Source organism: Peribacillus sp. NJ11 (genome assembly GCF_030348405.1).
Classification (GTDB): Bacteria; Bacillota; Bacilli; order Bacillales; family DSM-1321; genus Peribacillus.
Map to the genome: position 1 here is coordinate 1,210,323 of NZ_JAUCFO010000001.1, position 115,343 is coordinate 1,325,665.

Genomic DNA, 115,343 nt, shown 5'->3' on the forward strand with positions numbered 1-115,343 from the left:
GATGTCCTCACCAAAGTACTTTTTACTAATTTTCGCAAGTGTTCCATCTTCCCGGAGGTTTACAAGTGCTTCGTTGATTCGTGCAAGCAGCTGGGGGTTGTCGTTAGGCAGTACGATGGCCTGCTCGCTTCGTTCGATCAATTGCCGTCCTTCGATGTCGAAACCTTCCTTGGTCGCTTCCTTGCCGGTTACGAAGTCGGTGATGACGGCATCGTGACGTCCTCCACTCAATGCTTTCAGGGCGGTGATATCACTATCGTAGGTTTTTACATTGGATGTATACTTTTCTGCTGTGGTTGCGTAAGTGGAGCCCTTAGAAGCCGCAACTTCCTTTCCTTTTAAATCTTCAACCGTTTTTATATCACTATCCGAGCGGACAAAAATTTGTGGGCCCGAGTAGTAATAAGGGGTGGAGAAGGCAACATGTTTACTTCGTTGTTCATTAATTGTATGACTCGCGACCGCGGCATCTGCCCGACCGGTTTTGACACCTTCCACAATACCTTTGAATTTAATCCGTTTAGGCACTGGCTCTAGACCTAATTCCTTGGCTATTGCATCGCCAACTTCAATATCGAACCCGGTTACGGTCATGTCATCATTGACATAACTGAATGGCTTGAATTCGCCTGAGGCAGCGAATACAAACTGGTCCTTATTGATCAGCTTACTCCCATCCTCTAGCTGATCCTTTTCAGCACAGCCGGACAGAAGTCCAAGAATAACCAGAATGGATAAAATGAATGTAACTGATGATTTCATGATAATTTCATTTCCCCCTTTGAAAAAAACTAATAGAATGGTCTATACCCTTATGAGGCAGTGAATAACCTTATTAACTATGGAAAATAAAACTGAAACCAAAAAGGTTGTCCAGATCATGCCGACATTTCATTCAAGAATCCCCCTTCACTATGCATTTCATAAAGGTTCTCGGCCTTTGCCTTCATTTCCTTTAAATTAACCAGTTATTTATTGGAAGAATGATAGTGTCTATTAATAGAGGATGAGAACTAATGGTATCTTTTCATCCTCAGATCTAGGTCATTTCTATTTCAATAAAAAAAGTCGACCGTGATCAGGCCGACTTTTCCGCGATTAAAACCTATGAAATATGAATAGAGGATAGCTTTATAAAAAGGAACCTCCATTTGATTTTGCAAGTGTTACTAAATTAGAACTAGTGACTCTTGGAATAAAAGACCCTCATTTCATATCATCACTTTCTCTTTATTTACTCAAAAATGAAACCCATTGTTCCAAAGTAGGAATGTGTAACAAGTTCCTTTTATATACGATTAAATTATTACAATTCAATCTTCATTAATAAAAGATATGTGGGCTGAATTAAAAGCTGATGCTTCATTTAAATCCCATGTATCAAGTTCAAAAGAAGGAAGAATTAAAGATCAATTCATTTGTCATGCTGTAAATCCATTAACAATTTACAAGTCACCTTGGAACTTAGAACCTTGGCGTCCAGATTTATCGCTAGTATTAACCTATAAAAACAAATGTAACCCAAAGTAGTAGGGCTACATTTGTTTTTATTTGAAATAAGAGGTGATTTCATATGTTTAGCAGTTCGAATCAAGCGATATTTGATCCAGGTTATATTTTTTTACTGTTAATTATTTTAGGGATTGTCTATTTAGTTTACTTTACGTTAATTGTAGTTACTATAAAATTAAACGCTCTAACTATAAGTACTTTAACTATATCTTTCATTACTTATTTGATTGTTGGATTTTATATGGCGGGAACCGGTTATTATATGGATGAACATCCAGATTATAACTTAGTGTTTATTGGCTATGGATTTCCGGATTTAATTTTATTGGCGTTCCCCTATATCTTTTTATCTCTAGCGGCAAGTCTAGGTGAAAAAAAACGAAATAAATAATAAAATAAAAAAGCATCTCTAAACTGAGACACCTCGTTTCAATATTAGTCATTTTTGCGATTACTGCCCCCCTGTTAAAGTAGGGGGGTCTTTGCATTCAATCCCGAATTGATTGACTGACTTTAATTTTGGCCATGAATTGAAGTATAATATAGCAAAATAGAAGAAGGGCAGTTGGGAAAATGGTGAGCAACTTTGTGCAAGAACAGTTACAGGAGTTTCGCGAAAAGAATCAAGATAGAGGCCGTTTAATAATAAAATGTCCGGACCAGCCTGGTATTGTTTCAACAGTTACAGCCTTTCTAAAAGAATATGATGCAAATATTGTTGAATTGAGTCAATATTCGATGAATCCTGAGGGCGGTACCTTTTTCACCAGGATCGAATTCGATTGTCCAGGATTGAAGGATAAGGCAACGGATATGCAACTGGCATTCCAGGAAGTTTCGACAGCATTCTCGATGCAATGGACATTTAACCATGTGAGTGATCTGAAGAGGACGGCAATCTTCGTTTCCAAGGAACCGCATTGCCTTTTGGAATTGCTATGGGAGTGGCAAAGTGGGGATTTATTAGCTGATATTGCGCTAGTCATCAGCAATCATGAAGATACCAGGCAAATTGTCGAATCGATGGGCATCCCGTTTTATTATATTCCTGCAAATAAGGATATACGTAAGGAAGTGGAAACAAAGCAGCTTGGACTTCTGGAAGAATTCAAAGTGGACCTTATTGTATTAGCTAGGTATATGCAGATATTGACGCCGGACTTCGTAGCGGCCCATCCAAATAAAATCATCAATATACATCATTCATTTTTACCTGCCTTCATTGGAGCCCGGCCTTATGAAAGAGCTTATGACAGAGGTGTTAAGCTGATTGGTGCGACTTCCCATTATGTGACGAATGATTTGGATGAAGGTCCGATCATCGAGCAGGATATTGAACGTGTGGACCATCGTGATTCCGCTGGGGATATGAAGAAAATCGGTCGTTCAGCTGAACGCAGGGTGCTGGCACGTGCTGTTAAATGGCATTTGGAGGACCGCGTCCTCGTTCATGAAAATAAAACGGTAGTCTTTTAAAATGAAAAACCCCCCTTTGGGTTGCCAAGGGGGGTTTTTAGGATGGAATTTAGTGAGTGCTAGTACGTGTACTCCACCCTTACTGAGGCAGTGATGTTCAATTCGCCAGGCTGAATCGGGGTAGAAGCCATTTTCGAAAAGGTACTTGTTTGGTAAAGCATTGGCGTTGCGGTTTCTGATACTTCGTCAACTTGAATAGGGACCGGGTTCAATGAGATTCCTAGCGTTCGAGCCATGGAGAGTGCTTTTTCGTATGCATTTTTTAAAGCGAGAGAAAGTGCCTGGTTATAGTATGCATCTGGATTGGATAAGGAGAAGCGGATGCTGGTGATTGAATTGGCGCCGCTTCTGACGGCCGTGTCGATTATGCTGCCTATTTTCTCTATGTCGGTCGTTTGGGCCTGGATGATGTGCTGGACTTTGTAGTTCTTGAACAATTCCTTTCCGTCAATATAATCATATTGTGGATCGATTCTGTAATCACTCGTTTTCAATCGATCTTCGGGAATTCCTGCAGATTTAAGTGCTGCGATGACATTTGCGATTGCTTGGGAATTGGCTTGCTGGGCCTTTTGCGGGTCCACATCCTCTGTTATGACTCCAAGGGTGATTGTGGCTTGATCCGGAGCAGCTTGAAGCGTCTCTGAGCCGGAAACTTTCAATTTATGTTCATCATCTCGGGGATGATCCCTATCAGGGGCATTATATTCTTGATTCATTTTGACACCAGCCTTTTTAAAGAGATAATCTCAACCCTATTGTACGAAGTATGAACGGGAAACATGATTGAAATATCCCCATTGTTATCAATTTCGTCGAAAAACCCCTAAAAAATGTCTATAAAATCCTCAACATGAAAATGCACACAAAAAAACACTCGGCCTGGACCGAGTGCACCTTACTTATGAATGACTTGAACTCGGCCAACCTGGCCATCAGTCAATCTTACTTTAATTCCATGAGGGTGAGTGCTGGAATTGGTTAAAATATCCTTTACGGTCCCACTTGTCAGTTTTCCGCTGCGTTGGTCTGCTTTAAGTACAATGTCCACAGAGGCACCCGGGGTAATATCTTTTCGATTTTTACCGTTCATGTTCGATTCAATCCTTTTCAGAGTTATTTGCAACCATTCAATCATGCAGTAACTTCAGTATAAGGAAAACAGCCACCCTAGTCGACTATTAGCTAAAATCACAAATTGACAATTAGCGTATTTTTTTCAATGGTTCGACAGCAGGGCCATTTAAAACTTCACCAGCGATAGAGTAGCGGGAGCCATGGCATGGACAGTCCCAGGTACGGTCGCCGCTATTCCAGGCAACTTCGCATCCCATGTGAGTACATGTGGAATCGACAATATGAAGCTGGCCATCATGATCACGGTAACAGCCAGCTTTGTCTCCATTCACCTTCACGATTGCTCCTTCATCATTTCCTAAGTCTTCCGGCGTTTTATGAATGACGGCCAATTTGCCTTTGATCAGATGCTTCGCCACATCAGCATTAACTTCGACCAGATTCTTCAAGCCCTTTAAACGGGCAGGGTCATACAGTTCCGCATACCGGTTGTCCCTTTGCAAAATCCGGTCAGTTAAGATCTTGGCGGCAATCGATCCATTCGTCATTCCCCATTTTGCATAGCCGGTAGCTATTAGAACGTTTTGATGGTTGGGCGTCACTGGACCGACGAAGGGGATATTATCCGGTGTCACGATATCCTGTGCCGACCAGCGATAGGGGATGTCCTTCACATCGAAATACTGGGAACTGAAGTCCTTCAGTGCTTCATAATGCTCGATCATCGAGATTCCCTGGCCTGTTTTATGGCCATCTCCGCCAACAAGTATAAGTTTTTCCCCATTGTCCAATTCCGTATAGCGAAGGGAGCGGGTAGGGCTGTCTGCACTGTAATACATCCCGCTTGGATATTCCTGTTCAGTCTTGATACCAAGCACATAGGACCTTTTTACATGAACACGGGCAAAGTATAAGCCCGTTTCATCGTTAAAGGGGAAGTGGGAGGCAACGATTACCTGATTGCTTTTGATTGAATGTCCAGTATCCGTCAGAACGGTCGGCGGATCGCCGTCTTCAATCTTCATTGCCGTTGTCCGTTCATAAATTGTGCCTCCACTTTCGAGAATTGTCGAAATGAGGGCAGTTAAGTATTTTAACGGGTGAAACTGTGCTTGATCTTTCATTATCACAGCAGCTTTACAAGGAATGGAGAAAGGGATATTCTCTGCATAATCCCCCCGAATGCCGAGTTTTTGATAGGCTTTCAGTTCATTTTGAATTTTGCTTTTATATTCATCCGTATTTGCATAGACATAGGCATCCTGTGCAGTCAAATTACATTCAATGGAATGTTCCTCTACCAAGTCTTTTATTAGCTTCATTCCCTCTGCATTGGCTTCATAATAAAGTTTGGCCTTCTCTTTACCATGGTCAGTGATCAACTGGTCATAAATCAAGCCATGCTGGGCCGTGATTTTTGCTGTAGTGTGTCCTGTCGTCCCAGTAAGGATTTCGCCTGCTTCAATCAGTGTGACTTTAACACCTTGTTTAGCTAGTAGATAAGCAGATGTGATTCCAGTAATTCCCCCGCCTATTATTAAGACATCAGTGGTTATATCTGTATCTAGTTTAGAAAAAGAAGGGAAAGTTAACGCACTGCGCCAATAGGGTTCCGGAAATCGGGGAAGGTCTGTATTTTTTTCAGTCATTTGAATACCTCCATACAGTTCAGTTAGTGAATCGTCCATTTATTACCATACCCAAATCCGCTATTTATACGCTAATTTTTGTAAGAAGAAATATTAAAAAAAATACATTATTTGGTTTGTGTACAAATACGTATACATGTAAACAAAAATAGGTACATTGTACACAAATAAGTATACATGTTTACAATCACGTACACATGGCTATATATAAGGTGTATACATATTTGTTCCTATTGTAAACAATTTGAAAACAATTCGACAAACATAGCTACAACTAATGAAGGATTGACTATCGTGGAAACTTTTTCAGCTTCCAGAATCGTGAAGAGGAGGGCCGTTAAATATTTTAAAGGGGTGAAACTGTGCTTGGATCATGGAAGATTTACAAGGAATGGAGAAAGGGATCATAAGCATCTTATGCAGGCAAATTGAATTCAATGGAATGTTCTTCTACCAAGTATTTAATTAGTTTCATTCCCTCTGCATTGGCTTCATAATAAAGTTTGGCCTTCTCTTTACCATGGTCAGTGATCAACTGATCATAAATCAAGCCATGCTGGGCCGTGATTTTTGCTGTAGTGTGTCCTGTCGTTCCAGTAAGGATTTCGCCTGCTTCAATCAGTGTGACTTTAACACCTTGTTTAACTAGTAGATAAGCAGATGTGATTCCAGTAATTCCCCCGCCTGCTATTAAGACATCAGTGGTTATATCTGTATCTAGTTTAGAAAAAGAAGGGAAAGTTAACGCACTGCGCCAATAGGGTTCCGAAAATCGGGGAAGGTCTGTATTTTTTTCAGTCATTTGAATACCTCCATACAGTTCAGTTAGTGAATCGTCCATTTATTACCATACCCAAAGCGCTATTTATACGCTTATTTTTGTAAGAAGAAAGATTGAAAAAAATACATTATTTGGTTTGTTTACAAATATGTATGCATGTAAACAAAAATAGACACATTGTACACAAATGAGTATACATGTTTACAATTACGTACACATGGCTATATATAAGGTGTATACATATTTGTTCCTATTGTAAACAATTTGAAAACAATTCGACAAATATAGCTACAACTAATGAAGGATTGACTATCGTGGAAACTTTTCCTATTCTTAAAGGGAATGCTTCACTTAATTTTTTTCAATAAAAAAGGGGATGTTTTTAGATGAGTTCTAGAATCGCAGCAGTAGACGTAGGAAATGATGCTATCAAGGCTATTTTTGGAAAGCTAGAGTCTGAACTTTATATACCGAACGTCATTGCAAAAGACATAGAGGATCGTCCAGTTATCGGGATTGAGGAACTTGATGAAAAAAACCCATTGGAAGGGATTCATATCAGAGTTCATTCACCAGCCCTTCAAGATAATAATGCTATTTATCGCGTTGGGAACTTAGCGACAAAAAGCGATAATCCTACCGAATTGGATTTGGGAAGCAGTAAATCAGAAGAAGATCAAACATTGGTCATGCTTTTTGCGGCTCTGGCATTAGACGCTGCCAAACAGGGGAACAATGATACATTCAAAAAAGTTAATAATGTTGTGGAAGCCAATTATACACTTGGAACAGGCTTGCCTCTTCGAGAGGTTAAAGAAGGAAAAGACGTCGGGTATCGGTCGAAATTACTCGGATCTGTCCATCAGGTGGAATTTTTAATTACCCCTAAATACCAAGGGTTGAAAGTTAATATCAAATTCGATGAAGTGAAGGTCTATCCAGAGGGCTTTGCAGCATACATAAATTTGGTCATGGATAAAGATTTGAATATCATTAACCGTGAATTGATAGATAGAAGAATCCTCATTCAGGATATCGGTGGTCTATCGACAGATATCGCGGTCATTAAAAATCGTAAAGTTGACGATGACAAGGCACAAGGATTCAATTTGGGAGTAGCTGAAGCCCTTGAATCAATTCGTGAGGAAATCAGGAAGAAACATGGTGTCGAGTTGGATAGCAGGCGCGATGTCGTAGAAATCATCACGAAGAAAAATGATCGCAATCATATTATGGTTCGCGGAAGCCGGACAAGCGTCCATGATATCGTTGACCGTATTTTGGGAGAACTGGCCAAAAAGCAATATCGCCACCTGCGCAACGTATGGCAAAAAAATTCACAAACGGAAATCTGCTATTTTGTAGGCGGGGGATCGATTGTCCTGAAAGATTACTTGAAAACATTGAATCAAAATTTCGATGGCTATAACATAGACTTTTTCGAAGATGAGCGGGAAAGCGTTTGGATGATGGCAAACGCCTATTATAAATTGATTTCGGATTTTAACCGCCGGAATGCAAAGGAACAGAATCAGTCCCAGCAAAAGAAGAAAGAACAAAGATCGGGCTCCATTAAATAGGTGAGAGAATGAAAAAAACAGCTTCTTCTGAAATTAAAAGAGGGCAAGCCATCACTTTTCGTATCCCTTCGGATGTATCAGACTATACGTTAAGACAGCTGCAGAAATTGAAGGAAACGGAAAGAAGGAATTTTTCCAGTAAAATTGCCGAGTATGTTCTCGATGGAGTCGGGCAATCCACCCATCAGGATCGGGAAATGATTGCCCTGCCCATGCCGAACAAGCTAAGCAAATCTCAGCGTGATTGGCTCAAGCATTCCCACTCAGAAGCTATGCTCGGAACGATTATGTACAACCTTTTATCCGATCCTTTACGCGCTACGGCCTTGCTTGCCTCTTTGAACGGCAATGTATTGAATGAGGAATCGTATATGCAGGCCGAGCCTGAAGAAACGGAAGCTGAGGAGGTCCAGGAGGACCTGCCTAAGAAAGACCTGGATGACTTTGATTGGAATAGTTTGGATGAAACTGAACAACAAGTGAAAGAACCCGAACCGAAAGAGGAAGAGGAAAATCTCGACGATCTCCTGGGTGATTTTCTTGATCAAATGAACCAGTGAACTATAGGAGGATATTTGACGATAAGTTGGATATCCTCCTTTTTCTTTTGCGGGGGCTATAAGAATGATACATACCCCGTTAAACTAGACATAAAAAAGAGTATATTAAGCTGCAGCCTTTTCCCGGTAAACAAACGGGGAAAGGCTTTTTCTTTTGAATGACAGATGTCCCCCCTCGTAATCGACGGACACGCTTATGAGTTGAAAAATTCCCTCTCTGAATAAAGCTCGTAATTTTCAATAGCCACGCAAGAAGGTTTGTTTTCCCCAATCACAATCCGGTTTAACCCTTTATTCCATATTCGATTGAAGGTTTTTTTGTATGGGGAAATTGTCGAATTAGCCGTACGTTTAAGCAACTGTTCCAAGATTAGCACATGTTATGTCGATTTTGAGAAATGAACATCTTACTTCCCATGTAACATTAGATATGCCCCCCCTTTTTTCTAGGCCGACTATGGTTTCCTTGATATCGGCTCATGGAATGTGTAAAACAACTGTCGAAAAATGAATAAAAGACATGGGAGTTTTCAGATGAAACAATTATATAAAATAACCGGAATATTTACCGTGTTTATCATGGCGTTCATCTCGCTCCAGTCAACTGCAGTCGGGGCAAACGAGGTCTGCGGTCCCACAACGGGAACTTTGATTCAGTTATTGGACAATGACGGGAAGTTAAAACAAACGTTTTCACTAGAAGCAAACTCTTCCACCACAACGATCCGGAGAATCCTTAATAAGGCCATTACGAGGGTTTCAGTCTACCCGCAAGATGAATCGAATGGGAAACGAGGAACGGTTCGTTTGTCAAAAGGCCAGTTCACGGCGAGTGCCTTTATTATGATGAAGGAAGGGGTAACTTTAGAAGGGACGGTAGAGAATGATAGGCCCGTCACGACAATGTGTACCCAGCCCACAAGCGATGCTGTCACCATAAAAATCATGGTGAGTCATACTGGTGTCAAGAACCTGATACTCGATGGGAAAAGACGGACGGAAGATCCCCGAACTGGTGAACCGAGGAACCATTATTCGGCACGGAACAGGGGGGTCGAGGTAACTGCAATCGATCAATCCAAATCCACGGCTGATTTGGTGTCTGTCTATTCGGTTACGAACGATTTGGAGAGGCTTCAAAATATCCTGATCGAAGATGTTCAAATCACCGGGTATGAGGGATATGGCATTTATTTAGAACACGTAAATGGAGTCACTGTCAAAGGGTCTGATTCAAGAAAAAGAAACAAAATGATCATAAAAGATATTGGATATGCAGGCATCGGAGGGTATTCTGCTAGTAACGTGACTGTAAGGCATACGACGGTGAGAGATCTTGGACCTGGGGAGACAGTGGGAAATGCCAAGCAAAGCTATGGTATGGCCTTTAGCCACCGGAAAGACAAAGCGGGAGATGTCATGACTCAATCAAAGTTTCCGCGAAGTGACACGATCGTAATTGATGGGAATGTGGTGGCGAATAACCCATCATGGGAAGGGATTGACACCCATTCAGGCCATAATGTTTCCTTCACGAATAATGTCATCTTAAATACGCGTTTTCCAATCATTGTCGGAGGATTGGATTACAAGGGAGGAAGTGTCTCAGCTTATCCACCCAGCAACATCAAGATTGTAGGGAATAGAATTAATGGTGAATCATTTAATGATTATGAGGATTACGGTATAGATAAAAATGCCACAGTCAGCGAACGAGGCATTACTGTCAACGGTACCCAATTTAACGACCTTTCTGAAACGGAAATGGGATTCCTGCAAACGGTCGTGATTAAAGGCAATTATGTGAATAATGTCCAGGCTAATGTCGAGGAATGGGGAGGCATCAGTATCCATGTGACCAAAAATGCACTTATTGAGGGCAATACCATTGAAAATAGCTTCAACAATGGGATTGCGATTCTTAGTTCCAATAAGTTCACCAAACTCCAAGGAAACATCATTAACCACATTAATAAATCCGACGAAAAGTTTATTCAAGCGGGCATTGGTATCAGGGGGTCCCATAATAATGGCAGCCCTACAAATGACTATGCCATTACCACTTTGAACATGGAAAATAACGTGATTGAAAGGAATAACATATTTACCGAAGTTGGACGTGAAATCCATGTACAAGACAAAACGGTTCACAACCGCCTGGATAACTGGATTGCGATCTCAGCCCTCCTTGACTGGAACCAACCTAAAGAGAGGAAAAAACAATGATGCCAGATGGGGAAGCCCTTTTTATCTTATTGGCGATAAGGTTTATCTAGTGGGTTTCAAAATTAAAACGACCCATTCTAAAAAAGGGACAGGGCTCAACTATATTCGATGTTACATTTGATATCTAGGTGAACGCAATCATCAGTAAATCAACTGATTCACACTGGGTATAAGGAAGTGATAAAGTGAAAATTCTTTATTTGCATCAATATTTTAATACCGATAAAGGAAGTACTCGATCTTATGAAATAGCCAAATTTTTAGTTTCTAAAAATAATAAAGTCACCATCATCACCGGAAATGCCACAGATTCGTGTGGGGGAATAAAGATAATATCAACCAAAACTAAATATAAACAAGAATATGGTTACCTGAAAAGATTACTATCGTTCATTCATTATATGTATAAGAGTTTCTTTATTGGGTTGAAGGAAAAAGGGGTAGACGTTGTTTATGCTTCCTCGACTCCATTGACGATTGGGTTAATAGGTATGCTTCTTGCTAAGGTAAAGCGCAGCAAATTTGTGTTTGAAGTAAGGGATTTATGGCCAGATATACCTATTGAGCTGGGAATCATAAGAAATAAATGGTTAAAGAGAGTTTTATTGAAGCTAGAAAGCATGATTTATTCCGCAGCTGATAAAATCATCGTGCTTTCGCCTGGAATGAAAGAAGATTTATTGAAAAAAGGAGTTAAACAGGAAAAGATTTCGACGGTTACTAACTTTGCGGATATAGACTATTTTTCTCGGATTTGTTCCGAAGATAAGGAAGAAGCATTGGAAAAATTGGACTTAAAAGCGAAGTTTATCTGTTTATATGCGGGTACTTTAGGATTTATCAATAATATCGATTATATTTTACAGCTTGCCGAAAAGACGGATGACCCTGATATTGTCTATCTAATTGTTGGGGATGGAAGGGAAAAAGAGCGATTAATTCAAGTGAAAGAGAGCAAAAAATTAAACAACGTTATTTTCCTTGATCAGGTATCTAAAAAAGATGCGTACTTATTAATGGCCGTATGCCATATGGGTCTGTGTTTTGTACGTAATAATGAAATATTGGATAGGAATAGTCAAAATAAACTTTTTGATTTTTGGGCCGCCGGAAAACCAACATTAATAAACTATAAGGGCTGGCAACATGAGGTTATGACAAAATACCACGCAGGCCATGGTTTTGAATATAGTGATATATCAAAAATGATAGAGTATGTAAAAGCAATGAAGAGTGACAAACGAATGCATATGAAAATGCAAGAAAATGTAAAGCGGTTAGCCCTGAATTATGAGAAAACCAAATTGATTTCAAAAATAGAAAGAACATTATCGGAATTGGTCGTTATTAATCATTGAATATTCAAGAATGTGTTTTTCTTGAACATTGGTTAGTAAGAATTTTATATTTGTCTGCTTCTCACTTAACTTGAAGATCTAATTTTGGAAAAAGGATGGAGTTCTATGGAGAATATCGTAAATACAAAGCCAGTGATAACAGGTTGGGTAAAACGGGAATACCTTAAAAACATTGAGCACATTTTGGATTCTGGCAGATTAATTCTAGGTGATTTTACCCGGAAATTTGAAGAAAGCGTCAGACAATACAGTGATTCTAAGTATGCTGTCGCACTTTCTAGTGCAACGGCAGCCATTGAAATTATTTTAAAGTATCTGGATGTTGAAGACAAAGAAGTGATCATGCCAAGCAATACGTTTATTTCTCCAGTATATGCGGTGAAGAATGCGAAAGGAAGAGTCGTTCTTTGTGACATTAATTTAGAGGATTTCAATTTGGATTTAAATAGCCTGAAGAGCGCCGTGACTCCTAAAACGAAAGTTGTCCTAATTACATATATTGCTGGAAAGATCCCTGATAACATCTTTGAGATTAAAGAGTTTTGTGATGAGAATGATCTTTATCTAATCGAAGATGCTTCACATGCTTTTGGTGCCACTATAAATGGATATAAAGCCGGTACAATTGGATTTGCTGGGGTTTTCTCAATGTACCCCACTAAAATTGTTACAAGTGCCACAGGCGGTGTCGTTACGTCGGATGATATAGATTTAATCAAATACTGTGAGTTGTTAAGGCACCATGGGAATGAAAATGGTGCAGTCAATCAAGTATTATCCGGTGACATGCTTCTTAGTGAATTTAATGCATTGCTTGGTTATCTGCAAGTTCAGGAAGCTTATGGGATGATCCAGGTCAGGCAGGAAATCTTCCGTTTCTATAAAGAGAATTTAAAAGATATTTTTCAAGAACACGGTCTTTACTTCCAAGCTTCATCTGACCACAATGAATCTTCATTTTATAAAATTATCGTCATGTCTAAAAGCAAAGAGCAATGCGAAACATTTAAAAGGCATTTAAAAGAGGGTCATATAAGCACGGGGCATTGTTATGGGGTCCCGTTACATTTACAGCCCACATTGCTAGAGGAATATCCCCTTGCCTCTCTCCCGAATGCCGATAGATTTCGTGAATCTCATTTCACGTTACCATGTCACTTGGATTTATCCGATGAGGATCTGAAATACATTGTAGCGAAATGTAAACAGGCAGTGGAACATGGCAATTAAAAATAGGATTGGAGTGGTAGGTTCAGGTCCCATAAGTTGTGCAATGATCGATGCCATTAATGAAAGTTCAAATGGAGAGGTAATTGGAATTTGGGGGAGAAGATTTCATTTTGCCAAGGAGCTTGCAAAAGAAAAAGGAGTTTCTAAAGTTTATGGATCCCTGAATGAAGTCTTTGAAGATGAGGATCTGGATACTGTTTATATTGCTACGCCAAATGCATCCCATTATGAACAAGCTATGGCGGCCATTGAGCATGGAAAGAACGTCATTGTGGAAAAAACGGCATTCATGACAACCGATCAGGCAAATCGAGTTTTCGATGCTGCAGATAAACAAAATGTTTTTGTGTTTGAGGCAGTAAGATCCATTTATGAACCTAACTTTCATAGTTTAAAGAATGCCATTAAAAAGTTAGGGGAAATTCATGGGGCAACTCTAAAGTATCAAAACTACTCCAAGCAGTATTTGGCTTTACTAAAAGGAGAAAAAGCGCCACTTTTTGATGAAAATCATGGTGGCGGCACATTAAGGACAATTGGAATTTATCCTATTTATGCAGCCATTCAATTATTCGGTGTTCCCGTTAACAGTTTTTATTTTAAACAAATCATCGTAAAAAATATTGATTTGGGCGGTACGCTCATTTTTGAATATAAAGATTATAAGATAACCATGTTGATTTCAAAAATTAATTTTACGAATGATTCAATATCGGAAATTTACGGAGAGAACGGAACGTTGCGTTTTCATTCATTATACGATATTCGAAAAATTAGTTACCACAGTATCAGTAATAACAGTAAAGAAACAATAAGCAAACCCATTAGTGATAATAGTTTGCTTTATGAAATTACTGAATTTTCGGAATCTATTTTGATGAAAAATAGAACAGCGTACAGAGAACGAAAGAACATAACACTTCAAGCGATATCTATCATTGAACAAGCACTAAATGGAGGAACATGATGAAAAAAATATTGCTAGTAACAGCACACCCAGATGATGCGGAAATCAGTATGGGCGGTACCATTCGTAAGCTACTGAATCAAGGACATTACATTATCAACATCATATTTTCCATCCCTTCGAATATCAAGGTCAGGAAACAAGAGGCTATGGAGTCATCAAAGAATTTTGGATATGAGGTACAGTTCTCTAAATACAGCGAGGGTAAAAACGTTGAGGATATTCCTATGCATATATTAATAAAGGAGCTCGATGAAATCATTGAAAAGATCAATCCTGACGAAGTCTACACACATTGGATGAATGACAGTCATCAAGATCATCAAAAATTATCTAAGGTCGTAAGAAGCTGTTTTAGGAAAAAACAATTTACTCTATATGAATTTGAACAAATTAACCAAAATAATAACATCGCCGCCAATCAATTTCACCCGAATATTTATAGTGATATTACAGAGTTTATCGAAGATAAAAAACGTATGATTACCTTGTTCCAATCACAGCTAACCGGTTATATGGGGCATTACTTAGTTAATGCAGAGCATATCGGTAGTTGGAGGGGTTCCCAAGTGAATTGTAAATACGCGGAAACATTCCTACTAATCTTTTCAAAAGAGGTTCTGTAGGTGGAAAAACAGAAGATAGTCACAATTCACCAGCCTAATTTCCTGCCTTGGATCGGTTTGATTCACAAGATTTTTCAATCGGATGTATTTATATATTTATTGGATGTGAAATACTCTTCAAGTAATTTTCAAAATAAAACATATATTTTAGGTGCTGACGGAAAAGAGTCAAGGCTAACTGTGCCACTACAAAAAAAACCTGAAATGTTACATGAAAAAGTAATCAGTTATCATTCCCCGAATCAAAAATGGAAAAGGAATCATTTGAAGCAAATCTCGGAAGTTTATAAAAAAACTCGGCACTTTCAAGATTTTTTCCCACTTCTGGAAGAGGCATATCAAAAAGAACACGCTTTGTTAGTAGATTTAAATATTCACTTAATTGAATTGATCTTACATTATTTAAACTATGAAGGAGAAACACAACTTTCCACTGAGTTTAAAACGTCGTTTGGAAAAACTGAGAGATTAGTCAGCTTAATTAAGCAAGCTGGCGGTGCATGCTATTTAAGCGGAAAAAGCGGAAAGGATTACTTGGAAGAAGAATTGTTTAATAAAGAAGATATTGAAGTCGTATATCAAAATTTCATTCATCCTGTCTATTATGTGAAAAATGAGAAAGAATGTGTAAAAAATTTATCGATTCTTGACTGGATCATGCACTATCCGGTGGATCATATTAAAGAAACGTTAACGAACGATAAATCAGGCTATTCCGAAAAATGTAAATGAGTATATAAAATAGAGATGTGGCGTGGTATGAGAATATGAAAATGAAAAATGATTTTATGAATAAAATCCTTTTATTATTAACAGGGAATTCAATTGCACAGCTTATTCTATTCGCAAGTTCTCCCATACTGACAAGGATATATACACCAGAAGATTTTGGTGTGTTTGCAACCTATACTTCCCTTTTGGCCATTCTCATGTCATTTTCATCTCTTTGTTTAGAAAAGGCGATTCCTTTAGAAAAAAACCATAAGAATACGGTTCACTTAATGTACATCAGTTTGTTTACGATTGCCGTTGTTTGTATGCTGAATATTATTTTAAGCCTTTTTAATCTATCGTTATTTCAAATATACGGGATTAAGACGACTATAATGAATGACCTTTTGCTTTCAAGTGGTCTATTTTTTGCAGGGATATACCAAGTGTTGCTTTACTGGTTGGTGAAAGAAGATAAGTTTAAAGGTATAACTCATTCTAAAATACTTCAATCGATTAGCAATGTAATAAGCCAGTTCTCGCTTACGTCCATTAATCATCTTACTCCAGGAATAGGTTTAGCTACGGGAGATATGATTGGAAGAGGAATTACCTTTGTATATATTTGGCGATTTTTCTTAAAGCAGATGCATTGGCCGAAAGTGAACTTTAGAAGAATTGGGTATTTGTTTAAAAAGTATGAGGATTTCGCTAAATACTCCACGTGGTCAACACTATTAAGTTCTTTATCCATGCAAATCATATTTTTGTTATTAATGCGCCTATACGGACCTGAAGTGACAGGTTATTTTTCCATGGCTTCAAAAACGGTAGGTCTGCCCATTACGATGGTGGGAGCGAGTATTTCACCAGTATTCTACACCGAAGCGTTAAAAAGCATTACAAATGATCCTCGAAGAGTTTTGAAATTATATAGAAGCATCCTTGCTAAGTTAGCGATGGCAGGTATACCGTCACTGATACTGCTTGCTTGGATCGCCCCAGGGCTCTTCAGCTTTGTTTTTGGTGAAGAGTGGCGTGTTTCCGGTGAATATGTGACGTTGATGTCATTTATGTTTATAAGTCAAGTGATTGTCATACCGGTTTCCCAAATATTGTATTTAATAAAAAAACAACGGACTCAGCTTCTATGGGATGTTTCAAGGCTGTTACTGTCATCTATTGGAGTACTGGTCATTTTCATTTCAGGGGGTTCAGCTGAAACAGCCATTTTATACTATAGCATTTGTATGGGGACGAGCTACTACTTTTTTGCTCTCCTTGGATATAGAGCGATACATTCCATAGATCGAGAGGATAACCTAAAAAAATGAAGCTGATTCAACTGGGCCTGGTAGGAATATACGTCTGGTTACTGGATATATCCTACGTTTACTTTATTTCCCCTGAATATGCTTATATGGGATATATATATCAACAACATCCAAGTGCAGTCATGATAGGTGTTTCCATGTTTTTCATTATATTGCCAGCCATATTCATAAAAAAGGATTTGGATAAGCCGTCGGAACTCGTTTTCTGGATTTTGTATTTTATTGTCTATATACCGGTAGTATGGGTTCCAAATTATTTATTTGATACGATAAAGCCTGATTTCATATATACGAATGTTCTTTTGTTTTTTTGTTTACTTATCATTGGAAATGTTAATAGATTGCCAGCCATGAAGTTTATACATCCTAATGTTAATCTCGGTCTACTAAAAATCATTTTTGTTATAACATTATTGATTTTTTTTCTTTACATCTTCAAGGTTTCGGGCGGAATTAGTCTAAAGCCTCCTATAAATTCTGAGGATATCTATGATAAGCGAATGACTTTTCGAACAAAACTAACCCCTCTTGCAGGCTATATTATACAGTGGCTTGCAAAAGTATGTAATCCTTTAATCGTGACCATTGGCTTATGCAAAAAAAAATATATCTATGTGGTTATCGGACTAGGGCTGCAATACCTTTTGTACACCGTCAATGGCTTGAAATCCACCCTTTTATCGACTGGATTATTAATCATTGTATTCATTGCTTTTCGGAAGAAGGGAAGGAATTTCTCCATTCTTTTTTGTGTAAGTCTTTGCTCGCTGTTAGGCATCAGCATTTTTCTGGATTTTATCCTTGATCAGACATATTTATCTAATTTGTTTGCCAGAAGGATGATCATCACACCGGGTTTGCTGACAACCTATTATGTAGACTTCTTTTCAAATAATCCAAAAGCCTTGCTATCGTATAGTATTTTTGAAAAATTCATAGACCCTGTTTATGACCAGACTCCGCCCTTCATTATCGGTACAGAGTACTTTGGGCGACCTGAAATGGCAGCCAATGCCAATATGTTCGCCGACGCTTTTGCTAATTTCGGTTATATTGGATTCTTGGTTTATACAGTGATCTTAGCAGCGATATTATGGCTTTATGATAGCCTGACGGAAAATGCAAAGTGGCAAGGTGTTGGCATAATCCTGTTTGTTGTACCTGCATGGTGTTTAGCGGATACTGCGCTTACAACAACGTTTGTGACAGGCGGGATGGTTTTTACTTTCGTTATCATGTATTTATTGTTAGGGTCAGATTTACAAAAGGGAGATAAGAGATGAAGTTATTTTATAATATTAGTTCGGTGCACCCATGGAATGATACCAGGATTTATTTTCGGCAAGCCTTTTCTTTTGGAGAAACAGGAATGTACAAGGTGAAGCATATAGCGATTGAAAATAATCTAATCCCTGATAATATCCCTGCCAATATAGAAGTTGAACGGTTGACTAAGAAATCCAGGAAAGGGCGTATGTTAAATTGGATTGCTCTTTACCTGAAGATTAAGAAAGATAAACCTGATGTGATTCAGTTTCATGATCCGGAGCTGCTGATTTTAATGAACATAATAAGAAGGATTCCCCGTTATCATCCAGTCATTGTTTATGACATGCATGAAAATGTACCAAAGGTCCTTATGAGAAAAAAAATCCCCGAAATTGCATTGAGTATGTATCGTTATTTGGAGAAACAATTGCTAAGGGCATGCAGCGGGGTCGTGTTTGCAGAAATGACGTATAAAGATGATTATCAATTCTTAACTTGTGCAACAACGGATGTTTACAATTACCCGAAAATTCCTGTAATGAAAGAAAATAAAGAAAAAGAAGATGTGTTTACATTCATCTACCTAGGAAGCATATCTGATATACGTGGCGGGGAAACCATGCTGCTTCTTGCAAAAAGATTAGTAGAATTAAAGAAAGTATTTCACATGAGGATCATTGGAACGGGCAGAGAAGTATACATCGAAAAATTGAAAATATTCATCCTTGATAACGGCTTAGAAGATTATATCAGTCTAGAGGGTGTAATGGCCTTTGATAAAGCATTTCAATCCATCCAGAAAGCACATGCAGGCATGGCATTTTTAGTTCCTGATCCTAATTTCATGGGTGGTAAAACAACAAAGTGTTTTGAATATATGGCCGCTGGCATTCCATTTATGGTTTCTGATTTTCTTATTCAAGATGTACTGGATAAATGGAGCTGTGGATTGTCGGCCGATGTAGCAAACATGGATGAAATCGTTCAAAAAGCAGTTTATTTACTGGAATCCCCTGAAATGGCAGCGAACATGGGGGAACGTGGAAAAGCTGCATATAGACAAGAATATAATTGGGAGAATGAAGAGGAAAAGCTGCGATCACTGTTCGATAAATTAAAATAATGTTCTTAGGAGGCATATCATGGGTTTATTTAAATGGTTCAATAAATTGGCATTTGTTAAAAACTGGGGGAGACTGGGCGGAATCCATGGAATAATCGTCATGTTTGTTTACCGGATAGGCAATATAATTTACTATAAAGTGAACATTCCAATCTTAAAACAAGTATTATGGATTATGTACCGTATGGTAGATTTGTTAATCATAAGACTTTTCCTGAATTGCGAGTTTCCTGGGCAATGTCAAATTGGAAAGGATTTACGTCTGCCTCATGGAGCTAAAGGCGTTCTTATCAACCCATATTGCAAAATAGGGGATCATGTTACGATTATGCATCAAGTATCGTTCGGACAAAATAAAGAAAGTAAAAAAGCACCTATCGTTTGTGATTATGCGTATATAGGAAATGGCGCTAAAATACACGGTGGCATCCGAATTGGCACGAATTCGAAAGTGGGGGCAAATGCAGTTGTTTTGACATCCGTTCCCGATAATTGCACGGCAGTTGGAGTACCAAGTGTGATTAAAGGTAAGCGGAAAGAAAACGTTATGAAGTAATTGCACGTAAACAAAATAAAGGAGTGTTCAATTAACATGAATTGAACACTCCTTTTTATTATCGAATGGTACCCTTCATGAAATGATCAAGCCAGGAAAATCAGTTGGTAAAGGAATAGAACGGCAAACATATACACGAACGGATGCACTTCACGGAATTTGCCTCTTGCCATTTTTAAAATGGGATAGGCGATGAATCCGAGTGCTATCCCGTTGGCGATGCTTGATGTTAACGGCATGGCGACAATGACCAAAAAGGCTGGGAATGATTCATCAAAGTGTGTCCAGTCAATTTCATTAATGCTTTTAATCATCATACTTCCCACGATGATCAAGCTAGGTGCCGTGATTGCCGCTACATTTGAGACAGCTCCTATTAGTGGACTGAAGAAGGCTGTTATCAAGAAAAGGATGGCCACTACCAAAGCGGTTAAACCTGTCTTGCCGCCCGCTCCTACACCAGCTGATGATTCAACCGAGGCAGCGGTCGGGCTTGTACCGAACATGGCGCCAACAGTAGTGCCGACGGAATCTGCAAAGAAGGCACTGCCGGATTTTTCAAGCTTATTCTCCTTCAGCAATCCAGCTTGGCGGACAATTCCTAATAAAGCACCGGTCGTATCGAATAGCATTACAAGCAAAATGGAGAAGACGACGCCATAAAGCCCGTAGTTAATGACATCGGCGAAAGATGTGATTGGATTGGCGACTATTATTCCTTCAGGTAAGGAGGGGGTGGAAACCAAGCCGTTAATTTCCAATTGTCCTGTAAAAAAAGCGATTATGGCAGTCACGATCATTCCGATGAATATCGCTCCCTGTACATTGCGAACGATCAGCACGATCGTTATGACCAAACCAACCAATGTAAGTGCCACACTGGGATCCCTGAAGCTTCCAAGGGTAACCAGGTTGGATTCATGCTGTGTTACGACACCTGACAAACGAAGTCCGATGAAGGTGATGAAAAGTCCGATTCCGGCACTGATTGCATGCTTTAAGTTATTGGGGATGGCCTCGATCAATTTTGAGCGGAAAGAGGTAAGGGATAAAAGGATAAAGATGATTCCCGTAACAAAGACTGCAGAAAAGGCAACTGTGTATGAGATATCATGGGTTCCCAGTACCGAGTATGCAAAATAAGCATTCAAACCCATAGCCGGGGCTATGACAATCGGGTAATTGGCTAATAGGGCCATGCATAGGGTACCGACTATTATTGCGATTATGGTTGCTGTGAATGCCTGGTCGAAGGGAACACCGGCATCAGAAAGGATCATTGGGTTTACAACGATGATATAAGCCAGTGTTAAAAAGGTTGTAAGCCCCGCAAGTACTTCCGTCTTAATATTTGAATTCCGTTCTTTTAATTTAAACATGCGGTCACTCCTTTTTTATATACAAAAAATCCTTGCAAAAATCTACAAGGATGAGATGCTTACCCTTTTTCAAGTAAGTAGCTCGATAGTATGGATAAAATCTTATAAATTATATTAGAAAAGCAACTAAAGTACAATAGCATGAAAAATTTTAAGGTACAGGTTTTCTCGAAAATAGATAATGATATACTAACAAATAGCTTAGACTAAGAAAAATGACATGAAGTGAAGGATCTGCAACCATTTCCTGAAGTTGATTACCAGTCAATAAAATGAAGAAATTCGGAAAGTAGGCACTATACATGACAAAATTCATCGAACTTGGCGTCAGCCCGGCGATTGACATGATATTAAAGCAAATAGGAATATCCCACCCAACCCCCATACAGGAGAAATCGATTCCAGATATCCTTGCTGGAAGAGATGTCATCGCGAAGGCGCAGACGGGAACAGGGAAGACCTTGGCGTTTTTGTTGCCAATCCTCGAAAAAGTCGATCCCGCCGCATCCCACATACAATCACTGATCGTCACGCCAACCAGGGAATTGGCTTTGCAAATCACTGCTGAATTGAAAAAATTCGCTAATGAAATCGAAGGACTTCAAGTGCTTGCAGTTTATGGCGGACAGGATGTCGAGCAGCAAATGAAAAAGCTGACAAGAAACATCTCCGTGGTGGTCGCCACGCCAGGCAGGTTATTAGATCATTTACGAAGAGGCACCATCGATCTATCACAAACTCAAACACTCGTGCTTGATGAAGCTGATCAAATGCTTCATATTGGATTTTTACCAGAAGTGGAAGAGATCATGGGACAGCTTCCAGAGGAGCGCCAAACGTTGCTCTTTTCAGCGACGATGCCTGAACAGGTGCATCAATTGGCTAAACGATACATGACTAAACCATTAACTGCCGCTGTGAAGGCTGAGCAAGTAACGGTTGAGAAAATCAGGCAGCTTGTCATTGAGACGACCGATCGTGCCAAACAGTCTTCACTAATTAACATGATCAAAGAAGAACAGCCATACCTTGCGATTATATTTTGCCGTACAAAACGTCGCGTTTCGGTTTTGAATGATGCCCTGAAGGCAGCTGGATTCAATTCTGAAGAACTTCACGGTGACCTTTCACAGGCAAAGCGGGAGCGTGTCATGAAAAACTTCAGAGACGCAAAGCTTCAATATTTAGTTGCAACGGATGTTGCTGCCCGGGGGCTCGATGTAGAAGGCGTGACCCATGTGTTTAATTATGATGTTCCCGAGGATGCAGAAAGTTACATCCACCGAATTGGCCGTACAGGCCGGGCGGGTGAGAATGGCTTGGCTGTAACCTTCATAGCAACGAAGGATCTTCAGCTTTTAAGCGATATTGAAAAAGGGATCTCCATGAAAATCGAGAGAAGGACGATTGAAGGAGTGAAAATGTTCCAACCTGATGAGGTGAGGCAAAACAGGAAGCGTTATGAAGACTCTTCTGATGAGGGTACCCGCCGACCGCGTTCGGGAGGAGGAAGGAAACATCGGGAACGGATAGATACGAGAGGACCGAATCGAGGCAGTCACCGTTCTGTAAATCAAGCGGACAATCGTGAAGTCGAGAGGGAGAAACCACGGGGAGGCCGGATGGAAAACAGCCGCGGACCCAAACGTGAGGATTCACGGGGAAGCCGTTCGGAAAACGGTCGTGGACCTATACGTGATGATTCACGGGGAGGCCGTTCGGAAAACGGCCGCGGACCAAGGCGAGAGAATCCGCGGGGTGGCCGCTTGGAAGATAGCCGTGGACCAAAACGTGACAATCCACGAGGAGATCAAAGAGATAGCCGTAGATCTACTAGTACACAAGGTCCAAGTAATCGCAGGGGTGGATCTGGCAGCAGCCCCAATAGAGGGAGAAACCGGTAAAAGGGGGAGTCGGGAGTGGAAAAGCCTTGGTTGGCAGAATATCCAGTTTCGTTGGAGCTAGCAGGGAAATTGGTCATGCTGCAGTTTCCGGAAATTGAGTTGAAAGAGATCAAGCAACTTGGGGAGGGTTTCGATAACACGGTCATACAAATCAATGGGCAATTTGTATTCCGTTTCCCCCGCCGCCCTATTGCAGTTACGTTGATTCAGGTGGAAAATCAGCTTTTGCCTTCAATTGCAGGCACTTTTCCGCTTGATATCCCTGAACCGATCTTTTTTGGGAAACCAAGTACTCTATATCCTTATCCTTTTACCGGTTATAAAATGGTAAAGGGACACTTGCCTGTAGAAGGATCGGTTGAAAATAAGGTCGAATCGGCAAAAAGATTTGCCCGTTTTTTGAAAGTTCTTCACAGTTTCCCTGTGGAAAAGGCTAGGCGTTTAGGTGTACAGCCTGATGGGATGATGAGGCTTGATGTTTCCTTTCGCAAGAAATCGCTAATGGAAAATGTCTCAAGTCTATTAAGGCTGGGATACTTGGAACAGGCCAATGCGGTTAAGGAATTTGTTGAAGGGCTAGAAGAATTGGATGTTCAGCATCCGATTTCACTCGTTCACGGAGACATTCATATCCGGAATGTCTTACTTGATGATGAAGGCGTTCTCGCAGGTATCATTGATTGGGGAGATGTGCATATCGGAAACCCAGCCATTGATTTTTCTTTTTTATACAGTTATTTTCCAAAAGAGGTGCGCCGTGATTTTTTTGAAATCTATGGTGAAATCGAAAAGGAAACAGAAAACTTAGCCAGGTTCAGAGCCATATATATGCTTGTTACATTACTCGTTTATGGCATTGACCGCCATGATGAAGAGCTGATTGCCATTACGAGTACCGGTTTGAAATTTGCTATGGAAGAATAAGAATAATTGTAATGCTTTTTTGACGTTTAGGAGGTTCATATGAAGGCAAGTTTTTATTATCATTCAATCACATTAATGGGGAACATGCTGGATCAAGCTAATATACCTTACCAATATACAGGTCGATCTGCTCTTTTCGTGCAAGGAGTTGAAATTGATGAGTATAAGAACATAGAAATTGATGTACAATGGGATGTCTTTACTGAGGCTTTAGATCTTTTTTCCGAATACTCCCCAACAAAGGCTGAAAGAAGTCCTGAGACTGCCTCCTTTCTAATGGATGTCGAGGGGGTTTCGGTAACTGTCCGCTGTCGGTTTAACACGACCATTAAAACAGATCCTTACCGTTTATCTATAAAGCTGGGGGATATGGAGATTTGGTGCAGGTCGTTGTACAGTTATTTATACGATGAAGAAATGAGCAGGTACAGTGCCGAGATTCATGCTTATTTATCTGCCGAGCAGCAGGGATTCACAGCGGAAAATGAACAGGCGTGGAACCAGAATAATTATTTAGCGCTTGTCAATCGTTATGGAGATCCCGTGGAATTGGCATCAAAAATCAAGCAAAATCCAAAATGGAGACTGCATCCTTTTTATAAATATATGGGGGATGTAACAAGTAAAAAGATAACTCATTTGATGGGGTCGAACGGTGTTAAAGCAGTTGCCCTGGCTATATTGGGAGCTGAAGTGAAGGTTGTTGATTTTTCCCAGGAAAATGCAACGTTTGCAAATGAGCTGGCCAATGGGGCCAATGTTACCATCGAGTATATCGTTTCAGATGTCCTTTCATTATCATCAGAGCATGAATCAGGGAATCAGGATTTGGTTTTAATGGAGCTCGGTGTGCTTCACTATTTAATAGACCTGCAGCCGTTATTTGAAAAAATTAAAATGATGTTGAAACCTGGAGGCCGATTCGTACTGCATGAATTTCACCCTATTTCAACAAAGCTCATTACTTCCAATGGTAAAAAACATAAGATTTCAGGCAACTATTTCGCTCCGGCAATCGAAAACAATGAGGTCGCTTTTTCGAAGCATATGCCAGATGAGGAAAAAGGGAGCCTTTCAAGAGTTGTACAGCGTAAATGGACAATCGGGGAACTTATAACGTCGATAGGTCAATCAGGACTTGTCATTAAAGTACTCGAGGAAGAACCGAATCATAAAATCCACGATATTGGACTTCCGAAAACCTATACCTTGGTGGCGGAAAGAGTTTAAGCCGCAGGTTAAGGAAATATGGCTGGCTGAAGGAGCCTTCCACGCTTTTCATTTTAAAATGGGAGCGACAAATAAATAGAAATCAAAAGAACCAGTATAATTATCGATACTGGTTTTCTTCTGCATTTAAATAAGTTTTTGTTCTCTTTTATTTCATTGTGATATCTACCATTAGGGGATTTAGCCTACATGGTTTCCAAAATTTCAGGATTTCATTAAATGTTGCAATTCTTCAAAAAGCAATTCAGCAGCTTTAGGAGTCAGAATGATTGAACCATCTCCCAGGATAAGATTTTGACTTGATACCTCTCCTGTTAATATACATTCATTTTGCGGTTCATGTTTTTTTAGGATGATATGTTCGTCATCTATAAACAATTCAAGTGGGTTACTTATCTCCAAATCCAGCATCTTTCTTATTTCACTAGGTATGCAAAATCTTCCTAATGGATCTAGTCTCCGTACAATTCCAGTGGGCTTCATATCATGCTCCTCTCTGGCTAGAACCAAGGTTACGAAATATTTCTTCCAGAGATGGTTCATTGACCTCAAGCCGATAGATATCCACTTTTGTATTAGAAAAGGCTCGATTAATGACAGGAATGCTTGATTCTTCAGCTACTACTAACGATGTATTTTCTGTTCCCCACTCAATGTCTTTTCCAATTTTCTCGAAAATTTGTTGTAACCCAGCTTTGTGCTCAATAGGAATCTTTCCATGTTTCACCTTAACTGTTAATTGGGATTGATACTTATGTCTTAATTGTTCCATGCTTCCCTGAGCTTGAATAATGCCTTTATCCATAATTGCAATTTCATCACAAAGCTTTTCAACTTCATTTAAGTTATGAGATGTTAAAAATATCGTTTTCCCCTCTGCAGCTACATTTTTAATCAAGGAATGGATATTTAGAACCGCGTTTGCATCTACTCCAGAAGTTGGTTCATCGAGAAAGATTAAATCCGGATCATTAATGAGCGCCTGGGCGACACCTAATTTTTTCTTCATCCCGAACGAATACTTCTTGGTTTTCGTTTTAATTGCATCTCCAAGTTCAACACGTTCTAATAACGCTATTAATTCAGCTTTGGAACGTCTCACACCCAATACATTTCCTAAGAACTTTAAATGTTCAATACCGGTTAGATCGTCGTAGAAAGTGGAGTAATCAGGAAGGACGCCTATTCTTCGCTTGATTTTATCTTCCGTAATCTCACTTGAGCCGAGAATTTTAAAATCGCCGGAGGTAGGTGTGGTTATGCCCGTTACCATATTAATAAAGGTTGACTTTCCAGCTCCATTTTTCCCTAAGAAGCCGAATATATGACCCTGGGTAACATTTAAATCAACCTTATTGACAACCGTATGATCCCCATACTTTTTGGTTATTTGATTTGTTTCAAAAGCATACATTAGAAATCCCTCTTTCTAAGAATTATTATGCTTGATAAAAGAAAGACCAGTGACAAGATTGGGATGAAATAAACATAAAAGGACTGTTCCTGCCCAACATAAAAGTAAGGGGTCAAGTAACTAAATATCCTCAGGAAGATTATTTCTTTTGAAACCATACCCCAAATCCCCAAAACTGGAAGTGTTATCGATAGAATGATACCTAAAAATATACTTAATCCAGGTTTATTAATTAAGGTTGAGATAAATAGGAACAGGGCAACAAAGTACGTAATAAAAATAACTGATTCAATCAATTCGGCAAAGTAGAATGTTTTTGCAAAAGGAATCAACATGATTAAAGAAAGTAAAATACATACAAACCAGAAGAGTGAAACTCCTAAAAATTTTCCGATAACAATTTTGTCCCTCGACAATTTTGTTACTAAAAAACGCATGGTTCGAGAATGGGTCTCCCGATTTATCACATCATGCGATAAGCTCGTAACAAAAATAGGACCTGCGAGCAACAGGAGAATATAAAGACCGCCCATATAAGCATTATCAAGACCTACATCCTGTAACTCAGAGCTCCATTTACTAAGTAACTTCGCTGACCCTAATGTAACCCCAAGCATAAAAATAATAATAATAATTGAGCGAATACTCTTGAAAAGACTCTTGAACTCTCGTAAACATATCGTTGTCATCGTGACAGCTCCTTTCACCACTTATTATAAGAGCGCAAGATTAACATTTACATAAAGGTACATTAACAGAACCTTAAAATTGTTAATTTTGGATAATTACAACATGTTATTCGTGATATATTTTTAATCAGGGGTGATAAATATGCATGCATCAAGAATATTGATCGTGGATGATGAAATGACGTTGGTTAAGATGGTCAAAGTTTTATTGAAAAAAGAAGGCTTTACAAACGTCGATGCTTCATATGTTGGGAGAGATGCACTCGACTTAATTGAGCAAAATGAATATGATTTAATTTTGTTAGATGTCATGCTTCCGGATATGGAAGGGTTTGATATCTGTTCCATCATAAGAAGAAGATCGGATGTTCCGATTTTTTTTCTCACTGCTAGAGGTTCAGATTTTGATAAAGTATCAGGATTTGCATATGGGGCTGATGATTATATAACGAAGCCATTTAACCCATTGGAACTAGTAGCCCGAATTAAAGCTCAATTGAAAAGAAATAAAAAGAACCTTAGTTTTTCACAAGTTAATGATAGATTTGATAATGGCGTCTTATTCATTAACTATAATGAGGCAGTTGTTAAAGTAAATGGGAAAGAAATAAACTTGTCAGCACAGCTTTACCAGCTTCTGACTTTCTTCACCAAGTCTCCTAATCAGATTTTTTCAAAACAACAACTTTATGATAGGGTGTGGGGGGCAGACTCTTACGGAGATGAAAATACCGTTATTGTACATATGCGAAAGCTAAGGGAAAAAATCGAACAAGATCCAAGTAATCCAAAGCTATTAATTACAGTTCGCGGCATTGGGTATAAATTTGTGAGCAAATCGGTCAAATGAGTGTTACACAGCATCTGATAATTAAATTTATTGTTCAAATTGTCATGGCTTTAAGTTTCTTGATTTTCTTTTCAGTAATTGGCCTTCTCATTCTAGCATTTTCCATCATTGAACAAGATGCAAAGGAGGATTTTTCCAAAACACCAGGTGATTTCCTGCAGCAATCCATAAAGCTAAATGACGGACAAGTAAGCGTAAATGAGAATATCAAGGAAAGCATTCTTAAACAGGATGGATGGCTACAGATCATTGATAAAAAAGGTGAAGTTCAGTTTTCCCTGAATACACCTCAGGGCCTTCCATCAGCGTATTCAAAACAACAAATAATTGAAATGACATCAAATCAAACTAATAAAAGGACGTTTTGGTCCCTTGATATAGAAAACCAATCATTCATTGCCCTATTTGGTTCGAAGCGATCTTTGGATGAAATCATCAGAGTGGTTAGAGAACAGATGGGGAAATCAGACGAAAAACAATTGGTGACCGAACAAATCAAAAAAGTGTTATCCAAGGAAAAGGCTAACCTTTACATTTATGATGATCAGGGTGAGTTATTGAGAAAGTTTGTAACGAATGAAAATCTAGCAGAACCTTCCTTGTTTCAGATAGTTGATTTTCAAGATAGTTACTGGGAAAAAACAGAGAATATCGCCACTTACTATAATAAGGAGTCAGACACATCTTATGTCGTAATAGCCCCCAATAAAAACTACGAAGAACACATGTTTAGTTCAATTAATATTAATCAAACCGTACTAAGAGGCCTGGTTATTACCCTCATTGTGATGCTGCTTATTCTATTTATGATTTCTTGGTGGTATGCCCAGAAGTTTGGAAAGCCGATTATCCATATCATTCATTGGCTTCAATCGTTAGCCAAAGGTGTCTATGAGGAACCACTGGGAAAACGTAGGGATTTGGCGTACAGTCTGAAAACAAACGGAAATCTTAAATCCTCTTTTAAACCGTTTAAAGAGGTCATAAATTCGTTGAAAAAGCTGACAAATATGCTAAAAGAAAGTGAATTGCAGCAGAAAAAAATACAGCAAACGAGAGAAGAATGGATTTCGGGACTTTCACATGATCTGAAAACTCCTCTAAGTACCATCTACGGATATGCAGTGATGTTGAATTCTTCTGATTATAATTGGACAGAGGATGAAGTTCGTGACTTTTACTTATCGATTGAACAGAACGCTTCTTATATGTCAGATCTCATAGAGGACATCAACTTGACCTACCGCATAAAAAATAATGCGCTTCCGATGTATAGAGAAGAAGTTGATATTAATGACTTTATTAAGGAAGTTGTAAATCAATTTTTTAGAACGAATGTTGAAAATCATCACTTTTATACCGTCGACGTTGAAGATAATCCCATTTTCTATAAAATTGATAAGAAGTATTTCAAGAGAATTATTGTGAATCTGCTAAGTAATGCAGCAAAATACAATCTTGAAGGAACTTCAATTGGGGTGATCGTAAAACAAGGGAAAGGTTGTTTCAGCATCCATGTTCAGGACAATGGAATAGGCATGGACGAATATACGAAGCAAAATTTATTTAATCGGTATTATCGTGGCACATCTGTAAAAGAAGATACTGATGGAACAGGGTTAGGACTTGCTATAACAAAACAACTCGTTGAATACCATAATGGAACGATCGAAGTCGAAACTGAAGAAAATAAGGGGACAAAGATTACGCTCCTCTTCCTGAATTAGGACACCAGCAAATGTTGCACTACGGATCCAAGAAAGAACTGGCCACCAGTTTAGCCTTTTTTTAAGCAGGATATATATTTTCATGTAAAATGTTCTAAGTTGAAAAGTAGAAGCTTGTAGAGAGAAATGACAATTTTTCTCTACAGGCTATTATAAAAGAAACGTCATAGAAGGAGTATTACTTTTAATGGAGAATTTTACTTTGAAAAGCTTTCACAACAATGCCGACTCGTGTATGTACTTCAAGTTTCTTGGAAATATTACTAATATAGTACTCTACCATCCTCTGCGAATAGTTTAATTCTACCGCAATTTGTTTATTGGGCACTTCATTGGCAATTAGCTGAATAATACGACTTTCTACACTATTAAACCCCACTTTTTCATTCTTCACGATAACACTCCTCCATTATTTATAAAACAAATATTATCAGAGTTATTAGTTGATTTGGTAATAAAGGTCCAGATGGGTCATAACTACGTTTAATTTATCCCAATTAACAAATATTTCGCCCTAATTTGCAATATTTGCATAAATTATCCTAAAAATAGATGTAAAATTACTCCTTTTATGGTATTTTTGTAAAGTTAAGGAGGAAGTTTGTCGTGTTATTGTCGATTTTCGGTGGGTTTTTGGAAACATTAGTCATTATCCTAGTGGGGTATCGACTAATTGGAATTTCTTTAAAAGATAAAATGATCCCGATATGCATCGTAAGTTTTTATGGAAGCATTATTCTGTTAATGGTAAAAGAAACATTGCCTTCGATAACTTACCTTCTAGTAACGATTTTAGCGATTGGGTTTCTGTTGACTTTTGTCACGAACCTGAATAGTTTTGCATCAATTATAGCTGTGTTGCTAGGATGTCTTTTATTGTTAATCTCAGAGGTTATCGGATTCGCGCTCTTTAAGGAATTCCCATATATACATTCTTTGAGTGCTTTACCTTTAGTAAGGGCCATTCCGCACCTTGTGATAATGGTAATATTTTATGTAATCTTGAGAACAGCAAATTATTATATTCCGATACCAGTCAAGAAAAAACAAAATAAAAACGATACTATTTTATCTGTTTTAGTATTCTTATTTGGCCTTCTTTTTTTGTTTTACATTTTCGTTTTTGAATTCAAACAGTTAAAGTTTTTAAGCATAACATCAGCTATAGTATTAGTTTTAATTACAATTTCATTATTGTATATAATTCGGTATCATATGGTGAAAAAAATTGAGGATCTGGCCGTTTCCTTAGATGGTCAATATGAAGAAGACATTTCTAAACATATCACTACAATGCGTTCGCAGCGACACGACTTTATTCATCACATATTAGCGCTGAAACAAATGCTGAACAGTGGAAAATACAATGACTCAGTAGACTATGTTAACTCAGTGCTAGAAGAAATATCCTATGTAAGCGATATATTACCGATAGCTTCAGAAGCTGTTGGGGGGTTATTACTTTCCTACAAAGAGAAGGGTTCCAAAAAAGGCATCAACATGTACTACTACATTGCAGATGATTTATCTTCCTTTCCTTGTAAGGTTTATGAAACAAATAAGATATTCGGAAATTTAATCCTTAATGCTATTGAAGCTGTCGATCAATTAGAAGAGGAAAAGAGATATATCAACATGAAAATCCAAAGAAACGATGTCCATTATATTTTAGAAGTAAGCAACTTTATAGAGGGTGGAACTTTAGAGAATATTGGTAGCATCTTCGATCAAGGCTTTACGACTAAAAAAAATGCATGCAACACTGGACAGGGATTGGCCATTGTTGAAAGTCTTGTCATGCAGTACGGAGGACATATATACCCAGAAGTCATAGATGACATGATTACGTTCATTGTAAAAATACCGCATGGAGGGCAATATGTTTAAGCATTTCTTACCGAACTTTTTGGCAACGAACATCTCAAATCTAGTTGTCTCTGAGAATCCACAACTCGTAAAAAGTAAAGATAAAATTCGCTATGGACTTGAATGGATGATATCGGGGATGAATCAAATCGTTTTGGTCAGTTTACTTGTTTGGCCTTTAGGAATCTTACCTGAAACCATGATGGGCTTGCTTTCAGGGGCTCTCCTTCGAATGTTTTCAGGAGGTGCCCATTTCAAAGGGTATTATTCATGTCTTATTCTTAGCACGTTGCAAATTATTTTTCTGACATTAATTTGCGTACAATATACAGACGTTCTTTCATCCTATAAGATTCTATTTATCTTATTATTACTGATAAGTTTTTTGATTACTGCTCAAAAAGCACCTATATTACATAAAAAAAAGCACCTTTTCACACAAAAAAGTATTTTAAAACAGAAAATGAAGGCTGTGACCACATTCATCCTATGCACGGGATTGAGCGTTTTTCTACCTCAAACCATAATGTATTGTGTGTGGTCTGCTCTAATTTTCCAAGGACTATCCTTAACGGATTTTTGGGGGAAAAGCGTCTTAATTTTAGATGCTTTTATATATAAAATTACCTTAAAGGGGTTACATTGATTATGTTGAAATTTCTAACTTTTGCTATTGGAATGATATCGTTATTTTTTAATTCCATCACCTCGATGAGTAGTTGTTTCTGGTTTTCCTACGAACCAGAGCTACCAGATGAAGAAAACTAGGAGTCATGATGGGATTTATACGTCTTGCTGTTATTGATGATCAGGAACCGATCCTTAACGAGATTCAGGGGTTTGTAACTAAATTCCCAAATGTGAATTTAATATTAAGTACAACTGATGTGAGTGAATTGTTTAATTCTATCGATCAGGGGCTGACCATTGACGTAATATTATTAGATATTAATATGCCTGTGTCCAATGGATTTGACATTGCCCATTATCTGAAAGAGAATCATCCCCAAATCAAGATTATTTTTATGAGTGCCCATCAAGACTTCGCTTTGCAGGGTTACAAATATTACCCAGAAGATTTTTTAACTAAGCCAATTAATATCGTAAGACTAAAGCAGACACTTGATCGCCTTAGTTATACGCATAAAAAGATAAGAAGAATTGGCGTAAAAGCGAATGGGAAAATCTCTTTAATCGATACCGCCAATATTCTCTATATAGAGAAAAAGGGGAGAAAAACATTTATCCACCTAAAAGATGCAGAGACTGTGGAATGCTCGGAAGGCTTAAATAAGTTAGAAGACATTCTTAATCAGTGTAATTTTTATCGAACGCATCAATCCTATTTGGTGTCGATTGACCAAATCGAATACATAGAATCGGACAATTATATGAAATCATATAATGTGAAATTACATCACTGCAATCACAAGATTAACTTAAGCCGGCACAAATTTACGGCCTTAAAAAATCTCATCGAACGACATTTTTAGTTTTTTATTAAGTGCCAAAGAAGGGATGACCTTTCTTTGGCATTTAACGTATCTTTAATTCATCTTCAATAACATAAGACATATTTGTACCTTAATAACCAGAACTGCCAAGAGCTACAGTAACAGCGAGTGCTGTATGAGAATTTGAGATGATTGGCCAAGTAACATGTCAAACTTTTGCCGACATGTTCCACGCCAAAGAAGCTCTGCAGAGTTTTACATTATCAAACAAGATAATGGATGTGGAGTCTACCGGAATTACTATGCATATGTACCAAGTAAGTGGTATTCATCTTGTTAAAAGAAGGTGTTAATTTGAAAAAAAACGGTCAAGTAATAATTTGGGCTAGTATTGCGGTAATTCTATTGATCATATGGATAGGAATGAAATAGGTAAAAGGTTCTTATCTAATTTTAGATAAGAACCCTTTACCTATTTTGTCGTCTGTCAACTGTACCGGACCAAAGGGAGGATAAGGAGTTGATAGACTCGTCTCCAAAGGTAACACCTAATTTAACTGCCTGTGTAGTCCCTAGTAAGGGGAATTCTGTTCTCCCTGCCAGGAATTAATAGTGGGATCCCCACAAAAGGAGATAAGTATGGAGGGGCCGTACGATGAACCGCAGGAAGGGATCCCATTTATCCTTTTCTATCCTGTTAAATAACAAATATAAACAAAATAAAAAGCGCTGCTCCGGATGGAGTACGCCTTTTCATGAAGTGGGAATGGAATTAAGCACCTTTATTTATCACTACTTACGGTATCCTTTTTCTTTGTTGATTGTCGAAGCAAGTAACTGATTAAGAAACTAGATCCACCCGTTATGTAAAAGATGATGCCCCATTCTTCTGCCTTTTCAACTCCAAAAAACCGGAGCGTTAAACCAACGAAACTTAATACAAAGATAATTTCGAAAAATACGGTCAGTTTCTTCACTATAAAAACTCCTTTTCTAAAGTTTAAAAGCTGATTATGTATAACATGGATTTTATGCTCTTAATTTATAGCGTTAAATAAATGAAAGCCTCTCATCTCCATCAGGAGAAACTGAATTACTAATCCATGAAAGGAAATTTTACCATAATTTACATAGAAATTCTATGAATGTAAAAGGATTTGCGGAAAGACGAAACCATCTGTGGCAAAGGGTTTTCGGGTTTCCGAAACATTGCCTTTTTTACCTTTTTTTTCTTTTTTTCTTTTGTATTATTAAAGCAAGATATCGTAATGACATTAGGAAATTATAAAAAAAAACCAAAAGGTGGATGATTAAAAATGTTAAGTATCGCTATTAAAATTTATAACGCAATCGCAAAATACGGATCAAAGGCATGGGCAGCAATCAAAGCTGGCGCAGCATCAGTATACAATGCAGCAAAGGCTGCATGGGAAGCTGGATACTGGGCTTTCACTAAATGGTTAGCATCAAACGCAAGTGCACTATATGCAATTTATGATGCATTAAAAGCTGCTGGACTAATAGATTAATTTATTAATTTAACTTAAGCAACAAAACCTAATACTTATCCTAATGTCATTACTTTATCTGTAATTTTCTGGTACGATATAGATACTAAGAGTTAATTGGATGTGATTGCGATTAATAGTATAGAGGTCCATCATCTAAATAAGAGTTTTGGTTCCAAGAAAGTATTAGACAATTTAAATTTAACTATTGAACATGATTCAATAGTAGCGATAGTAGGAAGTAACGGAATTGGGAAAAGTGTTTTCTTAAACTGCTTATTGAACTTTATGGATTATGATTCAGGTGAAATTAATATTTTGAATGAAAATCATAATAATCATAACTTCCTGAGAACAGTTACATCGTTCGTTTCGGTGGATAATCAACTGCATTTGGAGAAGGTCACCGGAAGAGAGTTCTTTGAACTTATAATTTCTATATACAACCTTCCAGAAGAATCAGCTGTTGCTAAATATACATCCTTTGCAGAGGAATTGAATGTCATAAATCAATTAGATTCCACATTTAGTTCTTTATCTTTCGGAACAAAGAAAAAAATCCAATTGATCGGTAGCATTCTTTATAATCCCAAGGTTTTAGTTTGTGACGAAATTTTCGAGGGCTTGGACCATGAGGCTGTTAACTGGGTGAAAGCATATTTCCTAAAACGAAAAGCAAATGGAGAAGCAACTTTATTCACAAGTCATATCATGGACCATACATGGGATATTTCCGACTACATATATCGATTGGAAAATGGAAAGCTTCATAGTCAAAAAAATGAAGAAATGATAGAGAGGGTAGTAGAATGAATTTTCATTCATACAGCAAGCTATACAATATCTATACCGAAGAAAAGAGTCTAAACCAAAAGCAAAAAGCTGTAAAATTATTATTCACAGCTCTTTTTTGGGTTTCTTTGCTCTTTATCCTTTTGTCTTTTTTTGATATACATACGAGTACGGTAATCTACTATTATATCATTGTGCTCACTGTAATCGAGTTGTTATTGCTTTTCGTGTTTATGGCGTTATATGAAAGCACCACTTATATCATAAGCTTTTCCAAAACCATTCCGATTAAGCCCAACCAACTCTTTTTTTATCATTTGATTAAATCGAACCTAACAGCAGAAATTGTTCTAGAGCTTACAATCGTGATTTCTTTTCTTTTATTTTACGGGGCACCAACGTTAAATATCCTATTGCTATTATTCTTAGTTTTCTCATTGAAGTTTCTTCGGACATATTCTGAGTTTTTCATCCTTTGGTTTAAGAAGTATCAGGTTCGATTTCCGTATTTTTCAGCCATTACCCTTCTCATCGTTTTAATCTTTTATATTAATTCAAGTAAGCTTTCGCCTTTATTATCCAAATTGGATTTCACGATAACAACCATTTTGCTTATTCTCTGCATGTTTTTAGTAATAACGTTTATCACTTATCCAATCATTGTTGGTGGATTAATAAAAGAAAAAGGTGCCAATCTAGATTCTCGGAAGTTCAATCACGTCACGAACCGGATATCTACAAGGATAGTGAATATTCTCATACGGAATAAAGTTATAAATGGTCTAATAAAGTACAATTTCTTCAGGCTACTGAGAGATGTTAACTATATTAGTAAACTTATTACGATAAATATTACGGTTATCGTTTTTAATTTACTTAGTATGTATTTACCTTTTATGAAAATGGAAGATATACATACTAACTTTTTCGTGGATACCATTTATATTGCTTTTTTCGTTAACTTTCTAAATTTGACCAATATCAAAATTGAATACAAATTACATCAAAAGCTTAGACTTGATTTATTACCCATTTCATTAAAAACGGAACGAATCGCTGTAGACATTACGAACAGTCTTTTTCTATTTGTAACGTTCACCATTCTTCTTCTATTAAAAGTATTCGTAGAGGGTCTTCCCTTATTATTGATACTTGATGGTTATAAGGCATTCTACTGTTTTCTTATTTTAAGCTTAATTTTAGATTGCTTTTATAAGTATGAAATTAAAAAGAAGATAAAAGCCTTGATGATCGTTTCGTATATGGTTATTGGCATCTTTATTGAATCGTTATTTATTATTAAAACAATCTTTATAATTCAATTGACTATAGCCGTTACATTGACACTGATCCTTTACCTCCTAAGGTATAGAGGAAAACCCAAAAAACAAAAGGTGAGTAACTACCAATATAATGGAAATTGATGGAGTTAAGCAGAATTCTTAATGGCCTAAATCATCAAAATCTCACGAGATCGTACATAGAACACCTTTCAGACTGTAGACAAATTCGAAAAAGCGAGTTTGCCTGCAGTTTTTTTCTTTAATAAACGTTCCAGGTGTTTTCAGAATCCGCTCCCTTTCCGCCGACTGTCTGCCAAGTCCTCGTGGCAAGCTCTTTGGTGTCTCGTCCATTCGGCAGGAGTGTCGCAAATTTCCTCAATCCAATGGGGATTACACATAAAACAGTAAATGACCATGATTTAAAAACCGTTGTAGTTTTTCAGCAATCTCCATTGCTCATTAAAAATATGATCTAGCTTTTTATTTATTTCATAATAAAGGGGATGCCGCATTCTGCGACATCCCCTAAAAAAATTAATTTTGGGCAGACCATTCTTCTACATCCCATACTTTGGTAACCCAATCTTCATAGAAATCAGGTTCATGGCATACGAGGACAATCGTTCCTTTATACTCTTTCAATGCACGTTTCAGTTCTTCTTTTGCAACGACATCCAAATGGTTTGTCGGCTCATCGAATAACAGCCAGTTGCTTTCGGTAAGCATAAGTTTGCACAGGCGTACTTTTGATTGTTCACCACCGCTTAAATGGCTCATCGGACGTGTAATGTGCTCGTTTTTCAAACCGACACGGGCAAGAATGGCACGTACCTGCGGTTGGTCCAGATGTGGAAATGCATTCCATACTTCGTCTATCGGCGTCGTATTGCCTGCTTTCACTTCCTGTTCAAAATAAGAAGAAAAAAGGAAATCGCCAAGTGATCTTTTGCCGCCTAGAGGATCAATTTTACCTAATATCGTTTTTAAAAGAGTGGATTTACCAACTCCATTACAGCCGACCACGGCAATTTTTTCTCCCCGTTCGATGGTCATGGACAACTTCGGAAGCAATGGGCGGTCATATCCGATTTCCAATTCTTCACCTTCAAATACATAACGGCTGCTCGCACGTGATTCTTTAAAATCAAAGGTAGGTTTCATTGCAGTTTCTGGACGATCGATGCGTTCCATCCGGTTCAATTGCTTTTGACGGCTCTTTGCCCGACCGGTCGTTGAGTAGCGGGCTTTATTTTTTGCAATGAAGTCTTCCTGCTTTTTAATGAATTCGCGCTGTTTCTCATATGCGTTAATATGTTGGTTTTTATTCAATTCAGCCAGCTCAAGGAATTTTTCATAAGTTGCCGTGTAACGGGTCAGTTTTGAAAATTCAAGATGGAAAATGACGTCGACGACGCCGTTCATGAACTCAGTGTCATGCGAAATTAATAAGAATGCATTAGGATATTCCTTTAAGTAGCTGCTCAGCCAGCGGATATGCTCTACATCCAAGTAGTTCGTCGGTTCATCAAGGAGCAGTACTTCAGGCTGTTCCAAAAGTAACTTGGCTAGTAAAACCTTTGTCCGTTGTCCACCGCTTAGGGCAGAGACATCACGGTCCAAACCGATTGCATCCAACCCTAAACCGCGTGCCGCTTCTTCAATTTTAATATCCAGATTGTAAAAACCGCCAGCTTCCAGCTTGTCCTGAATCTCACCCATTTGTTCCAAGAGTTCTTCAAGTTCTTCTGGAGTGGCCGTCCCCATTTTCTCTGTTACTTCATTCAGTGCTTTTTCCTGCTCGAATAAAGGTAAGTATGCATCCCTTAAGACGTCGCGAATCGATTTACCTTTTGAAAGTATCGTATGTTGATCAAGATAGCCATATTCGACACCAGGTGTCCATTCCACCCGGCCATCATCATGGATAAGTTGTCCTGTAATGATATTCATCATCGTTGATTTCCCGACACCATTTGCCCCGACCAGACCAACATGTTCACCGGCCATCAGGCGGAAGGAAACATCCTTGAATAAGGTACGGTCGCCAAAGCTGTGTGCTAATTTATCTATAGAAAGTAAGCTCATTTTATATTGAACCTCCCAATTAATTTGAAAAAATCCCTACGTTTCATCATACTAAAAACTGCACGGGATTGCTATCTAATCTATTAATTTACATTTATCCCCTTGTGTACAAGTGAGCCCAGGCGGGAATTTCAATGGATCGATACCTGTTGGATCTGTTTTTGGGATGCCATGCCTGTGCATTATCGCCCTGTCATAAATTATATGAGATAATAGAGGAATCAGTTTAAAAGGGAAAGGATGTCACTATGAGTAAAACAGTCGTACTGGCCGAGAAACCTTCGGTCGGAAGAGATATAGCGAAAGTGCTTAATTGCGGGAGAAAGGGCAATGGTTTTTTTGAAGGCGATCAGTATATCGTCACTTGGGCCCTGGGTCATTTGGTCACACATGCAGATCCGGAAACTTATGATGAAAAATATAAAACTTGGCGCCTTGAGGACCTGCCCATGTTGCCGCCGTCTTTGAAATTGGTCGTAATCAAGCAATCAGGCAAACAGTTCCAATCGGTTAAAACACAATTGAACCGCAATGATGTCAAGGATGTCATCATTGCAACAGATGTGGATTTATCTCTATAAAATATAGATGTACATAAAACCTGAATCTACTTTTAACGCTATTTAATAAACATATTTGAAATTCTATGTTTGCACATAATTCGATGTTTTGTACATTTTATTATTACTCAATGGTATAATATGGTTTTATAGGTATGACTTTTGCTTTTCCATATGTAGTAATCCCTCGGATAAGAGATGGAAAATATAATAAAGATATGGAGGGATTGGATGACTCAAGATAGAAGTGCAGATTCCGGAATATTAGGGTTTACCTATCAGTTTGTTCAAACTGCAATTCGGATATTAAGTTTAAAAGACTCAAGTATTGTTTTTACTGTTGAAGGAATTGAGGACTTAGATATTAATTCAGCTAGTGAAAGCTCATTAGTACAATATAAGTATCATGCAGCTAAGCAATATACACCATCAACTATAGATAAACCTATTGCTCTAATGTTTAAACATTTTGTTGAAAATTATAAAGAAGATAAACCTTGGGATATTAAATATATTCTCTTCTGTTATTTTGGAAAAAAAAGAACTATAAGTTCTGAGAAAGAAACTATATGTATTAGTAGTAGTAGCGAACTTAATAAAATACTAGGATATGCAAACGCTACAAAAATTCTATCTAAAAAACAATGGACTGAAGCACATGAAAATGAATTTTTAAACTATTTAAAATTTGAAAGTGCTGATGAATTCGATGAATCCATTAATGTTCTTACTAATCTCCTTAGTGGCATATTTAATATTAGTGTAGAAGAAAGCGAGGCGTTATATTTTTCAAATGCCATTTATTATATAAATAAGTTGGCTATTAATAAAGATATTGAAAGTCGGAAGATTACTCGTCAACAATTTATTGATCACCTTAGGAATAATTCACAAAAAATAGAATCAACTATCATAGAACGTTTATACGGTAAACAAGTGTATATAAAAAGGGTTAAAAAATATCTTACTATGAAAAATGTTAAACCTAATACCTACACCCATGTCTTCCATATATCAAATATAAATGTCAATACAGCTCGTTTTATTATTGATTTAGCTAAAAAGTTTGTAGTAAGGAATAATAAGCGTGACGTACATCCGTTAACTATTATAGTTAATTCTAATCAGGAAGATATAAAACAACTGAAAACTGAATTACTGAAAATAAACCTAGAAGAAAAACAAGATTTAATTTTTAATGATGGTTATGAAATGTATCATTTTAATTCTGAAGTATTTAATCACCCTCCTTTAATACTATTACAAAATAATAAACAAAGAATTGAAAAAGTAAGTTACAACTATAGAATTCTTTCTTATCAAATCTACCAAAATCATAAAAATAGTATCGTATTTGAAAATCCACACCATTTTATAGTAAATAATGCCGTCAACTTGAGTGAATTGAGTGAAAGTAGACAACTGAATATGCTACATGTCGCCAATATACAAGAAGAAGACATTCTACAACTATTCGGAGGATAAATAGATGGATAAAGATAATCAATTAAGAGTGCGGAGCTTTGATAATAATAAAATAATTATTGAAATTATAGATTTTAATAAATGGAAAGCTGAAAATACTGATGCTGACATAAAAATTGGGTCATTTTTAAAAATCGAAGATGGAAATTTCAAAAGTATCATAACCATGGTACAAAGCTTTAAGATGGCTGAAAGTTTATTTGCTGAAGAAGCTGTTATAAATACTAATTATTCTGGAAATTTCTTGTTAGAAACTTATCCAATAGGCCAATTAGATGGTGAGGGGTATGATAAGAAATTTATAAAAGGAATTAAAAATATTAGTATACCGCCAACTTCGGTTAGTATTTTGTCCGAGAGTGAATTTAAAGTTATTTTTCAAAGTGCTAATCAACCGTTTGTTTTTTCTAAACACTCTACGAATAGTAGTATAGATATTATGGTTGATGGTGATAAGTTTTTTTCAAAACACCTTGCCGTAGTTGGATCCACTGGATCAGGCAAGTCATGTACTGTAGCAAAAATTATTCAAGAGGCGAATAAAGAAAATTATGAATATATGAAAAATACTCATATAATGATTTTTGATATTCATGGAGAATATTCGAGTGCATTTAATCATAATTCTCGGTTCTTAAGTATTGAAAACAATAGTTTAATATTACCGTATTGGCTTATGAATTCAGAAGAACTTGAAGATTTTTTTATAGAATCCAATGAGTCAAACTCTCATAATCAAATCTCTCAATTTAAGAAAGCTGTTATTTGCAATAAAAAGAAACATAATCCTTCTATAAATGTCACATATGATAGCCCTGTATATTTTGATTTAGAAGAGGTAATTTGTTACTTAGATAACAAAAATAAAGAATCACGCTATTTTAAGGATGAATGTGAATATTACGCTGTTGAAAATACTAAAATTACTTGTTTAGATGACGATATACCAGACGAAATGTGGCAACCAATGAAGTTTTTACAGCCTACGGGAAATTCTAAAAGTATAATTGTTAATTCAAAAATTTCTAAAGGTCCATTTAATGGAGAGTTCAACAGATTTTTATCTAGATTTGAAACAAAGAAATTGGATAATCGTTTGAATTTTATGTTGAATCAAAACCATCTAAAAACACCTGATTTTTTTGTTATTATGAAGAATATTTTGGGGTACCCCACTTCAAATCTAGATTATTCTAACATTACAATTATCGACCTTAGTTCCTTACCATTTGAAATTGTTTCAATTGTTGTGTCAATAATAACAAGATTTACTTTTGATTATTGTTATTATAAGACTAAAATTGCTTCGAAAAATGATACACCCTTTCTTTTAGTTTTTGAAGAAGCTCATAAGTACATACCTAAATTGAGTGATGTTAAATATAGAAATACCAGAATGGCTGTAGAGCGCGTTGCCAAAGAAGGAAGAAAGTACGGACTTTCAAGTATGATTGTCTCTCAGAGACCTTCTGAACTTTCCCCTACTGTATTTTCACAATGTAATAATTTTGTAGTAATGCGATTAACTAATCCAGAAGATCAGAATTATGTTAAGAGACTATTACCAGACAGTTTTATTGGGTATACTGATTCATTATCAATATTAGAAACTAAAGAAGCACTTTTAGTTGGAGATGCTATCTCAACACCTTGTTTAGTAAAAGTAAATAATGCCAGTCCGGTTCCTAAATCAGAGGATATTTTATTTTTACAGGAATGGGAAAAGCCTTGGAAAGAAGTAACTTTTGAAGAGGTATTTCAATATACTATTCGTGAAAAGGTTGATTCGTGAAGTTTATAAAAAAGATGCTGTTTATGCAGGATCTTTTTTTTATACCCTAGAAAATGGGTAGTTGAGGAATAGTATTACTACTTAATAGGAGCAGATATATGGATAATAATGTGAAGTAAGTAGATGAGATAAAGTACAAAGTAAAACAATTAATGCAAAGTAATTTATATAGGAAAGTTACACCAGAAACAAAATTTAATATTCCAGGTGTATATATTTTTTTATCAAAACAATTTCACTTATTCACATATTATAAAAGAATTAACTCCATTTTGATTAATCTTTATTCAAAATGGAGTTCTTGTGTTTGTTGCCAAATAAAGTTTAGTACTAAGAAATATTTATAAATATGCTAAATCTCTATTTTTTTATTTATCAAACTTCATCCCCTTTAACAAATCTGCAAATGGATTATTAATCGGTTCAGCCTCTTTTTCTTGCTGTTTTAAATACTTCTGAACGGAACGTTTATCCACTTTTCCACCAGACTCTTTTTTTCGTCTTGCTTCAAAAGCAGATAGTTTCTCGCGATAACCACATTTACATGTGAAGATTTGACCGTCGCCTTCACCACGTAGTTCCATTTTCTTTTTACATTGTGGGCAGCGTGCGTTTGTTACACGGGCGACGTTCTTTTTATGACCGCATTCACGATCTTGGCAGACGAGCATTTTGCCTTTTTTACTATTCACTTCAAGCATTGGCTTACCACAGTCTGGACAAGATTTCGTTGAGATATTGTCATGTTTATATTTTTTGTCACTAATTTTAATTTCACTGACAATCTCTTTTGTGTAATCTTTCATTTCATTGATGAACACATCTTTTTTCAGTTTCCCTTTTGCGATTAGCTCAAGCTTTTGTTCCCACTCAGCTGTTGTCGCAGGAGATTTTAATTTTTCTGGCACTAAATCTAAAAGCTGACGCCCCTTAGATGTGATATAGATTTCTTTACCGCCACGTTTTTCGAATAAGAACGAATTAAATAATTTTTCAATGATATCAGCACGAGTGGCTACTGTGCCAAGTCCTCCAGTCGATTTTAACGTGTCTACAATCTTTTTATCGTTTGTTTTCATGTGTTTCGTAGGGTTTTCCATTGCTGATAGTAAAGTCGCCTCAGTGAAGCGCGCAGGGGGCTTTGTTTGGCCTGACGTTTGAGTTATTAATTTTGTCTTTAATACATCGTCTTTTTCAATACGAGGTAATAGCTGATCTTTTACATCATCGGTTGATTCTTCATCATCAAAATGGTTTTCATAAACTTCTTTCCAGCCAGAATTAATCACTGATTTTCCTTTAGCGATAAACCTTTGATCACCAATTTTTGTTTGCACTGTCAATTGCTCGTATTCAAATGCAGGGAATAAAACAGCTAAGAAACGTTTCACGACAAGGTCGTAAATTTTGCGTTCCTTGTCAGTGAAGGATGAAAAATTTACATAACCTTCAGTTGGAATAATGGCATGGTGATCACTTACTTTACTATCATCTACAAACCCTTTTGACACTTTAATAGGTTTATTTAACACTTTATTTGCAAGAGAACGATATTCACCTACAGCACACGCTTTTAAACGCTCTGGAAGTGTACTAACGATATCTGATGATAAATAACGTGAATCTGTACGGGGATAAGTTAAGACTTTGTGTTGCTCGTACAATTTTTGCATAATGTTCAATGTTTCTTTAGCAGAATAGCCAAAGATTTTATTCCCATCACGTTGTAACTCTGTTAAATCATATAGACCAGGTGCGAATGTTTTCTTTGCTTTGCGGTCAATGGAAACAACAGTCGCATCTTTACTTCCAAGTGATTTCACGATTGAATCGGTCTTTTCTTTATTAAAGCTACGACTATTTCCGTTTGCATCTTGCCACGTTAAATTAAGTCCATCTGTTTGGGCTTCAATTCCATAATAGGTTTGAGGTTTGAAGTTCGTAATTTCCTCTTCACGTGCTGCAACCATTGCAACTGTTGGTGTTTGAACACGTCCACAGTTTAATTGTGCATTAAATTTTGTTGTTAAAGCACGAGTTGCATTTAAACCGATATACCAGTCTGCTTCCGAACGTGCTACTGCAGAGATATATAAGTCTTCATAAGCTTTACCAGGCTTTAAGTTATTGAATCCATCTTTAATAGCTTTATCTGTTACAGAAGAAATCCAGAGACGTTTGATAGGCTTATGAACTTTTGCTTTATCAATAATCCAACGTGCAACTAATTCTCCTTCTCTCCCTGCATCAGTAGCCACAATTATTTCATTCACATCACTGCGATTTAATTGTGTTTTAACAGTATTAAATTGCTTTCCAGTTTGTTTCATGACAACTAACTTCATGTGTTCAGGAAGCATAGGAAGGTCTTCTAATTTCCATGTTTTATATTTAATATCGTATGCCTCTGGATCTGCTAGTGTAACTAAATGTCCTAATGCCCACGTAACGATGTATTTATCGCCTTCTATAAATCCATTGCCTTTTTTATTACACTTCAATATATTTGCAATATCACGTGCAACTGAAGGCTTTTCAGCAATTACCACACTTTTTGACATTTGTTCAAACTCCCTTACTAACTATTTACCGTCTAATATAACATAATTTCAAGGAGGAAATTGCCTATACACTCCTATTTAGAGGACATAATAGACATCGCTTGTTTGAGAATTTCAACTTCTTTTTTTAAGCGTATATTTTCTTTAGAAATCTCATTTAACTTTTTAGGAGAAATTGTAGTTTCTATATTTGAATAAGTCTTAACCCATGTGTAAATAGAAGTAGGAGATATTCCATATTCGGCCCCTAAATCTGGAACAGATTTACCCTCAATATGTAATTTAACAATACGTTTTTTAAACTGCTCGTCATATTTTTTATAAGTCATCATTTAAACCTTCCCAGACAAAATTTTATTTTAATTGCTTAATATTGTAACATCAGTAAGTTTTGATGACTATAGTCGGTCGAAGAGGATGGCATTTTTCTTAGTTAATTAACTAAGAGGTGATGTCATGGAAGTCTCAGAAGCATTTGGTCAAGTATTACGTAAACATAGAAAAGCAGCTAATCTTTCACAAGAATATTTAGCCCTACACTGTGAATTAGATCGAACTTATATTGGTTTACTTGAAAGAGCACAAAGACAACCAAGTATATCTACGATATTTTCAATTTGTAAGGTGTTAGAGGTGCAGCCACATATATTAATTAAAGAAGTAGAAGAGCTAATAAAATAAAAAATAATTTTTTATACTAAAACCAATTTAATTGAGAGCCGACACATTATTAAATGATCAGTGTCAACTCATGTAATTTTAGGTACCTAAGGTACAATCACTAATATAATGAAAATTCTGTTTTTTTGGTCTTATTTGATTGATATTGAATGAAAAGTAACGAAAGCGAAAAATATATTCAAAATAGAGCAGGGTTGTTCTTTAAGTATATGCTTTTGTATGGCGCTAGACTGTCAACCTGGTAATATTCTAGAATACAGAAGTTGAAGTATGAATAAATCTTATTCAACTAAAGTGCGGTAGCTGAAGATCGGTGCTATTGGTAATTATATATATGCTTACGATGCTGTTTAAGGAGTGAAATAAAATATTAAATTTACACCAAACTTTTCAGAAGTAAAGAAATTAAAAACTATCTGTTCATGCATTGTTAATAGGCGTTTTATTAACTTTAGTTAGTTTAATTGTTAATGATGTTATTTCAATTGTTTTTCATGAAAGAATTACATTGGATTTATTCTTTATTACTTTAATTATGTTTTTTGGCAATGCTGTTGCTTTGAAATAAAGTTTGATCAAAAACAACTCACAAACCCGTATTTTACGGTAAATAAGAAGAATCCATTTTGAAAAAAAGATTGATCAAAATGGATTCGTATCTAGCAGATTTAAGTTTCAGTTTTATAAAAAAGTTTGATCATTTTCTACCTGTCTTGCTCAACGATCGCGCCCTATAGTTGAATAAACGAATAAGATCCCACTATCTATTTGAAACCAAAAAATTGATATCTTATAATTTAATAAGATCTATATAACATTGTAGTTTATGGAGGTTTTGTATTGGAAATTGTTCACGAACCACCCAACAGTTGGCAAGACTTAGAACTGATAGTTGCGAAAATATTAAAGCAATGTGGATTTGATGCGGAGCGAGGCAAACAGATATCAACAGTAAGAGGTACTGTTGATATCGATGTGTTCGCAAAGGATAGCAATAGCACACCTTCATCAGAGTACCTTATCGAATGTAAATATTGGAACACTGATATCCCCCAAACGGTTATTCACTCATTTAGAACGGTTGTTAGTGACTATGGTTCACAGCACGGTCTAATCATCGCTAAAAAAGGGTTTCAATCAGGAGCATATGAGGCAACTAAAAACACAAATATACATTTACTTTCTTGGAATGAGTTTTTATCATTATTTGAAAAACATTGGTTACAAAACAGAATAAGAAGTATACATCATACAGCAAAACCATTGCACATTTACACTGATCCTTTAGATGTTTCTGACTATCTGGACCATCTCTCAAAAAATGAAATATCGCAGTACCAAAAGTTATGCGAAGAATATATGAGGTACAATATTTATTCTCATAAGATAACTTTTGGAGAAATCGTGAGTATGTCACTGTCACATAAAGAACAAATTGACAACATTATTCAAACAGCTCAGAAGCATTTTGATGACTATTCCTTTAATAGTTACACTGATTTTTTTGAACACATTGAACAAAAATGTGTGGAGGGAATTCAGCTATTTGAAGAGCTTTTCAAGAATACTGATGCAAAACTCCACGTTCAAAAATATAGTTAATCTGGCTCTAGAATGTAAAAAAGCGCTAATCCTTGCTGCAGGGAAGCACCCAATCATTAATCAAATCGATATAAACATAAGAGCTTATTTAACATTCTTACTCCTTTAATACAATAAGTGCTGCCGAAACGGTAGCTCTTATTAAGGTTTGTCTACATTAAATTGGATGATGGGGATTTATGGTAGGAATGCCCTTGTTAAAATCAATGAAGTTAATTTTGTGGTCTTTGAATAGAATAGGGCCTTTTTCTCGATAATAATTTTCAGCAGCTAAACAAATAAACTCACATAATTTATCAATATTAACTCTAACAATTTTTGTTTTCGTTATTTTTGAATTATTACTAGCTTGGTTTACCCAAGATAAACCAAATGAATCTGCTCCACCTACTGCTAATTCAAATTCATATGAATAATAAAAATCTGCATCTTCTTTGTCTCCCCAGCTTTTTATATCCGAATTTCCATCATGTAAGAAAGAACAGCGTAAATAATAACACATTTCTCCTGTAAAATATGGATTTTTCGCTTTAGTGTAATCTTTTGTCCAACCTGTGTTATCTGCAAAATATTGGTTTACCCAATTATCAAACCATGCTACATATTGTTTTCCAACAATACGATTTCCATTTTTGTATTTAAAATGCGGATACTCAATTTTCCCACAAATATCAGGTAAAGTTAATGATAGTGCAAGTGCTGATAAATAACTTTTATTATTAAGAGCAAGTTTAATGTCTTTTATTTTTTCTAACATATAATCTCCCTATTATGTAATTCTTCAAATTTTTTTTAACCCTAATCTCTTTTATTGTAATAACTCCTTATTCAAACTGTAAGTTACCATAAAAGACTAAATACTTGTTGAACTAAGCAGCTGTTAGCTCAATAATCTTTATTAATCAAACTTTATTTCAAGTCTATAATTAATAGTCTGTGATCTTCATTTTCCATTGTCATTAGTTTTTACTATAAATATATTAAAAGGTGGGTAAATAATGACTGTGCATCACTCTTTAGAATATTACTTAAGGATAGGATACTTACCTATTCTAGATAGATATCGATTAAAGGATATTAATTCTGAATATGGTTGTTTTATAGGTTTAGACGTCTGTTTTCCACTTTATAAAGTATTGGAGATGGATGCTCAAAGTTTAGAAGATACATGGAATGTTGTGAATGATTATGTTGATAATGCCTTCCGAATTATTACTGATGAGTACGGTGAAGAACTAGGGATTGAAGAAGAAGAAAAATTAAGGGATGTTGATAGGGAAATTATTCATGAAATTGAGTATAAAACTCCTCCTGCTGCTTGCTATCCTATTTATTTTATATCAGTTGGTGATGATAAAGATGAAAAACTTGTGTATGTTGGAAAAACTTCCGCAAAAACACATCGCTTCTCAGGTGGCCATAGTGCTGCACTGAAACTTCATGCACCTGAATATGAGGGGCTTTCCAAACATATATATTTTGGTACAGTTGTCCTCCTTGACTATGAAAAAAATTATATGCCTTTAGAATTTATACAACCATTTGAAGATGCTAAAAGTCTTTTAAGTAATCTAGAAGCTGGTCTAATTTATAATTTAAAGCCAGAATTAAATACAACCTATTTAAATACGAATTATGCTCGCTTTGATATGTTTGTAAATATTGAAAACCACTCAAGTAGACCTAATCTACTTAATAACAAGCAAGTCTCTATTCAATGTTAATTGTTTATATTTTTAGATGTCGGGGTTGAAATAAAAGGCATAATTCCTTTTTATGATATATAGCAGAGGTATGTTAGAGGTGGTGGTTAAATGAAGGAAGATTACCCACGACAAGGATTAAGAATAAGATGTGAACAAGGCGTCTATCCAGAAGTTAGAAGGGCTTGTCTAGAATTTGCAAAGTGGTTAAGAATAGAATTTGAATTTCCCATTCGTGTTGTTGTATATCTAAAAAAAGATTATCAAATTAAAAGCAGGTTCGATAAAGAATTAGTATCGGGTACATTTTTTGCTCCTTTTGACAAAAGTGAAGAACCATATATAAGAATAGCTACTGGTGACTATTTAGAATTATTGACGGAGAATGGGCAAGATGATGCACTTGCAGCTATTCTTGGTACTATTGCCCACGAGTTAGGACATTATTATCAATGGCTTGATGACCTTGAACTTGATGAAGAAGGGGCAGAAAATAATAGTGAGTATATGATTGATTTGTATGCTGAGACTAGAGACCATCCGTAAACGATTTAAGCACTTTGTTATTCAGCTAACGGGTGCGTTAGCGCCGTAAGAAGGCCGCCAATTGGCGGCTATTTTAATGTAGGGTCATTCGCATTACATACATTCAAGTTGAAGTGAGAAAGTACCCTTAATTAACTAACGGGGCAGTTTAGTTTAATAAGAGAGAAGCCTATTTTATGTCGCTTTTAATCATCTAAATACCAGATAGTTCTACAAATAGATAAATATGATAAAGTTAAAAAGGATGTAAAAGAGACAGAATTTTGGACAAGGAGATATAAAGTGAAGAAATTAAAAAAACGAGTTTTTCTAGGGTTAGGTGTGCTGATGGCTGCGTATATACTTTTTGTAGTCTATGATTACTTAGACAATCAGAAAAAGGAAGAACAGAGCCGAGCATTCATGGAAGAAAGCAATAAGGTATTTAATGAATATGATATTAAATCGCTCGGAGTCAATCCAAATAACAAAACGATTAAAGTCCATGTGCCGATAGAGGAAGAACAACGGAATGAACTGGCCTATTCTTTGGCTCAAATCGCCCAAAAGCATGGCATGAAGGATTATGAAGTCATAGTTAGAGCTATAAGAGATGGGTACCCAATTTCCAATTGAAAGCCTTGTGAAGGATTTTACTTAAACTAACGGGTGCTTTATTTCATTACCAGGAATATGAGACATTAGAAGCTCAGCTTGATAATTATAGAGGTTTTGTTACATTGGATGAACTTTAGATCTGTTGCTTATTAATCTAACTGGCAGTCTTATACTCTGTTTAAATAAAAAAGGCTGTTATTCTCAGGAAAGGAATTAACAGCCTCAAAACAGGAACATATTTCCAATATGGTACAATGATTTTAGGGATACCACCAACAAAACGCAGAAAATGTTTTCCGCGAAATGTTGGTGCCCCTCTTTATATATTAATGACTCTACTACAAGTTTGAGCAATATGATTATCATGGGTAACAATAACAATTGTGTTACCCTCGTTATTAAAATCCTTTAACATTTGAATAATGACATCCCGATTTTCTATATCTAAGGAGCCTGTAGGCTCATCTGCTAGTATGAGTTGGCTTTCTTGTAAATATAGTTTTAGCATTGCTATTCTCTGTTGTTCCCCTCCACTTAGCTTATATACATGTTTATCCATAAGTTTCTCTAAATGGAGCATTTTTAGTGCTTCTTTAATTTTTTGTACTCTTTCATTTTTAGACAACTTTTTGTACTCTAATGCAATATTTAAATTCCATTTTACTGTCTCATCTTCTACCAAACCATAATTTTGAAATAAATAACCAATCTTATTACGTCTTAATAACATTGCCTCTTTCGAGTGGATATCAACATTCTTTTTATTAAATAAATATAAATCTCCCTCAGATGGTTTTGAGATTAATCCCATTATATTTAATAGTGTAGTTTTGCCCTTACCACTCTTACCCATGATAGCTACCATTTCACCATCATTTATAGAAAAGTTAATGTTTTCAATTACCGTATTTCGATTAAACTCCTGACATATGTTTTCTAATCTTACTATCTCCAAGTTAATTCCCACCATTCATTACTTTATATACGTCTTTAACTATTAGCTTATTATACAAATAAAGCATAGATGCCAAATCATATAAGATAAACAACAAATAAATGAAAATATTTACATTTAAAATATACAAAACACTCGAAACACCGATCATAAAAATAATCATTACTAAATTAGCCCTTAAATTCTTTAGTAAATGATACCCTTGCATATATCTTGCAGCATAACTTCTACCATTTACAATCATATCTATATAATTTGATATATAAATGATAAAAATTAATAAAATGATAAATAAGAATACAAAAAGCTTTGCTTGGTCAAATAGAAATTCATAACTACTGAAAATAGATTCAAACGGGGTCAACAAGTTATGTGCCATATATAGATTATCTAAATCATACTGAATCAACATACTTTTAAATTCTTCCCTATCATTTAACTTAAAAGCCAGCTGGGAAGATCCTAGCATATCGAAATAAAAACCACTTCCAAAACTTCCATTATCAAGCATGATAATAGAATCAGTAAGTTCGATATCTACCTCATCTTCATAGGGAATTGAACTTAATATTTTATATTTATATCCATTGTTAATATAAATAATTTGTAAATCATCAATACTAACTTCCTTACCTTTAATATCATATCTTGTATTATAGTTTAATGTGGTATTATACCTTTCTATAAAATATTTTTTTATATCCTCTTCACTATCTCTATATTTTTCAGGAACAAGAATTGTAGGGGTATCCTCATTAAAATCCCAATCCATTTTAATGTCAGTATAGTTTTCTATATAATTTTTATTTAAAATTAAATTGTTTCTTTCATAAGTATTCATTACTTCTTCTCGCGATATTCCACGACTTGCTAGGAAATTTGGATCCAAATTATCACGAACTGGATCAAACATAACATACGCTTGATCTATATTTTTGACGTACATCTTCTTTACATTGTCTGCAACTTCTTCTAACCTTTGGGGATTGTTGAGTAATTTATCATATTCATCTGAATTTCTACCATGCGAAGAATACAAGGAATTTAACATTTTATAGTCATCATATTTTTTATAGACTTCATCTAGCTCTTTGTAATAATTAATAACAAGATTCATTAGAATGGTTACAGAAAGAATTAATATAATCTTAATCAAATTAATAATCATATATAGCCTGTTAGAAAAAATTTTATTCTTTAATGCTGCAACGATATTGGTTTTCCTTACAAAATGTTGTAATAGTAATAATAACAAAATGATTATCATACTAACGACTGATAAAAATAAAAATAAGAAAATTGTATAAGTCCAAGAAAATTTATCAGTTATTAAATAAAATACTGAATGTCCCACAACCAAGATTGTTATAAGGATTCCTTGAATTTGTAAAGTTTCCTTTATATTCGTTATAACTATTTTAGTAGGAGAAAAACCACCTAACTTTTTCACTGCATTTGTTTTAAATCTAAATATTGTATATATGTATAAAATTGTAAAGGTAGTGATACCTAATACTAAAAATTGTAATAGATTGTTATTAAAAATTTGATTGTAAGACAACCTATTCTTACTTACTGGTTTAATGTCTACTGCAGTCCTTAGTGAAAGTTCTACCATTTGGTTATCGGATAAATTTGCACTAAAATATCCAGAACTATCTATAAACTCATCTTCTGTCATTTTAAAATACCGATAAACATTATTGGAAATCCCAACATATTGTTTTACTGAGTTTATATCTGTATGGTAAATATCATAATAGGTTTTTCCATCTTCTGACATTGGATTTTTTACTATCTGAAAATCTACGTTCTCTTCAATAAGTCCTTTATAGACTTTTAATAAATCTTGACCTGTTTCATAATCTACTTTATATTCATTTAATGAGGAATCTCCTATATTATTAAGCCCATAGATTTCATAAATAGAGTTAGTGTAGATATAGGAGAATATAATCATTAAACCAGTCAAATAAATTATATATATTTTTTTCATATATATTCCTTCCATCTTCTTATAATATATATATCATTAGCTTAATTACTTGACTCTTGCATTTTTACCAAAAGCCCTAAAAAGGGCCTATTTTTGCAAGAATCTAGTTAATATGTATAGTTCATTACCGCAAAACACTAGTATATATTTTAAATGTAAAAAATAGTATATTAATCCAACTCAGGCTGTCGAGAAAGTCTCGACAGCTTTTTTCATATCTATTTACTACAAAATATAGTGGTGTATCAATGAATTAATACCCGTATGTTGTGGTAATAGGACAAATAAAACATCAAAAAACCCCTTTTTCTATATATCATTTTGAAAATTAGGGGTTTTTCTACAATCTGAGTTGGATATATTTATCCAACTATTTTTTTATTGGCCACATAATACGTGATAATAACCTTTTAAATACTATTAATATGATGTTCCCCAATTACTATCTGTATATTTTGTCGTTATACTTTTATAATCATAATTAGTAGTTTCATTAGCATACCATACTCTATTTGCATTTTTAAATGCTTCCCCTATTTTCCAACCAGATGAATATACAGTATCACCAACTTTAACTTTTGCTAATACTGCATAATTTTTTTTATCATCTTTACTGTAAAAAGCCTTATGGTCCCATATACGACAGAAAACAATAGTATCACTTTGTCCAGCATCAACAGCGAGCGCTCCAACAGCTGGGTATTTAATAGCTGCTTGTGCCACAAATGGAAAACTCAAACAGATAATTGCTAAACAGAGAATAGATTTTACTTTTTTCATATTTCCCCCCCTAATTGTAAATATTATGTAGCCTCTTTTTAAAAATATTTACATATTTTAATATACTTGGAAGTTAATGTTTTTGCAATAAAATTGTTACAAATTGTCATAATACCGTTAAGAAATGAATGAAATATTAATAAGTGATATTCAATCCTATAAATTACTATGTAAAAAGAATCATCGGATTTCCAGGAGATACCGTTTTAATGAAAAATGATAATTTATTTATTAATGGTATTTTATTCAAAGAACCCTATCTTTCACAAAATCGTGAACTTGCTAAACAAATGGGTAGTCAATTAACTGGCGACTTTGGACCAATTACAGTACCTAAAAACAAATTTTTTGTTATGGGTGATAATAGATTAAAAAGTAAGGATAGTCGTAATGGCTTAGGGTACTTCACAAAAGACGAAATAGTAGGGCAAAGTGAGTTTGTTTTTTTCCCATTCTCACAAATTAGAGATACAGAGTAATTTTTCTTTAGCTAACGGGTACTAGAGTTTATATATTTATTTAAACATAACTTGGGTTATTTCCCATTTAACCTTGTGATAATTTATTTCAAATAACGGGTGCAAGAGTAAACAAGGGAGCTGCTGCTGCGGTTCTTTTTCTTGTTCTACTGAAGGGCAAATTAATAGGAAGGGATTCTCGTAATTCAGGAGGAATTATTAAATAGATAAAATAATTTTATGGAAGAAGAGATAATAGTTTACATAAATCATTTAATAATAAATCTTCCAAGTATGCTTCAAAAGACGAATAAATCCTCTTTCTTCAACTAAAAGAAACTACAAGAGATTGTGAACAAAGTTACTTAAGCTAACGGGTGCGTTAGTTGATGAAGGAACATAAAAATAATCAATTTATAAAAGAATAATCCAATTAAATATTATAAGGGCATGTCTTGATTAAACTATTCTCAAAACATGCTCTTTTCTTTTGTTCGTTTATCAAGGTTAATAGCATTAATTTGATTAATCTATTTAAAAGCTACTTTTGAAAGAATCAGGTAACTATAAAGAACCTTACTCAATTTATGTAGCAAGGCTCTAACTTTAATTAATTATTACTATTTTCATAAATATTATATAGATAACTTTATATTTATTAACATGAACCTTTCAATCTATTCTATATCTAAATTAAACATTTTATTTAATTCACTAATATTTGCTTCTTGTTTACTTTTAGAATTTAACTCATTTTGAAAGACGTTAAACGGAGTATCTAATTCTAATGTTTTCGTCTTTTGAACTGGCAAAGGAATAATTTCTGCCTTTACATTAGCTTGTTTTAACTTTTCTGAACGTCCGTATAAATGAGGAAAATAACTTTCAGCAACTATTTGATTATAAAGTGTTTCGAAGTCTATTTTCTGCTCCGTTGTTTTGGATAGCTGTTTTTTTAGTTGATTCATTTCTAACTGCATTTTATGCGTAGATTCTTTAAGTGTTTGTAATTGTTTAGCGTCAGTATATAGATCGCTAATAATATTTAAAAGCTTTGCAATTTCATTTTTTAACTCTATTGTATTAGTACCATACTTTAAAAATAGTTCTTCAACACTAGGGATTGTTATAATACCACTTTCATCAAGCTTAGGAATGTGGACAGGTGAATTTAATTGCTCGATGATTTCTTTCATTCTTCTGCTCCAAGTATTTCTACCTATTCCAGTTTCCTTTTCTAATAACAGAGATGTTAATTTGCGATTAGGTTGTTTGTATTTAATTTCTAAAGCAATTTGCTTTAAATCCTCATCAGACCACTTTTGTGGTTTACCTCTTTTAGTATTTGCCATTCATATCACCTGTAATATCAGCATCTACTTTAGATTTTAATTGAATATAATGTTGTAATTTTTTAGCTGCTGATTTTCTTTCTGCTGTATTCAAATCGTGACCATATCTTTGTGGCAATGAAAATAAGCTATCTAATAGCTCAATAGACTCTTCAATCCGTTTTTCTAAATCTTTTGAGTGATGAGAAAGCCATTTAATTGCTTCTTCTCTTTCATTAACACTAGGGGAGAAAATGTATTTTGGACAAAATTCGCAAAATTCGATACAGGTGTTCGGAAAATTCTCTTTAAGTTCTGAACAAAAACCATATTGAACTATACCTACATGCGATTCATTTATCTTATTCTTCTCAATTAAAGATTTATGAACAATATATTTTTTCCAACCTACAATAGAGCTGCCCATTTTATAGCTAATATTAGTTTCAAATTTTAGGTGAGCTAACCTATATACATACGATTGTGCGAAATGTTTAGCATGACTGAAATATCCTTGCGTAATTTTAAGTTCACTATGACCGGCTAGTGTAGCCACATTATGCATACTAAAACCTTGTAAACACATATTGATTATAGCGAAATGTCGAGTATCACCAGCTTTTACACGTTCTAAATTGTATCGCTGATATTTTTCTTCTACGATTTTTTTATAGAATCGATCTTTTAAATCATTAAAATCTCGTAAATTCATTATTGGATTCTTCTTTTTCCCTCTAACTTTAGAATTTATGCTGAACATTTCTGATGGGAAAAAGTATTCCGAATAAGGAAAATACATATTTACTTTGTCTTTTGCTTCAGATAAAAGTTCATATGCTTTTCGATCAATTGCAACTGAATCATACTTTATAGAAAAGCCGATTTCAGAAGTCTTATTTTTTATACGGGGGACAGAAATGGTATATGGCTCATTTTTTTTGTCATCAAAAGATAGGCAATTCTTTTTGAGTTTCAAAAGCTCACTAGGACGCATGGGAAGCGTATTAGTAAGTAGCCACCAGACTAGGATTGGTATATAACCTATAGTTTCTTCAACATCATTATTTTTAAAATAATGGTTAATGACATCATCTAATTCAAGTACATCTTGAAAATCAGGTAAATCTCTGGTTGTTTTAGGCTTTCTAGGCATACTAGAGCAAATATTAAGGATTTCGTGGTGATTATCATTTCTATAGAATTCAATGAAATTAGATGTAGTACTAACCATGTGATAACCAAGACTTTTATATTTCATAGTACTCTCAGCTAGTATACTTTTTAATTGAGTTATATCTTCAAAACCTCGTGACCCGAGTATAACCTTTCTTAATGAAGCTAATTCATCATAAATAGTTTTGGGAGTTTTGCCTGATATAAGCCTAAGCAACAGAAAGAACTTTAAATGTTCATTTATTTTTGGATAACTAATTAAATTAAATTTCAAATGTAAATCTAATTGTGATAAGGGATCATAAACAACCCAAATATTATCTACAAAAGAGCTACTTTTAATAATTTCGCTTTCGACTAAATCATCAAAAATCTTTTTGTAATCACTTAATAACAAGTCATTTTTAGAAACTTGTTGAATGGATTCTATTTTATAAAAATCTGATTCATTTAAAGTCTTTCTAATTTCCATCATTAACTCCTGGCATATAAATTTTATAAGCATACTGTTTTAATAAATTATTTATTTTATTAACATCTATATATGCTTTTACATGGTTTTTACCGAAAGTGTTATTTGCTTCGCTTAATATCGATAAACATTGCAATAAAAAACGACTTTGCCTTCTTAAAAGGTTTTCATTTTCACTTTCCTGTATGGAGGTTAAGAGTCTTAAAAGTTCTTGATTTAATTGGATTAGAATTAAATTTTGTGGAAGAACATATTCGCAATACATACAATTCATTAAAGCCGGATAAGCACAATTAGGGAAAACTAAACATTGAGCGTGATCAGTCTTAGATGGCATAGAATGATTTGATAATTTTGAAAATAACTCGTGTAATTGCTGCTTATTCAAACGCATAACTTGATGTATCACTTTTAAACGTTTTTCATAGATTGAATTTATTACATTTTCTACTGTATCAGCATTAGACTCATCTAGAGCAGAAGGGGATAAATAATTAGAAATATAAGCAGCTATTGACTCAGTTTCTTTAAGAGGGAATTGTTCTTTTATCCCTTCCACAATAGTTGTCCTATCTTCTAGGCTTAAGATTTTATAGTTATCAGTAAACGTAAATCTTAATAATTGTTCATATAACCATCCAAAATTTCCTCTTCGGAAAATATTAGTAGAAACTCTTCCGATGGAACCATCTTTATTCATCATTTGTATATAAGCTTTTGTGCTATCTTCGTTTTTATGTGATCTTGCATTTTTTGCTAAAGTAAGTGCTAATTCAGAATCGTAACCATCTCCTTCAGTTACAGACCCATATAAGTATGTTGCTAAAGAACGGTTCATTATTAAACTACTAAATCTAAATCCTTCAAAATCTTTATAATCGTCAAAGAATTTTAAATGAGCGTCTCCACCTTGAGTCCTTATTTTACGGTATTTACCTTCGATAAAGGTGTCTAACTGAAGCGTATTGTCTTCTCTTAATCGTTCTGCTAAAACTAATGCATAAGCAAGTGATTGCTCTAAATTTGAGGGCACTAAGAAAGTAAGTAGCTCACCAGTTTTAGATGCACGCTTATTTCTAAATGCAAGATACAAAGTTTTGATTACTGTTTGAACTTGATGTTTATTCAATTTGAAATTATTAGAATAAAAATCTGATTCTTGAATATCAAGTTCTTTTAAATTCAAGGTAGGCGTGTTAATAATTAAATCACTTCCTCGAATAAAGTCGCAACATAGTAAAGTAACATAAACCCACATATTCACATATTTTCTTTTACTAAGGCTCTTTTCGATATGAACTTCTATATTTTGTACATGTTTATATATTTGATTAAAAGTTGAAGCTGAATAAATTTCTTGTTCATTCCGGTTATTCTTTTGGACAGCTAATATTTTATTCTTTTGTGATATGTTCTTTTGATCAAAAACATATGATATAAAACGAGTAAAAGTCAGCCTTTCCTTAGAAGTGAACAATGCTTCTTTTAAAAATAATTTGTTTAATTCCTCAATATCAGTTTCAAAGATTTCTCTATGTAAGTTATTTTGTAATTTGTTATGAAAGTTTATAAACTGGGCAATAGTAGCTTTTCTATAAGTCGTAGAGCCTGTACTTTTATTAAAGTAAACACGTGAATACTCTAAAAAAAGAGATCGAGTTTCAATAAACAAAATATTTTGTTTTGTTTCAATAGAGATTTTTTTAATCGCATATTCACAATCGATTTCTACAATGCCATCACGTTCGTGTAAAAATTGCATGTATATAGCTAGCTCTTCTTTTGATATAGATACTTGGCCATTTATTTTCTCCGCATTTATTTTATGCTTAGATGCTTTCGAATAAATATTATTATAAATTGCAGTAATACTCCTATTAAGGATTTTTGAGACTTCTCTAATTGAATAATAATCTTTATTCAAATGATCCATGACTATTGGAATTCCTTTCGATAAGCTTTGGAATGTAGTGTTCATGCATGGCATCAAGCTTATTTTCAATTTTTTTATGCATTCTAGGTGTTGATACCATATAGGAGAGTGCTGATTCTAAACTAGAGTCTCCTCTTAAATGCGCAATTTCATAAGGGTTCTGGGCTTCATTAGCTATGAGATTTGTAAATGTTCCTCGTCCTATATGAGTAGACCATTTAATACTTTTTAAATGTTGTGCTACTAAACGATGGTCAATATTGTTTGATTCTTCTAAGGTAGATATTAATTTCGCTTTACATTTATCAAAGTACTGTCTATAACTTCTACCTGACATTGGTTGGTCACTGTTGTTTAAAAATAAAGCATTAGTTGTTTTAGAAGCGTATAAATTTAAATGTTGACGGATTAATGCAGATCCCCAACCATTAACATCTAATACAACCTGAGGACGTGTCTTTTTAACAGAAGAATGCTCTTTTAAATCTGTCCTGAAATTCTGGTTCTCTACTTTTAAAATGAACTCTTTGTTAGCTATAGCTTTTGAAACCTGTGTTCTTTTTAAATTCACCACTTCGGATATACGCAATCCACCAAAAAGTTGAAAATATATCCCTAATGCAATTCTAGGAGTATGAGTAGAGGCAATCTCTAAAAATAACGGTATAAATTCAAATGGTAGAATGTGTTCGATTTCTTTAATCCTCTTTTGTGGATAAACCACTTTAAAAGGAGAATTATAATACAAGTTATTGTGTTCTGTTTTTTCTTGTTTGAAATCAGTTAAACTAACTTTAGGTAATAGTGATTTGTTAATTCCCCAAATATAGAATTGTACTAAAGTTCTTTCGGCATCTTTAACCGTATCCTGAGACACCTTATTAGTACCTAACCAACTTAAATATATTGAGCCATGTGTAATAGTTAGTTCAGTTAGATTCTTGATTTTTAAACTTGTGTAATGATTTATTAAATAATTTAAAAACTTTACTGTATTTGTAGCGTGTTTCTTCTGTGTGTTAAACGACTTGTATCCCCATTTATCGATGATAAAGTTACTAAGATGATGAATTACATAAGTATCTTTTTCAATATCTTTAAAAGCAATTAAACAAAGGTGTTTTTTCTCTTTAACAGTTTGATTCTCTCCAATTACATAATCAATCCAAATAGGATGAGTTATAAATTTAAAGTGTTCATTTGCACAATATGCTGAGATGATATCTCCCAAGTTTCATTACCTCCTTTTTATATTTATGTGCAATAGATTTTATGAGCTTATTACCCTCCTTTCCCCTAAGAAGTCTAATAATGAAGCTCCTTTGATGTTTTTTAATATTGTGAATATTCTTATTGTACATCATTATGGAGATATGCAGGCCGCGAAGGGGAGCTCGTTGCACGCTGGATTCTCGAAAAAGCGAATGTAAAGAAGCCGATTAAACGGCTTTGGATTTCCTCTGTAACGGATAAAGCGATCAAAGATGGATTTAAAAAGCTGAAGGATGGCAAGGAGTATGAAAACCTATTTGCCTCTGCTGTTGCAAGGGCAGAAGCGGACTGGATTGTTGGGATGAACGCGACACGGGCTCTTACTACGAAGCACAATGCCCAGTTATCCTGCGGCCGCGTCCAAACGCCGACACTTGCGATGATTGCAAAAAAAGAAGAAGAAATAAAACAATTCCAGCCTAAGAAATATTATGGCGTTTCGGCAACTGCAGAATCCAATTTGCGCCTAATCTGGCAAGATGCCCAATCTAAAGATATCCGCACATTTGATAAAGCCAAGGCAGAAAAGGTTCTTTCAGCCGTGAAGGGGAAAAGGGCAGAAGTGGTGGAAGTGAACAAAGCACATAAGAAAAGTTTTGCCCCTTCTTTATATGATTTAACGGAACTTCAAAGGGACGCCAATAAGAAATTTGGTTATTCGGCGAAAGAGACGTTATCGATCATGCAGCGCTTATATGAAAGCCATAAAGTCTTGACGTATCCAAGGACGGATTCACGCTTTTTATCAACGGATTTGGTTGATACGCTAAAAGAAAGATTACAGGCTGTCAGCATTAAACCATATGCCCAGTATGCATCAAGGATCCTGCGTAGCCCGATTAAGGCCAATAAATCGTTCGTGGATGATAGCAAGGTCTCGGATCACCATGCGATCATCCCCACTGAGCAGACTCCGCTACCGGGAAAACTGAGCGACAAAGAATCTAAAATCTATGATTTGGTCGTTAAAAGGTTTCTTGCCGTATTAATGCCGCCTTTTGAATATGAGCAAACGACCGTCACCGCAAAAATGGGACAGGAGACGTTCATGGCAAAAGGGAAGGTCGTCCTGAAATCAGGCTGGAAGGAAGTCTATGATCACCAATTTGACGAGGAAGAAGCTAAAGATGGCCTTGCTGAGCAACTGCTTCCGAACGTTCAAAAAGGTGACAGTTTATCCATTTCGACTGTGAAACAAACAGAGGGTGAAACGAAACCACCAGAGCCGTTCAATGAAGGGTCGCTTCTTTCGGCAATGGAAAACCCTGCTCGTTTCATGGCAGGGGAAAGCAAGGAACTCATCAAGACTCTGGGTGAAACTGGCGGGATTGGGACTGTTGCAACACGTGCTGACGTTATTGAAAAATTGTTCAATAGCTTCCTGATTGAAAAGAGAGGGAAGGGCCTTCATGTAACTTCGAAAGGTAAACAACTCCTTCAATTGGCACCTGAAGACTTACGATCTCCAGCACTGACAGCTCAATGGGAGCAAAAGTTAACAGCGATTGCCAAAGGACAGCTACCAAAACAGGCATTCATCGGCGATATGTGCGACTATGCCAAAAATATCGTACAAGAAATCAAAAATAGTGACCAAAAGTTCAAGCATGATAACGTGTCAGGAACGAAATGTCCTGATTGCGGCAAGCTGATGCTTGAAGTGAATAGTAAAAAGGGAAAAATGCTTGTCTGTCAGGATCGTGAATGTGGCCACAAAAAAGGTGTTTCACGTGTAACAAATGCCAGATGTCCACAATGTCACAAAAAGATGGAAATGCGCGGTCAAGGAGAAGCACAGACATTCACCTGTAAATGCGGTTTTCACGAAAAACTTTCTTCTTACAATAAACGAAGAGGGCAAAATAAAAATCAAAAAGTATCAAAAAATGAAGTCTCCAATTATATGAAAAAGCAAAATAAAGAAGAGCCGATCAATACTGCCTTAGCGGATGCTTTGGCCAAACTGAAATTCGATAAATAAAAGAAAAGGGTCCTTCACTTTTAGCTTAATAGTGAAAGGGCCCATTTTTATGGGGTTATTTGCATGGGGCAGGGTGGGCAAATTTCCTTGTCGGCAGGTCCATCTTTCCAGACAAAAGATTGCCGCTTGATGAAGTGGCGAGATTCATATAAAAGTAAAAGATAGCAGAAAAGGATGGAGCATGCGCTCCATCCTTTTCCATATATCACTGCTTCGGTTAAATTTCATTCAGTACGGTGCCGTGTAATTCATATTCAAGTGTTTCGTCAGTTGTGTGTGTGTTTATCCGTATCTGCTAGTGTAAGCGTACTGAATGTCTGCTGATCACCCGGACTGAAAATTGCTTCATCATTTTCTGGATTCCATAGGTTGTAAATACTCATGATCAGTATCCTCCTCCTTTGGGCGAGAAGACTAGTAATTCCCTTTTTGGTTATCGACTAACTCTTCAATTGACTCTAACGCTGATCACCGGGACTAAACACCGCTGCGTCATTCTCTTTGTTCCATTGGCCTCTGATTGTACTCATCGTGCACATCATCTCCTTTGGTGAGAATGTCTTACAGTATTTATCTACCCGGATGGGACAGGTTAAAACATATATTTCAAAAAATATTACTTTTCTGCGGATATTTATATCGAAAAACATCATTAATTAAAACTTCTCTTTAAACAGAGTCAAAAAGTTTTGAACGAAAATTAAATGGTTAATCTCATAATGTATTGATCGCCGATACTTCCGGCTTTTCTCATACCGGTATCTAGAAATCCGACCTTTACATTGGAAGCCCCTCAAAAGCCTAAATAGGTAAGGCCATACCAACAGAAAAAACCCTGTTACGAAGCGGAGGTACCGCATTGTAACAGGGTTTTAAAATTAGCGTCCCAGATAGGAATCGAACCTACGACCTACAGCTTAGGAGGCTGTCGCTCTATCCTGCTGAGCTACTGGGACATATAAAAAAAGTCGACGACTTATTTATTATATTTCTTATAGGCAAACTTTTCAAGTTAATAGCAATAATAATTATGAAAAAAATCATCTAAATGCTTAGCTGGTCTCTTGTTTCTATATTACCTTTTTTTTCGTAAAATGGAATACTTTATTATTCGCTGGTTTTCTGGTACTATTATACTAGAAAAAAATAGGAGAATGATAGTGGGAAAATACAGAGTTTTACTGTTTGTGGCATTGCTGGGGATGTTAATTTTACCTGCATGCTCACAAGGGATTTTAGAGGGTATAGGCAAAAAGACGGCTGCGCCGATTGCGGAAGATGACATTGAAGTGGTTGAGGCAGCGGAGAATGGCACCGGACAGGATTCAAAGGACGACCCGGAACAAATCGATACGAGAAACTGGATAAGGGCCGATTCCGCGGTTCAGCTTCCAATATTGATGTATCATAGCATTTCTGAAGGTAATGGCCTTCGGGTTCCAAGAGAGGAATTCCAATCACAAATGACTTGGCTTCGGGAGAATGGTTACTATACATTATCCCCTAAAGAAGCATTCCTCGTTTTAACCGAAAATCGGATGCCAAGTGATAAGTGCGTCTGGCTTACTTTTGATGATGGCTATACAGATAACTACACGGAGGCTTTCCCCATATTAAAAGAATATGATATGAAAGCAACCATCTTCATGATCGGGAAGTCCATTGATAAAGGTCATCACCTGACTGAAAATCAAATGTTGGAGATGAGCAGGAATGGGATTTCGATCGAAAGTCATACTATCAACCATTTGGAGCTGAACCGGATGACGGCAGAGCAGCAAGAAGCGGAAATGGTTCAGTCGAAGGAGCTATTCGACCGTATCCTCGATCAGGACACGACAGTAATTTCCTATCCGGTTGGCCGGTATAACGAAGAGAGTCTATGGGTGTCAGAAGAAGCTGGATACAAGATGGCAGTCACCACCGAACCTGGAGGAGCTTCAAGGGACCAAGGGATGCATTCCCTGCATAGGGTTCGGATTTCACCGGGATTATCGGTCGAGGGATTTGCGTCCCTGATTGAAAATGCTTCTAATCACTGAAGGTGGACGGGTCATTTCGAGGCAAGTCAGAAAAATCATATAATAATCGATTCTTACATGGTGTATAATGAAAGGCAGTGAAAATTATATACATATGAACGATTTGGTGTCTTAATGACTTAATAGGGAAGTTGGTGAAATGCCAGCGCGGTCCCGCCACTGTATATGGGAGCCAACGGATGTTTACCACTGTATGAGATATGGGAAGGTGCCGTTGATTATGACCATGAGCCAGGAGACCTGCCAAAAATCGTACACCTGTAACCTACGCGGATGGGAAGGTGTGTGGCAGACCCTAAAGAGTCCGTAATATATTGTTGCCATACAAGCATCTTCCGTTTAACGGGAGGTGCTTTTGTTTTGGGGTGCATCTTCCGATAATGCGTTTTGTTTATTAGGTGTGAAGAAATTAAAAGAAAAAAAGATTGTGGGGAATGAAAATGAAGAAGATTTTTGGTCTGATACTGGTGATGTTGCTGACTGCAGGTATGATGGTTGGCTGTAGCGAAGCTACTAATGAAGGAAAAGAAAAGCAGGAAACGAATCATGCCAAACAGGAAGTTTTCCCGATTACGATTAAAGATGCAACAGGCGAAAAGGTGACGATAGAACAAAAACCGAAGAAAATCGTTTCGTTGATACCAAGTAATACGGAAGTTGTCTTTGCACTTGGCTTGGGTAAAAAGGTTGTTGGTGTTTCCGACTATGATAATTATCCGGAAGAAACGAAAGAAATTGAAAAAGTTGGCGGAATGGAAATGAACACGGAGATGATTGTCTCCTTGAAGCCCGACCTTGTTCTTGCCCATGCATCCAGTGCCCATAATTCGAATGAGGGTTTACAGCAGCTTAAGGATGCTGGAATTGATGTCCTCGTAGTCAATGATGCACAAAGCTTTGACCAAGTCTATGATTCTATTGATATGATTGGACAGGCAACAGGGGAACAAGAAAAGGCAAAAGGAATCGTTACGGACATGAAAACGAAGCTCAAGGATATTCAGGAAAAAGCCAAATCCGTAAAGGAAGCGGATAGGAAGACTGTTTTTGTGGAGGTTTCTCCGTCACCTGAGATATATACACCTGGAAAAAATACCTTCATGAATGAAATGCTTCAAATTATTTCAGCGGAAAATGCAGCTGCTGAATTGGATGGATGGGCAAAAATTGATGAAGAGTCGATGATTGCTGCAAATCCGGATGTCATCATTACAACGTATGGTTATTATACAAAAGATGCAGTAAGTCAAGTGAAGGGCCGAAAAGGATGGCAAGACGTAAATGCTGTGAAGGATGACAAAGTCTTTGATGTCCATTCCGACTTGGTGACCCGTTCCGGTCCACGCTTAATAGAGGGAGTAGAGGAACTTGCCAAATCAGTCTATCCGAACCTATTTGACAACTAAATGGACGATTGCTTATTTGATTGCGTTATTATTTTTGTTATTCGCAATGACGATAGGCATTTCCTTTGGTTCGGTGCCAGTACCGATTCCTGTACTTTTACAAATTATCGGCAAGGAGATTTTTCATTTACCGATTTCAGCTGATCCGGATGTAATGCTTACGAATATTGTAATGAACATCCGCTTGCCGCGTGTGTTGTTAGCGGGTTTTGTTGGGGCATCACTTGCGATTTCGGGAGCGGGATTTCAGGGCCTGCTCCGGAATCCGCTCGCTGACCCTTACACATTAGGTATTTCATCAGGAGCATCAGTCGGTGCTGTATTGACAATATTCTTGAATATATCACTACCATTCATCGGTTTATATACTCTTCCGGCATTGAGCATCGTATGCTCAGTGCTCACGATGTTCTGCGTACTGGCTTTTGCAAAAAAAATGGATCGATCGATGAAAGTGGAAACGATCATTTTAACGGGAATCATTTTCAGCTCGTTTTTAAGTGCCTTCATTTCATTGATGATTGCGCTGACTGGTGATGAATTAAGACAAATCATCGGCTGGCTGATGGGAAGCGTTTCAATGCGCGGATGGAATTATATTGCAATCATTTTGCCGTTTTTTATTATTGGTTCGTTGATCTTGATCATGAATACGAGCGAATTGAATGCGATGACTTTCGGGGAAGACCGGGCAAAACACTTAGGTGTTAATGTTAAGCGGCGGAAAATGTGGATTTTGATAGCCGGTTCGATGTTGACAGGGGCAGCCGTTGCCGTTTCAGGGGCGATTGGCTTTGTAGGATTGGTCATTCCTCATTTTGTCCGAAAGATTTGGGGACCTGACCATAAACATTTGCTTCCGTTGTCATTGCTGGTAGGAAGCGGATTCCTAATATTGGCGGACTTTGTAGCACGGTCGATCATTGCCCCATCGGAACTGCCGATCGGGGTGATCACTTCACTTATCGGGGCACCCGCATTCGCGCTGATTTTATTAAAGAGACGGAGAGAAGGGTAAGATGGATGCTTGAAGTTAAAGGGTTAACAGGTGGATATGACAACAAAGCTGTTTTGGACTCTGTTACTTTTGATGTACATAAAGGGGAATTATTCGGGATTCTTGGCCCAAATGGCAGCGGAAAAACGACGCTTTTAAGTATGCTTAGCGGGGTGCTCGATTATAAGGGCGGAAGCATACGGATAAGAGGAAGGGATTTAAAGGATTATTCGTCAAAACAACTTGCACAGGTCATTGCTGTGCTCCCTCAGCATTCCTCATTAGCTTTCTCATATACGGTAAAAGAGACGGTCTCACTTGGGCGATATGCCCATCAAACAGGTTGGTTCCATAGTTGGTCCGCAGAAGATGAAACGATTGTCCAACGGGTCATGGAACAAACGGGAGTAGCGGATTTTCACGATCTTCAATTTGAACGATTATCAGGCGGGGAGAGACAAAGGGTCTTATTGGCACAGGCACTTGCCCAAGAACCGGAAATCCTTTTTTTGGATGAGCCTACGAACCACTTGGATCTTTCCTATCAAAAGGATCTTCTTGATCTAATGAGGAAAATGGCAAAAGAGCAAAAGTTGACCGTTATTTCAATTTTTCATGACTTGAATTTGGCTGGGTTATATTGTGATCGGCTTATGTTGCTTGAAAAAGGGGAAATTTTGGTTGTGGATGTGCCGAATGAAGTGCTCCGACAGGAACGGATTCAGGGGGTATATCGTACGACGATCGAAAAACATCCACATCCCGCCCTTCCGAAACCGCAAATGTTCATCGTTCCGGAAAAGCATGGCAATGATACTATCCCATTGGAAATTGATGATTCTTATCTGACAGTCGGATCTGAAATTATTCAATTGAATTCCCCGATCCCGCTTAGAACGATGTCTTCTGGAGTGACTGGTTCGGGGACGGGATGGCATAAATATTTCGTGAATAGGCATGTCCATCATGGATATGATTGCGAGGATCATCATGTTGAAATGGCTGACTATTTAAAAACTCATGGATTTGACCCGCAGCAAACGGTAGGGATGATGACGGCTGTCTTTCTCGATACGGTTGCCTTCAAGTTATTAAGAGCTGAAGATTTCTCGGTTTTTATCATCGTGACCGCTGGTGTAGGGAATGCCATCGACGCATCTTTAGCTGACCGACATTCTTGGAGTTCCGCTCCAGGAACGATAAATACATGGATCTTCATAAATGGGCATTTGGCAGAAGAGGCTTTCATCCACAGCATAGTTACTGCGACCGAGGCAAAAGTAAAAGCGCTTCATGATTTGCATGTCTTGGATAAGGTGACAAATACATGTGCAACAGGAACATCGACAGACAGCATTTTGATTGGGGCAACTCAAAGAGGGGCAAAGCTTCAATATGCAGGCACCATCACTCCGTTAGGGAAGCTGATCAGCCGCGGTGTATATGATTGTACAGTGGAAGCATTAAACAATAATCGGAAACGGATTGAGGATTTATGATTTACCATCATCTTATTGCGGTTACGCTGGCGTTTTTCCTTGATCTATTAATTGGTGATCCGCCAAATTGGCCGCATCCAGTCAAATGGATAGGAACGATGATAAGCAAGTTGGATCTGGCATTCAATAGAGGAACACATAAGAAGCGGAATGGACTCTTCATGTTGTTCATCGTCTTATCGGTGGTGTTATTGATTACTGGTCTTACCGTCTATTTGGCTTATCGTATCCATCCGCTTGCAGGTATCCTTTGGGAAGCTATTGTCATTTCCACTACGATAGCTCAGAAAGGCTTGAAGCAAGCTGGAATGGATGTTTGCCATCCATTGAATCGAGGGGATTTTCCTGAAGCGAGGCTAAAGCTTTCCTATATCGTGGGCCGTGATACTGCGGATCTTGATGAATCCGAAATAGTCAGGGGCACCGTGGAAACCGTAGCGGAAAATACCAGTGATGGGATTACAGCCCCGATGTTTTGGGCAGCCATTGGCGGTGCGCCGCTCGCGATGGTGTACAGGGCGATTAATACCTGCGATTCCATGGTAGGGTACAAAAATGATAAATATGGGCAATTTGGTTGGGCTTCAGCCAAGCTCGATGATATCGTCAACTGGATTCCCAGCCGCCTCACCGGGTTCCTGATGTTGCTGAGCTCGAAATCCGGCTATCATGGATTTGGTGCTAGATGGAAGATATTATTCAATGATGCAAAAAAACATCCAAGCCCGAACAGCGGGTGGTGTGAAGCAGGCGTTGCTGCCATTTTGGGAATACAGCTTGGAGGCCGGAATATGTACAAAGGAATTGTTTCCGACCGTGCGAGGATGGGAGTTCCGCTTGTTCGATTGGAAGCAAAACATATACCAAAAACGATTACCATCATGCATCGGTCATCTTTTCTATTTCTACTGATGCTATGGCTAGGGGGACTTATTCTTGACATTACCTTCTCATGGCTCTAATCCTCATTATCTTTACGAAGCGCTGGAAATCGAAATGCCTGAATCGGTTCTCGACTTCAGTGCTAACATCAACCCATTGGGTCCGCCTTTACGCATAAAGGAACAGTGGTCTGGGTTTTTCGAAGGAATCCTTCAATACCCAGATCCGCATGCCATTGAGCTGACAAAATCGATCGCAAAAAAAGAAGCTCTTCCAGAGCAATCCGTTTTGGTGGGTAACGGTGGTGCAGAAATAATCATGTTGGTAGCGAACAGATTAGCCAATCAAAGGGTGTTAATCATTCAGCCTGCATTTGCGGAATATGCAGAGGCTTGTTTGGCGGCAGGGTGTGAGGTCGATTTTCATCAACTTAATGCACCTGAGTGGCAACTTGACTTGGATCGATTGATTTCGCGGTTACCCGAATATGATGCAATTTTCTTGTGTACCCCTAATAATCCGACGGGTGTCTCATTTAAGCGGGATGAAGTTAGGGAATTAATCATTGAATGTCAAAAAGCGGATTGCCTGGTTGTCATGGATGAGGCTTTTTATGATTTTACGGAAGATGCCTTTACTTATGCTACTTTAATCAATGTATTCCCACATTTACTCATTCTAAGATCAATGACTAAAATCTTTGCCATTCCGGGTTTAAGACTAGGCTATTTGCTTGCGGCACCGGATATCATAACTCAGGTAAGAACTTATAAACCGCATTGGAGCGTCAACCATGTGGCATTGGAAGTAGGGGAAATCTGTCTTGCAGAAGAAGAATATATGAGAGAAACAAGAGACTATATTCAATTGCAAAAGCAGAAACTATTCCGGTTTTATGAGGAGCAAGGATTGATTGTCTCCAATAGCACAGTTAATTTTTATTTAGTGAAAGATGAATCCTTATCCCTTTTCCCCTTTTTGCTGAAAAAAGGAATCGTACCGCGCCATACCTATAATTTCCCGGGTTTGGATGGAAAGTGGCTTCGGTTTGCAGTGAAGAGTGAACATGATAACGAAGCACTGATGGAGGGGGTAAGACAGTGGAGAAAGCAAGGCTCTGTTTTATAACCGGGGGTGTCCGTTCCGGAAAAAGCAGTTTCGCAGAAAGAAAAGCCCTGGAGTATGCACTCCAAATGGATGGGAACTTGCATTACCTCGCCTGTGGCCGTGTCAGTGATGTTGAAATGGGTGACCGCATCCATAGGCACCAGAAACATAGAGAAAGCAGCCCAATTGCCTGGCAGACTTCGGAATACGCAACGGATATTACAAGAATAGGAGCGGACATTAATCAGGATTCTATAATCCTGCTCGATTGTCTGACAACCCTGCTTGATAACGAACTATTTGGCCCTGGCATTCCGCTTGAAAAAGAATTTTTAGATAGCGTTTTTTCAAAAATAATAAACGGGATCAATGAGATAAGAAAACAATCCAGCTGTTTAATAGTCGTGAGCAATGAATTGGTGCAAGAACCGATTTTCCATAATGAATTCCTCCATCTATACGGAAAAACACTAGGTCTGCTTCATCAAATGATTGTCGGGCAGGCCGATGAAGCCTATCTTGTTGAATCGGGAATACCATTGCGGAAGAAAGGGTGCATCCAGGAATGAACGGAGCAATCGGATTTTTAATTAACCTGCAGTTCTTTACGATTTTTCCAATAAAGAAACAGCTTCCGATGGAGAAGAAATATATTCACCGTGCCATTCAAACCTTTCCATTAGTCGGTCTTTTACTAGGCTTGATATTGGGTGGTGTTTTATATGCACTAGTGGAATGGACCCCATTGTCCTCCCTTGCGATTGCCTTTTTCCTTTGGTTTTTGACGATGGCATTAACTGGAGGTTTGCACCTCGATGGTTGGATCGATGCAAGTGATGCTTTTTTTTCCTATCAGGATAAAGAGCGTCGATTGGAAATCATGAAGGATTCAAGGACAGGTGCATTCGGTGTCATCTCCGTCATCGTCCTATTGGCAGCACGGTTTCTATTTATCTATGAAATTGTCGAAAGGGTAAATGAATGGACATACTTCTTGATCATTGCCCTTCCGCTCTTAAGCAAATGTGTGATGGGCTATTTGCTCATCCGGATGCCGCTGGCTAAAAATGAGGGACTCGGTGCTTTTTTTCAAAGTGCAGTAAAGAAAAGCAGTTTGCCCATTTATTGGCTGTACCTCTTTGTAAGTCTGGCGATTGCCTGGATCATCGATTTTAAGCTTGTCACCCTATTTTTCATCATGTGTCTGGCTGCGCTGTTTTTCCTGCTTTATATAAAACGTAAAGTGGTAAGTTGGTTCGGTGGGATTACTGGGGATGTACTGGGTGCATCCGTGGAAGGGGTTGAGCTTTGGTTATGGCTGATATTGTGGCTATTACACTACTTCGCCATGGGCTGACAGAAGCGAATGAGCGAAAGGCCTATTTAGGCTGGACGGATTCCCGATTAAGTATCGAAGGAGAAAAGGAAATACTGGACTTAAGGGGCTCTTACCCGCAGTATGAAAAAATTCACACGAGTGATTTGCCTCGTTGTGTGGAAACTGCAAGACTGTTGTTTCCAGATGTAGTTCCGGTCAAAAACCCCTCGTTTCGTGAAATGAACTTCGGCAGTTGGGAAGGGCGAACGTATGAAGAGTTGAAGACAGATGAAGATTATCTTAATTGGCTGGAACGTCCCATGGAGGCAATGGTGCCTGGGGGTGAAAGTTATCCGGCATTTTCCGAACGTGTCAATGATGGCTGGAATCAATTGATTGCCTGTAAGGAGAACCGATTTGCCTTAATGACGCATGGAGGGGTAATACGTGATTTATTGGTCCGATATGCCCCGATGGAAAAGTCTTTTTTTGATTGGGGGATTTCCCATGGCAGGGGATATGAGCTGATATGGGAAGATCGGAACAGTTTAAGGAGGGGAGAACGCTGCACTTTGTTACAGGAGGCGCCTATAATGGGAAAACTAAATGGGTAAAGCAATTGTATGGTTTGGAAAATGATGTCCTTTGGCTATCCGGTTATCGAAAAGAACAGCCGGAATTGATTGATTTTCAAGGCAAGACTGTTGTATTGCAAGGGTTGGATGCATGGATTCAGCAAGATGCAGAAAAAATGGATTCAGATTCGATTCGAAAAAGATGGAAGGAAATCATGGCTGATTGGCGAATATGGGAGAAAGAAAGGGATGAACACAACTGCATTGTGATCGGTTCTGATATTTCCAAAGGCATTGTCCCGATGGAAGCGAGAGATCGCAGATGGCGCGATGCCTGCGGATGGGTCTTTCAAGATGTAGCATCCATATCAAGGCGCGTTGATATCATCTGGTATGGAATAAACCAGCGAATAAAATAGAGGAGGTAATGGGGATGAAAATCTATACACGTACAGGGGATAAGGGACAAACAAGCGTAATCGGTGGTCGGCTTGACAAGGATGACATCCGTGTTGATTCTTATGGAACGGTGGATGAAGTGAATAGCTATATCGGTCTTGCGGTGACTGAATTGGACCCCGCGATATTTACGGATGTATTGGCCGATCTAGAGAAAATCCAGCATGAGTTATTTGACTGTGGCGGTGATTTGGCAACCGTTTCCGAGAAGGCCCCACAAAAGTTGACGGATGAGGCCATTACCTATTTGGAAGAACGAATAGATGCCTTCATAATCGAAGCTCCGGAATTGGAAAAGTTTATCCTGCCTGGCGGCACAAAAGCAGCTGCAACCATTCATATTGCCCGTACCGTTACAAGAAGGGCGGAAAGATTGGTCGTTTCATTGATCAAGTCTGGTGCGGCTGTTTCACCATTATCACTTCAATATTTAAATCGTTTGTCGGATTACTTCTTTGCTGTTGCACGTGTGATCAATTTCCGTCTTGGTGTGAAAGATGTGGAATATATCCGTAGCGCAAATGTGTTCCGCGGAGGGAAAAGAAAGGAAAAAGAGTAAACATGGACGTAAGAAAAATTAGTGCAATTGCTATATTCATTGCCTTATCGGCAGTAGGGGCAATGATTAAAATCCCTTCCCCAATCGGGAGTATCGCTTTGGATAGTTTTCCGGCCCTTTTGGCTGCCATCATACTTGGCCCGGTATCGGGGGCTATTGTAGCTGGACTTGGTCATATCATTTCAGCGTTCATCGGCGGCATGACACTTGGGCCATTCCATTTTTTGATCATGGTCGAAATGGCAGTTCTCGTATGGATGTTTGGAATTTTATATATACAAGGAAAAAAAGTAGGCGCATTTTTCCTTTTCTTTATCGGGAATGCCTTCATCTTAGCCTTGCCGTTCGCATTTCTGATCAGCTATGGTTTTTACGCGTTGTTGGTTCCGGGATTAACGGTGGCGACGGCGGTAAATGTAGTATTGGCAGTCCTTTTACTGCCCCGCTTGGAGCCTGTTTTGAAAAAAATGATCTTTAAAGATGGACTCGTAGAATGAGTGATTCATTGATTTTACCATTTTCCGAATCAGATTCATTGATTGTTTCAAGTGATAATAGCGGCGGAATCGGCCTGAAGGAAAAAGATCTTGTCCATGTCCCTTATGAGGTCGTTGGATATTATTCCTTTCGGGTTGCCGTCATGGAATGTTTGGGTGTTGGCGGAAGACCAGTATCCGTTGTCCTAAATAATTTCTGCGGTGATGAAGCCTGGGAGGACTTGACCAGGGGTGTCAGGAAGGGGCTGAAAGAATTGGGAATGGAGGACCTTCCCATTACTGGCAGCACAGAAAGTAACATGCCGCTTCTTCAATCCGCGGTTGGACTTATGGTGATCGGTAAACGAGTGAATGAATGTATTAAAAAGCAACATCCTTTACGGAAAATCGCACTGATCGGCAGGCCGCTCGTTGGAGAAGAAGTAATGGATCAGCAAGATTGGGTCGCGCCACTATCTTTATATAAAAGCCTATGTGAAATGGAAGACGTTCAGGCACTTCCAGTCGGCTCAAAAGGGATAGGATATGAATGGGAGCATCTGGATCAAAGTGGTGAAGGTGTTTCTGTGCATATAAGTAATAAAGTCGATATTGAAAAATCGTCAGGACCATCCACCTGCTTCCTCATTGCTTATCCTGAACAGCTGGAGGAAGAAATCAAGCACCGATCCGGTCCTCTTTTTATTGGTGAATGATCATTTCATGACTGAATCAGGTATCGAGTTTAGTTCACGATGAACAGGTTCGATGCTTTTTTCATTGAGATCTTACCTATATGGATTCCTTATCCTGATTTAGAGTGAATGATTGAATAAGACGTTTAGTTTATTTGGATAGAGCCAGAACAATAGTTTGTTGATTTATGCGCTTGTTTCCACTATTTTCTTGATCGTTATCAAAGCCCATTTATTGCGTTACTTCTCGCTTCCGTCCTTTAGGGATTAGCAGGTATGGATGTTCCGGATGTTGCAGATGCTGTTCAGACAGGGATATTTGATCATCGGTATTCCCACAGCACATTTTAGCTGGTCCTGTTTTTGGTTCCTACATATCTCATTGGAGAACCGATCATCGCCCTCATGGTCCTCTGTGGTGGTTTCATTCTTTACATTAGGTTACGCTAGGGGTATTAATAAAGTAACACTAAACCAATTCATGTCAGCCTGCCTTGCTCCACCTGCGTCCATTATCTTGATTATCGGAGCGGGCGGTGCATTTAAAAATGTATTGATCACGGGCGGAATGGGTGAAGCCGTTGCAAGTTTAACGACATCCTTTGATATTTCACTAATTCTGTTTGGCTGCGTTGCAGCTATGATTCGTGTGGCCACAGGTTCAGCAATTGTCGCGATGACAACTGCGGTAGGTATTGTGCTGCCGATCATCTTCTGTACCAGGTGTTAATATTGAATTGCCGGTCCGTGCAATCGGTTCAGGTTCATTCATTCTATCCCATGTGAATGATGCCGGATTTTGGATGATCAAAGAGTTCTTTAATTTACAGTCGCACAAACGCTAAAATCTTGGACGGTTATGGAAACGATTGTATCAATCGTTTCACTTATCCTAATCTTACTATTGAATTCAATTGTTTAAGAGAGAGGAGCATGATGTAAGTATGGGACATTCAGGTTATATGATGGGGATCGATATTGGTACGACGAGTACGAAGGTTGTTCTTTTTTCAAAAAGGGGGGAGGTTGTCCAATCCTGTTCGAAGGGATACCCTCTTCACAGTCCAACGCCTTCGGTTGCGGAACAAGATCCAGAAGAAATTTATAAAGCGGTCATCATTGCAATAGGCGAGGTTATGATTACAAGCGGAATAAAGAAGGATGAACTGGGTTTCATATCGTTCAGTTCGGCGATGCATAGCTTGATCGCCATGGGTAAAGACGGTAATCCGCTTACGAATAGCATTACATGGGCGGATAATCGAAGTGCTGCCTATGCGGGGAAATTGAAGGCTTCGGAACAGGGGATGCAATTGTATCACAGGACGGGGACGCCCATTCATCCAATGTCCCCAATCACGAAAGTAATGTGGTTAAGAAGTGAGCATCCCGGGACTTTTAACGAAACGGACAAATTTATAGGGATTAAAGAATACATCATCTATAAATTTTTCAATGAGTATGTGATGGATTATTCGCTCGCTTCTGCAACGGGTATGTTCAACTTGAATGACTTGAATTGGGATGAAGAGGCACTCACCATTGCTGGAATTGGGGCTGACAAGCTGCCAACGCTTGTCCCCACAACGCATATCCTCTCAGGTTTAAGTGAGGAATTAGCTGCAAAAATGAACATTCAGGCAGGTACCCCGTTTGTTATTGGCGCGAGTGATGGAGTGCTTGCGAACTTAGGGCAAAACGCCATCAAGCCAGGCGTTCTGGCAGTGACAATCGGAACGAGCGGTGCAGTAAGAACCGTTAGTGACCGACCGCTTACCGACCCGAAAGGCAGGACATTCTGCTATGCCCTTACTGAGAATCATTGGGTAATCGGTGGACCGGTCAACAATGGGGGAATCACCTTCCGATGGGCACGGGATCAATTAGGACGTGTGGAAATCGAAAAAGCGAAGGCTTCTGGACAGGACTCCTATGAGATACTGACGGATATGGCTTCCAATATTGCACCTGGATCGGATGGGTTGATATTCCATCCGTATATGGCAGGGGAACGGGCGCCATTATGGAGTGCCGATGCAAGGGGTTCCTTCTTTGGACTGGCTCTTCATCATACTCGTGACCATATGGTCCGGGCAGTGCTGGAGGGTGTGATGTATAACTTATACAGTGTCCTTCTTGCTGTTAGGGAACTGACTGGTGCTCCCGAGAAAATTCATGCAAGCGGTGGGTTTGTCCGCTCGAAGCTCTGGCGTCAAATCATGGCTGATATATTTAATCAGAACGTTACAATTCCAGAAAGCTTTGAGAGTTCGAGCTTAGGTGCCGCCGTTCTTGGGTTGTACGCTTTAGGGGAAATCGAGAGCCTCGATGAGGTTGAAGGTATGATTGGTGAAACGAATGAACTTGTCCCAATCGAAGAGAACGTTAAAGTGTATGAAGAATTAATGTCGATTTATTTATCCGTGAGCAGGAATTTAGAAGACGACTATAAGAGGATCGCTGATTTCCAAAGACGTCATTTAGAATGAATATAAGGGAAAGTACAGATGCATGAGCACTGTGCTTTTCTTTTTGCCTTTGTTTAAAAATGGTAAGATGATAGAAAAAGATAAGGGGATTTATAATATGGGAGCAAGTAAAACGAATGCAATGCGAATTCTAGATAACAAACGTATAGAGTATGGCATGATGAGTTATGATGCCACCGATGGAAAAATCGACGGGATCACTGTTGCGGATAAAATTGGAAAAGCGCCAGAAACCGTTTTTAAAACGCTTGTTACCCATAACGGACCACAGCAGCTTTATGTATTCGTCATTCCTGTAGCCACCGAACTGGATTTGAAAAAAGCAGCGAAGGCGGCAGGGGCAAAAAAAATAGAGATGCTTGCAGTTAAAGACCTGCAAAAATACACAGGGTACATTCGGGGAGGCTGTTCCCCGATCGGAATGAAAAAGCAATACCCGACCTTTATCGATGAAAGTGCAGCAAACCTGCCTGAAATCATCGTAAGCGGAGGGAAGATCGGTACACAGATCGTTTTAAAACCGTCAGAATTCCTGGAGGTCACACAAGCGGAATCTGTAGGCCTAATAAAATAGACTGTTAACCTTTAGGCATTCACCTATTAGGTCTTTTCTGCATACGCTGTCTTGAAGATCACATCTGTATTGTGAGGGAGAGTGTAAAAGTGACAGGAAAAGTGATGCATTATTTCGCTGGAGGCAATACGGCTAAAGGTTTTTATAGTTTATATGATTCCAATTTAGCAGGCCTGGAAAGATTATTCATATTAAAAGGCGGACCTGGCTCCGGTAAATCGACCATAATGAAAAAAATCGGCCAAGAATGGCTGGATAAAGACTATGACATCGAGTATTTACATTGTTCGTCCGATAATGATTCCATTGATGGAGTAATCATACCGGCTTTGAAAATCGGACTCGTGGATGGGACCGCGCCGCATGTGATTGAGCCGAAGGCACCTGGGGCCATTGAGGAATATGTCAATCTAGGAGCTGCCTGGAATTCCCAGCAGCTGGCTTCTGAAAGAGCCGCCATCATAAGATTGACGAATGCGAGAAGCAAGAGTTTCGAGAAGGCATATGCCCTATTCGCTGAAGCATTGAAGATACATGATGAATGGGAAGATATTTATAAGGCAAATATTGATTTCGCTAAATTGAACGGGTTGACCAATAAATTGATAGAAGGCTTTTACAGAGATATCGTCCTCAATAAGAAGTCGGATGTTCGTCACCGATTCTTAGGTGCCGCTACACCAAAGGGTGCAGTTGATTTCATCCCCAATATTACTGAGGGAATACAAAAACGGTACTTTTTAAAGGGACGCCCAGGTTCAGGGAAATCAACGATGCTGAAGAAGATTGCAAAGGCTGCGGAGCAAAGAGGCTTTGATGTGGAAGTATATCATTGCGGTTTCGATCCGCATAGCTTGGACATGGTAATTGTCCGGGAGGTAGGGATCGCCATTTTTGACAGCACATCCCCTCATGAATATTTCCCGAGTTGTGAAGGTGATGAAATCATTGATATATATAAAACGGCCATCCTGCCAGGAACGGACGAAATTTATGCTGATCAGTTAAAGGATGTTTCCTCCAGGTACCGGACGAAAATGAATGAAGCGACAGCCAGTCTGGCTAAAGCAAAAGAGTTGCATGACGAACTTGAAAAGATTTATGTAAAAGCGATGGACTTTACAGCCATCGATGACATTCAAAGAGACATCCACGAACAGATTATTGAACGGGCACAGGAAGTGGATAGCCAAACGATCCTGCATTAAAAAAACAAACTGCACCTATCTTAATTAGGTGCAGTTTATTTATATACATAATTGGATTAAGTCACACCAAGAATCGATACGGGTTTGTTAAACGTGTTTATCCACGCCCATTCGGTTAAAATAGGGATTATATTGAAAAGAAGGAGCCGGTTGAATTGATAAAGACGATTGCGATTGATATGGACGGAACATTGTTAAATAAAATGCAAAAGGTCAGTGAGGAAAATAAACATGCAATCCAGAGGGCGCAAAGTGAGGGAGTGGAAGTGATCATTGCTACTGGAAGATCTTATGTGGAAGCAAGGTTCGCTTTAGATGAAGCAGGAATCGTTTGCCCTGTAATCTGTGTAAATGGTGCTGCCCTCTTCACGGAGGATGGAAAGGTTGCTGCTTCCAATCCAATGTCAGCTGCCACTGCTAAAATGGTCGCTGGATTCCTCGAAGAACAAGGGATTTATTTCGAAATATATACGAGTCAGGGGATTTATTCTAAAGACTATGAAAACGCAATATCCGCTTTGGTTGATGTATTCGTTACAGCCAATCCGGACATTGACCCTGAGAATATGCGGAAATATGCGGAGGAGCGTTTACAGCTTGGACAGGTAACTTCCATTTCCGATTATTCCGAGTTATTCAGCCATTCGAATGTGGAATATTATAAAATTCTCAGCTTCTCAAAAGATTTAAGTTTATTGAATCAAATTGCAACGAAATTGAAAGGACAGGGAGTTACAGTCACTTCATCAGGACGTGAAAATGTGGAAATCATGAGTGGGACAGCTCAAAAAGGTACGGCACTTGAAACATATGTGAATGAAAAATCCGGTTCGATGCAGGAAACCATGGCCATTGGGGATAATTATAATGATGTATCCATGTTTGAACGGGTAGGTTTGTCTGTCGCAATGGGAAATGCCCCGCTCGATATTCAAAAACTGTGTGATGAAGTAACAGGCAAGAATGATGAGTCCGGTGTAGCGGAGGCCATTTTAAAGGTACTTAAACAGTCAGCCTATTAAACTCCTGAATCGGAAGGGGAAAAAGTTTTGAAAAGATGGCTCTTATTTTTCCTTATGGCAACAATGACTTTAACTGGTTGTAACATGAATGAAGAGGACAGCAAAACCCAGCCGAATCCTGATAAAGAAGTGACGGGCACTTTAGGAGAAGATCCGGATGTGCTAGTAACGAACCTGCATATCCCATGGTCGATTCAGAAGGAAGAGGACACAATGTATGTCTCAGAGCGGACAGGAACCATCGTAGAATGGGACAAGGGTAAGATGATACGGCAAAAGGTCAACCTTAAAAAGACATTGTCTACAAAAGCGGAAGCTGGGTTACTTGGATTTTCGTTAACTCCCGATTTCGCTAAGAGCAGGCAAGCTTTCGCCTATTATACGTATGAAGAAGGCAGGGAATCCATCAATCGAATCGTCATTTTACAAAAAGATGATGATAAATGGCAGGAGATGGAGACCTTGATCGATGGCATACCAAGCGGGGATTTCCACCATGGTGGCCGAATCAAGATGGGACCGGACGATAAGCTATATGCAACAACAGGTGATGCAAGAAATCCGGAGATCGCACAGGACATAGATTCTTTAGGCGGGAAGATTTTGCGCATGAATCCGGATGGCACCATTCCGAAAGATAATCCTTTCGGGAATTCATACGTCTATTCATACGGTCACCGCAATCCACAAGGTCTGGCGTGGGATGAAGCCGGACAATTGTATGAAAGTGAGCACGGCGATTCGGCTCACGATGAATTAAATAAGATCGATCCAGGTAAAAACTACGGCTGGCCAGAAATAGAAGGCGATGAGCAAAAACCTGGTATGGTAAATCCATTGATTCATTCCGGTGAAAATACATGGGCTCCTTCTGGAATGTCCTATTCTGACGGAAAGCTTTATTTTGCAGCATTAAGGGGCGAAGCGCTTAAGAGTTATGATGTACAGAGCGGAAAACTGACTAATATCATTACGGGCTCAGGAAGGATACGTGATGTTTTCATAGATGGAGAATCCCTTTATTTCATAAGCAACAATACGGATGGCCGAGGAAATTCTGATGAAAAAGACGATAAGCTATATCGTTTGCCACTTTCTCGGTTAAAAGGAAATTTGCCCTGAGGTTATCAATGCGAAGGAGCTGCAAGTCGGAAAAGAGGTGTTTGTGATTCAATGATCAAATGGGGTTGTTCAAGATCCATTGCATTATATTTCATATTATAGATGATTCTTCAATCTCTCCGGAAGCCTCGCTTTTAATAGCGGGGTTTCATTTTTTTGTATGGCCTCGAAGCATCGACCACAAAGAGCATGGCCCCCATTTTACCCAAATTCACGAGTAAAAGCGCGAAACTCACGAGTAAAAGCGCGAAATTCACGAGTAACGCCCAAACTCACGAGTAAAGCGCGAAACTTACGAGTAAAGCGCGAAATTCACTAGTAAAAGCTCCAAACTCACGAGTAAAAGCGCGAAACTCACGAGTAAAAGCGCGAAATTCACGAGTAAAGCGCGAAATTCACGAGTAAAAGCGTGAAACTCACGAGTAAAGCCCAAATTCACTAGTAAAAGCTCCAAATTCACGAGTACAAGCGCGAAATTCACGAGTACAAGCGCGAAATTCACGAGTAAAGCTCGAAACTTACGAGTAAAAGCTCGAAACTTACGAGTAAAAGCGTGAACCTCACGAGTAAAAGCACCAAATTCACGAGTAAAAGCGCGAAACTCACGAGTAAAAGAGCGAAATTCACGAGTAAAGCGCGAAACTTACGAGTAAAAGCGTGAAACTCACGAGTAAAGCCCAAATTCACGAGTAAAAGCTCCAAATTCACTACCAAACACACGAGTAGCACGAAATAATGTGCATTAACTCCTGCAAAGGTATCTTTTTGTTGTGTCAAACAGTGTGCATACAATTATTTTCGTTCATCCGAAGGCTAGACATTTCTAATGAATAGGTGTATAGTTACCTAGGTAACTAATTTGCAGGAGGAATCCCTTTGTCCTTTAATAATGGTTTTTTTCATCATAACTTACAATTTTCAAGGTCGTTTACTAAAAAATTAAATGAACAATTGGCCAAGGTTGATCTTTTTCATTCCCAATGGTCGATTGTATATTATCTGAATGAGTTTGGCTGTTCTACGCTTGTTGAAATAAGCACTTATCTAGATGTGGAGAAACCGACGGTAACGAGGACGGTAAACCGGTTGGAGGAACTTGGTTTGATTGAACAAATCCCAGGTAAAGATAAGCGGGAGCGGAGAATACAGTTAACGGAGTCAGGTGTAAGGACTTATCAAGAGGCCAAAAAGGTAGTTGAAGAATTTGAACTTCAATTAATGAGCGGTTTGGCTGAAGAGGATCGAGAGGCAACGTTACGAACGTTGATTTTCCTGAAGGAAAAATTAAAACAATAGTAAGGAAGAAGGATTGAAATGAATCACAAACCGAAACTGTGGACGAAAGACTTTCTGATTGTCTCGTCTGCGAACTTTTTTCTATTTTTAACTTTTTATGTCTTGATGGTGACATTGACCATTTACACGATTGATAACTTTCATGCGTCGCAAGCACAAGCGGGACTTGCCTCAAGTATTTTTGTCCTCGGGGCTGTGCTTGTCAGACCGATTGCAGGGAAAAAAATTGACAAGATCGGCCGCAGAAAAATGTTGCTTGGATCCTTGATTCTATTCCTGATCGCATCCATTGGCTATTTCCTGGTTAATAGTTTATCCCTCTTATTGATCGATCGGCTTATTCACGGTTTTGCTTTTGGCCTTGCCACTACGGCAACTGGAACGATTGCTGCAGATATCATTCCGAATGAGAGACGCGGGGAAGGGACAGGTTACTTTGCCATGAGTACCAATTTGGCAATGGCGTTCGGTCCGTTTATTGGATTGCTGATCACACAGCATTTTAGTTATTCCATCATTTTCTATGCTGCCTCTTTATTTGCCGCGTTTTCTTTAGTGGCATCGCTATTCATGAATGTTCCTGAAGGAGAAAAAGGCAGAGCTTCACAACAAAAAGGATTTAAAATTAGTGATTACTTTGAAAAAAAAGCTCTGCCCATTTCCATTTTTATCGGATTTGCCGGATTTACCTATTCGAGCATTTTGTCGTATTTAACATCTTTTGCAAAGGAAATGGACTTAATGGATGCGGCAAGTTTTTTCTTTGTCGTATTTGCTGTATTCCTTTTGGCGTCCCGTCCGTTTACAGGAAGAATGTTTGATGTGAAGGGGGAGAATGCAGTCATTTATCCTTCGCTCTTACTATTTGCCGTGGGTATGGTCATTCTCAGCCAATCCCATCATGGTATTACGCTTCTGATTGCCGGTGCCTTTATCGGAGTGGGATATGGTACGTTCCAATCAAGCTGTCAAGCGATTTCCATTAAGGAAGCACCATCAAATCGGATGGGATTAGCCACATCCACGTTTTATACAATGTACGATTTTGGAATCGGTGTTGGCCCATTCCTTTTGGGATTCCTTATTCCATTTACCGGCTTCAAAGGGTTGTTCATAGGAATGTCGGTCTTGGCATTCGCTCTTATAGGGATTTACTTTTTCGCACATGGTAGAAAAGCCGCGGCAAGAATGAAAATGCAGCGGGAAGAACGCTTGTCTGCTTAATTTTTTGAATATGCGCATGTATGAAATAATCAAAAATGGGGATGCTTATATTATGATTGATTTTCCAAAGTATCCCCCTTTTCTCCGCCTGTAATCCACAGGCGTTTTTTTTATGCCATAAACAAAAAAACCGCCTAATTGGCGGTTTCTTTAAAATTTATAGGTCCATAATCGTTCTTTGCGGATCCAGTCGAGAAAATCAGCATCCTGATTTTCGAATTTCTCTTTCCAATCGATCACCATTGCCTGCGTTTGCGAACGGTGGGCAGTGAATGTAGCTACCTTTTTTTCTTCGACGGCAGAGATATCATGGATGATGTCAGGCTGCCCTAACTCATCGATGCAGTTATTGGAGAACGCGACACAATGAAGTTTAGGTCTCTCTTTCTCTTCCATTCTTTCCACGGCCCGAACCACAGCCCGTGCTGTCGCTTCATGGTCTGGATGGACACTGTATCCTGGATAAAACGTTATGATCAATGAAGGATTCAATTCATTGATGGCTTCGGTAAATAATGAAGTCAGCTTTTCATCATCTTCGAATTCAATTGTCTTATCACGCAATCCAAGCATGCGCAAATCTTGGATGCCCATCGCATTTGCTGCATCGATTAATTCTTTTTTGCGAATTTTAGGGAGCGATTCCCTTGTTGCAAATGGAGGATTGCCTAAATTACGTCCCATTTCTCCTAAAGTTAAACATAAATAGGTGACAGGAGTGCCAGCTTCTCTATGGAGTGCCAGCGTTCCGGAGACCGAAAAGGCTTCATCATCGGGATGTGGGAATATAACTAATACATGACGTTCTTTTTCCAAGGTATATTTCTCCTTCCGTTCTACTTACAGTAAGTATGGTTATCGGTGAATGGGAGTTTTCATCGGAATTATATTATACATATCAAGCTAGTCGTGATCATTCAAAGGGAGTAGGGCTGAGCTGCATGGAGACAGCAAGTTTTCCGGAAAAATCAAGGCCTGCCAACAGCAATCTCCCTTGTTCATCCATTTCGAAGTGGTTGACGCCTTCAGCATATACCCAGCCAATATTGAGCTTCAAGCCGATGCGGTAGGGTCCATCCCCAACTATCTTCCCATGTTCATACTGGATAAAAGCATTACGAATATAAGCACCTGCCGAAAAGAAAGCTTCATCTACATGAGTGGCATAGGCGCCATTTGTCGTTTCAAGGTGAAGATATACATCTTGTCGGGCGAAAGAATCAATAGCATTTTGCACCTCTGTACGGTCTATAGGTTTCATTCTATAATTTCCTCCTTAACTGGGCGGCTAGATAAGCTTTTCCTTCTTTCCATTTTACTAAATAAAAACAAAAAAAGCGAAAAAGGCCGCTCGATGAATTTGAGCAGCCATTAAACTTTGGTCTATTATTTTGTGTTTTCAGCATTTCCATATTTATGGTATGCACCATGATTGACAGGTCCAACATAGTCATTCATCTTCCAAGAATGGCGAACCGCCTCGGTAATGAAGTCTTTTGAAATGAGGACAGCCTCACGCGGACTTTTCCCTTCAGCCAATTGAGCTGCAATGGCTGCTGACGATGAACAGCCGGCACCGTGTGTATTGGTTGTTTCGATTTTCTCGGATTCAAGGATCTCAAATTCTTTTCCATCATATAAAAGGTCGATGGCTTTGTCATAATCCAGTTTATTACCGCCTTTGATCAAGACATATTTTGCACCAAGTGCATGAATCTTTTCGGCTGCACCCTTCATATCATCTATCGTTTTGATAGGCGCTGTTCCTGCTAACTGAGCAGCCTCGAACAGGTTAGGCGTAACTACAGTTGCACGTGGAACAAGTAGTTCACGCAGGGCTACAGCCGTTTCAGGGTGCAATACTTCATCTTCACCTTTACATACCATAACTGGATCGATTACGACTTTGTCCAGTTTCAACTCGTCTATTTTACGGGCAACAAGTTCAATGATCTCCACTGATCCAAGCATTCCCGTTTTCATGGCATCAATGCCGATTGATAGAATCGTTTCGATTTGGGCTTCCAAAACCTCGACCGGTGTAGGGAATACATTATGTGACCAGCCGTTCTTGGGATCCATCGTAACGATTGTCGTTAAGGCGGACATACCGTAAACGCCGAATTCTTGAAATGTCTTTAAATCTGCTTGAAGACCCGCGCCGCCGCTCGAATCCGATCCGGCAACTGTCATAGCTCTTTTCATAGTCATTATGTGACCTCCTCAGGAGAATTGGATTTCGATATTATCAGCATACCAGATAATATGCTATTTTTAGAATATACCAAAATTTCTTTTATGTAAAACTTAGTTTTCACCCTAAAATGAGTGCCAATAAGAAGGAGATGGAATGGCCTCGCATAAGCCATTTTTAAAATTGAAATAATACATGGATTTCAGGAAATTGGATAGATGTGCCGCCTGCTTTTAAGCTTTGAATCCTATTTTCCATCTTTTGATATACTAAGCAAAGTTTGTGAAAGTGTCATTATTTTGAAAATTGATTTAAAATATTTAAATATAGTGGACTTATTTATTATAGCTTTACCGTTGGATGCTAGATTAAACCCCAAAAAGGGAGGGTGATTCGTATGGAGTGGACAATGTTGCTGTTAGCTGGTGGGAAATCAAGCCGTATGGGAGTGAATAAGGCCCTGTTGACCATAGGTGGCGTTGTGAACATTTCAAGAGTGGCATCCGTATTGAATAAGGTATCAGAAAACATTCTGGTCATTACGAATACATTTGAAGATTATCGTTTTCTGCAACTTCCGTTAATACCGGATTTACATAAAGATCAAGGACCACTTGGGGGATTGCATGCAGGGATGGCCTCCTCGAAAACGGAGCTCCAATTCCTTACAGCCTGTGATATGCCGTTTGTGAGTGCAGCTGCCATAAATGATATCATATCCTATTATGAACCTGAATTCGATGCTGTCATTCCGGAGATAAATGGCAGGATTCAGCCGCTTTTTGCTGTTTATCATAAAAGATGTCTTCCTGTACTGACAGAATGTTTATTGAAAAACGAATTAAAAATGAGTCTGTTTTTGGAAAAGATTTCGGTGAAAATCATGAAGGAAAGCGACTTTAAGATATATCATGAAAATCCTGAACATTTTCAATACCTTTTTTTCAATATGAATACGAGGGAAGATTATCAAGAGGCAGGTTATATTAGCCAAACCGAATTATATATAAAGGATGGTAGACATGAATTATAAAATTTCAAAAGAGCCGATTGTCATCCAGGAAGTGATTGATAAAGTAGTAGAGAGGAATGCAGGTGCCGTCACGACCTTTATTGGTACAGTGAGGGAAATGACGAAAGGAAAAAAGACCCTCTTCTTAATTTACGAAGCATATGAACCGATGGCCATCAAGAAATTAGAGCAAATCGGATCTGAGATCAAGGAGCGTTGGCCTGATGCAGAAACGGCGATCACCCATCGTGTAGGTAAACTTGAAATCACGGATATCGCAGTCGTAATTGCCGTTAGTACGCCACATCGAAATGATGCATATGAGGCAAACAGGTATGCAATTGAAAGAATTAAAGAAATCGTCCCGATTTGGAAAAAAGAACATTGGGAGGATGGGGAGACATGGGTCGGAAACCAGTTGGAAACCGTTTCATATCCAAAAGGAAAACCGGAAGAGGTGGATATCAATGATTAATGTACTTTTATTTGCCCAATTGAAAGATGCGTTAGGCAAGGAGGCTCTTTCTATAGAAGGAAATGGAATGAGTGTGGCCCAGCTAAAAGGAAAGATGAGGGTGGAATTTCAATTGGAAGGTCTTGAATCCGTGATGACAGCGGTCAATGAAGAATTTGCCGACGATGACACGGTTCTATCTGATGGAGATACAGTAGCTTTCATTCCACCTGTCAGCGGAGGCTGAGAGAATCGGATCGAATTGGAGGGGAGGGTTTACAGTGAAAGAGCGGTATTCAAGACAGACTTTATTCGCCCCCATTGGTGAAGGCGGCCAATTGAAAATTTTGAAGAAGCATGTCTTACTTCTAGGGGCAGGGGCATTGGGATCTGCTAACGCCGAGGCCCTTACTCGTGCGGGAGTAGGGAAGCTTACGATTGTCGACAGGGATTATGTGGAGACTAGTAATTTACAGCGCCAACAAATGTATACAGAACGGGATGTCGAGGAGAATCTGCCAAAAGCAGAAGCGGCAAAGCGTCATTTATTTGAAATCAATCATGAAGTTGAAGTGAATGCCATCATCATGGATGCAACCGCCCAGAACCTTGAACAGCTGCTTGGTGATGTTGATTTGATATTGGATGCGACCGATAATTTTGAGACACGGATGATTATAAATGATTTGTCACAAAAGCTTCAAATACCTTGGATTTATGGGGCATGTGTGGGGAGTGTGGGCATGACTTTGACCATTCTTCCCGGACAGACGCCATGTTTGCACTGTTTACTTAAATCTATCCCCATTCAAGGAATGACCTGTGACACAGGAGGAATCATATCGCCAGCTGTAACGATGGTAGTGGCACACCAAACTGCCGAAGCTTTGAAAATCCTTGTTGAAGACTGGCAATCGGTTCGACCTGCACTTGTTACTTTTGATCTGTGGAGGAATCAATACCAAACCGTTCGATTAACAAAAGCTAAAAAGAAAGATTGTCTCTCTTGCGGAGATCAGAGGACATATCCCTTTTTAACTATGGAAAACGCAACGAAAACTGCGGTTCTTTGCGGAAGGGATACTGTACAGGTAAGACCGCCAAAACCTTTGAAACTGCAACTCGATAAATTAGCCAAGGAATTGAATGGCAGCGGCTATTTGGTAAAATTCAATCCATTTCTACTCTCTTGTGAAAAAGCCGGGGAACGTATTGTCATTTTCAAGGATGGCCGGGCGTTGATTCACGGCACGAAGGACATGGTCCATGCAAAGGCCACGTACCAAAGAATTCTGGGTTAATGAATATAAAAAACGAGGCTGCCGGTTATGGAGCCTCGTTTTTTATGAATCCATATAGGGTAATGGTTATCGGGTATTAGTGTGTAACCCCGCTTTTTTCTTATTTGGAAGCAACGATGACGACTTTTCCTTCGTCAAGCACTTCCTCGTAACGTTCTGCCTCCATATCACTAAGGCCAAGGTTGCTCATTCGATTACGAAGTTCATCTCCGCGTGATTTAAATAGATTTCCAACGGAATCAAGGAAACCTTGTTCCTTCATGCCTACATCTTCTGTATTTGTATTCTCGGTAAGGTGTTTTGAACGGGTTTTATCATGGGTAAACAAATATACATCGTCCTTCGTATAACCTGATGTGACTAGTTCATCGATTTTTTCCTTTGCTTGTAAACCGTTTTCTACTACATGTACTTGATACATATAAACTCCTCCTTGAATTTCAGTGTTAGATTCTCTTCGATATAGGTAAATGGAATCTTGCTTATTACAGTTCTTGATTGGTTATAGTAGTATATAACCTTATTTGGTTACTGATAAACATGTATACCGAATTTATTCAGTAAGTGGTGAAGCGGAACACCTTCTGTATGCGGTAGGTCAAGTATTTGAAGACAGGCAGTTTCTTCTGATATTCACTGTAATCAACGGTGTATGTTCCATTTTGATTTGTCCATAGTCTTTGAAAATAGCTATCGACATCATTAGAAACGTCCGCATCATTTGGAGCATGGATTTCAACATTGGCTTCAAGGTTATAGTCATCTAGATTACGTGATGTATAATTAGCCGATCCTCCAAGAATAATCGTTTCATTAGCCTTTTGGATCATCATCAACTTTGTATGGAACTGTTCTTTATCTGTTTTGTACCAGCGGATCGAGATATTTTCATCCCCAAGTTTTTCGAATTCAGCGGCAACTGGAAGATTAGGAAGCCCGATTTTCTCACTTCCGAAAGCATTTTGATTCGGATCCAATATCATTTGGATCTTTACACCACGTTTAGCCGCATCGGTTAATGCTTCGACAACATCACGATCGGCAATGTAGAACATGGCAAGATGGATTTTGTCGCCTTTTTCTGCATCCTTTATTACTTTAAGGACATGTTTATTGATTTTCCCTTCCGTTAGCAATTGTACCGATATCGGTCCTTTATCTGCTGATGCCCCTTTGAACTCAGGAAATGACTTTGGACCTCCCGAGAATTTCGAAGCTGCTTCTTCGGCTTTAACAAAGTCGCCGATGATATTCCCATCCATCTGAAACGCAATATTGGAATGGAATCCACTTGCGTCATGAGGATTGGCAGAAGAGATGATGGCCGTTTTTTCGGTAGCGACCACTTTTCTATGATTGGCCTTAATATTCATCAGTCTAAGATAAGAACGAAAGGTGACCTTTGGTGCGCTTTTAGCCATTGGATTCACAATCCATCCTTTCCCGCTTTCACCGAACCATTGGAAAAAGGTCCGATACACACCTGAATAGAGAGGATTCGGATCCCGAAGCCGGTCTAAGTTGGTAACGATGACATCAATGCCATTTTTCTTCATCGTTTCCAATGCCTCTAACTGGTAGGCATTATAGGAAGTATTCACTTCATCAGTAATGAAGATAACCTGGAGGTCAGGTTTCTTTTTCTTCTGTTCAACCAGTTTATCCTTCAGATTCTCGGTTAACTTCGGGAAGTTTATCTTTTCATCATAAAAAGCATTAAACAAAAACATATCGATTACGATAAAAGAATCAGCGTCTTCTATAGCTTGATTTATGGTTTGGAAAATTCGCTGCTCATGTTGCAGATTCCCTTGTTCATCGTGATAGGAAAGGTCATAGATAAAATCAATATCCTCGACATGATGAACCTTCCCTTCATAAGAAGTGCCATCAGGGAGAGGCTTGTAGCTGTTATAGACGATTACGGCCGTAATGACGATCAAAATGCAGACAAGCAGATAAAATCGTTTTCTTTTATACCATTTTTTCATAGGGAATCCTCCAACATGGATAAATTGCTTGCTAACTATCTATTTTCCCACATAGGGGTATATAGAAACATAAATCTTAATCTATGGAAAAAGGTAAGGCGATTAGTTTGATATAATATAGTTTCAAAAGGTTGAAAGGGGCTGTGGCACATGGAAAAGCAGTTATTAACAAATGATTGGTGGCCTCTATTGGAAGAGGAATTCAAAAAAACATATTACCAGGAGCTAAGGGAATTTATAAAGCAGGAGTACAGTCAGCAAGTCATTCACCCGGATCAAGATGATATCTTCAATGCGCTTCACTTTACCTCTTATGAAGACGTAAAGGTTGTCATCCTTGGACAGGACCCTTATCATGGCCCGGATCAAGCGCATGGCCTTAGTTTTTCAGTTAAGCCGGGGGTTCGCATCCCGCCTTCTTTAAGAAATATCTTTAAAGAGTTACACACTGATCTAGGCTATGAGGTTCCTGATAATGGTTACCTTGTTGAATGGGCGGAACAGGGGGTGCTTCTATTGAACACAGTCTTGACTGTCCGCGAGGGAGAGGCTCATTCACACCGAGTAAAAGGATGGGAAAACTTTACGAATCAAGTTATTCGCCTATTGAATGAACGTCCGAAACCGGTTGTATTCACCCTGTGGGGGAAACCTGCTCAATCCAAAATCCCTTTGATTGATGAAACCCGTCATAGAATCATTAAGTCCGTCCATCCTAGTCCGCTGTCTGCCTCCCGTGGTTTCTTTGGCAGCAAACCTTTTTCCAAAACAAACCAGTTGCTGATGGAAATGGGGGAATCCCCAATTGATTGGAAAATCTCGAAGCGATGATATGGGCAAGAAAAAGGAACGGGTGAATTGTATGGCGTGCTGTCATTTCTATATAACTTGGGATCCCAGGTTTCAAAAGGGCCGCCGTGCTTTTCAATTCAAAACATCAAATCTGTCCTCTCTTGATGTCTTTCGTTCTTCAGGACAGCCATGCTTGAAATTTCAATCCAAGCAAATTAAAAAGTAGGGAATATGCAAGGTGTTTTCTTCTCTGATTTTTGCTATGCTAGTTATGAAAGTTTTGACCTGTATATAGACGAGGTGGTAAAGGTGGATATTTCATCAAGACAAATGTTAGATAAAATCGAAGAGCTTGTTTTGAAAGCGAAACAGGTAAATTCAGAGGATAAGGTGCAGGGGTATGTAATTGCCATTAAATCCTTATGTGAAGTAATGGTTGATGAAAAGGCTGGGAACATCAGCATTCCGAAGCCAATCACATTGAGCCAGCCCGTTATGTCGGCTACATCGAATGTAGAACCGGTTAAAATGGAAGAAGCAAATGGGGAGTCCTTGTTCGATTTTTAAATTAGAGTAGGGGAGCGAAATCATAGTGAAACTGTTCATCATTTTAGGTGCATTGAATGGGTTTATTGCTGTAGCACTAGGTGCATTCGGTGCACACGGACTGGAAGGGAAAATTCCTGATAAATATTTAGAAACATGGCAAACCGCTGTTCAATATCAAATGTTCCATGCGGTGGGTTTATTAGTGCTTGGTTTATTGGCTGGGAAGATTTCAAGTCCGCTAATCAACTGGTCCGGCTGGCTAATGCTAATAGGAATCATCCTGTTTTCCGGTAGTCTATTCGTTCTTAGCGTTACGCAAATCAAGGTCCTGGGAGCAATCACACCGCTTGGCGGAGTCTCATTCTTGGTTGCTTGGGTCCTAATGATCATTGCTGCATATAAATACTTGTAATGAAGACAGCTGATCTTCTTAGGTCAGCTTAATTAGAAAAGTCATCCCCCATAAAGAAGAGCCTCAAAATCAAATAGATTCTGAGGCTCTTCTTTATGGAAGTTTCTTCACCTTGGCGGATAGGTGGCAAGCCCAGCGCCTCCAAATGGATAGTCATATTCGATTTCCTCATCAAACGTTACATAATCTAAGTATACCATCGGAATTAAGTATCGTTTTCCCGTTTGAGGGTCGCTTATGATCAAATGATCGCGTCCTGCAGCCTCGATGATTCCTTTGAAGATCATTGCATTCCATTCCGTGTTGTTTTCAAACGTGGTATAAACAGTGGCTAATTTCCCTTTATTCAAACGCAATATGTTCTCGATGTACGACGCTTCGACCGGTAGCATGCCAGGTATCTGTGGTCCGGAAGGGCCTCCAGTCATCGCCATGGGCACTTGTTGTTGCGTGCCTCCATTCATCGTCATGGGCACTTGTTGTTGCGTGCCTCCAGTAGTGGGCATTTGTGGCTGTTGGTATGCTTGCTGCGGATAACCCTGTTGCTGGTAAGGAGTCTGCTGCCGCGGATCAGACTCATTATTATCATAGGGGTAATAGGGGCTTCCTCCGTACGGGTAATTACCATAAGGATTATTTTGTGACATTGCATTCCCTCCTAAAAGGTTTATTTGATTTTGTGGAATTTGGACAATCCGAGAGTGTGGCCTGGTATAAACAGTGCGATTTATAGCGACCGGTAGTTCTGGAAAATCCCCGGGTGGCTTAAAAAACCACAATGAATTTGAGCGATACGTAACGGTTGCCGTTCATGATTTAAGTCGTACCATCTTTTCGGCTAATGAATGGATGTAACATTCCTTCACCTCGCTGAAGTCAGGAATTGCCTTGTTAATTTTCCTGAGGCTGAATGGGACTGTGAAAAAATAAATTCATCACTATTGAAAATGTATGGGATGTGCATTGGTTTTATTCCACAGAAGGGGAAAAATAAAAAGGAGGGGACGCGAAAAGAAAAAGCTTCCGGAAACCGGAAGCTAATCGTCTTATACGTATAAGAAAGAAGTTACGTTTTCTTCCGGCAGGATATTGCCTACAAAGAAAGAACCAAATGCAGCGTAACGTGCACTCACTTCATCAAAACGCATTTCATAGATCAATTTTTTAAATTGAAGGACATCATCCGCGAATAGTGTAACGCCCCATTCATAATCGTCAAAACCGACAGAACCGGAAATGATTTGTTTTACTTTACCGGCATAACTGCGGCCAATCAAGCCGTGGGAACGCATTAAGCCTTTGCGTTCTTCCATGGAAAGCATATACCAGTTATCATCTCCATCACGACGCTTGTCCATTGGATAGAAGCATACATGTTTCGCTTTTGGAAGTATCGGATAAAGTCTAGAACGAACATGAGGGTTCTGATAAGGGTCCTCACCATCTCCACCTGCCAAGTAATTGCTTAATTCCACGACGGAAACGTATGAATAAGCGGGAATTGTATACTCGGCAAGCTTCGTTTTGTTGAATTCGTTTTCAATTACATTCAATTCTTCCATGGTTGGGCGGGCAAACATTAGCATGAAGTCCGCTTTTTGACCAACGATGGAATATAGGGCATGGCTGCCTTCATTGTCGCTTTGTGTCATATTCCATTTATCCAGTAAACCTTGGAATTCTGAGATGGCCAATTGGCGTTCGTCACTTGATAACGTTTTCCAAGAAGCCCAGTCGATCAGACGGAAGTCATGTAAACAATACCAGCCATCCAGTGTTTGTGCTGCTTCACTCATTACGATCACTCCTAAGTCTTATTATAACTTTAATATATCATAGTTTCAGTATAAGGAAATTTATATCAACCCGCAAACACCATCACTGTTTTTCGGTGTTCAAACAAATTTCAAATTTACGGAATGGTTGGTGACCAAAGTGGCTGGAATTTACCTAGCTGCTAGAGTATTCTTAAAAGAAGACGACTATGGAATTCTTGCCGAATGGTTAAATATAGGAAAAACAGGGGAAACGTATCTAAAAAAGGAGGAAGAGCCAGTGAGTGATTTATTTGAAATATTGGAATCGAAAGTTATGGGGCATAATTTAAAGATCGTTTTTCCAGAAGGGTTGGATGAACGGATTTTGGGAGCGGCAGGCAGGCTTGCCAAAGCTAAACTGGTGACACCTGTATTGGTCGGGGATATCGGGTTGATTCAAGAGAAGGCAAAGGATTTGAAAATCTCCCTTGATGCAATCGAAATATATGATCCGAAGAATTATATCATGATGGATGAAATGGTTGAAGCGTTTGTGAAGGTCCGTGAAGGTAGAGAGACTGATGTACAAGCACGTGAAATCTTAAAGGATGAGAACTATTTTGGAACCATGCTCGTCCATATGAAACTGGCACATGGAATGGTGAGTGGTGCAACGCATTCGACTGCCGATACGGTTCGTCCCGCCCTAAGGATCATCAAGACAAAGCCAGGCGTCCAAAAAACATCGGGTGTATTCATCATGGTCCGGGAAGAAGAAAAATATGTCTTCGCGGATTGTGCGATAAATATAAACCCTGATTCCCAGGACCTGGCCGAAATCGCAATCGAAAGTGCGAAGACTGCACTAATGTTCGATATCGAACCGCGTGTGGCTATGCTGAGCTTTTCTACGAAGGGGTCGGCAAAATCCCCCGAGACGCTAAAAGTAGTCGATGCCGTCGAATTGGCAAAAGAAATGGATCCTGAAATCATATTGGATGGGGAATTTCAGTTTGACGCGGCTTTTGTTCCTTCGGTAGCAAGAAAAAAAGCACCGGATTCCCTTATTCAAGGGGATGCGAATGTCTTTATTTTCCCAAGTCTCGAAGCGGGGAACATTAGCTACAAGATGGTACAGCGCTTGGGTGGCTTCGAAGCGGTCGGTCCGATCCTTCAGGGGCTGAACCGTCCTGTAAATGACCTTTCGAGGGGATGCAGTGAAGAGGATGTATATAAGCTGGCAGTCATTACAGCGGCACAGGGGATTGTGGCGCAGTATCAATAGGCCGCTTGAGGATAAAAAGTAGAGGGAGATTCGTATGAGTGAAACAGATTCATTATTAATGCAGCAAGAGTGGCGGGTTATTGATCAATCCTCCGTTGGACCTCAGTTTCCTGCTCTAGAGTCCTTTGCGATGGATGATACATTCTGCGCTTCCGTAGGGTCAGGTCAATCAGCAGCCGTAGCAAGAGCGTGGGTACACCATCGAACCATCGTCCTGGGTATACAGGATACGAAGTTGCCCTTTCTTAAAAAGGGCTTGGATCATTTAAAAGAACATGATCATCAGGCCATTGTAAGGAATTCCGGAGGGCTGGCAGTCGTGCTGGATGAGGGGGTCCTGAATTTTTCGCTCATTTTTCCTGAAAATGAGCGAAAAATTGAAATCAATCGTGGATATGATGCGATGTGGGAGCTTGTCCAATTGATGTTTTCCGATTTCCCAGTCACGATGGAGGCAAGGGAAATCGTCGGTTCCTATTGTCCTGGAAGTTATGATTTAAGTATAAATGGGCAGAAGTTTGCGGGTATATCCCAACGCAGGATTCGTAATGGCGTAGCGGTGCAAATCTATTTGTGTGTCAATGGAAGCGGGGCTGAACGTGCCAGTCTCGTTAAGGGTTTTTATGATGCAGCTAAAGGAAATGCAGAAACCAAATTCGTTTATCCTGATATCGTCCCTTCGGTAATGGCATCCCTTACAGAATTGTTGGGCGTGCAATTGAGTGTTCAGGATGTGATGCTCAGATTCCTTCATGTCTTGAAGGAACATAGCGGAAGGATATTCTCTGACACTCTTTCTGTTCAGGAATGGCCGTTATATGAGGCATACTTGACAAGAGTGGTGGAACGCAATGATAAAGTATTCGATTCAATAAAGGATTGATATGCAAAAGGCTGTTCCTGTGTCAGGGACGGCCTTTTGGATGTAATACGACTTTAGCATTCACTGAAACTGTAAAAGGGACTGTATGATAGGCAGCAGAGGTGTACCGAACGTCCTTGGACGATTTTATCCTTATTTCTTGGCCATGAAAAAAAGAGCCTTGTTGGCTCCCTTTTTCGGATAAACATGGGTGAATGGCCTTTAGCATGTGGTTGATCTATGTAACTGACCCCCACATTATCAAATTACTCAGCCATTTTTTCCAAATTTCCATTCCGGTCCATCTTGAACTTAGTTGCCGGACGTTCCTCTTCTTCTAACAAGACCAGCTTTCTTGCTCGGTTCATGATATTCATCAAAGTTTCATAATCTTCCTGCATCAAGCCGCTGTTTTGTTCTAAGTGGCTGATTTTATTCTCCAAATCTTCGTTTCGCTTTTTCAGTCCTTTAATTTCGAGCTTCAATCTTTCATTTTCGGTTTTTAATACTTCGGCTTGAAGCATACGGCCATTCATAGATTCCAAATACGCGATGACGGTATCAAGGTTCATGGCTTTTTCCAAAGTTACTGGAGTGTGCTGTGGTTTAGGAGCGAGAGCTTCAGCCACAACGAATTCTTCTGCTGCTTCATAATTGGTGGTATCGACTTCGGATTGCAACTCTAGTTCCTCTTCTTGTACTTGAGAAACCATTATGTCCGAAATCGTTGGGGACGGCGGTGTATAAAGAAGCCGTTTTTTCCCTCCTTGATCTTTTCCAAGAATCCTTTGCCGTTGCTTACGCTGTTTCTTGGCAAGGGATAGCGCTTTATCATAATTATGGCGGACAACTGCATTCCAGCGGAATCCGCATGCGGCAGAGGTGCGATTCAACTTATCTCCTACCTCTTCAAATGCATTTAGCTGAGTGCTGCCTTCCCGCACATGGCGCAATACTGTTTCTGCCAAAAGCAAATCATCTTCTTCTGTCCAGGCGTCTTGACGAACCTTCATTTCTACATACTCCCTTTCTGGTAACTTTTAAAATAAATAACTATATAAAATATCGTGTGGCAGTGATTTATGGAGTGTTCTACTAGCATTTTGGACAAAATTTGGATTTTTTATACAAAAAGGTTGAAAGGATACTAGTTTTTTGATTAATTACATCATTTGCTAGCGGCAGCCCTTTCCTTTTCACATCATCCAGCCCTCTTGATATTCATAAGTAGAAACGGTAAAATACCTTTTAGTCATATAAATGGAAAGAAAAATAGTTTGTCATGGAAAGGATGGTGACCGGAGGATGTCCAATGAATTCAGAGTGTGCGATGACTGCTTGGCGGTAAACATCAAAACATTGATCCCCCGTCTTGAAAAGCTTGATCCCGACGCGAAAATTGAAGTGGGCTGTCAATCCTATTGCGGTCCTGGCAGAAAGAAGTCATTTGCCTTCGTCAATAACCGTCCAGTTGCTGCACCGACAGAAGACGAGTTACTAGATAAAATCAATAAAAAACTAAAGTAGGATCCATGAGATATAGTTGGAGTGGATTGTTTGCTTTTGATAAATGGAACATGCTGTTCATCACCCAGATTCGACAAACTGCGGTGATTTTTTATTTCCTTATTTTCGAGACTAAACCGACGGGAACTTCCGTTTTCTTACAAAATGACCCCTCTTACTAGAAAGGGGAAAGTTAGGGTTTTTTGTCAAAACACGCTATAATGAGTGCATCGAGATTATGAAAAAGAGGGTAGTTCATGGAATATTCCGGCGAAAAATTACAAGAAGAAAAAGTATTCAAGGACCCGGTGCACCGATATATACATGTTCGTGACCGGGTTATATGGGATTTAATAGGGACGAAGGAATTCCAGCGTCTTCGAAGGATCAAACAGCTGGGAACGACTTATTTAACCTTTCATGGTGCGGAACATAGTCGGCTTAGCCATTCGCTTGGAGTATATGAGATAGTTCGGAGAATCGTCGATGATGTTTTCGAGGGCAGACCGGAGTGGAAACCTGAGGAACGGTTACTATCCCTATGTGCAGCCCTTCTGCATGATTTGGGTCATGGTCCTTTCTCTCATTCTTTTGAAAAGGTGTTTGACCTGGATCATGAGCAATTCACGCAGCAGATAATCGTCGGCGATACGGAAGTGAATAAGATCCTCCTTCGAGTAGGGCGTGATTTCCCGAAAAAAGTGGCAGAAGTCATAGCGAAAACCTATAAAGGCAAATTAGTAGTCAGCCTGATTTCAAGTCAGATCGATGCTGATAGAATGGACTATTTACAGCGTGATGCTTACTTCACTGGAGTGAGTTATGGACATTTCGATATGGAAAGGCTTTTGCGTGTAATGAGGCCCAGGGAAGAACATGCCGTCATAAAACAAAGCGGGATGCATGCGGTTGAGGATTATATCATGAGTCGCTACCAAATGTATTGGCAGGTTTATTTCCATCCAGTTACGAGAAGTGCGGAGGTCATACTTACCAAGATTCTACATAGGGCGAAACATTTATATGAATCCGGTTATGAGTTTGCTCAAGAACCGCACCATTTTTATTCATTGTTCAAGGGAGAAGTGACTTTAACGGACTATTTGAAAATGGATGAAGCGGTGATGCTCTATTATTTCGAAGCATGGGAAGAGGAAAATGATGCGATTTTAAAAGATTTATGCACTCGCTTCGTTAACCGTAAACTATTTAAATATGTGGAATTCCATCCATCGAACAGTCAAATGAACAGATTGATGGAATTAAGGACTTTATTCAAGAAGGCGGGCATCGATCCGGATTATTATCTCGTCGTCGATTCTTCATCAGATCTGCCGTATGATTTTTACCGGCCAGGTGAGGAAGAGGAGAGACTGCCGATTCACTTGCTGAAAAATAATGGCGAAATTCGGGAATTATCGCGTGAATCCGAAATTGTCGATGCAATTTCAGGGAAAAGAAGAACGGATCATAAGTTGTATTATCCAGCAGATTTATTGCGTGATGAATCTACGAAGAAAAATATAAAAAAACAGATTCGTAAGCTTTTGGAGCTATCGGATTAAAGTGGTACATTTTTGGTGAGGAGTGACGAGCCTTGTTTAAGGATCATGCAAACATTATCAATGCAATTTCTACTGCCGGTGAAATCTCGGGTCGGAAAAAATTACAAAAAATCGTTTATATCGCGAAGAAGCTGTCCTTCCCATTTCATGAAAAGTTTCAGTTTCACTTTTACGGACCATATTCGGAGGAGTTGACCTTACGGATTGAAGAGCTCTGCGAAATGGGTTACTTGAATGAAGTAAGGGAAAAAAAAGCAGGGTATTATCAATATTGTTATTCAATTACGGACGCCGGCCAGGATTTCCTATCCATCCAGGAAGTGGAGATGCCTGCTCTTGAGGCATGCTTACTGGATATGAACGAACAGAATGCCCGGTTTTTGGAGCTTGTTTCAACGGTGTTATACTTTGACACGCTTGAAAAAGAAGAAGTCACCGAGAAAATTTTCACGCTGAAAAGCAAACAAAAATATACGCTTGAAGAAATTGATGAGGCATATGAATATATTGAGCAGTTAAAAACAAAAGCTAAGCCAAATTGATGGCTTAGCTTTTCCTCATTATGTAAAGCTCATTGATCGCTTTTACGGACACCGGCTACTGCCAAGTGATTTTTTGACATTTCTTCAATGAAAATCGTCACGGCTTCAGCTGGTGCTCCAGTTGTTTCCGTAACGGCTGCAGTCACCTTTTCAACTAAAGCTTTCTTTTGTTCGTCTGTACGGCCTTCAAGCATTTTGACTGTTACATATGGCATCTCTCATTCCCCCCTTCCTCTCTTATCTTGTAGTGTTTCACAATGGAAAAAGAATTGCAAGACACGGAAGTCAGAGTTTTTTCACTTCTTGCTCTTTTGATGTATACTAACGGTAATAAATATTGGGGGAGAAGCTATCGATGCAATTCTTGGAGCAAATAGAACGGTTTTTGGTTTATCCTTTGGAAAAGCTTCCATATGTCATTGTGTCACTGTTAATCGCATTTACGGTTCATGAATTTTCACATGCCTATGTAGCCTATAAGTTCGGTGACCCGACTGCAAAGAATGAAGGAAGAGTCACATTGAATCCGATTTCGCATTTGGATCCGATCGGAACTCTGTTGATATTGATAGCCGGATTTGGTTGGGCGAGACCTGTACCGGTTAATCGTTTTCATTTCAAGAATCCAAAATTGGCAGGGGTGCTTGTCTCTTTTGCCGGTCCGTTCAGTAATTTGCTTGTTGCAATTTTGGGGTATTTGATTTTTTACGGGTTGCTGGCGGCAGGCGTTGGACCTGATTTACCGTTCTTCGTTCAGCCATTCTTCGAGGTGCTCATCAACTTAAATATCCTTTTGTTTGTATTTAATCTGTTACCGCTGCCGCCGCTCGATGGTTATAGGATCGTACAGGATCTGGTTTCAGCTGACTTGCGGGCAAAAATGACCCAGTATGAACAATATGGCTCACTGATTTTTTTGATTCTGATCATCACACCGCTGAGCAAGTATACAATTGGCCCGATTTTGAACAATGTTGTACCATTGGTAGGCGACGTCCTGAGTAGGTTCTTTACACTTTTGCTTTTTTAAACGATAGGAAATGACAAACCATAAAGGGGGAAATAAACATGGAAGAACAACCAAAGAAAAAAGTAGGCTTCAATATTATAAAAAATGACCCTACAGAAGGACATGGCGGATATGGAGCGGGGGTTTTAACGCTCGATAATATTTCTCCGGTCATAATCGATGTGGATGCAGGTGAAGCCGAGGTCGATATCGGCGCGATGCATGCAAGGAGTGCAGTGGAAAAAGGAATTAAATTTTTAAAGACTAAAGAAGAGGTACCGAATGCCAAACCTTACTGGCTTGTTTGGGTGACCATTGAAGCCACTCAAAATGGTCCGCACTATGCAGGTGTGACAGCTTGTGAAATGACGGTCGACCGCTCAATTAGACGCGGTTATAAATCGCTTCCGGAGCATGTTAACCGGATGGATAAATCACTGAAACGGCAAATCATCGTCGAGGACATGGATGATAAATCCAAACGTATACTTGCAGACTTCCTGAAAAACCATGATGCAGGAATGTGGGAGCGCTCTTCTGCACTGCTCAAGGAGTCATTGACGGTTTGAATCTGATTTAATCGATGAAATGTTAGGTTTAGTGAAAAATTCACTTGTAGGAAACGGATAAAATAAGTAAACTTAAAGACAGCAGTTTAGACACTGTGGAACTAGGACAGAAAAACCCCGAAGCCGCTACCGGCTTCGGGGTTTTTCGTTATCCCCATGGTTTTAAGACTTTTTTGTACCACGGTGCCTTCTTTTGCTCTTCTTCTTTTGGGGCATGTTTCGGGCTTTCACCCTTAAAGTGCTCGGCACAGTATTCGACAGGTTCGGAGCCTTTAACATAATAAGTCAGTCTTGAGGCAGGACAATCCTTTGTTGCCAATTTTCCACTGACGGGATTTACGTTTACCCCGATTACGTTTTCCGTTTCCTTAAACGATTTTGCTGGTTTACCTTGTAGGCCCTTTTCCATATAAGAAGCCCAGATTTTCTTTGCATAGCCTTTTTCAGCAGGGATCTCGATCTTTTTGCCTTGATCATATCCAGTCCATACTCCAGCTACAAGCTCCGGTGTGTAACCAATCATCCAGCTATCCGTCGGGGTGGAACCTGATTTGCCGGCATATGGGCGGGTCAGCTGGGAGCTGATGGTGCTGCCGGTCACTTTCGTATAGCCATTTAAGGTTTTATCGAAAACCCCGGTAAGCATCTGAGTCATGACAAATGCCTTATCCTCATCCAAAATCTGTTCCGGTTTCTTATTTTCATCAAAAATCACTTCACCTTTTTGATTTTCCACCTTTTTGATGAACACGGGTTCAACCTTCTTGCCGCCGTTAGCCAGAATGCTGTACGCATTCACCATTTCAATCGCCCTTACACCTGACGTACCAAGTGCAAGGGACGGAACGGCATCCATTTTCGCCGTGATGCCGAAACGATGCGCCGTATCAACCAGGGTCTGTTCTCCAAGGAACAAGTGCGTTTTTACGGCGAAGATGTTATCGGAAAGAGCAATGGCCTGAGCCATCGTTATTTCGCCTTCCGCATATTGATGGTTATAATTATGCGGTGTATATGACGAGTGACCATCATCGAAAGAAAATGTAGTGGTCTCACTTTTTAAAGTGGTAGATGGTGTGAAACCATTCTCCAGCGCTGAGTAGTATAGCAATGGCTTCATCGTGGAACCGGGCTGGCGAACGGCCTGTGTAGCTCGATTGAATGGCGACTCCGTATAATCTTTACCACCGATCAGTGCACGGACTTCCCCGGTGTCCGGATCCATTGCCACTATCGAAGCTTGAATCCCTGAAGACTTGGGTATGGTAGTGGAAAGGACCTCTTCGGCAACATCCTGCTGGGTTTCATCCAGTGTGGTATAGACCTTAAGTCCGCCCAGCTCGATCGTCCGGTCATCTAAGTGAAGCTGTGATTTTAAAGCCTGCTTGACCGCATCCTGGAAATAAGGAGCGGTTTTATTGGTGACCGTTCCGTGCTCGCCCTTTAATGTAAGGGATGTTTGCAACGCTTCCGCGATGTTTTTTCCTGAAATGTAGCTTTTGTTTTTCATGGCTTGCAGGACAACTTTCTGCCTTGATTTCGCTTTTTCAAAGTTATCCAATGGAGAATAATTTGACGGACCTTTTGGTATTCCGGCCAGCATGCTCGCTTCAGGTAGAGTCAAATCCTTGGCATCCTTGCCAAAGTAATATTGACTTGCAGCTTGGGCTCCATATGCGCCATGGCCATAGTAAATCGTATTTAAATAGCCTTCTAGAATTTCCTTTTTAGAGTAGTTCATTTCTAAACGTACCGTATAAAAGGCTTCATTAAGTTTCCGCGACCACGTTTTGTCATGACCAAGAAAAAGGTTCCTGGCATACTGCTGGGTAATGGTGCTTGCACCCTGGACTTTGGACATTGCCTTGATATCCGCAAGGATGGCACCGCCAATCCGTTTTATATCAAATCCATTATGAGTGTAAAATTGACGGTCCTCAACAGCGACAGTTGCTTTGATGAGCTGTGGTGAAATCGAATCCATTCCGGCCCAATAACGTTTCTGGCCATTATCGGTTTCCCCGATCACATTTCCGCTATCACTATAATAGAGCGTGGACTGCGGCACGACCAAAGGAGGCGGACCTAATATTTTTGCATAAATCAGTAAGGAGAGAAGCAATACAAAGAGTATAGTGAGCCCGATTGTGGCAAGGATAATGAAGGCCCGTACATATTTAGTTGTCCTTTTAAATCGTTCGCTTGGAATCAATTCCATTGCTTTCACCTCTCTTATCAGAAAAAGAATCTATTATCTATTACTATTATGGAAAAAAAAGAAATTTTTAAACATAAGAACTGCATTTACGAAATTTATCTTGCATTTCTGCTAGATTCGTCTATAATTTTTCTAGCTAATGACTATACCGATTTTGGGGAACCTATTAGGTGACTGACAATATGAAATGGAAAAGGAGCGTTAATAAATGAGCATTTGGTTTACTGAAAAACAAACAGAGAATTTTGGTATTACGATGAAAGTGAATCGTACTTTACATACGGAGCAAACTGAGTTTCAAAAGCTGGATATGATTGAAACGGAAGAGTGGGGCAATATGCTATTGTTGGATGACATGGTAATGACTTCACAGCGCGATGAATTCGTTTACCATGAAATGGTAGCCCATGTTCCTTTATTCACTCATCCTAATCCAGAAAACGTTTTGGTTGTAGGCGGAGGGGACGGAGGAGTTATCCGTGAAATCCTGAAGCATCCAAGCGTAAAAAAAGCTACATTGGTGGATATCGATGGGAAAGTCATCGAATACTCAAAGAAATTCTTGCCTGAAATTGCAGGCATGCTTGAAGATCCGCGTGTAGACGTACAAGTGGGGGATGGCTTCATGCACATCGCCAAAAGTGAAAATGAATATGACGTGATCATGGTCGACTCAACTGAACCTGTTGGACCTGCTGTCAATTTATTCACTAAAGGTTTTTATGCCGGGATTTCCAAAGCTTTGAAAGAAGATGGGATTTTTGTGGCACAATCAGACAATCCTTGGTTTAAAGCAGACTTAATTCGTGATGTACAACGTGATGTAAAAGAAATATTCCCAATCACTAGCCTTTATTTAGCGAATATCCCGACGTATCCAAGCGGCCTTTGGGCGTTCACGATCGGGTCGAAAAAATATAATCCACTAGAAGTGACGGAAGACCGTTTTCATGAAATCGAAACGAAATATTATACAAAAGAACTTCATAAAGCAGCTTTCGTTCTGCCTAAATTCGTTCAAGATTTAGTGAAATAAGGGAGGCGTGGACCATGAAATTCGATGAAGCCTATTCAGGCAATGTATTCATTAAAAGCCACCCAGTTTTTGACGAATCTGAAGCTGTGCTATACGGTATGCCTATGGACTGGACCGTAAGTTTCCGTCCTGGTTCCCGCTTCGGCCCTACCCGGATTCGAGAAGTTTCGATTGGTTTGGAAGAGTACAGCCCATATTTAGATCGTGAATTAGAAGAAGTTAAATTCTTTGATGCCGGAGATATCCCATTACCATTTGGAAATCCGCAGCGCAGCATCGATATGATTGAAAAATTTGTCGACAGCTTGTTGGATGCAGGTAAGTTCCCAATGGGGATGGGGGGCGAACACCTTGTCACATGGCCTGTCATCAAAGCCATGTACAAAAAGTATCCCGATATGGCCATCATCCATATGGATGCCCATACAGATTTACGTGAGGATTATGAGGGAGAACCACTTTCCCATGCTTCCATCATCCGCAAATCCGCGGAGCTTATCGGTCCGAAAAATGTATATTCTTTCGGCATCCGTTCCGGTTTGAAGGAAGAATTCCAATGGGCAAAAGAAAACGGCATGCACATCTCTAAATTTGAAGTTCTTGAACCTCTTAAAGAAGTACTGCCGCAGTTAGCAGGCCGTCCTGTATATGTAACGATCGACATCGATGTTCTTGATCCTGCGCATGCGCCAGGAACAGGCACCGTAGATTGTGGAGGCATCACTTCAAAAGAGCTTTTAGCTTCGATTCATGAGATAGCCCGATCTGAAATTAATGTAGTCGGCTGCGATTTAGTTGAAGTTGCACCGATTTATGACCCATCCGAGCAGACAGCGAACACGGCGAGCAAGCTGATTCGCGAAATGATTTTAGGTTGGGTTCAAAAAGGTTAATGGATGGAAGACTTGACTGTTCCTGTTTTTTAGCAGGAATGGTCTTTTTTTATCCATCCCTGAAAAGAATTTACACCTGATTGACTCTTTTTTAATTCCACCCCAATGGAGTCATTATTGCGTTAAAATCAAATGAATTGCAACAAGATGATTTCGACAGTTTATCCTCAATTTTTTGGAATTACATTTTATTTTCCGCTCCAAGTTGAAACTTCCTTGAAGAGTATTTATACTTATAAAGTTAAGAACGACATGATGAAGGAAGTGTAGCTTTGACTCTTCATGATATAGATAAGCATGCTATTAAAGTGACTTTACAGACAAAAATCAAGCATGGCTCAGAAACCGAAACGTATGAGCTGGTCACATTTGGTACAAAAATGTATAAAGGTTCAGATTTATATTTGCAATATAAAGAGGAAAGTGAAGTCGGTCAAACACAAACGACCATCAAGCACAAAAAGGATGAAACGATCCTGCTTAGAAATGGTGCCATTAAAATGAGGCAGCTTTTCCGCCTACAGGAAGCGACAAATGGACATTATGAAAGTATATATGGCAGGTTAGGGTTACGGACGACCACGAAGAAAATTCATCATCAATGGGATGAGCAGTCCAAACAAGGGAAACTTGTTCTTAAATATACGTTACATATGCAGGGAAGCGAACCCGGCCAATATGAGATGACGATTTCCTATAAGGAGGAAGCATAGCACATGAATATAGTAAAAGAGGTACAGGAAAAACTGAAAGAAGAAATTAAAGCTGCAGTCATTAAAGCTGGTTTAGCAACAGAAGAGCAGATTCCAAATGTTGTATTGGAACTTCCAAGAGATAAAACACACGGAGATTACTCCACGAATATGGCCATGCAATTAACGAAGGTTGCAAAGAAAGCACCGAAAATGATAGCAGAAGCAATCATCGAAAACTTTGACAATTCAAAAGCGTCCATCGAAAAAATAGAAATTGCAGGACCAGGTTTCATAAACTTCTACATGAATAATTCTTATTTGACAGAATTGATTCCTGTCATTTTGAAAGTGGATGGAGCATATGGGGAAAGTGACTTTGGAAAAGGTGAAAAAATCCAAGTGGAGTTCGTTTCCGCGAACCCGACCGGTGATCTCCATCTAGGTCATGCCCGTGGTGCAGCAGTAGGTGATACGTTATGTAATATCCTGTCTAAAGCAGGTTATGATGTTTCACGTGAATACTACATCAATGATGCAGGTAATCAAATCAATAATTTGGCGATTTCCATAGAAGCCCGTTATTTCCAGGCACTTGGCCTCGAAAAGGATATGCCTGAGGGCGGTTATCATGGCGAAGATATCATTGGAATCGGTAAAACGCTCGCAAGTGAATATGGGGATAAATATGTAAATGCGGATGAAAAGGAACGTTTTGAATTTTTCCGTGAGTATGGTTTGAAATATGAAATGGAAAAATTGAAAACGGACTTGGGAAATTTCCGTGTCGGATTTGATGTATGGTACTCGGAAACATCCCTATATGAAGACGGTAAAATTGATGAAGCACTCAAAGTGTTGAGGGAAAGGGGCCATGTCTATGAGGAAGAAGGGGCTACATGGTTCCGCTCTACGGAATTAGGCGATGATAAGGACCGGGTGCTTATTAAACAGGATGGGTCTTACACATATCTGACACCTGATATTGCCTATCACCGTAATAAATTGGAGCGCGGCTTTGAAACGTTGATCAATATCTGGGGTGCGGACCACCACGGCTATATCCCGCGTATGAAAGCAGCGATCGAAGCATTAGGGTACAAACGCGAGCAGCTTGAAGTGGAAATCATCCAGCTTGTTCACCTGTACAAGGATGGCGAGAAAATGAAGATGAGTAAGCGAACTGGTAAAGCAGTTACGATGCGTGATCTTATTGATGAAGTAGGACTGGATGCAACACGTTATTTCTTTGCGATGAGAAGTGCGGATACTCATATGGACTTCGATTTGGATCTTGCGGTATCACAATCCAATGATAACCCGGTTTATTATGCACAATATGCTCATGCCCGCATTTCCAGCATTTTACGCCAAGGTGTGGAACAAGGGATCAGCTATGAAGGAATCACTGATTTCTCTTCCCTTTCTACTGAAAAAGAAGTGGAGCTATTGAAGAAATTAGGTGAGTTCCCGCAGGCAATAGCGGAAGCAGCCGAAAAACGTATGCCTCACCGCATGACGAATTATATATTCGACCTCGCTTCCACGTTCCACAGCTTCTACAATGCCGATAAGGTTTTGGATGTTGAAAAGTTGGAGAGAAGTAAGGCACGTCTAGGACTGGTTAAATCCGTCCAAATTACTTTAAAGAATGCATTAGCTATAATCGGGGTTTCGGCACCGGAAAAAATGTAATGGAAAAAGCGGCTGTTTCTAGCGAAACAGCCGCTTTTTTTTTTAGGTTAATTAGCACTCGACTGCACCGCCACTCACCCTTTTTACACCACGAACCTTAGTTATATCTTCAATCAGCTGCAGCATTGCCCGGTCCTTCATCTTGGCCTCGATCATGAAATCCACGTCCTGTCCAAGCTCTTTAAGAACTTTAAAAAGGGGCATGATGAAGTCCAAATCGATATAATCGGCATGCGAGCGAAATTCACCTGCCGATTTTGGGGATGAAATATGAATCTTTGGTACCGCCCCTGCCTGACTCCAAGTGGTGAACACCTCGGTGAGCAGCTCGTTAAGCGGCTCATCTGAAAGGTTTGCGAGATGATGGTGGTAATCGAATACAAGTGGGATGCCTTCCCTCTTACATACGCTCAGGGTTTCAGATGCTGTATAGGTTTTATCATCATTCTCCAAAGTCATTCTTTCCTTGACATGCACAGGAAGCGATTTAAGGTTGTCATGAACCCTTACTATGGCGGACTCTTTATCACCATAGGCCCCACCGACATGGATATTGATGAAAGAGGTGTCCGCAATGCCCATTGCTTCCAGCATTTTATAATGGAACTCCATATCTTTTACGGCATTTTGTGTAATCTCGGGTTTAGGGCTGGTAAACAGCGTAAACTGATTGGGGTGAAAACTGACCCTCATCTTGTGTGCAGTAACCCAATCCCCAAGCTGTTTCCACTCTTTTTTGAAAGGAGTCACGAAATCCCATTCTATTTCGGGATGTGTGGCTAAAGGCACAATGGAACTGGACATCCGGTATATTTCTACTTGATGGGCGGTGTTATATTGAAGGACCCTTAAGGTATTTTCAATGTTCTGCCGTGTCACACTCAGGAGTTTTTCCATCCCTTTTTCCGTGCCAAGTGTGCTATATCGCTTGAAAGTAAGTGTTTTAGCTGGAGAAGCTTCCCATAAACAGGTGGCGTTGGATACGAAACCAAATCTTATTTTCATTATATTTTCTCCTTGAACAATGGGATTTCAAAGAAAAGGGGATAGGATGGAAGCCAACGATTCTTTTATTGAACGGACTACATTCATGGAGGATAGTGCGTCCCCGCTTAATGGCTTGGATTCAGCTAGGTCGTCCGCCAATTCCTTTTCTACATCTCTTATGAATGTCGGGTCAAATACCAGACAATTGATTTCACCATTTAAAAAACAACTGCGTTTATCAAAATTAGCCGTACCGATATCACAGATTGTATCATCAATCAGTATCACTTTGGAATGGTAGAACCCTTTTTGAAGTTGCATGATTTCTGCCCCTTCTTTTAATAGTACCCGAAAGTAGGGAAAGGAAGCTTCCTTGACAAGGGCATGGTCTGAATTTTCGGGCACGATCACCGTAACGGAAACATTGCGTGCAAGGGCTTCCCTTAATTCGTGAAATAAAGTTTCACTGGGAATGAAGTATGGAGTCCCGATAATGATTTTTTTATTGGCTTGCTGAATCAATCGTGTCATGGCCAATTCAAGATCACTTCCATTCGTGACAACAACCTGATTTGCCTGCGACCCGGGATTCAGTGTCGGGAAATAGGCAGGTGTTCTTCTGTAATCCTCGTTTGTATCATGGAACCAATCCGTGAGGAAGACTTCCTGAAGGTCCCTGACCCCCTCTCCGGTCATTTTCAAATGATAATCTCTCCAAGGGTTCAGCTTCTCCCCTTGGTTTATATATTCCTTACCGATATTAAAGCCGCCAAGATAGCCGATTTTGCCGTCTATCACTGTAATTTTACGGTGGTTTCTTTTTTGTATTGTATAGAAAAGGAAGGGGAGTTTCGGTTTAAAGCTAAAAGAAAAATGAACGCCGCTTTTAGTTAGTTCCTGAATGGATTTGCGGGACATCTTTTTACCTCCTACCCAATCGACTAAAAGCCGCACTTCCACGCCCTCTTCCGCTTTTGATTGCAGTAAATTCAAAAAGTCCTTGCTGAATTTATCATTTTTCACAATATAAAAAAGGATATGGATGGAATCCTTAGCTTGCTGGACCTCTTTCATAAAATCATCAAACAGGATTTTCCCTGAAGTGAATACAGTCATGTCACTGTTCCGAGGCGGATATTTAACGTTGGTTGCCTGTTTCATATAACGCTTATGCCCTAACTTAAGATCAACCCAGCACCAAGTGAAGATCAATAAAAATATAGAGGCAAGCTTAGTGATTATTTTCAAAAAAAATCCCCCCTAAATGATTTCATTTTAGTTTGGCTCAAATTCCCTGTTAGTAACCATTAAAAAGCGGGGGAAAGGGTTCTCATTTTTTTTAGAATACAGAAGGGTAATTTACGGAATTGTCGAATTATACATTAATGTGCAGTAAACTAAATTTTTTTTAGAAAGAAAAAAGTTGACTGAATGCTCATTCATTATATAATGGAATTAATCAAATTTCAGAAAAATGCCATTTTTCTATTTTATTTAGATGGTTACCTGGCATTTACAATTTACTTAGAGGGGGGAAAGACTGCATGGAAATGAATGGCTTACTATGGATCAACTTAGTTGCATTCCTGCTTGTAATCGCTTACGCCGCCGGTTTATTTGTCTATTTGATAAAAACTCGTATAGCTTATATAAAACTTGGCAAAAAAGTGGAATTCGATAACCGTGTGAAAGATCGTCTTGTGAAAATAGGGGTTTATGTATTTGGACAGAAGAAGCTCTTTAAGGATAAAAAGAGCGGAATCATTCATGCCTTGTTATTTTATGGTTTCATCTTAGTGCAATTTGGCGCAATTGACTTTTTCGTCAAAGGTTTAAGACCGGGGTGGCATTTACCGTTTGGCCCTGTTTATCCAGCCTTTACTTTCTTCCAGGAAATAGTGACGCTTACCGTTCTTGTTGCAATCCTATGGGCGGCTTACCGTCGTTATGTCGAGAAGCTCGTTCGCTTGAAAAGGGATTTTAAAGCAGGTTTGGTTGTCATCTTCATTACCGGTATCATGATTACCGTATTACTGGGGAATGGAATGGGAATGATCTGGCATGGACACGATGCAACTTGGTCAGAGCCAGTCGCATCAAGCATCGCTTTCCTATTCGGCTGGATGGGAACAACAGCAGCAACAGTCGTTTTTTATGTAGCTTGGTGGCTGCATTTACTGATCATATTATCTTTCCTTGTTTATATTCCGCAATCTAAGCATGCTCACTTGATTGCCGGTCCGATAAATGTATTCCTGAATCGCCTGGACAACCCGGGGAAATTGAAACCGGTTGATTTGGAAGAAGAGGTCCTCGACAAAGAAGGCAATCAATATTACGGTGCCAAATATATCGAAGACTTGACGCAGTATCAAATGGTGGACCTCTATGCCTGTGTGGAGTGCGGGCGCTGTACGAATATGTGCCCGGCTACAGGTACCGGTAAAATGCTGTCACCGATGGATATCATCATCAAGATGCGTGACCATTTAACAAATACAGGCGCTGCTGTTACAACGAAGCAGCCATGGGTACCATCTTTTGTTTTTGGAAATAACAAGGGAAATAAGATAGCTTTGGCTGGTGCCGCACAGGGGGCTCAGGAATCAGCTGCAGCAACGGAAGCTTACAGCCCGAGCCTGATTGGTGAAGTCATTACGGAAGAAGAGCTTTGGGCTTGTACCACATGCCGGAACTGTGAAGATCAATGCCCGGTAATGAATGAACATGTCGACAAAATCATCGATATGCGTCGTTACCTAGTGTTGACAGAGGGCAGACTTGATCCTGATGCTCAACGTGCCATGACAAATATTGAACGTCAAGGGAACCCTTGGGGACTGAACCGTAAAGAGAGAGAAGATTGGCGAAGCCTTCGGGAAGATGTTAGCGTCCCTACAGTGAAGGAATTGCAAAAGGCAGAAGAAGAATTCGAGTATTTATTCTGGGTGGGTTCAATGGGGTCGTACGATAACCGAAGCCAAAAAATTGCCCTTTCCTTTGCTAAATTAATGAATGAAGCGGGCGTCAAGTTTGCGATTCTCGGAAATAAGGAGAAAAACTCAGGGGATACTCCTCGTCGATTGGGTAATGAGTTTGTTTTTCAGGAACTTGCAATGAAAAATATAGAAGAATTCCAGAAGAATGAAATAAAGAAAATCGTTACGATCGATCCGCATGCATACAATATCTTTAAGAATGAGTATCCGGATTTCGGGTTGGAAGCGGAAGTGTACCATCATACTGAATTGTTAGCCAAACTTGTTAGTGAAGGCAGGTTGGTGCCACAGTATCCGGTGAATGAGACCATTACATTCCACGATTCCTGTTACTTGGGAAGGTACAATGAAGTTTACAGCCCGCCGCGTGAAATTTTACAATCAATTGATGGTGTGAAACTTATCGAGATGGAGCGTAACCGTGAAAAGGGTATGTGCTGTGGAGCTGGAGGCGGTTTGATGTGGATGGAAGAGGAAACGGGTAACCGCATTAATGTGGCCCGTACTGAACAAGCACTAGCCGTCAGTCCAACAGTGATCAGTTCCGGATGTCCTTATTGCCTGACCATGCTATCTGATGGGACGAAAGCAAAAGAAGTTGAGGAAAATGTTAAAACGTATGATGTAGCAGAACTACTCGAAAAAGCGGTCATTGGTGAAAATAAATCGATTGCATCTTAATTTAAAATGGAATTGCCTGCTTCTTCTATATGGGATGAAACAAATGGAAGCAGGTAATTTTTTTCAATATTTACAAACTAAATATTTTCATTTTTGGGAAAATTGTATAATATAGAATAATATTAAGCGCTTACAACACTATTTTTTTTAACTCCATATTGAGCGAGCGTTCAATCAATGTTACTTATAGGGGGAAATAATGATGGCAAAAACAGTGATTATTAGCGGTGTGAGAACACCTTTTGGTAAATTTGGCGGTGGTCTTAGCAGTTTGACGGCATCACAACTTGGTGGAATAGCAATCAAAGAGGCACTTGTTCGGGCAGGGATTGAAGGCAGCCAAGTAGACGAGGTCATCATGGGGAATGTGCTTCAAGCGGGCCAAGGACAAATACCTTCCCGCCAGGCAGCACGTCATGCTGGGTTGCCTTGGGAAGTGAAAACGGAAACCATTAATAAAGTGTGCGCATCAGGACTTCGCAGTGTCACATTTGCTGATCAGATCATTCGCCTTGGTGAAGAAGAAATCATTGTTGCCGGCGGAATGGAATCGATGAGCAATGCGCCTTATATCCTTCCGAAAGCAAGGTGGGGACTAAGGATGGGTGATGGCGAACTGAAGGATACCATGATTTCGGATGGACTTAGCTGCAGCTTTACAGGCGCTCATATGGGGACTTACGGAAACAGTACTGCAGAGGATCTTGAAATCACCCGTGAGGAACAAGATAGCTGGGCTTACGAGAGTCATCAAAAGGCGATAAAAGCAATCGATGGCGGTATTCTTGCAGAAGAAATCATTTCCGTACAGGTGCCCGTGAGAAAAGGCGAACCAATTACCATCGAACATGATGAAGCCCCAAGAAAAGATACATCTGCCGGGAAGTTAGCTAAATTAGGTCCAGCTTTCAATAATGAGGGGACCATTACGGCAGGTAATGCTCCAGGTGTCAATGATGGGGCAGGTGCACTCGTATTGATGAGTGAGGAACGTGCGGAAAAAGAAGGGAAAACGCCTTTTGCCTATATTTTAGCTCATGCAGAAGTGGCAGTGGAAGCAAAGGACTTCCCTAAAACGCCAGGTTTGGTCATAAATGAACTCCTGAAGAAGACAGGTAAATCGATAGAGGAAATTGATTTATTTGAAGTGAACGAAGCATTTGCAGCGGTTGCACTGGCAAGTGGGAAAATTGCCAACATTGAGCCGGGAAAAGTGAATGTTAACGGAGGGGCTGTAGCATTAGGTCACCCAATCGGTGCAAGTGGTGCCCGCATCATCATTACACTGATGCATGAATTGAAACGCCGCGGAGGAGGTTTGGGCATCGCAGCGATTTGTAGTGGAGGCGGTCAGGGAGATGCCATTTTAATTGAAGTGCCGAAGCAAGGATGATAGTTTCATAGATTTTATTGAGGAGGGATTTTCATGAGCATTCAAAAAGTGATGGTCATTGGTGCGGGACAGATGGGATCTGGCATTGCCCAGGTTTGTGCAATGAGCGGTTATGAAGTTCTTTTACACGATTTAAAAGATGAATATGTAGAAAAGGGATTAGGGACAATCACCAAGAACCTTTCCCGGCAAGTTGAAAAAGGGAAAATGGAATCCGGGGAGAAAGATTCAATCCTTTCCCGCTTGACGTCATCGACGGATTTGAAAAATGCAGCAGCGGTGGATTTAGTGATTGAAGCTGCAGTGGAAAATATGGAAATAAAAACGAAAATATTCGCCGAGTTGGATGAAATCACACCACAGCACGTCATTCTTGCATCCAACACTTCTTCGCTTCCGATTACCGAGATAGCCGCAGCCACGAAAAGGCCTGAAAAGGTAATTGGCATGCATTTCATGAACCCCGTTCCAGTCATGAAGCTGGTTGAAATCATTCGTGGCCTTGCTACATCGGATGAAGTTTATAAAGAAGTTGAAAAGATGGCAGAAACCTTGAACAAGGTGCCGGTGGAAGTCAATGATTTTCCAGGTTTCGTAGCGAATAGGATTTTAATGCCGATGATCAATGAGGCCATCTATACACTTTACGAGGGCGTCGCTACTAAAGAGGCGATCGATGATGTAATGAAGCTGGGAATGAACCATCCGATGGGCCCGCTTGCACTAGCTGACTTCATTGGGCTCGACACATGCTTATACATAATGGAAACCCTTCACCAAGGACTGGGTGACGATAAATATCGACCGTGTCCGCTGTTAAGGAAATATGTAAAAGCTGGGTGGCTAGGCAAGAAATCAGGACGCGGCTTTTACGAATATAACTAATCATAGAAAGAATTTACACCTAGGAAGGAGTGAAGGAATGGATTTCAAGTTTACCGAAGAACAGGAAATGATACGGAAGATGGTAAGCGACTTTGC

113 protein-coding genes, 1 tRNA gene, 4 pseudogenes and 1 riboswitch (2 of these 119 cut by a window edge) are annotated in these 115,343 nt (G+C 38.8%); of the genes and pseudogenes, 80 read left to right on the top strand and 38 right to left on the bottom strand.

Annotation, left to right across the window (positions count from 1 at the left end; translation table 11 throughout):
• Positions 1-762, bottom strand: partial view of a transporter substrate-binding domain-containing protein gene (locus QUF86_RS05945; RefSeq protein WP_289314202.1) — the 5' portion only. It extends 18 nt beyond the left edge of the window; the window shows 762 of its 780 coding nt (coding positions 1-762); its start codon is at positions 760-762; the stop codon falls past the left edge of the window.
• 573 nt (positions 763-1,335) lie between these two features.
• Between QUF86_RS05945 and QUF86_RS28580 the strand changes: the two genes are divergently transcribed.
• The 3 genes from QUF86_RS28580 (at position 1,336) to purU (ending at position 2,988) form a co-directional block, all read left to right on the top strand.
• The gene (locus tag QUF86_RS28580; protein WP_353957648.1) at positions 1,336-1,530 is read left to right on the top strand and encodes a DUF2599 domain-containing protein; all 195 of its coding nucleotides are present in this window, start codon (positions 1,336-1,338) and stop codon (positions 1,528-1,530) included.
• Between the two features lie 43 nt (positions 1,531-1,573).
• Entirely contained in the window at positions 1,574-1,903 is a 330-nt protein-coding gene (locus QUF86_RS05950) for a hypothetical protein (RefSeq protein WP_289333795.1), read from the top strand.
• Between the two features lie 185 nt (positions 1,904-2,088).
• Entirely contained in the window at positions 2,089-2,988 is a 900-nt protein-coding gene (purU, locus tag QUF86_RS05955; protein ID WP_289333796.1) for a formyltetrahydrofolate deformylase, read from the top strand.
• Between the two features lie 59 nt (positions 2,989-3,047).
• Here the strand turns inward: purU and QUF86_RS05960 are convergent, their stop codons facing one another.
• From QUF86_RS05960 to QUF86_RS05975, 4 genes are all read right to left on the bottom strand, one after another.
• On the bottom strand, positions 3,048-3,707 hold the full coding sequence (locus tag QUF86_RS05960) for an SIMPL domain-containing protein (RefSeq protein WP_289314207.1): 660 nt from the start codon (positions 3,705-3,707) through the stop codon (positions 3,048-3,050).
• A gap of 179 nt (positions 3,708-3,886) precedes the next feature.
• Complete coding sequence (locus tag QUF86_RS05965; RefSeq protein WP_076368446.1) at positions 3,887-4,081, bottom strand: YwbE family protein; 195 nt, start codon at positions 4,079-4,081, stop codon at positions 3,887-3,889.
• 112 nt (positions 4,082-4,193) lie between these two features.
• Positions 4,194-5,714, bottom strand: coding sequence for an FAD-dependent oxidoreductase (locus QUF86_RS05970; protein ID WP_289333797.1), 1,521 nt, complete (start codon positions 5,712-5,714; stop codon positions 4,194-4,196).
• A gap of 415 nt (positions 5,715-6,129) precedes the next feature.
• A complete protein-coding gene (locus QUF86_RS05975; RefSeq protein ID WP_289333798.1) occupies positions 6,130-6,516 on the bottom strand; it encodes an NAD(P)/FAD-dependent oxidoreductase in 387 nt (128 codons plus the stop codon).
• A 365-nt stretch (positions 6,517-6,881) separates the two neighbouring features.
• Between QUF86_RS05975 and QUF86_RS05980 the strand changes: the two genes are divergently transcribed.
• From QUF86_RS05980 to QUF86_RS06035, 12 genes are all read left to right on the top strand, one after another.
• Positions 6,882-8,075, top strand: a complete 1,194-nt coding sequence (locus tag QUF86_RS05980; RefSeq protein ID WP_289333799.1) for a ParM/StbA family protein — start codon at positions 6,882-6,884, stop codon at positions 8,073-8,075.
• Positions 8,076-8,083: 8 nt separating this feature from the next.
• The gene (locus tag QUF86_RS05985; RefSeq protein ID WP_289314211.1) at positions 8,084-8,635 is read left to right on the top strand and encodes a hypothetical protein; all 552 of its coding nucleotides are present in this window, start codon (positions 8,084-8,086) and stop codon (positions 8,633-8,635) included.
• Between the two features lie 534 nt (positions 8,636-9,169).
• Positions 9,170-10,861 carry a right-handed parallel beta-helix repeat-containing protein gene (locus tag QUF86_RS05990; RefSeq protein ID WP_289333800.1) on the top strand — a complete coding sequence of 564 codons (1,692 nt, stop codon included), beginning with the start codon at positions 9,170-9,172 and terminating at the stop codon, positions 10,859-10,861.
• 185 nt (positions 10,862-11,046) lie between these two features.
• Positions 11,047-12,219, top strand: a complete 1,173-nt coding sequence (locus QUF86_RS05995) for a glycosyltransferase family 4 protein (protein WP_289333801.1) — start codon at positions 11,047-11,049, stop codon at positions 12,217-12,219.
• 105 nt (positions 12,220-12,324) lie between these two features.
• Positions 12,325-13,449 (top strand): DegT/DnrJ/EryC1/StrS family aminotransferase, encoded by a 1,125-nt coding sequence (locus QUF86_RS06000; RefSeq protein WP_289333802.1) that lies wholly within the window; start codon positions 12,325-12,327, stop codon positions 13,447-13,449.
• On the top strand, positions 13,439-14,416 hold the full coding sequence (locus QUF86_RS06005; RefSeq protein WP_289333803.1) for a Gfo/Idh/MocA family protein: 978 nt from the start codon (positions 13,439-13,441) through the stop codon (positions 14,414-14,416). The genes QUF86_RS06000 and QUF86_RS06005 overlap by 11 nt, the downstream gene beginning before the upstream one ends.
• The gene (locus tag QUF86_RS06010; RefSeq protein WP_289314216.1) at positions 14,416-15,042 is read left to right on the top strand and encodes a PIG-L deacetylase family protein; all 627 of its coding nucleotides are present in this window, start codon (positions 14,416-14,418) and stop codon (positions 15,040-15,042) included. Before QUF86_RS06005 ends, QUF86_RS06010 begins: the two co-directional genes overlap by 1 nt.
• A complete protein-coding gene (locus tag QUF86_RS06015; protein WP_289333804.1) occupies positions 15,043-15,774 on the top strand; it encodes a WbqC family protein in 732 nt (243 codons plus the stop codon).
• A 41-nt stretch (positions 15,775-15,815) separates the two neighbouring features.
• Positions 15,816-17,087 carry an oligosaccharide flippase family protein gene (locus QUF86_RS06020; protein ID WP_289333805.1) on the top strand — a complete coding sequence of 424 codons (1,272 nt, stop codon included), beginning with the start codon at positions 15,816-15,818 and terminating at the stop codon, positions 17,085-17,087.
• A complete protein-coding gene (locus QUF86_RS06025; RefSeq protein WP_289333806.1) occupies positions 17,084-18,370 on the top strand; it encodes a hypothetical protein in 1,287 nt (428 codons plus the stop codon). The genes QUF86_RS06020 and QUF86_RS06025 overlap by 4 nt, the downstream gene beginning before the upstream one ends.
• Positions 18,367-19,479, top strand: a complete 1,113-nt coding sequence (locus QUF86_RS06030; protein ID WP_289333807.1) for a glycosyltransferase — start codon at positions 18,367-18,369, stop codon at positions 19,477-19,479. Before QUF86_RS06025 ends, QUF86_RS06030 begins: the two co-directional genes overlap by 4 nt.
• A gap of 19 nt (positions 19,480-19,498) precedes the next feature.
• On the top strand, positions 19,499-20,035 hold the full coding sequence (locus QUF86_RS06035) for a serine O-acetyltransferase (RefSeq protein ID WP_289333809.1): 537 nt from the start codon (positions 19,499-19,501) through the stop codon (positions 20,033-20,035).
• An 86-nt stretch (positions 20,036-20,121) separates the two neighbouring features.
• Here QUF86_RS06035 and QUF86_RS06040 read toward each other — a convergent pair whose 3' ends face one another.
• Positions 20,122-21,414, bottom strand: a complete 1,293-nt coding sequence (locus QUF86_RS06040; protein ID WP_289327127.1) for an NCS2 family permease — start codon at positions 21,412-21,414, stop codon at positions 20,122-20,124.
• Between the two features lie 302 nt (positions 21,415-21,716).
• Between QUF86_RS06040 and QUF86_RS06045 the strand changes: the two genes are divergently transcribed.
• From QUF86_RS06045 to QUF86_RS06055, 3 genes are read left to right on the top strand one after another with little or no spacing between them, the layout of a single operon-like run.
• Positions 21,717-23,318, top strand: coding sequence for a DEAD/DEAH box helicase (locus tag QUF86_RS06045; protein WP_289333810.1), 1,602 nt, complete (start codon positions 21,717-21,719; stop codon positions 23,316-23,318).
• Between the two features lie 15 nt (positions 23,319-23,333).
• Positions 23,334-24,242: a phosphotransferase gene (locus QUF86_RS06050; protein ID WP_289333811.1), complete on the top strand. Its 909-nt coding sequence runs from the start codon at positions 23,334-23,336 to the stop codon at positions 24,240-24,242.
• 39 nt (positions 24,243-24,281) lie between these two features.
• Complete coding sequence (locus QUF86_RS06055) at positions 24,282-25,472, top strand: class I SAM-dependent methyltransferase (RefSeq protein ID WP_289333812.1); 1,191 nt, start codon at positions 24,282-24,284, stop codon at positions 25,470-25,472.
• Between the two features lie 204 nt (positions 25,473-25,676).
• Here the strand turns inward: QUF86_RS06055 and QUF86_RS06060 are convergent, their stop codons facing one another.
• Genes QUF86_RS06060 through QUF86_RS06070 form a run of 3 tightly spaced genes read right to left on the bottom strand, consistent with a single transcriptional unit; the run spans position 25,677 to position 27,575 of the window.
• A complete protein-coding gene (locus tag QUF86_RS06060) occupies positions 25,677-25,955 on the bottom strand; it encodes an AbrB/MazE/SpoVT family DNA-binding domain-containing protein (protein WP_289314226.1) in 279 nt (92 codons plus the stop codon).
• Position 25,956: 1 nt separating this feature from the next.
• Positions 25,957-26,886 (bottom strand): ABC transporter ATP-binding protein, encoded by a 930-nt coding sequence (locus QUF86_RS06065; protein ID WP_289333813.1) that lies wholly within the window; start codon positions 26,884-26,886, stop codon positions 25,957-25,959.
• Entirely contained in the window at positions 26,886-27,575 is a 690-nt protein-coding gene (locus QUF86_RS06070; RefSeq protein WP_289314228.1) for an ABC transporter permease, read from the bottom strand. The genes QUF86_RS06065 and QUF86_RS06070 overlap by 1 nt, the downstream gene beginning before the upstream one ends.
• Before the next feature lie 142 nt (positions 27,576-27,717).
• Between QUF86_RS06070 and QUF86_RS06075 the strand changes: the two genes are divergently transcribed.
• Complete coding sequence (locus QUF86_RS06075; RefSeq protein WP_289333814.1) at positions 27,718-28,425, top strand: response regulator transcription factor; 708 nt, start codon at positions 27,718-27,720, stop codon at positions 28,423-28,425.
• Positions 28,422-30,152, top strand: a complete 1,731-nt coding sequence (locus tag QUF86_RS06080; protein ID WP_289333815.1) for a sensor histidine kinase — start codon at positions 28,422-28,424, stop codon at positions 30,150-30,152. Before QUF86_RS06075 ends, QUF86_RS06080 begins: the two co-directional genes overlap by 4 nt.
• A gap of 184 nt (positions 30,153-30,336) precedes the next feature.
• On the opposite strand, the gene QUF86_RS06085 is transcribed toward QUF86_RS06080, so the two are convergent.
• Positions 30,337-30,546 carry a response regulator transcription factor gene (locus QUF86_RS06085; protein WP_289314231.1) on the bottom strand — a complete coding sequence of 70 codons (210 nt, stop codon included), beginning with the start codon at positions 30,544-30,546 and terminating at the stop codon, positions 30,337-30,339.
• 212 nt (positions 30,547-30,758) lie between these two features.
• On the opposite strand from QUF86_RS06085, the gene QUF86_RS06090 reads away from it, so the two are divergent.
• The 3 genes from QUF86_RS06090 (at position 30,759) to QUF86_RS06100 (ending at position 33,511) form a co-directional block, all read left to right on the top strand.
• Entirely contained in the window at positions 30,759-32,039 is a 1,281-nt protein-coding gene (locus QUF86_RS06090; RefSeq protein WP_289333816.1) for a sensor histidine kinase, read from the top strand.
• On the top strand, positions 32,032-32,664 hold the full coding sequence (locus tag QUF86_RS06095) for an accessory gene regulator B family protein (RefSeq protein ID WP_289333817.1): 633 nt from the start codon (positions 32,032-32,034) through the stop codon (positions 32,662-32,664). The genes QUF86_RS06090 and QUF86_RS06095 overlap by 8 nt, the downstream gene beginning before the upstream one ends.
• A gap of 130 nt (positions 32,665-32,794) precedes the next feature.
• Positions 32,795-33,511 (top strand): LytR/AlgR family response regulator transcription factor, encoded by a 717-nt coding sequence (locus tag QUF86_RS06100; protein ID WP_289314234.1) that lies wholly within the window; start codon positions 32,795-32,797, stop codon positions 33,509-33,511.
• A 743-nt stretch (positions 33,512-34,254) separates the two neighbouring features.
• On the opposite strand, the gene QUF86_RS06105 is transcribed toward QUF86_RS06100, so the two are convergent.
• A complete protein-coding gene (locus QUF86_RS06105; protein WP_289314235.1) occupies positions 34,255-34,449 on the bottom strand; it encodes a hypothetical protein in 195 nt (64 codons plus the stop codon).
• 339 nt (positions 34,450-34,788) lie between these two features.
• Between QUF86_RS06105 and QUF86_RS06110 the strand changes: the two genes are divergently transcribed.
• The 3 genes from QUF86_RS06110 (at position 34,789) to QUF86_RS06120 (ending at position 37,196) form a co-directional block, all read left to right on the top strand.
• Positions 34,789-35,001 carry a hypothetical protein gene (locus tag QUF86_RS06110; RefSeq protein WP_289314236.1) on the top strand — a complete coding sequence of 71 codons (213 nt, stop codon included), beginning with the start codon at positions 34,789-34,791 and terminating at the stop codon, positions 34,999-35,001.
• 102 nt (positions 35,002-35,103) lie between these two features.
• Complete coding sequence (locus tag QUF86_RS06115; protein WP_289333818.1) at positions 35,104-35,793, top strand: ATP-binding cassette domain-containing protein; 690 nt, start codon at positions 35,104-35,106, stop codon at positions 35,791-35,793.
• Positions 35,790-37,196, top strand: coding sequence for a hypothetical protein (locus QUF86_RS06120; protein ID WP_289333819.1), 1,407 nt, complete (start codon positions 35,790-35,792; stop codon positions 37,194-37,196). Before QUF86_RS06115 ends, QUF86_RS06120 begins: the two co-directional genes overlap by 4 nt.
• Positions 37,197-37,589: 393 nt before the next feature.
• On the opposite strand, the gene QUF86_RS06125 is transcribed toward QUF86_RS06120, so the two are convergent.
• Positions 37,590-39,140 carry an ABC-F family ATP-binding cassette domain-containing protein gene (locus QUF86_RS06125; protein WP_289314239.1) on the bottom strand — a complete coding sequence of 517 codons (1,551 nt, stop codon included), beginning with the start codon at positions 39,138-39,140 and terminating at the stop codon, positions 37,590-37,592.
• A gap of 248 nt (positions 39,141-39,388) precedes the next feature.
• Between QUF86_RS06125 and QUF86_RS06130 the strand changes: the two are divergent.
• The 3 genes and pseudogenes from QUF86_RS06130 to QUF86_RS06140 form a co-directional block, all read left to right on the top strand.
• Positions 39,389-39,703: pseudogene (locus QUF86_RS06130) on the top strand (toprim domain-containing protein); the annotation flags it as partial.
• A 228-nt stretch (positions 39,704-39,931) separates the two neighbouring features.
• Positions 39,932-41,185 carry a hypothetical protein gene (locus QUF86_RS06135; protein WP_289333820.1) on the top strand — a complete coding sequence of 418 codons (1,254 nt, stop codon included), beginning with the start codon at positions 39,932-39,934 and terminating at the stop codon, positions 41,183-41,185.
• A gap of 4 nt (positions 41,186-41,189) precedes the next feature.
• Complete coding sequence (locus tag QUF86_RS06140) at positions 41,190-42,977, top strand: ATP-binding protein (protein ID WP_289333821.1); 1,788 nt, start codon at positions 41,190-41,192, stop codon at positions 42,975-42,977.
• 368 nt (positions 42,978-43,345) lie between these two features.
• Here QUF86_RS06140 and QUF86_RS06145 read toward each other — a convergent pair whose 3' ends face one another.
• Both QUF86_RS06145 and QUF86_RS06150 read right to left on the bottom strand, forming a co-directional pair.
• Positions 43,346-45,538: a DNA topoisomerase III gene (locus QUF86_RS06145; protein WP_289333822.1), complete on the bottom strand. Its 2,193-nt coding sequence runs from the start codon at positions 45,536-45,538 to the stop codon at positions 43,346-43,348.
• A 74-nt stretch (positions 45,539-45,612) separates the two neighbouring features.
• Entirely contained in the window at positions 45,613-45,870 is a 258-nt protein-coding gene (locus QUF86_RS06150) for a transposase (protein ID WP_289333823.1), read from the bottom strand.
• A gap of 124 nt (positions 45,871-45,994) precedes the next feature.
• On the opposite strand from QUF86_RS06150, the gene QUF86_RS06155 reads away from it, so the two are divergent.
• Positions 45,995-46,219 carry a helix-turn-helix domain-containing protein gene (locus tag QUF86_RS06155; protein ID WP_289333824.1) on the top strand — a complete coding sequence of 75 codons (225 nt, stop codon included), beginning with the start codon at positions 45,995-45,997 and terminating at the stop codon, positions 46,217-46,219.
• 840 nt (positions 46,220-47,059) lie between these two features.
• Positions 47,060-47,821, top strand: coding sequence for a restriction endonuclease (locus tag QUF86_RS06160; RefSeq protein ID WP_289333825.1), 762 nt, complete (start codon positions 47,060-47,062; stop codon positions 47,819-47,821).
• 157 nt (positions 47,822-47,978) lie between these two features.
• On the opposite strand, the gene QUF86_RS06165 is transcribed toward QUF86_RS06160, so the two are convergent.
• Entirely contained in the window at positions 47,979-48,578 is a 600-nt protein-coding gene (locus tag QUF86_RS06165) for a hypothetical protein (RefSeq protein WP_289333826.1), read from the bottom strand.
• A 241-nt stretch (positions 48,579-48,819) separates the two neighbouring features.
• Here QUF86_RS06165 and QUF86_RS06170 point away from each other — a divergent pair, with 241 nt between their 5' ends.
• The 3 genes from QUF86_RS06170 to QUF86_RS06180 all read left to right on the top strand — a co-directional run bounded on the left by QUF86_RS06170 (position 48,820) and on the right by QUF86_RS06180 (position 50,685).
• Positions 48,820-49,545 (top strand): hypothetical protein, encoded by a 726-nt coding sequence (locus QUF86_RS06170; RefSeq protein WP_289333827.1) that lies wholly within the window; start codon positions 48,820-48,822, stop codon positions 49,543-49,545.
• A gap of 90 nt (positions 49,546-49,635) precedes the next feature.
• A complete protein-coding gene (locus QUF86_RS06175) occupies positions 49,636-50,070 on the top strand; it encodes a hypothetical protein (protein WP_289333828.1) in 435 nt (144 codons plus the stop codon).
• Between the two features lie 282 nt (positions 50,071-50,352).
• Positions 50,353-50,685 carry a YolC/YozM family protein gene (locus tag QUF86_RS06180; protein ID WP_057219383.1) on the top strand — a complete coding sequence of 111 codons (333 nt, stop codon included), beginning with the start codon at positions 50,353-50,355 and terminating at the stop codon, positions 50,683-50,685.
• Between the two features lie 301 nt (positions 50,686-50,986).
• On the opposite strand, the gene QUF86_RS06185 is transcribed toward QUF86_RS06180, so the two are convergent.
• From QUF86_RS06185 to QUF86_RS06195, 3 genes are all read right to left on the bottom strand, one after another.
• The gene (locus QUF86_RS06185; RefSeq protein WP_289333829.1) at positions 50,987-51,622 is read right to left on the bottom strand and encodes a putative bacteriocin export ABC transporter; all 636 of its coding nucleotides are present in this window, start codon (positions 51,620-51,622) and stop codon (positions 50,987-50,989) included.
• A gap of 1 nt (position 51,623) precedes the next feature.
• Complete coding sequence (locus QUF86_RS06190; RefSeq protein ID WP_289333830.1) at positions 51,624-53,618, bottom strand: hypothetical protein; 1,995 nt, start codon at positions 53,616-53,618, stop codon at positions 51,624-51,626.
• Positions 53,619-54,038: 420 nt separating this feature from the next.
• Entirely contained in the window at positions 54,039-54,398 is a 360-nt protein-coding gene (locus tag QUF86_RS06195) for a hypothetical protein (RefSeq protein WP_057219381.1), read from the bottom strand.
• A 164-nt stretch (positions 54,399-54,562) separates the two neighbouring features.
• Here QUF86_RS06195 and lepB point away from each other — a divergent pair.
• Positions 54,563-54,877, top strand: a pseudogene (gene lepB / locus QUF86_RS06200) (signal peptidase I); the annotation flags it as partial.
• Between the two features lie 656 nt (positions 54,878-55,533).
• Here lepB and QUF86_RS06205 read toward each other — a convergent pair.
• Genes QUF86_RS06205 through QUF86_RS06220 form a run of 4 tightly spaced genes read right to left on the bottom strand, consistent with a single transcriptional unit; the run spans position 55,534 to position 60,996 of the window.
• The gene (locus QUF86_RS06205; RefSeq protein ID WP_289333831.1) at positions 55,534-56,208 is read right to left on the bottom strand and encodes a hypothetical protein; all 675 of its coding nucleotides are present in this window, start codon (positions 56,206-56,208) and stop codon (positions 55,534-55,536) included.
• Entirely contained in the window at positions 56,195-57,832 is a 1,638-nt protein-coding gene (locus QUF86_RS06210) for a tyrosine-type recombinase/integrase (protein WP_289333832.1), read from the bottom strand. Before QUF86_RS06210 ends, QUF86_RS06205 begins: the two co-directional genes overlap by 14 nt.
• Positions 57,822-59,765 carry a helix-turn-helix domain-containing protein gene (locus QUF86_RS06215; protein WP_289333833.1) on the bottom strand — a complete coding sequence of 648 codons (1,944 nt, stop codon included), beginning with the start codon at positions 59,763-59,765 and terminating at the stop codon, positions 57,822-57,824. Before QUF86_RS06215 ends, QUF86_RS06210 begins: the two co-directional genes overlap by 11 nt.
• The gene (locus QUF86_RS06220; protein ID WP_289333834.1) at positions 59,749-60,996 is read right to left on the bottom strand and encodes a site-specific integrase; all 1,248 of its coding nucleotides are present in this window, start codon (positions 60,994-60,996) and stop codon (positions 59,749-59,751) included. The genes QUF86_RS06215 and QUF86_RS06220 overlap by 17 nt, the downstream gene beginning before the upstream one ends.
• Before the next feature lie 144 nt (positions 60,997-61,140).
• Here QUF86_RS06220 and QUF86_RS06225 point away from each other — a divergent pair.
• A pseudogene (locus tag QUF86_RS06225) lies at positions 61,141-63,018 on the top strand (DNA topoisomerase III); the annotation flags it as partial.
• A gap of 882 nt (positions 63,019-63,900) precedes the next feature.
• Here QUF86_RS06225 and QUF86_RS06230 read toward each other — a convergent pair.
• A tRNA-Arg gene (locus tag QUF86_RS06230) sits at positions 63,901-63,974 on the bottom strand.
• Between the two features lie 246 nt (positions 63,975-64,220).
• Here QUF86_RS06230 and QUF86_RS06235 point away from each other — a divergent pair.
• The 20 genes and pseudogenes from QUF86_RS06235 to QUF86_RS06330 all read left to right on the top strand — a co-directional run bounded on the left by QUF86_RS06235 (position 64,221) and on the right by QUF86_RS06330 (position 81,448).
• Positions 64,221-65,060: a polysaccharide deacetylase family protein gene (locus QUF86_RS06235; RefSeq protein ID WP_289336190.1), complete on the top strand. Its 840-nt coding sequence runs from the start codon at positions 64,221-64,223 to the stop codon at positions 65,058-65,060.
• 87 nt (positions 65,061-65,147) lie between these two features.
• Positions 65,148-65,322, top strand: a riboswitch (cobalamin riboswitch).
• A 93-nt stretch (positions 65,323-65,415) separates the two neighbouring features.
• The gene (locus QUF86_RS06240; RefSeq protein ID WP_289333835.1) at positions 65,416-65,565 is read left to right on the top strand and encodes a hypothetical protein; all 150 of its coding nucleotides are present in this window, start codon (positions 65,416-65,418) and stop codon (positions 65,563-65,565) included.
• On the top strand, positions 65,501-66,466 hold the full coding sequence (locus QUF86_RS06245; RefSeq protein ID WP_289333836.1) for an ABC transporter substrate-binding protein: 966 nt from the start codon (positions 65,501-65,503) through the stop codon (positions 66,464-66,466). The genes QUF86_RS06240 and QUF86_RS06245 overlap by 65 nt, the downstream gene beginning before the upstream one ends.
• Complete coding sequence (locus tag QUF86_RS06250) at positions 66,429-67,484, top strand: FecCD family ABC transporter permease (RefSeq protein ID WP_289333837.1); 1,056 nt, start codon at positions 66,429-66,431, stop codon at positions 67,482-67,484. The genes QUF86_RS06245 and QUF86_RS06250 overlap by 38 nt, the downstream gene beginning before the upstream one ends.
• A 5-nt stretch (positions 67,485-67,489) precedes the next feature.
• Positions 67,490-68,962 carry a heme ABC transporter ATP-binding protein gene (locus QUF86_RS06255; RefSeq protein ID WP_289333838.1) on the top strand — a complete coding sequence of 491 codons (1,473 nt, stop codon included), beginning with the start codon at positions 67,490-67,492 and terminating at the stop codon, positions 68,960-68,962.
• Positions 68,959-69,924: an adenosylcobinamide-phosphate synthase CbiB gene (gene cbiB, locus QUF86_RS06260; protein WP_289333839.1), complete on the top strand. Its 966-nt coding sequence runs from the start codon at positions 68,959-68,961 to the stop codon at positions 69,922-69,924. Before QUF86_RS06255 ends, cbiB begins: the two co-directional genes overlap by 4 nt.
• The gene (cobD, locus tag QUF86_RS06265; RefSeq protein ID WP_289333840.1) at positions 69,899-70,972 is read left to right on the top strand and encodes a threonine-phosphate decarboxylase CobD; all 1,074 of its coding nucleotides are present in this window, start codon (positions 69,899-69,901) and stop codon (positions 70,970-70,972) included. Before cbiB ends, cobD begins: the two co-directional genes overlap by 26 nt.
• Positions 70,945-71,520 (top strand): bifunctional adenosylcobinamide kinase/adenosylcobinamide-phosphate guanylyltransferase, encoded by a 576-nt coding sequence (locus tag QUF86_RS06270; RefSeq protein WP_289333841.1) that lies wholly within the window; start codon positions 70,945-70,947, stop codon positions 71,518-71,520. The genes cobD and QUF86_RS06270 overlap by 28 nt, the downstream gene beginning before the upstream one ends.
• Positions 71,517-72,308 carry an adenosylcobinamide-GDP ribazoletransferase gene (gene cobS / locus QUF86_RS06275; RefSeq protein ID WP_289314249.1) on the top strand — a complete coding sequence of 264 codons (792 nt, stop codon included), beginning with the start codon at positions 71,517-71,519 and terminating at the stop codon, positions 72,306-72,308. Before QUF86_RS06270 ends, cobS begins: the two co-directional genes overlap by 4 nt.
• Positions 72,266-72,883, top strand: a complete 618-nt coding sequence (locus QUF86_RS06280; protein WP_289333843.1) for a histidine phosphatase family protein — start codon at positions 72,266-72,268, stop codon at positions 72,881-72,883. The genes cobS and QUF86_RS06280 overlap by 43 nt, the downstream gene beginning before the upstream one ends.
• Positions 72,884-72,888: 5 nt before the next feature.
• On the top strand, positions 72,889-73,263 hold the full coding sequence (locus QUF86_RS06285; protein WP_289333844.1) for a bifunctional adenosylcobinamide kinase/adenosylcobinamide-phosphate guanylyltransferase: 375 nt from the start codon (positions 72,889-72,891) through the stop codon (positions 73,261-73,263).
• 14 nt (positions 73,264-73,277) lie between these two features.
• Entirely contained in the window at positions 73,278-73,862 is a 585-nt protein-coding gene (locus QUF86_RS06290; protein ID WP_289314252.1) for a cob(I)yrinic acid a,c-diamide adenosyltransferase, read from the top strand.
• 2 nt (positions 73,863-73,864) lie between these two features.
• Positions 73,865-74,359, top strand: coding sequence for an ECF transporter S component (locus QUF86_RS06295; protein WP_289333845.1), 495 nt, complete (start codon positions 73,865-73,867; stop codon positions 74,357-74,359).
• On the top strand, positions 74,356-75,054 hold the full coding sequence (locus tag QUF86_RS06300; protein WP_289333846.1) for an ATP-binding protein: 699 nt from the start codon (positions 74,356-74,358) through the stop codon (positions 75,052-75,054). Before QUF86_RS06295 ends, QUF86_RS06300 begins: the two co-directional genes overlap by 4 nt.
• A gap of 360 nt (positions 75,055-75,414) precedes the next feature.
• A pseudogene (locus tag QUF86_RS06305) lies at positions 75,415-75,955 on the top strand (GntT/GntP/DsdX family permease); the annotation flags it as partial.
• A 22-nt stretch (positions 75,956-75,977) separates the two neighbouring features.
• The gene (gene gntK / locus QUF86_RS06310; RefSeq protein ID WP_289318251.1) at positions 75,978-77,522 is read left to right on the top strand and encodes a gluconokinase; all 1,545 of its coding nucleotides are present in this window, start codon (positions 75,978-75,980) and stop codon (positions 77,520-77,522) included.
• 97 nt (positions 77,523-77,619) lie between these two features.
• Positions 77,620-78,096 (top strand): Cys-tRNA(Pro) deacylase, encoded by a 477-nt coding sequence (gene ybaK, locus QUF86_RS06315; RefSeq protein ID WP_289327100.1) that lies wholly within the window; start codon positions 77,620-77,622, stop codon positions 78,094-78,096.
• An 89-nt stretch (positions 78,097-78,185) separates the two neighbouring features.
• Complete coding sequence (locus QUF86_RS06320; protein WP_289314255.1) at positions 78,186-79,304, top strand: PRK06851 family protein; 1,119 nt, start codon at positions 78,186-78,188, stop codon at positions 79,302-79,304.
• 155 nt (positions 79,305-79,459) lie between these two features.
• A complete protein-coding gene (locus QUF86_RS06325) occupies positions 79,460-80,326 on the top strand; it encodes a Cof-type HAD-IIB family hydrolase (protein WP_289314256.1) in 867 nt (288 codons plus the stop codon).
• 27 nt (positions 80,327-80,353) lie between these two features.
• Entirely contained in the window at positions 80,354-81,448 is a 1,095-nt protein-coding gene (locus QUF86_RS06330; RefSeq protein WP_289333847.1) for a PQQ-dependent sugar dehydrogenase, read from the top strand.
• 134 nt (positions 81,449-81,582) lie between these two features.
• On the opposite strand, the gene QUF86_RS06335 is transcribed toward QUF86_RS06330, so the two are convergent.
• Genes QUF86_RS06335 through QUF86_RS06345 form a run of 3 tightly spaced genes read right to left on the bottom strand, consistent with a single transcriptional unit; the run spans position 81,583 to position 82,225 of the window.
• On the bottom strand, positions 81,583-81,705 hold the full coding sequence (locus QUF86_RS06335; protein WP_289333848.1) for a hypothetical protein: 123 nt from the start codon (positions 81,703-81,705) through the stop codon (positions 81,583-81,585).
• A 35-nt stretch (positions 81,706-81,740) separates the two neighbouring features.
• Positions 81,741-81,950: a hypothetical protein gene (locus QUF86_RS06340; RefSeq protein ID WP_289333849.1), complete on the bottom strand. Its 210-nt coding sequence runs from the start codon at positions 81,948-81,950 to the stop codon at positions 81,741-81,743.
• Positions 81,947-82,225 (bottom strand): hypothetical protein, encoded by a 279-nt coding sequence (locus QUF86_RS06345; protein WP_289333850.1) that lies wholly within the window; start codon positions 82,223-82,225, stop codon positions 81,947-81,949. Before QUF86_RS06345 ends, QUF86_RS06340 begins: the two co-directional genes overlap by 4 nt.
• A 99-nt stretch (positions 82,226-82,324) precedes the next feature.
• On the opposite strand from QUF86_RS06345, the gene QUF86_RS06350 reads away from it, so the two are divergent.
• Positions 82,325-82,744: a MarR family winged helix-turn-helix transcriptional regulator gene (locus QUF86_RS06350; protein ID WP_289314259.1), complete on the top strand. Its 420-nt coding sequence runs from the start codon at positions 82,325-82,327 to the stop codon at positions 82,742-82,744.
• Between the two features lie 18 nt (positions 82,745-82,762).
• On the top strand, positions 82,763-83,968 hold the full coding sequence (locus QUF86_RS06355; RefSeq protein WP_289333851.1) for an MFS transporter: 1,206 nt from the start codon (positions 82,763-82,765) through the stop codon (positions 83,966-83,968).
• Positions 83,969-84,118: 150 nt separating this feature from the next.
• Here the strand turns inward: QUF86_RS06355 and bshB2 are convergent, their stop codons facing one another.
• The 3 genes from bshB2 to pdxK all read right to left on the bottom strand — a co-directional run bounded on the left by bshB2 (position 84,119) and on the right by pdxK (position 86,179).
• The gene (bshB2, locus tag QUF86_RS06360) at positions 84,119-84,784 is read right to left on the bottom strand and encodes a bacillithiol biosynthesis deacetylase BshB2 (protein WP_289314261.1); all 666 of its coding nucleotides are present in this window, start codon (positions 84,782-84,784) and stop codon (positions 84,119-84,121) included.
• 97 nt (positions 84,785-84,881) lie between these two features.
• Positions 84,882-85,229, bottom strand: coding sequence for a YojF family protein (locus tag QUF86_RS06365; RefSeq protein ID WP_289314262.1), 348 nt, complete (start codon positions 85,227-85,229; stop codon positions 84,882-84,884).
• A 125-nt stretch (positions 85,230-85,354) separates the two neighbouring features.
• Positions 85,355-86,179 carry a pyridoxine/pyridoxal/pyridoxamine kinase gene (gene pdxK / locus QUF86_RS06370; protein ID WP_289314263.1) on the bottom strand — a complete coding sequence of 275 codons (825 nt, stop codon included), beginning with the start codon at positions 86,177-86,179 and terminating at the stop codon, positions 85,355-85,357.
• 380 nt (positions 86,180-86,559) lie between these two features.
• Here pdxK and mobA point away from each other — a divergent pair, with 380 nt between their 5' ends.
• Genes mobA through QUF86_RS06390 form a run of 4 tightly spaced genes read left to right on the top strand, consistent with a single transcriptional unit; the run spans position 86,560 to position 88,929 of the window.
• Positions 86,560-87,195, top strand: a complete 636-nt coding sequence (gene mobA, locus QUF86_RS06375) for a molybdenum cofactor guanylyltransferase (RefSeq protein ID WP_289333852.1) — start codon at positions 86,560-86,562, stop codon at positions 87,193-87,195.
• The gene (locus QUF86_RS06380) at positions 87,185-87,649 is read left to right on the top strand and encodes a molybdenum cofactor biosynthesis protein MoaE (protein ID WP_289314265.1); all 465 of its coding nucleotides are present in this window, start codon (positions 87,185-87,187) and stop codon (positions 87,647-87,649) included. Before mobA ends, QUF86_RS06380 begins: the two co-directional genes overlap by 11 nt.
• Positions 87,642-87,875, top strand: a complete 234-nt coding sequence (moaD, locus tag QUF86_RS06385; protein WP_289333853.1) for a molybdopterin converting factor subunit 1 — start codon at positions 87,642-87,644, stop codon at positions 87,873-87,875. Before QUF86_RS06380 ends, moaD begins: the two co-directional genes overlap by 8 nt.
• A 34-nt stretch (positions 87,876-87,909) precedes the next feature.
• Entirely contained in the window at positions 87,910-88,929 is a 1,020-nt protein-coding gene (locus QUF86_RS06390; protein ID WP_289314267.1) for a MoeB/ThiF family adenylyltransferase, read from the top strand.
• A gap of 100 nt (positions 88,930-89,029) precedes the next feature.
• Here the strand turns inward: QUF86_RS06390 and QUF86_RS06395 are convergent, their stop codons facing one another.
• Together QUF86_RS06395 and QUF86_RS06400 are read right to left on the bottom strand one after the other, a co-directional pair.
• The gene (locus tag QUF86_RS06395) at positions 89,030-89,350 is read right to left on the bottom strand and encodes a YflT domain-containing protein (RefSeq protein WP_289333854.1); all 321 of its coding nucleotides are present in this window, start codon (positions 89,348-89,350) and stop codon (positions 89,030-89,032) included.
• A gap of 136 nt (positions 89,351-89,486) precedes the next feature.
• Positions 89,487-90,920, bottom strand: a complete 1,434-nt coding sequence (locus QUF86_RS06400; RefSeq protein WP_289333855.1) for a phospholipase D family protein — start codon at positions 90,918-90,920, stop codon at positions 89,487-89,489.
• A gap of 150 nt (positions 90,921-91,070) precedes the next feature.
• On the opposite strand from QUF86_RS06400, the gene QUF86_RS06405 reads away from it, so the two are divergent.
• From QUF86_RS06405 to QUF86_RS06415, 3 genes are all read left to right on the top strand, one after another.
• Complete coding sequence (locus QUF86_RS06405) at positions 91,071-91,751, top strand: uracil-DNA glycosylase (RefSeq protein ID WP_289333856.1); 681 nt, start codon at positions 91,071-91,073, stop codon at positions 91,749-91,751.
• A 270-nt stretch (positions 91,752-92,021) separates the two neighbouring features.
• Positions 92,022-92,279, top strand: a complete 258-nt coding sequence (locus tag QUF86_RS06410; RefSeq protein WP_289314271.1) for a YwdI family protein — start codon at positions 92,022-92,024, stop codon at positions 92,277-92,279.
• Between the two features lie 25 nt (positions 92,280-92,304).
• Complete coding sequence (locus QUF86_RS06415) at positions 92,305-92,673, top strand: DUF423 domain-containing protein (protein WP_054398573.1); 369 nt, start codon at positions 92,305-92,307, stop codon at positions 92,671-92,673.
• 107 nt (positions 92,674-92,780) lie between these two features.
• Here QUF86_RS06415 and gerQ read toward each other — a convergent pair whose 3' ends face one another.
• Together gerQ and hemQ are read right to left on the bottom strand one after the other, a co-directional pair.
• Entirely contained in the window at positions 92,781-93,320 is a 540-nt protein-coding gene (gene gerQ / locus QUF86_RS06420) for a spore coat protein GerQ (RefSeq protein WP_289333857.1), read from the bottom strand.
• Between the two features lie 399 nt (positions 93,321-93,719).
• Complete coding sequence (gene hemQ, locus QUF86_RS06425; RefSeq protein WP_289314274.1) at positions 93,720-94,469, bottom strand: hydrogen peroxide-dependent heme synthase; 750 nt, start codon at positions 94,467-94,469, stop codon at positions 93,720-93,722.
• A 259-nt stretch (positions 94,470-94,728) separates the two neighbouring features.
• Between hemQ and pta the strand changes: the two genes are divergently transcribed.
• Positions 94,729-95,715: a phosphate acetyltransferase gene (pta, locus tag QUF86_RS06430; RefSeq protein ID WP_289336191.1), complete on the top strand. Its 987-nt coding sequence runs from the start codon at positions 94,729-94,731 to the stop codon at positions 95,713-95,715.
• 34 nt (positions 95,716-95,749) lie between these two features.
• Positions 95,750-96,598 (top strand): octanoyl-[GcvH]:protein N-octanoyltransferase, encoded by an 849-nt coding sequence (gene lipL / locus QUF86_RS06435; RefSeq protein WP_289333858.1) that lies wholly within the window; start codon positions 95,750-95,752, stop codon positions 96,596-96,598.
• Between the two features lie 245 nt (positions 96,599-96,843).
• Here the strand turns inward: lipL and QUF86_RS06440 are convergent, their stop codons facing one another.
• A complete protein-coding gene (locus tag QUF86_RS06440) occupies positions 96,844-97,590 on the bottom strand; it encodes an RsfA family transcriptional regulator (protein WP_289314276.1) in 747 nt (248 codons plus the stop codon).
• Between the two features lie 292 nt (positions 97,591-97,882).
• Between QUF86_RS06440 and QUF86_RS06445 the strand changes: the two genes are divergently transcribed.
• The 3 genes from QUF86_RS06445 to QUF86_RS06455 all read left to right on the top strand — a co-directional run bounded on the left by QUF86_RS06445 (position 97,883) and on the right by QUF86_RS06455 (position 100,190).
• Complete coding sequence (locus QUF86_RS06445) at positions 97,883-98,104, top strand: YuzB family protein (RefSeq protein WP_048683566.1); 222 nt, start codon at positions 97,883-97,885, stop codon at positions 98,102-98,104.
• A gap of 236 nt (positions 98,105-98,340) precedes the next feature.
• On the top strand, positions 98,341-99,648 hold the full coding sequence (locus QUF86_RS06450; RefSeq protein ID WP_148358379.1) for an HD domain-containing protein: 1,308 nt from the start codon (positions 98,341-98,343) through the stop codon (positions 99,646-99,648).
• A gap of 32 nt (positions 99,649-99,680) precedes the next feature.
• A complete protein-coding gene (locus QUF86_RS06455; protein ID WP_076368383.1) occupies positions 99,681-100,190 on the top strand; it encodes a YwgA family protein in 510 nt (169 codons plus the stop codon).
• Between the two features lie 29 nt (positions 100,191-100,219).
• Here QUF86_RS06455 and QUF86_RS06460 read toward each other — a convergent pair whose 3' ends face one another.
• Positions 100,220-100,405 (bottom strand): 2-hydroxymuconate tautomerase, encoded by a 186-nt coding sequence (locus tag QUF86_RS06460; protein WP_061465772.1) that lies wholly within the window; start codon positions 100,403-100,405, stop codon positions 100,220-100,222.
• Positions 100,406-100,545: 140 nt separating this feature from the next.
• Between QUF86_RS06460 and QUF86_RS06465 the strand changes: the two genes are divergently transcribed.
• Both QUF86_RS06465 and QUF86_RS06470 read left to right on the top strand, forming a co-directional pair.
• Positions 100,546-101,220 (top strand): site-2 protease family protein, encoded by a 675-nt coding sequence (locus tag QUF86_RS06465; protein WP_289314278.1) that lies wholly within the window; start codon positions 100,546-100,548, stop codon positions 101,218-101,220.
• A gap of 38 nt (positions 101,221-101,258) precedes the next feature.
• Positions 101,259-101,768, top strand: a complete 510-nt coding sequence (locus QUF86_RS06470) for a YwhD family protein (RefSeq protein ID WP_289314279.1) — start codon at positions 101,259-101,261, stop codon at positions 101,766-101,768.
• A gap of 148 nt (positions 101,769-101,916) precedes the next feature.
• Here the strand turns inward: QUF86_RS06470 and QUF86_RS06475 are convergent, their stop codons facing one another.
• Positions 101,917-103,986, bottom strand: coding sequence for a transglycosylase domain-containing protein (locus QUF86_RS06475; protein ID WP_289333859.1), 2,070 nt, complete (start codon positions 103,984-103,986; stop codon positions 101,917-101,919).
• 208 nt (positions 103,987-104,194) lie between these two features.
• Between QUF86_RS06475 and speE the strand changes: the two genes are divergently transcribed.
• From speE to argS, 4 genes are all read left to right on the top strand, one after another.
• A complete protein-coding gene (gene speE / locus QUF86_RS06480; RefSeq protein WP_053348438.1) occupies positions 104,195-105,022 on the top strand; it encodes a spermidine synthase in 828 nt (275 codons plus the stop codon).
• A 14-nt stretch (positions 105,023-105,036) separates the two neighbouring features.
• Positions 105,037-105,915 (top strand): agmatinase, encoded by an 879-nt coding sequence (gene speB, locus QUF86_RS06485; protein WP_289314281.1) that lies wholly within the window; start codon positions 105,037-105,039, stop codon positions 105,913-105,915.
• Positions 105,916-106,187: 272 nt separating this feature from the next.
• Complete coding sequence (locus QUF86_RS06490) at positions 106,188-106,628, top strand: YwiB family protein (protein ID WP_289314282.1); 441 nt, start codon at positions 106,188-106,190, stop codon at positions 106,626-106,628.
• A 3-nt stretch (positions 106,629-106,631) separates the two neighbouring features.
• Positions 106,632-108,302: an arginine--tRNA ligase gene (gene argS / locus QUF86_RS06495; RefSeq protein WP_289314283.1), complete on the top strand. Its 1,671-nt coding sequence runs from the start codon at positions 106,632-106,634 to the stop codon at positions 108,300-108,302.
• A gap of 51 nt (positions 108,303-108,353) precedes the next feature.
• On the opposite strand, the gene uvsE is transcribed toward argS, so the two are convergent.
• Positions 108,354-109,307 (bottom strand): UV DNA damage repair endonuclease UvsE, encoded by a 954-nt coding sequence (gene uvsE, locus QUF86_RS06500; protein ID WP_289333860.1) that lies wholly within the window; start codon positions 109,305-109,307, stop codon positions 108,354-108,356.
• A 27-nt stretch (positions 109,308-109,334) separates the two neighbouring features.
• The gene (cls, locus tag QUF86_RS06505) at positions 109,335-110,537 is read right to left on the bottom strand and encodes a cardiolipin synthase (RefSeq protein WP_289314285.1); all 1,203 of its coding nucleotides are present in this window, start codon (positions 110,535-110,537) and stop codon (positions 109,335-109,337) included.
• Between the two features lie 302 nt (positions 110,538-110,839).
• Between cls and QUF86_RS06510 the strand changes: the two genes are divergently transcribed.
• The 4 genes from QUF86_RS06510 to QUF86_RS06525 all read left to right on the top strand — a co-directional run.
• The gene (locus tag QUF86_RS06510; protein ID WP_289318256.1) at positions 110,840-112,969 is read left to right on the top strand and encodes a (Fe-S)-binding protein; all 2,130 of its coding nucleotides are present in this window, start codon (positions 110,840-110,842) and stop codon (positions 112,967-112,969) included.
• A 202-nt stretch (positions 112,970-113,171) separates the two neighbouring features.
• Positions 113,172-114,362, top strand: a complete 1,191-nt coding sequence (locus QUF86_RS06515; protein ID WP_289314286.1) for an acetyl-CoA C-acetyltransferase — start codon at positions 113,172-113,174, stop codon at positions 114,360-114,362.
• 33 nt (positions 114,363-114,395) lie between these two features.
• Complete coding sequence (locus QUF86_RS06520) at positions 114,396-115,247, top strand: 3-hydroxybutyryl-CoA dehydrogenase (protein WP_289314287.1); 852 nt, start codon at positions 114,396-114,398, stop codon at positions 115,245-115,247.
• Positions 115,248-115,284: 37 nt separating this feature from the next.
• Positions 115,285-115,343: the 5' portion of an acyl-CoA dehydrogenase gene (locus tag QUF86_RS06525; RefSeq protein ID WP_289314288.1), read on the top strand. It continues 1,072 nt past the right edge of the window; only the first 59 of its 1,131 coding nucleotides appear in the window; its start codon is at positions 115,285-115,287; its stop codon lies beyond the right edge, outside the window.

What these genes read in the sequence shown, in the direction of transcription:
- QUF86_RS06110 (WP_289314236.1), top strand. Translation starts at nt 34,789, where the DNA reads ATGTTAAGTATCGCTATTAAAATTTATAACGCAATCGCAAAATACGGA.
- QUF86_RS06100 (WP_289314234.1), top strand. Translation starts at nt 32,795, where the DNA reads ATGGGATTTATACGTCTTGCTGTTATTGATGATCAGGAACCGATCCTT.
- QUF86_RS06030 (WP_289333807.1), top strand. Translation starts at nt 18,367, where the DNA reads ATGAAGTTATTTTATAATATTAGTTCGGTGCACCCATGGAATGATACC.
- QUF86_RS06155 (WP_289333824.1), top strand. Translation starts at nt 45,995, where the DNA reads ATGGAAGTCTCAGAAGCATTTGGTCAAGTATTACGTAAACATAGAAAA.
- uvsE (WP_289333860.1), bottom strand. Translation starts at nt 109,307, where the DNA reads ATGAAAATAAGATTTGGTTTCGTATCCAACGCCACCTGTTTATGGGAA.
- QUF86_RS06040 (WP_289327127.1), bottom strand. Translation starts at nt 21,414, where the DNA reads ATGTTTAAATTAAAAGAACGGAATTCAAATATTAAGACGGAAGTACTT.
- QUF86_RS06135 (WP_289333820.1), top strand. Translation starts at nt 39,932, where the DNA reads ATGACTCAAGATAGAAGTGCAGATTCCGGAATATTAGGGTTTACCTAT.
- QUF86_RS06205 (WP_289333831.1), bottom strand. Translation starts at nt 56,208, where the DNA reads ATGGCAAATACTAAAAGAGGTAAACCACAAAAGTGGTCTGATGAGGAT.
- cbiB (WP_289333839.1), top strand. Translation starts at nt 68,959, where the DNA reads ATGATTTACCATCATCTTATTGCGGTTACGCTGGCGTTTTTCCTTGAT.
- QUF86_RS06300 (WP_289333846.1), top strand. Translation starts at nt 74,356, where the DNA reads ATGAGTGATTCATTGATTTTACCATTTTCCGAATCAGATTCATTGATT.
- QUF86_RS06010 (WP_289314216.1), top strand. Translation starts at nt 14,416, where the DNA reads ATGAAAAAAATATTGCTAGTAACAGCACACCCAGATGATGCGGAAATC.
- QUF86_RS05960 (WP_289314207.1), bottom strand. Translation starts at nt 3,707, where the DNA reads ATGAATCAAGAATATAATGCCCCTGATAGGGATCATCCCCGAGATGAT.
- QUF86_RS06175 (WP_289333828.1), top strand. Translation starts at nt 49,636, where the DNA reads ATGAAGGAAGATTACCCACGACAAGGATTAAGAATAAGATGTGAACAA.
- QUF86_RS06000 (WP_289333802.1), top strand. Translation starts at nt 12,325, where the DNA reads ATGGAGAATATCGTAAATACAAAGCCAGTGATAACAGGTTGGGTAAAA.
- QUF86_RS05980 (WP_289333799.1), top strand. Translation starts at nt 6,882, where the DNA reads ATGAGTTCTAGAATCGCAGCAGTAGACGTAGGAAATGATGCTATCAAG.
- QUF86_RS06190 (WP_289333830.1), bottom strand. Translation starts at nt 53,618, where the DNA reads ATGAAAAAAATATATATAATTTATTTGACTGGTTTAATGATTATATTC.
- QUF86_RS06365 (WP_289314262.1), bottom strand. Translation starts at nt 85,229, where the DNA reads ATGAAACCTATAGACCGTACAGAGGTGCAAAATGCTATTGATTCTTTC.
- QUF86_RS06280 (WP_289333843.1), top strand. Translation starts at nt 72,266, where the DNA reads ATGGCTGATATTGTGGCTATTACACTACTTCGCCATGGGCTGACAGAA.
- QUF86_RS05965 (WP_076368446.1), bottom strand. Translation starts at nt 4,081, where the DNA reads ATGAACGGTAAAAATCGAAAAGATATTACCCCGGGTGCCTCTGTGGAC.
- QUF86_RS05970 (WP_289333797.1), bottom strand. Translation starts at nt 5,714, where the DNA reads ATGACTGAAAAAAATACAGACCTTCCCCGATTTCCGGAACCCTATTGG.
- QUF86_RS06510 (WP_289318256.1), top strand. Translation starts at nt 110,840, where the DNA reads ATGAATGGCTTACTATGGATCAACTTAGTTGCATTCCTGCTTGTAATC.
- gntK (WP_289318251.1), top strand. Translation starts at nt 75,978, where the DNA reads ATGGGACATTCAGGTTATATGATGGGGATCGATATTGGTACGACGAGT.
- QUF86_RS05985 (WP_289314211.1), top strand. Translation starts at nt 8,084, where the DNA reads ATGAAAAAAACAGCTTCTTCTGAAATTAAAAGAGGGCAAGCCATCACT.
- QUF86_RS06245 (WP_289333836.1), top strand. Translation starts at nt 65,501, where the DNA reads ATGAAGAAGATTTTTGGTCTGATACTGGTGATGTTGCTGACTGCAGGT.
- QUF86_RS06055 (WP_289333812.1), top strand. Translation starts at nt 24,282, where the DNA reads ATGAAGGCAAGTTTTTATTATCATTCAATCACATTAATGGGGAACATG.
- QUF86_RS06450 (WP_148358379.1), top strand. Translation starts at nt 98,341, where the DNA reads ATGGAATATTCCGGCGAAAAATTACAAGAAGAAAAAGTATTCAAGGAC.
- QUF86_RS06460 (WP_061465772.1), bottom strand. Translation starts at nt 100,405, where the DNA reads ATGCCATATGTAACAGTCAAAATGCTTGAAGGCCGTACAGACGAACAA.
- cobS (WP_289314249.1), top strand. Translation starts at nt 71,517, where the DNA reads ATGAACGGAGCAATCGGATTTTTAATTAACCTGCAGTTCTTTACGATT.
- ybaK (WP_289327100.1), top strand. Translation starts at nt 77,620, where the DNA reads ATGGGAGCAAGTAAAACGAATGCAATGCGAATTCTAGATAACAAACGT.
- QUF86_RS06080 (WP_289333815.1), top strand. Translation starts at nt 28,422, where the DNA reads ATGAGTGTTACACAGCATCTGATAATTAAATTTATTGTTCAAATTGTC.
- QUF86_RS06210 (WP_289333832.1), bottom strand. Translation starts at nt 57,832, where the DNA reads ATGGAAATTAGAAAGACTTTAAATGAATCAGATTTTTATAAAATAGAA.
- QUF86_RS06145 (WP_289333822.1), bottom strand. Translation starts at nt 45,538, where the DNA reads ATGTCAAAAAGTGTGGTAATTGCTGAAAAGCCTTCAGTTGCACGTGAT.
- QUF86_RS06060 (WP_289314226.1), bottom strand. Translation starts at nt 25,955, where the DNA reads ATGAAGCCCACTGGAATTGTACGGAGACTAGATCCATTAGGAAGATTT.
- QUF86_RS06065 (WP_289333813.1), bottom strand. Translation starts at nt 26,886, where the DNA reads ATGTATGCTTTTGAAACAAATCAAATAACCAAAAAGTATGGGGATCAT.
- QUF86_RS06400 (WP_289333855.1), bottom strand. Translation starts at nt 90,920, where the DNA reads ATGAAAAAATGGTATAAAAGAAAACGATTTTATCTGCTTGTCTGCATT.
- QUF86_RS06005 (WP_289333803.1), top strand. Translation starts at nt 13,439, where the DNA reads ATGGCAATTAAAAATAGGATTGGAGTGGTAGGTTCAGGTCCCATAAGT.
- QUF86_RS06380 (WP_289314265.1), top strand. Translation starts at nt 87,185, where the DNA reads ATGAATTATAAAATTTCAAAAGAGCCGATTGTCATCCAGGAAGTGATT.
- QUF86_RS05990 (WP_289333800.1), top strand. Translation starts at nt 9,170, where the DNA reads ATGAAACAATTATATAAAATAACCGGAATATTTACCGTGTTTATCATG.
- speE (WP_053348438.1), top strand. Translation starts at nt 104,195, where the DNA reads ATGAGCATTTGGTTTACTGAAAAACAAACAGAGAATTTTGGTATTACG.
- speB (WP_289314281.1), top strand. Translation starts at nt 105,037, where the DNA reads ATGAAATTCGATGAAGCCTATTCAGGCAATGTATTCATTAAAAGCCAC.
- QUF86_RS05950 (WP_289333795.1), top strand. Translation starts at nt 1,574, where the DNA reads ATGTTTAGCAGTTCGAATCAAGCGATATTTGATCCAGGTTATATTTTT.
- QUF86_RS06355 (WP_289333851.1), top strand. Translation starts at nt 82,763, where the DNA reads ATGAATCACAAACCGAAACTGTGGACGAAAGACTTTCTGATTGTCTCG.
- QUF86_RS06140 (WP_289333821.1), top strand. Translation starts at nt 41,190, where the DNA reads ATGGATAAAGATAATCAATTAAGAGTGCGGAGCTTTGATAATAATAAA.
- QUF86_RS06255 (WP_289333838.1), top strand. Translation starts at nt 67,490, where the DNA reads ATGCTTGAAGTTAAAGGGTTAACAGGTGGATATGACAACAAAGCTGTT.
- QUF86_RS06290 (WP_289314252.1), top strand. Translation starts at nt 73,278, where the DNA reads ATGAAAATCTATACACGTACAGGGGATAAGGGACAAACAAGCGTAATC.
- QUF86_RS06195 (WP_057219381.1), bottom strand. Translation starts at nt 54,398, where the DNA reads ATGAAAAAAGTAAAATCTATTCTCTGTTTAGCAATTATCTGTTTGAGT.
- QUF86_RS06025 (WP_289333806.1), top strand. Translation starts at nt 17,084, where the DNA reads ATGAAGCTGATTCAACTGGGCCTGGTAGGAATATACGTCTGGTTACTG.
- QUF86_RS28580 (WP_353957648.1), top strand. Translation starts at nt 1,336, where the DNA reads ATGTGGGCTGAATTAAAAGCTGATGCTTCATTTAAATCCCATGTATCA.
- QUF86_RS06215 (WP_289333833.1), bottom strand. Translation starts at nt 59,765, where the DNA reads ATGGATCATTTGAATAAAGATTATTATTCAATTAGAGAAGTCTCAAAA.
- QUF86_RS06235 (WP_289336190.1), top strand. Translation starts at nt 64,221, where the DNA reads ATGTTAATTTTACCTGCATGCTCACAAGGGATTTTAGAGGGTATAGGC.
- hemQ (WP_289314274.1), bottom strand. Translation starts at nt 94,469, where the DNA reads ATGAGTGAAGCAGCACAAACACTGGATGGCTGGTATTGTTTACATGAC.
- QUF86_RS06165 (WP_289333826.1), bottom strand. Translation starts at nt 48,578, where the DNA reads ATGTTAGAAAAAATAAAAGACATTAAACTTGCTCTTAATAATAAAAGT.
- QUF86_RS06095 (WP_289333817.1), top strand. Translation starts at nt 32,032, where the DNA reads ATGTTTAAGCATTTCTTACCGAACTTTTTGGCAACGAACATCTCAAAT.
- QUF86_RS06170 (WP_289333827.1), top strand. Translation starts at nt 48,820, where the DNA reads ATGACTGTGCATCACTCTTTAGAATATTACTTAAGGATAGGATACTTA.
- QUF86_RS06475 (WP_289333859.1), bottom strand. Translation starts at nt 103,986, where the DNA reads ATGGAATTGATTCCAAGCGAACGATTTAAAAGGACAACTAAATATGTA.
- mobA (WP_289333852.1), top strand. Translation starts at nt 86,560, where the DNA reads ATGGAGTGGACAATGTTGCTGTTAGCTGGTGGGAAATCAAGCCGTATG.
- QUF86_RS06405 (WP_289333856.1), top strand. Translation starts at nt 91,071, where the DNA reads ATGGAAAAGCAGTTATTAACAAATGATTGGTGGCCTCTATTGGAAGAG.
- QUF86_RS06075 (WP_289333814.1), top strand. Translation starts at nt 27,718, where the DNA reads ATGCATGCATCAAGAATATTGATCGTGGATGATGAAATGACGTTGGTT.
- QUF86_RS06465 (WP_289314278.1), top strand. Translation starts at nt 100,546, where the DNA reads ATGCAATTCTTGGAGCAAATAGAACGGTTTTTGGTTTATCCTTTGGAA.
- QUF86_RS06120 (WP_289333819.1), top strand. Translation starts at nt 35,790, where the DNA reads ATGAATTTTCATTCATACAGCAAGCTATACAATATCTATACCGAAGAA.
- QUF86_RS06150 (WP_289333823.1), bottom strand. Translation starts at nt 45,870, where the DNA reads ATGATGACTTATAAAAAATATGACGAGCAGTTTAAAAAACGTATTGTT.
- QUF86_RS06045 (WP_289333810.1), top strand. Translation starts at nt 21,717, where the DNA reads ATGACAAAATTCATCGAACTTGGCGTCAGCCCGGCGATTGACATGATA.
- QUF86_RS06440 (WP_289314276.1), bottom strand. Translation starts at nt 97,590, where the DNA reads ATGAAGGTTCGTCAAGACGCCTGGACAGAAGAAGATGATTTGCTTTTG.
- moaD (WP_289333853.1), top strand. Translation starts at nt 87,642, where the DNA reads ATGATTAATGTACTTTTATTTGCCCAATTGAAAGATGCGTTAGGCAAG.
- QUF86_RS06125 (WP_289314239.1), bottom strand. Translation starts at nt 39,140, where the DNA reads ATGAGCTTACTTTCTATAGATAAATTAGCACACAGCTTTGGCGACCGT.
- QUF86_RS06515 (WP_289314286.1), top strand. Translation starts at nt 113,172, where the DNA reads ATGGCAAAAACAGTGATTATTAGCGGTGTGAGAACACCTTTTGGTAAA.
- QUF86_RS06020 (WP_289333805.1), top strand. Translation starts at nt 15,816, where the DNA reads ATGAAAAATGATTTTATGAATAAAATCCTTTTATTATTAACAGGGAAT.
- QUF86_RS06470 (WP_289314279.1), top strand. Translation starts at nt 101,259, where the DNA reads ATGGAAGAACAACCAAAGAAAAAAGTAGGCTTCAATATTATAAAAAAT.
- QUF86_RS06070 (WP_289314228.1), bottom strand. Translation starts at nt 27,575, where the DNA reads ATGACAACGATATGTTTACGAGAGTTCAAGAGTCTTTTCAAGAGTATT.
- QUF86_RS06445 (WP_048683566.1), top strand. Translation starts at nt 97,883, where the DNA reads ATGTCCAATGAATTCAGAGTGTGCGATGACTGCTTGGCGGTAAACATC.
- pdxK (WP_289314263.1), bottom strand. Translation starts at nt 86,179, where the DNA reads ATGACTATGAAAAGAGCTATGACAGTTGCCGGATCGGATTCGAGCGGC.
- QUF86_RS06035 (WP_289333809.1), top strand. Translation starts at nt 19,499, where the DNA reads ATGGGTTTATTTAAATGGTTCAATAAATTGGCATTTGTTAAAAACTGG.
- lipL (WP_289333858.1), top strand. Translation starts at nt 95,750, where the DNA reads ATGAGTGAAACAGATTCATTATTAATGCAGCAAGAGTGGCGGGTTATT.
- QUF86_RS06520 (WP_289314287.1), top strand. Translation starts at nt 114,396, where the DNA reads ATGAGCATTCAAAAAGTGATGGTCATTGGTGCGGGACAGATGGGATCT.
- QUF86_RS05975 (WP_289333798.1), bottom strand. Translation starts at nt 6,516, where the DNA reads ATGACTGAAAAAAATACAGACCTTCCCCGATTTTCGGAACCCTATTGG.
- gerQ (WP_289333857.1), bottom strand. Translation starts at nt 93,320, where the DNA reads ATGTCACAAAATAATCCTTATGGTAATTACCCGTACGGAGGAAGCCCC.
- QUF86_RS06295 (WP_289333845.1), top strand. Translation starts at nt 73,865, where the DNA reads ATGGACGTAAGAAAAATTAGTGCAATTGCTATATTCATTGCCTTATCG.
- QUF86_RS06395 (WP_289333854.1), bottom strand. Translation starts at nt 89,350, where the DNA reads ATGTATCAAGTACATGTAGTAGAAAACGGTTTACAAGCAAAGGAAAAA.
- argS (WP_289314283.1), top strand. Translation starts at nt 106,632, where the DNA reads ATGAATATAGTAAAAGAGGTACAGGAAAAACTGAAAGAAGAAATTAAA.